This is a genomic window from Streptomyces sp. NPDC088812 (assembly GCF_044750285.1).
Lineage (GTDB): Bacteria > Actinomycetota > Actinomycetes > Streptomycetales > Streptomycetaceae > Streptomyces.
In genome coordinates this window covers 114,125-229,467 of record NZ_JBIVJP010000011.1, presented here as the reverse complement: position 1 = coordinate 229,467, position 115,343 = coordinate 114,125, and the positions used below count along the sequence as shown (strand labels likewise).

The window sequence follows — 115,343 nt, the reverse complement described above, 5'->3', positions numbered from 1 at the left end:
GTCGGCAGGATGTTCTCCCGGATCACCGAGGCGCACACCAAGCGGATGGCCGCTCTGGGCCTGGCGGCCTAGCGTTCGCTCGCGGAGTGCGCGGGACGCGTTCAGCTCCTCGGCCGGGCGTCGCTGATCCGCCACACCCTCGCTGATCCGCCACGCCCTCACTGAGTCACTGCATCGTCGCTTCCGCTCCGCCGAACGCTTGCCCTAGGCCGTCGCTGATCGTCGGCGGAGCCGGCGGCCCGCGGGACGCAGCAGCAGGGAGAGCGAGGCGGCGGAGACGACCGCCGCGCCGATGAGGCTCACCGGTGCGGAGCCGGGGCCCAGCGCACTGTGGGTGACGAAGTCGCCGAAGAGGGCTCCGGCGACGCCCGTCGCGAAGACCAGGGTGGGCGTCGGCAGCCGGTGGGACAGACGGTGGACCGCCGCCCACGCGAGCACCAGACCGAGCACAGCGGAGCTGAGCGCTTCCAGAATCATGCGGGTCCCTCCGAGACGGCCTGGCTGTGCATCGAGGTCGTAGCCGGTCTTACCCGTGACCTGCGGAATGCAATCCTCCTCTGTGGCCGAGATGTGCTCCATCTGTGGAGGCCCGGACGGGTGTACGGAGGGAGCGGCCGGGCCCGGTCGGTGGGTGCCGGAGACGGGGCGGAGAGAGGCGAAGAGGAGCGCGGGGCGGAGCGGCGCGCAGAGGAGGAGCGGAGACAAGAAGGGGCCCGGCGACCATACGGTCGCCGGGCCCCTTCCCGCGTGTTCGTCTACAGCGCGCCGAAACCCACCTTGCGCGGGGCCGGCTCACCCAGCTCGACGTAGGCCAGGCGGTCGGCCGGGACCAGGACCTTGCGGCCGTGCTGGTCCACGAGGCTGAGCAGCTGCGACTTTCCGGCCAGGGCCTCGGCCACTACCCGCTCGACCTCCTCGGGAGTCTGACCGCTCTCCAGAACGATCTCGCGGGGCGCGTGCTGCACGCCGATCTTGACCTCCACGGCTATGTCCCTCCGACGGTCAGTGGTGCGCGGGCGTCCGCGCCGTACGCTGCACACATTAGCCCGGTGAGGGGACGGACACGGCATGGCCGTCCACGCCACGAGCGAACAGCGGACGGGAACAAACGGCCGACACGCGGGAACGGCTCAGTGCTGATCGGTGCCGTGCAGCGGGAAACCGGCGATGCCGCGCCAGGCCAGCGAGGCCAGCAGCTGCACCGCCTGGTCACGCGGGACGCTGCGGTCGCTGTGCAGCCAGGAGCGGGCCACCACCTGGGCGAGCCCGCCGAGACCCGAGGCCAGCAGCATCGACTCCGCGCGCGAGAGACCGGTGTCCTCGGCGATCACGTCGCAGATCGCCTCGGCGCACTCGTTGGTGACCTTGTCGACGCGTTCGCGCACCGCGGGCTCGTTCGTCAGGTCCGACTCGAAGACCAGCCGGAAGGCCCCTCCGTCGTCCTCGACGTACGCGAAGTAGGCGTCCATCGTCGCGCGGACGCGCTGCTTGTTGTCCGTGGTCGACGCGAGCGCGCTGCGGACCGCCTGGATGAGCGACTCGCAGTGCTGGTCCAGCAGGGCGAGGTAGAGATCGAGCTTGCCCGGGAAGTGCTGGTAGAGCACCGGCTTGCTGACACCGGCACGCTCGGCGATGTCGTCCATCGCGGCCGCGTGGTAGCCCTGTGCGACAAATACTTCCTGGGCGGCGCCCAGCAGCTGGTTCCGTCGGGCACGGCGCGGCAGGCGCGTGCCTCGCGGGCGCGCCGCCTCAGTTTGCTCGATGGCTGTCACGCCGCCTCCCAAAGTCGTCCTCTTGCGGTGTGCCGCCGCGCCGCCATCGTACTTTTCGGTAACCGTGCTGTGCGCGGTGCGAGCGCAGAATTTCACGGACCGGACGGTGACAAAAGCCGTACGCAAGGTTTCAAAGCAGGGCGTTGTGGGCACACTGCGGCTCCGTCCCAGGTCGGCGCAGGTCGATATGGCCGTGGGTTGCCGTCGGTCCCTGGCTCCGGGGCGCTGTCACCGGTCCGCGGCTCCGGGTTGCCGTCCCGTCAGCGGTAGTCGTCCTCGTCTAGCGAGACGACACGGGCCTGTTCCACGAGGTCGGCCTCGTTCGCCCGGGCGGGGTCCACGCCCTCCAGGGGGTCGTCGCGCTCCGGTGCGACGTCCGTGTGCTGCTGGGCGGCATCGTTCTCCGGGGCCTCGACGTCGAACTCCTCCGCGTCGTCCTCCGTGAACGTCTCGGGATCGGTGGGGTCTATGGGGTCGATGGCCATGGCGGGCTCCCTTCCTACGAACGTCCCTGAAGATGCAGGGGCCACACGCGGGTGCCCTCTGTACGAGCCTAGGAGACACCCCTTTCGGACGCTATGCGATGTGCCCGCGATCCGTGCGGCCATCCGGACCTGCCCCGCAGCTGTGACGCCGAACACACGGGTCCCGACGTGATCACCTCGTAACATTGCCGCATGTCTTCGACCGAGCTGCCGTCCGTGCCGCCCACCGACGTGCTGCCGGAGGCCGCGTCCGTCCGGATCGCCGAAGGCGAGCGGCTCCGGTCGGTCGGACTGCCGGGCGTCACCCTGAAGATCCGCAGCAGGCCGCACGCGCGCGAGGGACTCGAACCGGCGCTGTACGTGCACGGGTTGGGCGGTTCCTCGCAGAACTGGTCCGCGCTGATGGCGCTGCTCGACGGGGTCGTCGACAGCGAGGCCGTCGACCTGCCCGGCTTCGGCGACTCACCGCCGCCGGACGACGGCGACTACTCCGTCACGGCACACGCGCGTGCCGTCATCCGCTACCTCGACGCGTCCGCGCGCGGGCCCGTGCACCTCTTCGGAAACTCCCTCGGCGGCGCGGTCTCCACGCGCGTCGCCGCGGTCCGCCCCGACCTCGTCCGCACGCTCACGCTCGTCTCGCCCGCCCTGCCGGAGCTGCGCGTGCAGCGCACCGCGGTGCCGACGGGACTGATCGGCCTGCCCGGGGTGGCCACGCTCTTCAACCGGTTCACCCGCGCGTGGACGGCCGAACAGCGCGTCCGTGGCGTCACCGCCCTGTGCTACGGCGACCCCGGGCGGGTCTCGCCGGAGGCGTTCCGCCACGCGGTGGAGGAGATGGAGCGGCGCCTGCGGCTGCCGTACTTCTGGGACGCGATGACACGTTCCGCGCGCGGGCTGGTCAGCGCCTACACCCTGGGCGGCCAGCACGGGCTGTGGCGCCAGGCCGAACGCGTCCTGGCCCCCACCCTCCTCGTCTACGGCGGCCGCGACCAGCTCGTCGGTTTCCGCATGGCCCAGCGGGCCGCACGGGCGTTCCGCGACTCCCGTCTGCTCACACTGCCGGACGCCGGGCACGTGGCGATGATGGAGTACCCGGAGACGGTGGCGATGGCGTTCAGGGAGCTGCTGGCGGAGAGCGGCCCGAGGGCCCGTCCGGGAACCGGCCGGGACCGTGAAGCGTTGTTCGAGCGGACCGGCGGGTCCGCGGACACGGGGAGCTGAGGGGGGTCGTGGGACGCCACAGCCGACGGGGGCCCGCGCCCAAGAGCGCGTCGCAGAGCGGTTCGGGGGGAGCCTCACCGGCACCGGCACCGGCACCGGCACCGGGAGTCCCCGCCGGGGACACGGCGCGGGACGGTCGGGGCGATCGGGGTGATCGGGACGGTCGCGGTCCGGGGACCGCGGGCCGGTCCGTCGACGGCACGCCGGTACAGGGCACGCCGCGGATTCCCGACGGCACGCCGGCGTACGGCACGCCGCGGTTCCCGGACGGCACTCCGGCCGGTGGTGTGCCCCGGGTCGCTCATGGCGCTCAGGCCGGTGGTGTGCCCCGGGTCCCCGGCGGGCCGTCGGCCCAGGGCGCGCCGAGGCTCCCCGACGGGACGCCGGCCCGCGGCACCCCAGGCCTCGCCGACGGCACGCCCGCCGGCGGCACGCCGAGGCTTCCCGACGGCACGCCTGCCCGTGGCGTCCCGCGGGTCCGTGGCGGTCACCCGCAGCAGCGTGAGACCGGGGGAGGCTGGGGCGAGTTGGGCGGGCGGGCGGCCAGTGGTGCCGGTCCCGTGATCCCCCGTCAGCGGCCGGCGGCCTCGGGCGGGCCGCGCCAGGAGTACCTCGACGCCTTCGCCGAGGACGAGGACGTCTTCGCGCGTCGCAAGCCCGTGTCCGCCGCCGCGTCCGCGCGCGTCAGGGACCCGTACGACACCTTCAGCCCGCTCGATCCGGACGGCCGTCAGGGCCCGGACGGGCGCCGGGACCCCAGCGGCTCCCTGGACCCGGACGACTCCCAGGGCCGCCTCGGCGTGTCCGCCTCCGTCGCGGACCCGGACGCGGCCCGCCGCCCGCCCGGCGCCGCCGACGGCGCGCCGCCCACCGGTGAGCCCGCGGCCGCCGCGAAGGGCGGCAAGGGGCGGGCGTTCACCGGGGTCGCGGCCGCCGCCGTCACCACCGTGCTGGCCGTCGTGGTGGCCGGGCAGGTCGCCGACTCGCGCGGGAGCGAGAACTCCGTCCAGTCGCAGTCCGCGGCCGACCAGGCCGGCCGTGACGTCAGCGACTCCTCCGGGCGCGGGGACGACCGGCCGAGCCCCTCCGCGTCGGCCGCGGCGGCACCGCTGACGTACGAGCAGAAGATGGCCCGGAAGTACGAGATCAGCGCCACGCTCGAAGGGCCGGGGACGTTCGAGGCGGTGCCCGGCGTCGACAAGGCGCCCGGCACGGGGCAGAAGTACACCTACCGGGTGGACGTCGAGGAGGGGCTGGGGCTCGACGCCGAGCTCTTCGCACAGGCCGTGCAGACGACGCTGAACGACGACCGCAGCTGGGCGCACAACGGCGCGCGCACCTTCGAGCGGATCTATTCGGGCGACCCCGACTTCGTCATCACGCTGGCCAGCCCCGGCACCACCGCGGACTGGTGCGCCAGATCGGGCCTGGACACCACCGTGGACAACGTGTCCTGCGACTCGGCCGCCACCCAGCGCGTGATGATCAACGCCTACCGCTGGGCGCAGGGGTCCGAGACCTACGGCGACGCGATGCACTCCTACCGGCAGATGCTCATCAACCACGAGGTCGGCCACCGGCTCGGCTACAACCATGTCACCTGCGACAAGGACGGGGACCTCGCGCCGGTCATGCAGCAGCAGACGAAATTCCTCGAGCACGACGGGATCCGCTGTCTGCCGAACGCCTGGCCCTACCCCGAGAGCTGACGCACACGCCGCCCGCCGTTCCGGTCGGCGTCCCGCCCGGCGACCGCCCGGCCGGACCGACGGCATCACGTTGCGCATGCGTGTGATCTCTTAGCGCGACGAAACGCGGCCCGTCCGGGAAAGTTACGATCGTTCACCCCTTTTGGTGGTGCGACGGACAACCGTCCGTCGTACCACCGCCTTGTCCGCATACGTTCTTCCCGCTGCGAGCCGCCGGGTCAACGGCGGCTCACCAAACGGGAGATCGGGGGTGCACACGTGCGCATCGGACTGCTGACGGAGGGCGGCTATCCGTATGTGAGCGGTGACGCCGGACTCTGGTGCGACCGGCTCGTACGCGGGCTCCGGCAGCACGAGTTCGACCTCTACGCGCTCAGCCGCAGCGAGCGCCAGGAGGCCACCGGCCGGGTCGGACTGCCGCCGAACGTCGGCCGGGTGCACACCGCGCCACTGTGGAGGCCGCGGAACGACGGAGCGGCGCACGGCCGCCGCGCGCGCCGGCGCTTCACCGAGTGCTACGGCGAACTGGTGGCCGTCCTGTGCGAAGGAAGCTCCGTCGACGCGTCGACAGCCACAGCGGCCACAGGGTCCACAGGGTCCACAGGAGTCACACGCGCCACAGGCGCCTCAGAGGCCTCGGCGGGCCGTCTCGCTTCTCAGGCGGACCGTTTCGGCAGTGCGCTGTACGGACTCGCCGACCTCGCCCGCGACGAGGGCGGACTGGTCGGCGCCCTCCGTTCGGAAGGCGCCGTACGGACGTTGGAGCGCGCCTGCCGTGCGCCCGGCGCGCTGCGCACGGCGCGTGAGGCGCGCGTACCCGATCTGCTCGCCGTCGCCGCACACCTGGAACGCCTTCTGCGCCCCCTCTCACTCGACTGGTACGAGGACCACCACGGCGCCGACGGCCTCGGCTCCGTGGACCTGTGCCATGCGACATCGGGCGGCGCCGCGGCCCTGCCGGGGCTCGTCGCACGGCACTTCTTCGGGACCCCCCTGGTGGTCACGGAGTACGGCGTGCGGTTACGGACCCACTACCTCAGATCCGGTACCGGGCCGCACGCCGCGGACTCCGCGGCGGCCTCGTCGTCGGCCGGCCCGTCCGCGGAGCCGGCGCCCGCCGTCCGCGCGCTGCTCGCCGCCCTCCACGGGCGGCTCGCCGCCGAGGTGTACCGGCAGGCGGCCTGCGTGACCTCGGGCAACGCGCACGCCCGTCGCTGGCAGGAGCGGTGCGGGGCCGACCGGACCGCGCTGCGCACCGTCTACCCCGGCATGGAGGCCGCCCGCTTCGCCGAGGCCGGCGACTTCCCGGACGGCGCCGACCCGCGCACCCTCGTCTGGGTCGGCCGTGTGGAACCGGCCAAGGACCTGGTGTCCCTGCTGCACGCCTTCGCGCAGGTCCACAAGGAGGAGCCGGGGACCAGACTGCGGATCATCGGAGCGCCGACCGGGCCCGAGGGGCGGGCGTACCTCGGTCACTGCCGGATGCTGGCCGCGCAGCTCTTCCCCGACGAGGCAGACGGACCGCACGCAGTCGGGGACAACCCCGTCTCCTTCGAGGAGGTCGGCGGCCCGGAGGCGCCCAGCCTCGCGGAGGCGTACGCGGCGGGTGCCGTCATCGTTCTCTCCAGCGTCGTCGAGGGCTTCCCGGTCAGCCTGGTCGAGGCGATGTTCTGTGGCCGCGCGACGGTGTCCACCGACGTCGGAGCGGTCGTCGAGGCCATCGGCGGTACGGGGCTGGTCGTCCCGCCGCGCAACCCGCGGGCGCTGGCGGACGCGTGTACGGCGCTTTTGCGCGACCCCGAGCGCCGTGCGCGCCTGGGCGCAGCCGCCCGCGAACGCGCCCTCGAACTCTTCACGGTCGAGCAGAACCTCGCGGCGTTCCACGGCATTTATCTGGAGACCGTCGCCCGCAGCCCGGTCCGTCGGATCGTCCTCGACGAGACCGGCGAGCCCCGGCCCTTCGCCGTCCCGGCGGAGGCATGGGTGCCGGGCCACTGGACCGGACCTTGCGCGCGGAACCATGCCGGGCGCGGGGCCGGGCGCCTGGCGGACCCACGCGGAGGGGACGCGCCGCCGATGCGGGCCGCCTCCACGGTGTCCGGCCACTCTCCCGCCCGGGCCGCATCGCCGGTGTCCGGTGCGTCGGGTGTGCCTGCGGTGATGCCGGTGCCCTCCGTGGCGTCGGGCGGTACGAGGGAGGGAGCGCGATGAGCGGCCTCGACGAACTCTTCGGTGACCTGGACCGGCCCGGGACGCCGGGCAGTCCAGGAGCCTGGGACGAGCGGTCGGAAGGATGGCTCTCGGGGGAGAGCGGCCGAACGGGGGAGCGCCGTCGGCCGGTGGGCCGTGATCAGGCGGGCGGTGACACCCACCCCGGTGAGAGCCCCGCCGAGCGGCACGGCGAGCGGCACGCCGAGCGGCACGCCGAGCGGCACGGCGAGCGCCGCCGTGAGTGGCGCAGTGAGGGGGAGGAGCGGGGGAGTGCCGGGGCCGGAGGCCGGGGCAGGGGCGCCGACACGTCTTCCTCCCCGCGCGCCGAAGCTGCGGCCCCCCGTGGATCGAGCGCGCACCGCCGAGGTGCCGCGGACCCCGTGAAGGTCCTGATGCACCGCCACCGCGCACTGTGCGAACGGGCTGTCGACCCCTTGGAGATCGCGGCCGCCCTGGAGGCCCACGGCATCACCGACCGGACCGCCGCCCGCTTCCGGCACCGGGACGTCTTCTCCCTCGCGGAGGAGATGTACGCCCGCGTGCCCCGCGACGGCGACACGCCACCGCAGTCGGTAGCGCCCGAGGCGCTTCCGAGGGCGCGCGCCGACTGGGCGCTGCTCACCCTGCTGCCGGGCGCGCTGTGCGCGGCGACGGTCGCGGGCGCACGCCTCACGCAGGGCCAGACGCGTGCGTTCGTCGTGGCCGCGGGTGTTCTGGCCGTGGTGCTCGCCCTGGGGGCGGCCCTCCGCCGGGGCCCGCTGAGCCTGCCGGACCGTCCGGACCCCGGCCCGCACCGGGCCGGCGGCTGGACCTGCTGGCTCCTCGTGTACGCGGCCCTCGGCGACGGTTTCCTGCGGGCCGCCGCCCACGGCGGCCCCGACGGCCTCCCCACCGGTGCCGCCGACGGGCCGTGGCCCCTCACCGCCGCCCCCCTGGTCGCCCTCACCCTGGCCTGTGCCCCCGCCGCCTGGAGCGCGCACCTCCTCGCCGTACGTGCCCGGCGCCGACTGAACGTAAGTCGCGGGCTGGAGGAGTTCGCCGCCTCCGTACAGCCCCTGGTGCTCGGCACGTTCGCGCTGTTCCTGTGCGCGCTGGCGGCGCTCACCGGCCTCTGCGCGGCCGCCCTCGGCGAGCCCGCCGGTCTTGCGCAGGTCCTCACCCTGGGTGCGCTCCTCCACCTCGCCCGCCTCCTCACCGTGCACGGCTTCCCGAACGCCCCGGCGCTCGCCCTCGGGGCCGCCGGCGCCGCCGAGGGGACCGCCCTGGCCTCCGTCTTCGCGGCCCGGCTGCCCGGCTGCGGATTCCTGGCCACCCCCGTCGACGGTCTCCTGGCCGCCTGGGGGCCGGCCGGTGTTCCCGCCCTCTGCTGCGGAGCGGCCGCCCTGGCCCTGCTGGTCCACGCGACCCGCACACTCGCCCGGGCCTCCGCCCACGCCCACGCCCACGCGGAGCAGCCGTGCTGACGCCCGGCCGCCCGGCCGCGCCGCGGCAGCCGTCCGGGCCACGACCGCGCGCAGTGCCGCCCTCACCACCGTGCACGGACCGCACGAGGCACGCGCTCCCTCGCCCACGCAACACCCCCGAAGGAGAAACGAGATGACCACCTCCCGATCCGGAGCGACCGGAGCGACCGGAGCCACCGGGGCACCCGCGGTCGCGGGAGCCCTCGCGGTCACAGGAGCAGCCGAAGCGGTCGCGGCCCCGGAAGCCGCCGACGCCTCCGCAACGGCCGCAGTGACCGGAGCACCCGACGGGACCGGGGCGGCCGGAGCGGCCGGAGTACGCACCCCGGGAGCCGCACGATGAGGGCCCTGCTGATCGGAGCCAACGGTTACCTCGGCCGCTTCGTCGCCGACCGTCTGCTCGCCGACCCGGCCGTCCAGCTCACCGCGCTCGGTCGCGGTGACGACGCCGACGTCCGCTTCGACCTCGCGACCGGCAGCCCCGGCGCGCTCACCCGCTTCCTCGACGCGGTGCACCCCCAGGTCGTCATCAACTGCGCGGGCGCCACCCGCGGCGGTGCCCGTGAACTCACCCGGCACAACACCGTCGCCGTCGCCACCGTCTGCGAGGCACTGCGCCGCAGCGGCTGCGGCGCCCGTCTCGTCCAGATCGGCTGCGGCGCCGAGTACGGCCCGAGCCAGCCCGGCTCCTCCACGGCCGAGGACGCCGTGCCGCGCCCCGGCGGCCCGTACGGCGTCAGCAAGCTCGCCGCGACGGAACTGGTCCTCGGCTCGGGCCTGGACGCCGTCGTCCTCCGCGTCTTCTCCCCGGCCGGGCCCGGCACCCCCGCCGGCTCCCCCCTCGGGCGGCTCGCCGAGGCGATGCGCCGCGCCATGCAGTCCGGCGACGGCGAACTCAAACTCGGCGGCCTGGGCGCCCAGCGCGACTTCATCGACGTCCGCGACGTCGCCCGCGCCGTGCACGCCGCCTCGCTCTCCGCCGCGCAGGGCGTCATCAACATCGGTTCCGGCCGTGCCGTCCGCCTGCGCGACGCCGCCGGGATCCTCGCCCGCGTGGCGGGATACGGCGGCGCCCTCCACGAACTCGACGCTCCGCTCGGCGCCCATCTGCGGCCGGCCATCGGCCACCCCCGCGCCGACTCCGACCACGCGGCCCCCGTCGCGTACCCGTATCCGGACGGCTGCGGCAGCTGGCAGCAGGCCGACGTGCGCACCGCACGCGACCGGCTCGGCTGGCGGCCCCGGATCAACCTGGAGGAGTCCCTCGCCGACATCTGGATGGAGGCGGCGTGTCGTATCTGACGGGCACCCCGGCGGGTACCGCGCACGCCGGGACCACCGACGTCCGCACCGGCTTCGGCGCCCCCGGCATCGCCCATCCCCTCCTCGCACCGGCCGAGTGGGGCGAACTCGCCCGTCCCGGCCGGCCCCTGCACTGGGTCGTCCTCGACGTGGCCGACGGGCCCGGCACCCGTCCCGACCCGCACTGCCTGGAAGCCGCCGGCCGACTCCGCACCGCGGGCGTCCGCGTCCTCGGCCGCCTCGACCTCGCCCACGGGGCCCGTGCCGTCCCCGAGGTGATCTCCGATGCCCAGCGGTTCCTCGACTGGTACCACGCCGACGGCTTCCTCCTGGACCGCTGTCCGGCGGACCGCGCGGACCTCCCCGGGGTCCGCCGCATCACCGGCATGCTGCGCACGCTCCACCGGGCGTCCCACCTCGTCCTCGGCCACGGCACCCACCCGTACCCCGGCTACGCCGAGAACGCCGACCAGCTCGTCACGTTCTCCGGCTCCTGGAGCGACTACCGCTGGTCGCAGGTGGCCGAGTGGACCGCGGCCCATCCGCCGGAGCGCTTCTGCCACCTCGTGCACGGCCTCCCGCAGGGCCATCTGGAGGAGGCGCTGCGCATCGCCCGCTGGCAGGGCGCGGCGACGATCTGGTTCACCGACCGCACCGACCGCGGCGGCCTGCACGACCCCTGGGAGACGATGCCCGGCTACTGGGACGACATCGTCTCGCGCATCGGAATGGGTGTCTCGGAATGAAGATGGCCATGGCAGTGTTACGGGGAGAACAACCGTAGTGATTGACCGACCAACGGAGTCCCCGTGTCGTTGCCACCCCTGGTCGAGCCCGCCTCCGAGCTCACCGTAGACGAGGTCCGCAGGTACTCCCGCCACCTGATCATCCCCGACGTCGGGATGGACGGGCAGAAGCGGCTGAAGAACGCCAAGGTGCTGTGTGTCGGCGCCGGCGGCCTGGGCTCGCCGGCGCTGATGTACCTGGCCGCGGCGGGTGTGGGCACACTGGGCATCGTGGAGTTCGACGAGGTCGACGAGTCGAACCTGCAGCGCCAGATCATCCACAGCCAGGCCGACATCGGCCGCTCCAAGGCCGAGTCCGCCCGCGACAGCGTCAAGGGCATCAACCCGTACGTGGACGTGGTCCTTCACGAGGAGCGGCTCGAGGCCGACAACGTGATGGACATCTTCAGCCAGTACGACCTGATCGTCGACGGCACGGACAACTTCGCGACCCGCTACCTGGTCAACGACGCCTGCGTGCTGCTGAACAAGCCGTACGTGTGGGGTTCGATCTACCGCTTCGACGGTCAGGCCTCCGTCTTCTGGTCGGAGCACGGCCCCTGCTACCGCTGCCTCTACCCGGAGCCCCCGCCCCCCGGCATGGTCCCCTCCTGTGCCGAGGGCGGCGTCCTGGGCGTGCTGTGCGCTTCCATCGGCTCCATCCAGGTCAACGAGGCCATCAAGCTCCTCGCCGGCATCGGTGAGCCGCTGGTCGGCCGTCTGATGATCTACGACGCCCTGGAGATGCAGTACCGCCAGGTCAAGATCCGCAAGGACCCGAACTGCGCGGTCTGCGGCGAGAACCCGACCGTCACCGAGCTCATCGACTACGAGGCCTTCTGCGGCGTCGTCTCCGAGGAGGCCCAGGAAGCGGCCGCCGGCGCGACGATCACTCCCAAGCAGCTCAAGGAGTGGATCGACGAGGGCGAGAACATCGAGATCATCGACGTCCGTGAGCCGAACGAGTACGAGATCGTCTCCATCCCGGGCGCCAAGCTGATCCCGAAGAACGAGTTCCTCATGGGCACCGCCCTGGAGGGTCTGCCCCAGGACAAGAAGATCGTCTTGCACTGCAAGACGGGCGTCCGCAGTGCGGAAGTCCTCGCGGTGCTGAAGTCCGCGGGCTTCGCGGACGCGGTCCACGTCGGCGGCGGTGTGATCGGCTGGGTCAACCAGATCGAGCCGAGCAAGCCCGTCTACTGATCCGACCTGTCCGATCGGGCGGCGGGGGTCTCGCGCACCACGAGTGCCCGGGGCCCCCGCCGCCGTCATGAGCAGACCGTGCCGTCCTTCGGCACCGTGCCGTTCAGCAGGTAGCCGTCCACCGCCGAGTCGACACAGTCGCTGCCACTCCCGTACGCCCCGTGCCCCTGGCCCTTCCAGGTGAGCAGCACACCGACGTCCTTGCCGAGCTCGTCCGCCATCTTCCGCGCGCCCTCGTAGGGCGTCGCCGGGTCCCCGGTGTTGCCGACCAGCACGATCGGCGCCGCGCCCGGCGCGCTCACCTCCGGGGTGTCGAACTGCCCGGCCACCGGCCAGTCGTGACACCAGCCGGCCGTGTCCCAGCCCAGGAAGGTGCCGAACACGGGCGAGATCTCCTCGAACTCCGCCAGCAGCTTCTTCGTCTGCTCCAGCGTCGGCCGCTGCTTGTCGTCCAGGCACGATATGACCCGCTGCGAGTGGGTCAGGGTGCCGTAGTGCCCGTCGGCGTTCCGCTCGTTGTAGGCGTCGGCGAGCGTCAGCAGCTCGGAGCCGTCGCCCTGTTTCGCCGACTCCAGGGCGCTGGTCAGGCTCGGCCACCCCTGCTCGCTGTACAGCGGCAGGACGATGCCGGTCACCGCGAGGGTCTGGGTCAGCTTGCGCCCGGACGATGTCGGCAGGGGCTTGGCGTCGATCCGCTTCAGCAGGTCCGCGATCTTCGCGCTGCCCTGCTCGGGATCCTGGCCGGTCGACTCCAGGTAGTTGTCGAGTGCCAGCTGGAAGCCCTTCGTCTGGTTCTTCGCGTGGCCCACCGTGTCGGCGGTCGGGTCGACGACCGCGTCGAGGATCAGCCGGCCCACGTTCTTCGGGAACAGGTGGGCGTACACGCCGCCCAGTTCGGTGCCGTAGGAGATGCCGAAGTAGTGGAGCTTGTCGTCGCCGAGGACCTGCCGCATGAGGTCGAGGTCGCGGGCGGTGTCGGTGGTCGAGACGTGCGCCAGCAACGGGCCGGCCGCCTCCTCGCAGCCCTCGCCGAAGTCGGTGGCGTCCTGGAGGTAGGCCTGCTCCTCTGCCGAGGTGTCCGGGGTGGAGTCGACGGACTCGGCAGCCTGGATCTCCTTGTCGCTGCGGCAGCGGACGCCCTCGCTGGCGCCCACCCCTCGCGGGTCCCAGCTGACCAGGTCGTAGCGCTCGCGCAGCGAGGAGACCGTGGAGCCGTAGGACGGCAGTGTGGAGATGCCCGAGCCGCCCGGGCCGCCGAAGTTGAACAGCAGCGAGCCGATGCGCCGGTTCTCCGAGCCGCTCGTCCGCGCGCGGATCATCGCCAGGTCGATCGTCTCGCCGCCCGGCTTCGACCAGTCCAGCGGTACCTTCAGCGTCGCGCACTGCCATTCGCTGCCCGGCGCGGGGGTGTCGGCGCTGTCCTCGCACCGCCCCCAGGCGAGCTTCTGCCCGGTCAGCGAGGCGGGCAGTGCCGCTGCCGTGCCCGCCGTGCCGGAGGAGCCGGCCGACGGCCGTGCGTCCGTCGTGCCCCCCTTGCCTTCGCCTCCGTCCGACGTGCCGCTGCTGCAACCCGCCACCAGCAGCGCGGCGGCGGCGCCGAGCGCCGTCCACTGTACGAATCGCGCCATGTGCACTCCCCCTAGCGGACCGTCCGCATCGGGCGGCGGACGGCTGTCAGGCCATAGTAGGCGGATCGGGCCGTGACTGCCGGAGCCTGTGGATAACTCTCTGACCTGGGGTTTTGTCATGCTGCGGACGTGAACGGAAGGCCGTCGGCAGCCCTGCGGTCCGGTGGGCCTCAGGAGCAGACCGTCCCGGCGGCCGGCACCTTCCCGTCCAGCAGATAGCCGTTCACCGCCGCCTGCACGCACCTGTTCTTGCTGTCGTAGGCGCCGTGCCCCTGCCCCCGGTACGTCAGCTCGACCCCGACGCCCTCGCCCAGCGCGGCCACCATCTTGCGCGCGCCCTCGTACGGGGTGGCCGGATCGCCGGTGTTGCCGACCACGAGGATCGGCGCCGCACCGGGCGCGGACACGTCGGGATGGTCGGCGGCTCCCGGCACCGCCCAGTCGGTGCAGCTGAGCATGGACCAGGCCAGGAAGTCCCCGAACACGCTGGACGCGGCCCGGAACCGGGGCAGCTCGCGCTGCACGTCGGCGACGGAGTACCGGGGCTTGCCGTCCGAGCAGTTGATGGAGATGTTGGCCGCGGTGATGTTGCTGTACTCGCCGTTCTCGCTGCGGCCGTTCATCGCGTCGGACAGCAGCATCAGGATCCTGCCGTTGCCGGTGTACGCCTCCTCCAGTCCCTCCGTGAGGTACTGCCAGAAGTCCTGCGAGTACAGCGACTGCGCGATGCCGTTGGTCGCGGCGGTCTGGGTCAGTTCACGCGGGAAGACGCCCGGGATCGGCTTGCGGTCGAGCTCGGCGAGCAGCTTGGCGATCCGGTCCTTCACCTCCTGTGCCGTGTCCCCGACGGGGCAGTCCTCGACCTTCGACGTGCAGTCCTCGGCGAAGTTGTCCAGCGCCCGCTGGAAGCCCCCCGCCTGTCCGAGCGAGCCCTGCTCGGGCGTCTGCGTGGGGTCGACGACCGCGTCGAAGACGGCACGCCCCACCTTCTTCGGGAACAGGTGGGCGTACACGCCGCCCAGTTCGGTGCCGTAGGAGATGCCGAAGTAGTGGAGCCTGTCGTCGCCGAGGACCTGGCGCATGAGGTCCATGTCGCGGGCCGCGTCGGTGGTGCGCACGTGCGGCAGGATCTCCTCGGAGTTCTTCTCGCAGGCGTCGTTGAACTTCCTGGTGCTGTCCACGAGCGCCGTGCGCTCGGCGCTGTCGTCCGGTGTCATGTCCTGCTGGAAGTAGGCGTCGAGCTGCTGGTCGTTCTCGCAGCGGACGGGTGCGCTGCGGCCGACCCCGCGCGGGTCGAAGCTCACCAGGTCGTACCGGGTGCGCAGGGCCGCGTAGTCCTCGCCGAACGCGGGCAGCGTGGTGACACCGGAGCCGCCAGGCCCCCCGAAGTTGAAGATCAGCGATCCGATCCGCCGGCTCTTGTCGCCGCTGGCCCCGGCCCGGATCAGCGCGATGCTGATGGTGTCGCCGTCGGGCTCGGCCCAGTCCCGGGGCGCTTTCATGGTGGCGCACTGCCACGGGTCGCCGTCCGGCAGGGGAGAGGGCGCGCTGCCGCCGCCCTCGGCCTGGGACGGGGCCGGGCAGTCCGTCCACTCCAGCTTCTGCGCCGTCAGGTCCCCGTCCCCGGTGTCGTCGCCGCAACCGGCCGCCAGGGAGCACAGCAGCACGGCCGCGGCGGCCAGGGCGAGAGCACGCGGGCGGGAAGGGTTCGGCATGATCCCATCCTGGGGTCGTGCCCGCCCACGCGCGCGGGGCGCGGTCCGTACGAGGTACGGCCGTCGCGGCCTCTCTAGAGGGCGCCCTTGCGGGTCAGGTGGTTGAAGGCCAGCCAGCCCGGCAGGACCGGCAGCCACAGCGTCAGCAGCCGGTACAGCAGTACGGCGGGAGCGGCGACCTCCTTGGGCAGGCCGACGGCGATCAGGCCGACGGTGAGGGTCGCCTCCACCGCGCCGACACCGCCGGGCGTGGGCGCGGCGGAGCCGAGCGCGTTGCCGGCGAGGAAGACGACGGCGACGCTCGCGATGCTGATCGACGTGGCCTCGTCGCCGAACGCGCGGATCGACGCGTCCAGGCACATCACGAAGCAGGCGGTCAGCAGCAGCATGCCGCCGATGCCGGTGACCAGCTTCTGCGGCCGCTGGAGCACGTCCAGCATGCGCGGCACGACGCCCGCGAAGAGCGACCTCACGCGCGTGACGACGAACTTGCGCAGGAACGGCACCGACGTCACCACGAGCACGAGCACGGCGACCGTCAGCAGACCCGCGATGACCGTGCGGGACGGCGACAGCGACGGCGTCTTCTCGGTGCCGGTCAGATAGCCGAAGGACAGCAGCATCAGGATGTGACAGCCGAGCCCGAACAGCTGCGAGGCGCCGACGCTCGCCACCGCGAGCCCCGGCCGGACCCCGGAGCGCTGGAGGAAGCGCGTGTTGAGCGCGACCCCGCCGACCGCGGCGGGCGCCACGATCTTCACGAACGACCCGGCGACCTGCGCCGCCACGGTCCGCGGGAAGGGCACCCGCTCAGGGACGAACCCCAGCAGGCTCATCGCCGCGGCGACATAGCTGAGGGCGGAGAACAGCACGGCCGCGGCGACCCAGCCCCACTCGGCGTTGGCGATGAGCGGACCGAACTCGATGTGCGTGAGCTGGGTCAGCAGGAAGTACGCGCCGATGGCACCGGCGATGAAGCTGATGAGGGTGCGTGGTCGCACCCGCTCCAGCCGGGCCGGCTCGACCGGCGCCTGCGGCCGGATCCGCAGCACCGCGTGCCGGATCTGGGTCAGCAGGTCCTCCTCACGGGCCTCCTCCAGCGCCTCGTCTATGGCCCGCTTCTCGGCCCGTGCCTCGGCGCGCTCGGCCTTCTTGCCGGGCTTGTCGAGGGCCGGCTCCGCATCCGTCCCGGCGGCCTCGTGGCGGGCCTGCTTGGCCTGCCGGGACGCCTCCAGCACCGCCTCACGCTCGCGCTCAGCGCGCTCGCGGCCCAGTCTGCGCAGCGTCGCGCGCGTGGAGCGGCTGAGCGCGATGGGCTGCAGCATCGGCAGGCAGTCCGCCACCGCGTCGGGCCCGAGCACGCTCACCGCCGAGGCGACCGCGCGCTCGGCGCCCACCCGAAGCCCCAGCGTCACGAGCAACTGGGAGGTGTCCATGCGCAGCAGCAGGTCACCGGCCGCGATCTCGCCGACGCGCAGGTCGGTGAGGACCACCGTGCCGGAACGATCAACCAGAATCGCGTCGCCCACCAGCCTGCGATGCGCGATGCGCCGGGACTGCAGGGCGCGCACCTGGTGCCAGGTGTCGTGCAGCAGCTCGTCGGTGATCTCCTCGTCCGGCAGCGAGTCCAGGGTGCGGCCGCCGGTGTGCTCGTAGACCAGCATCACGGCGTCGGGGCCGAGTTCGGAGGTCGCGATCAGCTTGGGGGCGTTCGCGCCGGCGGCGATGGCCGCGTAGGCCAGCAGCGCCTCCTGTTCCAGCGCCTGGCGCAGTGACTGCAGGCTGCTGCGGGTGGCGAAGCCGCGCAGGGTGAGATTGCGCCACGCACGGTAGAAGAAGCCCTGTGCCTGCTGCTCGCGGTCGACCACCGTGACGTCCAGCGGAGGGCCGTCCTCCAGGGTGACGAAGTAGCGCCGGCCCCGGTCGCCGGTCTCCGCGGTGTCCGAGACCTCCTGGCGCGCGGCGCTCACCGGGTGGAAGCCGACGTGCCGCAGGCCCGCCATCAGCGTCCGTCCGGTGGGGCGGACATTGGGCGAGCCGACCGCGTACAGCGTCCCGTAGGCGACCGTCCAGCCGATCAGCACCGTCAGGATGATCGAGAACGGGGTCGTGTAGCCGGTGACGAGCATCGAGAACGCGTCGAGGAGCAGCACGATCCACAGCACCGCGCGCCAGCGCGGTCTGCGTGACATGCCCACAGCCGTCATGTACGCGATGACCGGGGCGAGGTAGCCGTGCACGGGGTCGGTGAGGGCATGGATGTCGCCGGGGGAGGGCTGGGTGAGCGCCTCCTGGATCGAGTCCGGGGCCGCTTTGGCCACCCAGAGGTCGGTGGCGAGGGTCACCCCGTGCGCCAAGACCGCCGCGAGGACGCCGTCGGCGATGCGCAGCCCGTCCCGCTTGATCAGCCGCTCGATCGCGAAGGCCACCGGCACCAGCAGAATCGCGATGCTGGACGCCAGCCCCGCGATCTTGATGAGCAGGTCGGGCGCCTGTCCGGTGCCCTTGTTGATGTCCTGCTCCAGGCCCGACGTCGTCCCGTGCGCGAAAGCGGCGACGGCCAGCAGCACGACGATGCCGAGCACGCCCACGAGCAGGCGCATCAGGTCGGGCGGACGGTGCACGCGCGCGGGGAGCAGCGGTTCGTCGCCCTCGACCTCGTCGATGGTCGTCACCTCGACGAGTTCCGAGTCCCGCTCCGCCGCGTCGGCGGGATCCGGGCGCGACGCAGCGTCAGAGGTGCCCTCCGCGTCCTCGGGATGCACACCCTGCTGCTTCATCGTCTCTTCTTGATCTCGTATCACCGGTCACCGCCCGCACGATGGTGGCATGCCCCACCGACACACAGGGGCATCAGGGTGCAAACGCGGGGGCGGACAGTCTGCCCGAAGCACCGCCCGGGGGCGAGGCTCACGCACCGTCGCCGGCCCGTCGCATTGTCGGTGGGGTGGGGCAGGATGGGACGGATGAGCGAGCAGAGCCTTCCGGACGGCGCCCGCCCGGAGCACACCGCCGGGCCGCCGGAGGACGCGGGGACACGGCCCGGGCACGAGGAGAAACGGGACAAGCACGCGGACGCGCTGCCGGAGTACGCGGAGCGGGTCCTCGACGTCGCCGAGCTGATCCCGCCCGGGCGGGTCATGACGTACGGGGACGTCGCCGAGTGGCTCGCGGAGGGCGGCCCCCGGCAGGTCGGCCGGGTGATGGCTCTCTACGGGGGAGCCGTCCCGTGGTGGCGCGTGGTCCGCGCCGACGGGGTGCTGCTGCCGGACCACGAACTGCGGGCCCTCGACCACTACCGCACCGAGGGCACGCCGCTCAGAGAGGCGGGCAGGGCCACCGAGGGCCATCTGCCGCGCCTGGACATGAGACGCGCGCGATGGGACGGCGGTGAACGAGCGCAGGGTCACACCTGACAGCTTCCGCCATCGGACCCGCCCAGCGGGACCCCGTGGCCCGTACGGGGGAAACGGGGCACGTCCGGGACATGGCGTACGTTCGAAGGGCGAGGGACACGCGGGGCTCACGGGCCGCACGTGCCTCGCGGGTCGTGAGGGAAGAAGCGGAAGCGGCCCTTCCGGGCAGCCCGTCGGCGTAGCGTCGCCGGCACGCCTCCCCCTCATCCCTCGACCACCGTTCTGCCCGAGCGGCCGTCTGCCAACCAGCACACCCACCAGGACCGGCGAACCACGTGAGCTCCTCTTCCTCCACCAGGCGCCTGTCGCCCCCGCGCGGGCGACAGGGGAGCCGTGGCGCTTACCGGCTGGTACGTACCCCGCCGGAGCGGGTGGATCCCCCTCGTCTGGACGCCGCGCAGCGCTCCGTGGTTGACCACGCCACCGGCCCGCTGCTCGTCCTCGCGGGTCCGGGCACCGGGAAGACCACCACCCTCGTCGAGTCGGTGGCCGCCCGCGTCGCCCGTGGCGGAGACCCCGCACGCGTCCTGGTACTGACCTTCAGCCGCAAGGCCGCCGTGGAACTGCGCGACCGGATGGCGCTGCGCATGGGCGCCGCCCGCGCGCCCCGGGCGACCACCTTCCACTCGTACTGCTACGCCCTGGTCCGCGCCCAGCAGGACAGCGACCTGTTCGTCGAACCGCTGCGGCTGCTCTCCGGACCCGAACAGGACGTGGCCGTCCGCGAGCTGCTCGCCGGCCAGCTCGACCTGCAACGCCTCGGCCTCGCGCACGTGCGCTGGCCGGACGACCTCCGCGCCTGCCTCACCACGCGCGGCTTCGCCGACGAGGTCCGCGCGGTGCTCGCCCGCAGCCGCGAACTCGGCCTCGACCCGGACGCCCTGGACGCCTTCGCCCGCCGCATCGGCCGGCCCGACTGGCGTGCCGCGGCCTCCTTCCTCGCCGAGTACCTCGACGTCCTCGACCTGCACGGCGTGATCGACTACGCGGAACTCGTCCACCGCGCGGTCCTCCTCGCCCGCCGCCCCGAGACCGCCGAGCGGCTCGCCGCGCAGTACGACGCCGTCTACGTCGACGAGTACCAGGACACCGACCCGGCCCAGGTACGGCTGCTGCACGCGCTCGCCGGCGGCGGCCGCACCCTGGTCGCCTTCGGCGACCCCGACCAGTCCATCTACGCCTTCCGGGGGGCCGACGTGAACGGCATCCTGGAGTTCCCGCGCGCCTTCCCGCGCCCCGACGGCCGCCCCGCCCCAGTGGAGGTCCTGCGCACCTCCCGCCGCTCCGGCGCCGCACTGCTGGACGCCACCCGGCTGCTCACCCGGCGCATGCCCCTGACCCGCCTCCCGGCGGAGAAGGTCCGCGCCCACCGCGACCTCGCCGCGGCGCGCGACGGCGGCCGCGTCGAGGTGTTCACGTACCCGACGCCCGGCACCGAGCTGGACAACATCGCCGACGTGCTCCGCCGGGCACACCTGGAGGAGGGTGTGCCCTGGCGCGAGATGGCCGTCCTGGTCCGTGCCGGCGCGCGCACCATCCCGGCGGTCCGCCGTGCCCTCACGGCCGCCGGCGTGCCCCTCGACATCGACGGCGACGACCTGCCGCTGCGCCATGAACCGGCGGTGGCACCCCTGCTGACGGCGCTGCGGGCGGTGGCCACGGCGGAGGCTGCCGCGGTGGGGGAGGAGGCCACGGCGGAGGCTGCCGCGGTGGGGGAGGAGGCCGCGGCGGAGGCTGCCGCGGTGGGGGAGGAGGCCACGGCGGAGGCTGCCGCGGTGGGGGAGGAGGCCACGGCGGAGGCTGCTGAGAAGGCGGAGGCTGCTGAGAAGGCGGCGGCTACAGAGGAGACAGAAGCGGCGGAAGCGGCAAAAGGGGGAGGATATGCAAATCGCTGCTGGCTCGACACCGAAACCGCCCTCACCCTCCTCGCCTCCCCCCTCGCCGGCATGGACGCCGCGGACCTGCGCCGCCTGGGGCGCGCCCTGCGCGAGGAGGAACGGGCCGCGGGCAACCCGCTTCCGCCCCCCTCCGACGAGCTGCTCGCGCGGGCGCTGGCCGAACCGGAGCGGCTGGTCACCCACGATCCCGCGTACGCGCGCGGTGCCCAGCGGCTCGGCGGGCTGCTGCGCAAGGCGCGTGAGCGCCTCGCGGGCGGCGGCACGGCGGAGGAGGCGCTGTGGGACCTCTGGGAGGGCACGCCCTGGCCCGGGCGCCTGGAGCGGGCCGCCCGGCGCGGCGGCGCCGCCGGCCGCAACGCCGACCGGGACCTCGACGCCGTGTGCGCGCTGTTCGCCACCGCCGCGCGCGCGGAGGAGCGCACCGGAGGCCGGGGGGCCCTGAACTTCCTGGCCGAGATCGAGGCGGAGGACATCGCCGCCGACACCCTCGCCCGGCGTGCCGTGCGCCCCGACGCCGTCCGCCTGATGACCGCGCACCGCGCCAAGGGCCTGGAGTGGAGCCTGGTCGTCGTGGCCGGCGTCCAGGAGGGGCTGTGGCCCGACCTGCGCCGCCGTGGCTCCCTCCTGGAGGCCGACCGCATCGGACGCGACGGACTCGCCGAGCCGCTCACGCCGGGCGCCCTGCTCGCCGAGGAACGGCGCCTGTTCTACGTGGCCGCCACGCGCGCGCGTGACCGCCTCGTCGTGACGGCGGTGAAGGCGCCGGCCGAGGACGGCGACCAGCCCTCCCGGTTCCTCACCGAACTCGGCGTCGAACCCAGGGACGTCACGGGCCGCCCGCGCCGCCCCCTGTCGGTCGCGGCACTCGTCGCGGAACTGCGCGCCACGACCGTCGACCCGGAGGCGTCCGCGCCTCTCAGGGAGGCCGCCGCACGCCGTCTCGCCCGCCTGGCCGCCCTCGCCGACGAGGACGGCCGGCCACTGGTGCCGTCGGCGCATCCGTACCGCTGGTGGGGCATGTTCGAGCCGACCGAGAGCAAGGTGCCGCTGCGCCACCGCGACCAGCCCGTCGTGCTCTCCGGCAGCGCCCTCGACCAGCTCGCCAACACCTGCGCCCTGCAGTGGTTCCTCGGCCGCGAGGTGAAGGCCGACGAGCCCGCGACCGCCGCCCAGGGATTCGGCAACGTTGTGCACGTACTCGCCGACGAGGTCGCCTCCGGGCACACCCCGGCAGATCTGGACGTCCTCATGGAGCGGCTGGACTCCGTGTGGAACGCGCTCGCCTTCGACGCGCCCTGGAAGTCGGCGCAGGAGAAGGACAACGCGCGCGTGGCCCTCGAACGCTTCCTGAAGTGGCACGTCATGGACCGCACGGGCCGCACGCCGGTGGCCAGCGAGCACGACTTCGACGTCACCCTCGAAGCGGGCGACGTCGAGGTGCGCATCCGCGGCCAGATGGACCGGGTCGAGGCGGACGCCGACGGCCGCGCCTACGTCGTGGACTTCAAGACCGGCAAACAGGCCCCCACCGCGCGCGAGGTGGAGCGCCACCCCCAGCTCGCCGTCTACCAGCTCGCGGTCCGCGAGGGCGCCGTCGACGATGCCTTCGACGGCGTACGCCCGGAGCCCGGCGGTGCCGAGCTCGTCCAGCTGCGCCAGGGCGCCGCCAAGCGGGACGGCGGCGAGAGCCTGCCCAAGGTGCAGGCCCAGGACGCCCTGGAGGGGGCGTCGGGGGAGTGGATCGGTGACCTGCTCGCCACGGCGGCCGGCAAGGTCCTCGACGAGCGGTTCACCCCGACCTCCGGTCAGCACTGCACGCACTGCGCCTTCCGCGCCTCGTGCAGCGCCCGGCCCGAGGGGCGGCACGTGGTCGAGTGACCAGGCGGACGCGGTACGCGGACCCGCGGCACCTACGGTGTGACGGACCGCACCCCACGCGCTGACCTGCGCATCCTTCACCCCGCCGGGGTGATTTGTCACCGACTGTCAGTGCCCGCCGCTAGCCTCTCCGTCATGCCCGCCCGTATCACCGATCCCGAGCAGCTCAAGGAGCTCCTCGGGATTCCGTTCACCCCGGAGCAGACGGCCTGCATCATCGCGCCGCCCGCCCCGCAGGTGATCGTGGCCGGAGCGGGGTCGGGCAAGACGACCGTGATGGCCGCGCGCGTGGTCTGGCTGGTCGGCACCGGCCAGGTCGCGCCCGAGCAGGTCCTCGGCCTGACCTTCACCAACAAGGCCGCCGGAGAGCTCGCCGAGCGCGTCCGCAAGGCCCTGGTCAGGGCGGGCGTCACCGACCCCGACGTCATCGACCCGGACAACCCGCCCGGTGAGCCGGTGATCTCCACGTACCACGCCTTCGCGGGCCGCCTGCTGACCGACCACGGCCTGCGCATCGGCCTGGAACCGACGTCCCGCCTGCTCGCCGACGCCACCCGCTACCAGCTCGCCGCGCGTGTGCTGCGCGAGGCGCCCGGCCCCTACCCGGCGCTCACCCGGTCCTTCGCCGACCTCGTCAGCGACCTCCTCGCCCTCGACTCCGAACTCGCCGAGCACCTCGTCGACCCCGACGACCTGCGCGCCTGGGACGCCGCACTGCTGCGCACCCTGGAAGGCGCCAAGCTCACCAACGCCGACCTGCGCAAGGTGCCCGAGGCCGCCGCCGCCCGCCGGGAACTCGCCGACCTGGTGCTGCGCTACCGGGCCGCCAAGCGCGCACGCGACCTGCTCGACTTCGGCGACCAGATCGCCCTCTCGGCGCGCCTCGCACGGATCACCGAGGTCGGCCGTGTCCTGCGCGACGAGTTCCGCGTGGTCCTGCTGGACGAGTACCAGGACACCTCCGTGGCCCAGCGTGTCCTGCTCGCCGGTCTCTTCGGTGACGGCACCGGCCACCCGGTGACCGCCGTCGGCGACCCCTGCCAGGCCATCTACGGCTGGCGGGGCGCCTCCGTCGCCAACCTCGACGACTTCCCCGAACACTTCGCCCACGCCGACGGCCGCCGCGCCACCCGACAGGCGCTCAGCGAGAACCGCCGCAGCGGAGGCCGCCTCCTCGACCTCGCCAACGGCCTGGCCGAGCCGCTGCGCGCCATGCACGCGGGCGTGGAGGCCCTCCGCCCCGCCCCCGGCGCCGAACGCGACGGCGTGGTCCGCTGCGCCCTGCTGACCACCCACGCCGAGGAGATCGACTGGATCGCCGACTCCATCGCCCACCTGGTGGACACCGGCAAGGCGCCCGGCGAGATCGCCGTCCTGTGCCGTACGGCCGGCGACTTCGCGGAGATCCAGGGCGCGCTGGTGGCCCGGGACGTCCCCGTCGAGGTGGTCGGCCTCTCCGGGCTGCTGCACCTGCCCGAGGTCGCCGACCTCGTCGCCGTCTGCGAGGTGCTCCAGGATCCCGGCGCCAACGCCTCCCTGGTCCGCCTGCTCAGCGGCCCGCGCTGGCGCATCGGGCCACGTGACCTCGCCCTCCTGGGACGGCGGGCGCGGCTGCTGGTGTCCCACGCGCGCGGGGACGCCGCCGACGACCCGGACCGGCGGCTCGCCGAGGCCGTCGAGGGGACCGACCCGTCCGAGGTGATATCGCTCGCGGACGCCCTGGACACCTTCCTCGAGTCCCCCCTGTACGGCGACGACGGCGCCGGTGACGACGACGGGCTGCCCTTCTCCCCGGACGCCCGCGTGCGCTTCGCCCGGCTCGCCGCCGAACTGCGCGACCTGCGCCGCTCCCTCGCCGACCCGCTGATGGACGTCCTGCACCGCGTACTGGCCGTCACCGGCCTCGAGGTCGAGCTGTCGGCGTCCCCGCACGCCCTGGCCGCCCGCCGCCGCGAGACCCTGTCGAACTTCCTCGACATCGCCGCCTCCTTCGCCGCCGGCGAGAGCGAGGCGAGCCTGCTGGCCTTCCTCGGCTTCCTGCGCACCGCCGCCCAGTACGAGAAGGGCCTTGACAACGCCCTGCCCGGCGGCGAGAACACCGTCAAGGTGCTCACCGCGCACAAGTCCAAGGGCCTGGAGTGGGACGTCGTCGCCGTACCGGGCCTGGTCACCGGGACCTTCCCCAGCGCCCAGGGCCGCGAGAAGTGGACGGCCCAGGCCCGGGTGCTGCCGCACGGGCTGCGCGGCGACGCCGACACGCTCCCCGAGATCGAGACCTGGGACTCACGGGGCATGAAGGCCTTCCACGAGTCCATGAAGGACCACCAGCACACCGAGGAGCTCCGCCTCGGCTACGTCACCTTCACCCGCCCCCGCTCCCTGCTCCTCGGCTCCGGCCACTGGTGGGGCCCCACCCAGAAGAAGCCCCGCGGCCCCTCCGCCTTCCTCCAGGCGCTCCACGACCACTGCGCGGCCGGCCACGGCGAGATCGAGGTCTGGGCGGACGAACCGGAGGAGGGCGCGGAGAACCCGGCCCTGCACCGGGCCACCGCCGACCAGGTCTGGCCGCTGCCCCTGGACGACGCGGCCCTGGCCCGCCGCCGCGCCGCCGCCGAGACCGTCCTCGCACACCTGGACGCCCGCGCCGCCGCCGAGGACGGCGACCCCGCCGCCACCCACGACCACGACCCCGCCGCCACCCACGACCACTACCCCGGTACCTACGACGACCCGGACTGGCCCACACCCACCGACGAGGACGAGCCCGTCCACGACGGGCCGCCGTCCCTGGAAACCCCGTACGACGACCCGTTCCCGGACGACCCGTTCCCCGAGGACCCGGCCGCCGACGAACCGCCGTACGACGACGCCCCCCACGAGCCGCCCCACGATCCGCTCGACGACAGGCCGCCGCACGACACCCCGCCGCATGACAGGCCGCCGTACGACGAGCCGCCCCACGACGAGCCCGGCACCTTCGACGACGGCCGGCCCGCGGTCCCCGCCTCCCGGGAGGAGCCCTTCCCCGGGGAGGAGCACGCCTGGGCCCCCGCCCGTCCGACCGTCCCGCACCAGGCCACGGCACCGGAACCGCCCGTCGGGCGCTCCCACCCGCCCGAGCCCCGGCGCACCCCGGGCACCCCTCTCACCCCTGAGGAGGCGCGTGCCGTCGCCTCCTGGGACCGGGACCTCGACGCGCTCACCGGGGAACTCCTGCGCACCCGGCAGAGCGTCACCGAGGTACCCCTGCCCACGACGCTGACCGCGTCGCAGCTGCTGCGTCTCGCCGCCGACCCCGACGGGTTCGCGCAGGAGCTCGCGCGCCCCATGCCGCGCCCCCCGCAACCCGCCGCCCGCCGGGGCACCCGCTTCCACGCGTGGGTGGAGGCCCGCTTCGAGGAGTTGACGCTCCCCCTGCTGGAGCCGGAGGAGCTGCCCGGCCAGGACGCGGAGATCGCCGACGAACGTGACCTGGAGGCCCTCAAGGAGGCCTTCGAACGCACCGAGTACGCCCGCCGCACCCCCCACCGCGTCGAGGCGCCCTTCCAGCTCGCCCTTGCCGGACGTGTCGTACGGGGACGGATCGACGCCGTCTACAAGGACGGCGACGGCGCGACGGCGACGTACGAGATCGTCGACTGGAAGACCGGCCGAATTCATGCCGCCGACCCGCTCCAGCTCGCGCTGTACCGTCTCGCGTGGGCCGAGCAGGCGGGAGTGCCCGTGGAATCCGTCACAGCGGTGTTCCTCCACGTGCGCACCGGCGAGACCGAACGGCCCGAGCACCTGCCCGATCGGGCCGCTCTGGAGCGCCTGTTGACGGGGGACGAGGCGTCCGCGGACGCGCCCGGGGCTCCCGGCGTGCAACAAAACCCTGCGGAAGGGCCCGGCGAGGATGCCGGCCCGGGCCGATAGGCTCGTGACCATGAGCCATCCCGTTGACAGTGTGGTCAGCGCCGTCCGCACGTACATCGAGCGCCACCGTGCCGCCTTCCTCGACGACCTCGCCGAGTGGCTGCGCATCCCGTCGGTGTCGGCCCAGCCCGACCACGCGCCCGATGTACGCCGCAGTGCCGACTGGCTCGCCGGCAGGCTCAAGGAGACCGGCTTCCCGACCGCCGAGGTCTGGCAGACCCCCGGCGCGCCCGCCGTCTACGCCGAGTGGCCGTCCGAGGACCCCGGGGCACCCACCGTCCTGGTCTACGGCCACCACGACGTGCAGCCCGCCGCCCACGAGGACGGCTGGGACGGCGACCCCTTCGAGCCCGTCGTCCGCGACAACCGCCTCTACGCGCGCGGGGCGGCCGACGACAAGGGCCAGGTGTTCTTCCACACCCTCGGCGTCCGCGCCCACCTCGCCGCCACCGGCCGCACCACCCCCGCAGTCACCCTCAAGGTGCTGATCGAGGGCGAGGAGGAGTCCGGCTCCCCGCACTTCCGTGCCCTCGTCGAGGAGCACGCCGAGCGGCTGGCCGCCGACGCCGTGATCGTCTCCGACACCGGCATGTGGTCCGAGGACACCCCCACGGTGTGCACCGGCATGCGCGGCCTCGCCGAGTGCGAGATCCGGCTGTCGGGCCCCGACCAGGACATCCACTCCGGCTCCTTCGGCGGCGCCGTGCCCAATCCGGCCACCGCGGCCGCCCGCCTCGTCGCCGCCCTCCACGACGAGCACGCGCGCGTGGCCGTCCCCGGCTTCTACGACGGCGTCCTCGACCTCACCGACCGCGAGCGCGAGCTCTTCGCCGAGCTGCCCTTCGACGAGCGGCAGTGGCTGCGCACCGCCAGGTCGCACGCCGCCCACGGCGAGGCCGGGTACACCACCCTGGAGCGCGTCTGGGCCCGTCCCACCGCCGAGGTCAACGGCATCGGCGGCGGCTACCAGGGCCCCGGCAGCAAGACGATCATCCCGTCGTCGGCCTTCGTGAAGCTGTCCTTCCGGCTGGTCGCCGGGCAGGACCCCGACCGGATCGAGAAGGCCGTCCGGGCCTGGGCCGACGAGCAGGTGCCCGCCGGGATCCGGCACGAGATCACCTTCCTGCCGGCCACCCGCCCCTGCCTGACACCGCTGGACCACCCGGCCCTGCAGTCCGTGGCCCGCGCCATGGGCCGGGCCTTCGAACGCCCCGTCCGCTTCACCCGCGAGGGAGGCTCGGGCCCGGCCGCCGACCTCCAGGAGGTGCTCGGCGCCCCCGTGCTCTTCCTGGGCATCTCCGTCCCCTCGGACGGCTGGCACGCCCCGAACGAAAAGGTCGAGCTGGACCTTCTCCTCAAAGGCGCCGAGACCGCCGCCCACCTCTGGGGCGACCTCGCGCAGACCTGGCGCCATGCGCCCTGACGTCCCCGCTCCCTGCGGAGCGACCCACCGCGCGGGGCACACTGGAGTGACCGCCCCGCCCCACGGCACCGCACCCGACCCGGTCGCCCTCCGCCGCCCGTCCCGCTGAACCGCCCGCCGAAAACAACCGTTCCACCGGGGGAGTTGGAAGCACCCGTGACCACCTGGACCGACCAGAACGCCGACCGACCCATCTCGCTCACCGCCCCGAGCGGCGTCGACCGGGCCGCCCACCACCGGCTCGACGAGGCCTGGCTCGCCGCGGCGTGGAGCCACCCCACGACCCGCTGCTTCGTGGTCTCCGGCGGCCAGGTCCTCATCGACGAGACGGCCGACGGCCGCACCGAGCTCGTCATGACGCCCTCCTTCGAGGCCCCCCTGACCGAGGCGCACCGCTATTTCCTCGGCATCGACGAGGACGGCGTCAGCTACTTCGCCCTGCAGAAGGACGGCCTGCCCGGCCGCATCGACCAGTCCGCCCGACCGGCTGGCCTGCGCGAGGCGGGCCTGCTGCTGTCGCCGCGCGACGCCGGACTGATGGTGCACGCCGTCGGACTGGAGAACTGGCAGCGCACCCACCGCTTCTGCTCCCGCTGCGGCGAGCGCACCGTCATCGCGGCGGCCGGCCACATCCGCCGCTGCCCCGCCTGCGGCGCCGAGCACTACCCGCGCACCGACCCGGCCGTGATCATGGCCGTCACCGACGAGGACGACCGGATCCTGCTGGGCCGCCAGGTCCACTGGCCGGAAGGCCGCTTCTCGACGCTCGCCGGCTTCGTCGAGCCCGGTGAGTCCATCGAGCAGTCGGTGCGCCGCGAGGTCTTCGAGGAGGCCGGCATCACCATCGGCCAGGTCGAGTACGTCGCCAGCCAGCCCTGGCCCTTCCCGTCCAGCCTGATGCTGGGCTTCATGGCCCGCGCCACCTCCGTGGACATCGACGTCGACGGCGACGAGATCCACGAGGCCCGCTGGTTCTCCCGGGACGAACTGAGCGCCGCCTTCGAATCAGGCGAGGTCCTTCCGCCCTACGGCATCTCGATCGCGGCCCGCCTGATCGAGCTGTGGTACGGCAAGCCCCTGCCCACCCGCAGCTTCGTCTGACCACGACGAAGGGGGCCGCCCCACCGGGACGGCCCCCTCCACGGCTGTGCCGCCGACGGCCTACCGGTCGCCGCTCACACGCCGACCTTCTGCTTCACCTGCGCCAGCGACGGGTTCGTCAGCGTCGAGCCGTCGGCGAAGAGCACCGTCGGGACCGTCTGATTTCCGCCGTTCGCCTTCTCGACGAACGCGGCCGACTCGGGGTCCTGCTCGATGTTGATCTCGGTGTACGCGATGCCCTCACGGTCCAGCTGGCTCTTCAGCCGACGGCAGTAGCCGCACCACGTGGTGCTGTACATCGTCACAGTGCCCTGCATCTCGCTCGCGCTCCTCTGGCAGCTCGGGAAGGTCGTCCGAGGAAGGAACGCACACGGCCGGGCCGCCATTCCCGCCCGGGGCGCACGCCCGACGTGACACCCGCCGCACCGGCCCTCCACGACGCCTGCCGCACCGGCCCCACGTGACGCCTGCCGCATTAGTACGACGAAAGGTGCCCGCCTGTGGACAACCGGCTCGTCCGTCACGGGCGACCTGGCAGCATGGCTGTGTGACAGCAGCAACGCACTCCACCCTCTTCCCGCAGGTACCGGACTCGGCCGACGCGGTGCTCGAAGGGCTCGACCCCGAGCAGCGCGAGGTGGCCACCGCCCTGCACGGCCCGGTGTGCGTACTGGCCGGGGCCGGCACCGGCAAGACCCGGGCCATCACCCACCGCATCGCCTACGGGGTGCGCGCGGGCATCCTGCACCCCTCCAGCGTGCTCGCGGTCACCTTCACCAACCGCGCCGCCGGCGAGATGCGCGGCCGACTGCGCCAGCTCGGCGCCCAGGGCGTCCAGGCCCGCACCTTCCACTCGGCGGCGCTGCGGCAGCTGCAGTACTTCTGGCCGAAAGCGATCGGTGGCTCGCTGCCCCGGATCGTGGACCGCAAGATCCAGCTCGTCGCCGACGCGGCGGTCGTCTGCCGCCTGCGGCTCGACCGCGGTGAGCTGCGGGACGCCGCCGCGGAGATCGAGTGGTCCAAGGTCACCCAGACCGTCCCCGCGGACTACCCCGCGGCCGCGGCCGCGGCGGGCCGCGAGGCCCCCCGCGACCCCGCCGAGATCACCCAGCTCTACGCCGCCTACGAGGACCTCAAGCGCGAGCGTGCCGTCATCGACTTCGAGGACGTCCTGCTGCTGACCGTCGCCGTCCTCCAGGACCGCCGCGACATCGCCGAGCAGGTCCGCGCCCAGTACCAGCACTTCGTCGTCGACGAGTACCAGGACGTCAGCCCCCTCCAGCAGCGGCTGCTGGAACTGTGGCTCGGCGAGCGGGACAGCCTGTGCGTGGTCGGCGACGCGAGTCAGACGATCTACTCCTTCACCGGAGCCACCCCCGACCACCTCCTCGACTTCCGCACCCGCCACCCCGGCGCCACCGTCGTCAAGCTGGTCCGCGACTACCGCTCCACCCCCCAGGTCGTCCACCTCGCCAACGGCCTGCTCGCCCAGGCCCGCGGCCGTGCCGCCGACCACCGCCTGGAACTGGTCTCCCAGCGCGCCCCCGGTCCCGAGCCCGCATACGCCGAGTACCCCGACGAACCCGCCGAGGCCGAGGGCGCGGCCCGCCGCATCCGGGAACTGCTCGACGCCGGCGTCCCGGCCGCCGAGATCGCCGTCCTGTTCCGCACCAACGCCCAGTCCGAGAGCTACGAGCAGGCCCTGGCCGACGCCGGCATCCCGTACCAGTTGCGGGGGGCCGAGCGCTTCTTCGACCGGCCCGAGGTGCGCAGGGCGATCACCGCGCTGCGCGCATCCGCCCGCTTCGGCCGCAACGACACCCTCCTGGAGGACACCGTCGACCTGCCCTCCCAGGTCCGGGCCGTCCTCTCCGGCGAGGGCTGGACCTCGCAGCCGCCGGCCGGCTCCGGCGCCGTCAGGGAGCGCTGGGAGTCGCTGGCGGCGCTGGCCGACCTCGCCCAGGACTTCGCCGCCGCCCGCCCCGGCGTCACCCTCGCCGACCTGGTCACCGAGCTGGACGAGCGGGCGAACGCGCAGCACGCCCCGACCGTCCAGGGCGTCACCCTCGCCTCGCTGCACTCGGCCAAGGGCCTGGAGTGGGACGTCGTGTTCCTGGTCGGCGTCGCGGAGGGCATGATGCCGATCACCTACGCCAGGACCGATGAGCAGATCGAGGAGGAACGCCGCCTCCTCTACGTCGGGGTCACCCGGGCCCGCGAACGCCTCCACATCTCCTGGGCCCTCTCCCGTGCGCCCGGCGGCCGTCCCAGCCGCCGTCCCAGCCGCTTCCTCGACGGGCTGCGCCCCGGCTCGGGCCCCGCCGCCGCAGGCCGGACCGGCCCCGCCGCCGGCGGCGGCGTCGAGCACGGCCACCGCAGCGCCAGGACGAGCGCCCCCGCCGTACCGCGCCGGACCCACCGCGTGCCGGCCCGCTGCCGGGTCTGCGGACGCACCCTGACCGACGCCGGCGAGATGAAACTGATGCGCTGCGAGGACTGCCCGTCCGACATGGACGAGGGACTGTACGAACGGCTGCGGTCCTGGCGCGCCCTCCAGGCACGGCGCAACGGTCAGCCGGCCTTCTGCGTCTTCACCGACAAGACACTGATGGCGATCGCGGAGACGGTTCCCGAGGAGGCGGGCGAACTCGCGCGGATCCCGGGCGTCGGCATGCGCAAGTTCAACCGCTACGGAGCCGATGTCCTGGCCATCTGCGCAGGCCAGGACCTGGAAGAGGACGCCGGCGACGATTGATCCGAACTCGTCGGAAAAATAGTTTGCGCATGCCCCAGCAATCCCCATAGGTTCTTAGCCACGAGACCGGAGGCCTTCTCGAAGGCCCTGATCCCGTGCTGTACTTACATATCCGCCGGACTGGGCTCTACCCCGGTCCCCCGAGACGCCGAGAGGAGGCGATTCCAGTGATCATCAACAACGCCGGTTCCATCAGCACCGCCAAACTGACCGATCCCTCGATCGTCTCCCTGTGCATGCTCGGCGGCTCCGACCTGGGCACCGGTCTGTCCGGCATTCGTGCCGACCGGTCGGCGTCCTCCTCCGTTGCCCCCGCGGGCCTTCCCGTCCGCGAGCGCAGCGAGCGACCGACCAAGGCACTGGAAGCGGCAGTAGCGGCACAGGCGAAGGCCTATGCCTTTACGGCGACCGGTGCCGGATACCGGAAGCAGACGACGCAGCACCACCTGATGTGGGCCTTCCGTGGGCCACAACCCTGGAGTGATCCAGCCTGATTTTCAGGCCGGCGCCTTCAGGGCCGCGGAACCCCATCCGGGATCCGCGGCCCTTCTGTTTGTCCTCCAACGGGACGACGGAGCGAAGGGGCCTCGGGGCAAGAAAAGAACCCGGTACTCAGCCGCCACCCGGCCCAACAGGGCCGGACCGACCAGACGAGGAAGACGAACCGTGCAACTCGAAGCGCACGCCCCGTCCGTACCGCCTTCCGAGACGATCCCCCCGCCCGGCCCCACGGAGGACTCCACCTTGACCCCGCTCACCGCGCTCACCGCGCTCGACGACGCCATCGAGAACCTCGGCGTACCCGTCCCCTGCCGCTCCTACGACCCGGAGGTCTTCTTCGCCGAGTCCCCGGCCGACGTCGAGTACGCCAAGTCCCTGTGCCGCACCTGCCCGCTGATCGAGGCCTGTCTCGCCGGCGCCAAGGAGCGCCGCGAGCCCTGGGGCGTCTGGGGCGGCGAGCTGTTCGTCCAGGGCGTCGTCGTCGCCCGGAAGCGGCCGCGCGGCCGCCCGCGCAAGAACCCGGTCACGGCATGAACACCGCAGGAACGATCGATCGCCCCCTCACGCACGACCCCAAGAAGCAGGCCCCGATGAAGCCGTCCCCCAACGAGCCCGCAGGCTCCGCGACCGAAGACGTCACCACCACCGGCGCGATCGACTCGCGTCAGAACAGGACCCGAGAGATGCAACTCATCCCAGAAGCCCTGGCGCGTGCGCATATGCACGAGCGGCTGCGCGAGGCCGAGCAGGAACGCCGGGCCCTGCGCCTGGCGACCGCCCGCCGGATGCAGCGCCGGGCCGAGCGCGCCTCGCTGCGTGCCCGCCGGGCGCTCGCCATGGCCGTGATGCAGTAACCCCCTTTCCACCTGAAGCGGTGACCTCCCGGCAGGGAGGTGAAGCTCTCCTCGCGGGGGCCGGTCCGTCCGAACGGACCGGCCCCCGCCGTGCGTTGCCCCCGGCGATCCCACCGGCCGTGGCGTTGCCGTCCGAGGACGCCCCGCGCCCTCGGACGGTTCACGCCTCCGCCGCCAACTCCTCCGCCGCCACGCCCTCCTCAGGGACGAACCCCGGAAGCCACTCCTCCAGCTCCTCGCGCAGCCGCACCGTCGCACCGAGCTGGCACAGCACCCCGATGGTGCTCAGGGTCACCCGGTGGATCAGGAGATACGCCGGGGGCAGGTTCAGCTGCCTGCCCAACTGGTGGGCGGGGGAGCGGGGATCAGCGATCCTGGCCGCCTGACTGCGCATCCAGTCACGGGTGAACGTGAACTTTTCGACCCGCGCCGGCTCGATGATCGGCAGCAGGTAGTCGAGGACCGCGTCCGGGTCCAGCTCGATGGACTCCTTGACGAAGCCCTCCGCGCACAGAAGGGCGTACACCGCGTCCGCCTCGCCGTCGAGCGTCATCCGCAGGGACTCACCGATCGGCTGCGGCAGGCCACCCGAGAGCCGGTCGACCGTACCGAAGTCCAGAACGCCCAGACGCCAGTCCTCCTCGCCCCCCGGGCCGCCGGGCAGCAGCCGGAAGTTGCCGGGGTGAGGATCGGCGTGCAGCAGACCGGTACGCGCCGGGCCGGAGAAGAGGAAACGCGCCAGCAGCTGACCGGCCCGGTCCCGCTGCTCCCGCGTGCCGCCGGAGATCACCTCGGACAGGGGTACCCCGTCGATCCACTCGGTGACCAGGACCTGGTCGCACTGGTGGACCACCGCGGGCACCACGACGTCGGGGTCGTCGGCGAACTCCTCCGCGTGCTCCTGCTGGGCCCGCGCCTCCAGGCCGTAGTCCAGTTCCTCGGAGACGCGGTCCCGCAGCTCGGTGATCAGCGGCTTGACATCCATGCCGGGGACCAGTGGGCCCAACAGCCGTGCGAACCTGCTGAGTTGGGTGAGGTCGGAGAGGAGCGCCTCGCCCGCCCCGGGGTACTGGACCTTGACCGCGACCTCGCGTCCGTCGTGCCACACCCCCCGGTGCACCTGGCCGATCGAGGCGGCCGCGGCCGGTTTGTCGTCGAATTCGAGGAACAGCTCGGGCCAGTCCTCGCCGAGGCGTTCGGCGAGCACCGAGCGCACCGTGCGGGTCGGCATCGGCGGGGCCGCTTCCTGGAGTTTGGTCAGGGCCGCCCGGTAGGGGCCGGCGATCTCCTCGGGCAGGGCGGACTCGAAGACGGACAGGGCCTGCCCGAACTTCATCGCACCGCCCTTCAACTCGCCCAGCACCTTGAACAGCTGTTCCGCCGTGCGCTGTTGCAACTCGCGGCCGACGATCTCCGCGGACTCGCCCACGATCCGTTTGCCCAGCCCCCAGGTGGCCCGGCCGGCGAAGCCGAGCGGGAGCGCGGCGAGCTTGGCGGTCCGGGTGACCGCCTTCCGGGGAAGATCAGACATGCGCCCTCCAAGTCCCAGCCGGCCACGCCGCGTCCGTCGTACGGCCCGAGTCCTTCGAATGCCGTTGCCCCGCCATTGTCGCGCGCGATCCCCTCTTCTCGGAGGGGTGTTCCACGCTGCCCTTCCCGGCGGCCCCGCAGGGGCACGCGGAGTGGCCCGGCACCGGCCGCGCGTGCCACTGGAGAGTGGGTGGCGAGACCTCCCAGCGAGCCCCGGCGCTCGACGGGAGCCGGCCGTCGAGGAAGGTCAGCGCGTGGGCGGCCGCCAGTCCGGCGACCGTCGTGGCCAGCGTCAGGTCGCAGGCCCGGGCCGGGCGGCGCCTCCCGGAGTGCCACTGCGCGACCAGCCGCGGCCAGGTCGGGTCGCGGTCGGTGCGCGCCCGGTGCAGACAGCCGGCGCATCCCGTCTCACCGGGCAGGACGAGCGGGCCTACCACGCCGGTCGCCTCCACCACGCCCGCGTGGAGATGGGGTGTCCCCGAGGCGACCAGGGGCTCGGTGGCCGCCGGCGGGGGCGCGTGCACGGACACGTCGTCCCGGGGGGCCAGGATCACCAGGGAGAAGCCCGGGGTCTGCGTCCCGGCCGGTGACCGCCCGCCGGCCCGGGGCGGGCGGCCCGGAGCGGCCCGGCGCACCGCCCGGCGGGCGGCCTCGCCCCGGCGTTCACCGACCGCCTCGGCCGGCAGGCCGCCCGGGGCGACGTCCCCCGGCTCCACCCGGCCCTCGTCACGTACGTCCACCTCACCGACACCGGATCCCGCCAGCAGGGAGGCCAGCACCGCACCCACCCGCCCCGCGCCCCGGACCTGCACCCGCAGCCGGCGCCGGGCGGCGAGCCGCCCGAACGCCTCCCCCGGGTCCGACGACGTCAGCGACAGCGAGGCGAGGTCGGGGCGCAGCCGGTCCAGGACGTCCCGGCTCTCCCTCAGCGCGTCGGCGTCCGGCCCGCCGCCGCGCGCGTCGTCCAGCAGACCCGCCTCCGCCAGCCGCTCCACCAGCCGGTCGACCCGGCCGTCGGGCAGGTTCCTGCGACGTCCCTCCTCGCGCAGGAGCGCGAGCCCTCGGGTGCCGTCCAACTGGTCCAGGAAACCGGCCGTCGCCGCATCCAGCGGGCCGAGCGTCATCGCGTGCGCCGGTGCCATGCCGAACTGCACGGTGTTCAGGTCACGCCAGCCGCGCCGCAGCGCGGGCTTCACCATCGGATGCATCGAAGACCCCCGTCCGCCTGGAACTTCCCGGTGCGCCGGCCAAGCGGGGGCGTGGGGCGACCTCGCTCCGCCGGCGACTGCCAGCATGCCGGGCCTCGCCGGCAGGCGCCGAAAGTTGTCCACAGGCAGACGGATTCGTCGTACAAATCAGCCGTTTGTGGTGGACACCGGGACGGGCGGCTGCGGGTCCGGGACGGAGCGACGGAACCGAACCGTCCCAGGGGCGGGACTTCCGCCGTGTGCAGCGGGTAACGTCTTGGCGTGCCCGCCGACCCACCGCACCGCGCCGGAACGCCACAGCGCAGCACGACGAGCCAGCCGCCGAGCGGCCACGGGGCGAGCGCGATCGAGGTCCGCCGGAGCGCCCGCCGACGCCGCACGGTCTCCGCGTACCGCGAGGGCGATCGCACCATCGTGCTCATCCCTGCCCGGATGTCCGAGGCCGAGGAACAGCGCTGGGTGAGCGTCATGCTCGACAAACTCGCCGCCCAGGAGAGCCGGCGCGTCCCCGGCGACGCGGAGCTGGCCGAGCGCGCCGGACGGCTGTCGGCCCAGTACTTCGGCGGCCGGGCCCGCCCCGCGTCGGTCCGCTGGGTCACCAACCAGAACACGCGCTGGGGCTCGTGCACCCCCGCGGAGGGAAGCATCCGCCTGTCGCACCGGCTGAAGGGCATGCCCGAGTACGTCATCGACTACGTGCTCCTCCACGAGCTCGCGCATCTGCTCGTGCCCGGCCACGGCCCCGACTTCTGGCGGCTGCTGGAGGCCTACCCGCGCACCGAGCGGGCCCGCGGCTACCTCGAGGGCGTGGCCGCCGCCGCGCGTCTGCCGCATCCGCCCGGCACCCGCGACGACTGAGGACGGCCGCGAGGACCGTCCGGCACCCGCGCGCGCGGGTTGTGTACCGGGTCTGTACCGGCATCGTCCGATGTCCGAGTTTGCCGTTAGCCTGGCGCGACGCACTCGCAATCGGGATGGGGGACGGTCGTTACGCATGCCCAGGGAATTCCAACGCGGCCACAAGGCCAGGATCAGTGACCTCACGGCGGGCACCGATCTGTACGTAGGCGTGCAGATCTCCGCCCCCGGCCTGTCCTTCGACATCAGCTGCTTCGGCCTCGACGCCGACGAACGGCTCTCGGACGACCGGTACTTCGTCTTCTTCAACCAGCCGAAGTCCCCCGAGGAGTCCATCCAGCTCCTGGGCGCCCAGGCCGGTGACGCGGAGTCCTTCCGCGTCACCCTGGACCGGATCCCGCCGCAGATCCAGAAGCTGTCCTTCACGGCGACCATCGACGGCGCCGGGCAGATGTCGCAGATCGACCCCGGATACATCCGGATCGTCGCGGGCGGCGAGGAGGTGGCCCGCTACGCGTTCGACGGTGCGGAGTTCTCCACCGAACGGGCCGTGATGCTGGGCGACTTCTACCTGAAGGACGTGTGGCGCTTCGCGGCCGTCGGGCAGGGCTTCGACGGCGGTCTGGAGGCGCTGCTGAGGAACTTCGGCGGAGAGGTGCTGGAGGAGGAGGCGCCCGCCGCTCCGCAGCAGCCGCAGGCCGGTGCCGCCCCGGGCTTCGCCCCGCCGGCCCAGGCCGCCGCCCCGCCCGCCTTCGGCGCCCCCTCCGCCCCGACGCCCGCGCCCGCCCCGGCTCCCGTGCCGCAGCAGCCGCAGCCCGCGGCGCAGGGCTTCGCCCCGCCGGCCGCGACGCCTGCGGCCGCGCCCCCGCCGCCGGCCCAGCCCGTGCACACCGCACCGACCATCGTCGCGCCCATGGCCCCGCCCGGCGGTGGCCAGGTCCCGCCGCCGGGCCCGGCCCCCACGCCCTACGGCCAGCCGCCCCAGCAACAGCCCTACGGCCAGGCCGCCGCACCGACCGCCCCGCCACCGCCCGGCTACGCCCAGCCCCAGGCCCCCCAGGCCCCGCAGGGCTACGGCCAGCAGGCCCCGCCGCCGGGCTACGGACAGCAGCCCCCGTTCGGACAGCCGCCGGGCCAGCAGCCCTACGGTGTGCCGCCGCAGGGCGCGCCCCAGGGCGGCGCCGGGGTGACCGCCGCGCTCGAGCAGTTCAAGGAGACGCCCACCGGGCAGCGCTGGACGCAGCAGAACCGGAAGCTGGTCCGCGTCGACCTCGGCATCGGTGGCCAGCCCGTACTCGCCCGCCAGGGCAGCATGGTGCTGTACCAGGGCAAGGTCGACTTCAGCTACAAGGGCGCCGGGTTCGCCGGCCGGATCGTGGGCAACGCGACCGGCCAGGAGATGCAGCTGATGCGCTGTACCGGCCAGGGCCAGGTGTTCCTCGCCGAGAACTCCACCATGCTGCACCCCATCGAACTCCAGGGCGACGGCATCTGCGTCTCCGCCGAGAACGTCCTCGCCTTCGACGAGAGCCTCCAGTACGAGGTCCGCCGCATCGAGGGGCACGGCATCCCCGGCGGAGCGCTCTTCACCATGCAGTTCACCGGTACCGGCACGATCGTCGTGAAGACGCACGGCGCGCCCGTCGTCCTGCCGGTCACCCCCACCACCTTCGCCGACTGCAACGCCGTCGTCGCCTGGTCGGCGGCCTCCCAGGTCGTCGTCTCCAGCCAGGTGCGGATGCGCCGCAACGCCTACCCGGGCGACACCGGGGAGAGCGTCAACCTCCAGTTCCGGGGCGCGCCCGGCAACTTCATCGTCGTCCAGCCGTACGAGGTCTGAGGGAGCCCGTCATGAATCAGCCGCTCGCGGGCTACGCCCCGGCACCCGTCACCGCCCGGATGGAGAACCACGGCAACCACATGCTGAAGGTCGCCCTCCAGACCGGCAACGACCTCTTCGCGCGCGTGGGCTCGATGGTCGCCTACGAGGGCTTCATCCAGTACGAGCCCAACCCGCCGGCCGTGCGCCAGATCGCGCGCGACTGGATGACCGGAGAGGGCGCGCCGCTGATGAAGTGCTCCGGCGACGGCCTGCTCTACCTCGCCGACTACGGCGCCGACGTCGTCGTGATCAACCTCAACGGCGACGGCATCTCCGTCAACGCCACCAACCTGCTCGCCTTCGACGCGCACCTCACCTGGGGCGTGGAACGGGTCAAGGGACTGGCCAAGTTCGCCGGACAGGGCCTGTGGAACACCAAGATCTCCGGGCAGGGCTGGGTCGCGCTGACCTCCCGGGGCAAGCCGATCGTCGTCGACTGCGGCGGTGGCGAGAACGAGACGTACGTCGATCCCGACGCGCTCGTCGCCTGGTCCCCGAACCTCAAGGTGAAGGGCAAGCGCAGTTTCAAGGCGCAGTCGCTCCTCGGCCGGGGCAGCGGCGAGGCCTTTCAGATGGCCTTCTCCGGCGAGGGCATCGTCGTCGTCCAGCCCAGCGAGGACAGCACCGACCGCCTTCGGGTCCGGGGCTGAGGGGGAGCCAGAGTCACCATGCAGAGCCCGCTTTTCGCCTACAACGACCAGCAGACCCAGGAGCGCTGGAGCCTGCAGAACAAGCAGATGCTCCGCGTCGTCCTGGAGGGCCACGACGACATCCTCGCCCGCAAGGGCACCATGGTCGCCTACCAGGGCCTCGTCGAGTTCGACGCCGAGTTCCAGAGCAACAGCCAGTCACGCGCGCGTGCGCGCACCGGTGAGGGCCTGGACCTGATGCGGTGCCACGGCCAGGGGACCGTCTTCCTCGCCAACCTGGCCCAGCACGTCCACCTGGTGGACGTGGACCAGGACGGCCTGACCGTCGACAGCAGCTACGTGCTGGCGATGGACTCCTCGCTGTACCACGAGGTCATCGCCGTCGACAGCCTCTACGGCATCTCCGGTTCGGGGAAGTACCAGCTCAACATCACCGGCCGGGGCCGGGTCGCCCTGATGACCTCGGGCGCCCCGCTGATGATGCAGGTCACACCGGACAAGTACGTCAACTGCGACGCCGATGCGATCGTCGCCTGGTCCACCGGGCTGCGGGTGCAGATGCAGGCCCAGACGCACTCCTCCGGGGTGTGGCGGCGCCGCGGCAACACCGGTGAGGGGTGGGAGCTCAGCTTCATGGGCACCGGCTTCGCCCTCGTCCAGCCCAGTGAACTGCTCCCGCCGCAGAACGCCCAGGTCGGCTCGGGCCTCGCCGCCCAGTACGGCATGGGGCAGCAGGGGGCGCGCGGGCAGAACCAGGGCAACGTCTGGAGCTGACCGCCCGCGGAGCAGACGCGTAAGGGGCGACCGTCCAAGAGGTCGCCCCTTACTCACGCGTCGGACCGAAGACGCGCGCGGGTGGCTCGCAGCAGTCGTACGACGGAGTCGTCCGCCACGTCGGCGACCTCCGCGTACGCGAACCAGCGCAGGTCGAGGGACTCGTCACTGATGGCCTCCACGGCCCCGGCCGGAGCGAGCGCGGCGTACTGGACGTCCAGGTGCCAGGCGCAGGGCGTGTGGTGCCGGTCCAGCCGCACCGGGCCGCCCGGCAGCAGCGTCAGCCCCGGGATGCCGGACTCCTCGGTCGCCTCCCGCAGGGCGGCGGCCGCGAGCGTGTCGTCGGCCGGCTCGCAGTGGCCGCCCATCTGCAGCCACATGCGCATCTTCTTGTGGAGGGTCAGCAGGACCCGTCCCCGCTCCGGGTCGATCACCAGGGCGCTCGCCGTGATGTGTCCGTCCCCGCAGGCCTTCCACATGCCGTCCGGGTGGCTGTCGAGGTGCTCCAGGTAGGCCTGGCGCAGCTCCTGCTGGTCCTCGTAGCCCTTCAGTACGAGGACCGCGTCGTCGTGGAGGCTCACTCGGTGCCGTCGCCCTCGTCCTGCTCGTCCTTCTTCTTCAGGTCCGGCTTCTCGCCGGTCCCGCCGCTCGCCGCCTCGCCGAGCATCTTGTCCCACTCGGAGAAGTCCATCTGCTCGCGGTGCACGAACCCGTCGGGGTCGTCCAGGTCGCCGGCCGTCGGCAGCATGTCCGGGTGGGCCCACAGGGCGTCACGGCCGTCGACGCCGCGCGCGTCCGTCAGCGAGGCCCACAGGCGCGAGGCGTCGCGCAGACGGCGCGGGCGCAGCTCCAGACCGATCAGGGTGGCGAACGTCTGCTCCGCCGGGCCGCCCGAGGCGCGGCGGCGGCGCAGGGTCTCGCGCAGCGCGTCCGCGGACGACAGACGGGGCTTCGCGGCCGCGTGCACCACCGCGTCCACCCAGCCCTCGACCAGCGCCAGCGCCGTCTCCAGACGGGCCAGCGCGGCCTTCTGCTCAGGGGTGTCCTCCGGCTGGAACATGCCCTGCTGGAGCGCGTCCTGCAACTGCTCGGGGTTCTGCGGGTCGAACTGGCCGACCACGTCCTCCAGCTTCGCGGTGTCGACCTTGATCCCGCGCGCGTAGCCGTCGACCGCGCCGAACAGGTGCGAGCGCAGCCACGGCACGTGCGCGAAGAGACGCTGGTGGGCGGCCTCGCGCAGGGCGAGGTACAGCCGCACCTCGTCCTTGGGCACGCCCAGGTCCTTGCCGAACCCGTCGATGTTCACCGGGAGCAGCGCGGCCTTCCCGGCCGGGCCCAGCGGCAGGCCGATGTCGGTCGAACCGACGACCTCGCCCGCGAGCACGCCGACGGCCTGCCCGATCTGCGAGCCGAACATGGCGCCGCCCATCGAGCGCATCATGCCGATCAGCGGGCCGGCCATGGCCTGCATCTCCTCCGGCAGCACGTCGCCCATCGCCGTGCCGACGCGCTCGGCGACCGGGTCGACCAGCTCCTTCCACGCGGGCAGCGTCGCCTCGACCCACTCCGCGCGCGACCAGGCGACGGCCGAGCCGGCGCCGGACGGCAGGGACGTCACGTCGTCCAGCCACAGGTCGGCCAGGCGGACGGCCTCCTGCACGGCGGTGCGCTCGGCCGGGCCGATGCTGGAGTCCTTGACGCCGTCGGAGGTGCCCTGCGACACCGTCTGGCGGGCGATCTGCTTGGCCATGTCCCAGTTCACCGGGCCGCCCTCGTAGGAGAGCATCTGGCCCAGTTGCTGGAACGCGGCGCCCAGGTCGGTGGGGTTCAGCGAGCCGAACACGGCAGCGAGCGGGTTGTCGGCTCCTGGACCGCCCGGGCCGCCGAAGCCTCCGGGCAGCCCGAAACCGAACGGGTTGGCCGGTCCCTGACCACCGCCGCTCTGCGGGTCCTTCTTCTTGCCCTCGTCGCCGTCCTCCGGCTCCTCCGGCGGAAGGCCGAATCCGAATGGGGTGTCACTCACGGGGTTCCTCGGCTGGTAAGGCCACCGGCTCTCGTCCGGCGGCGCGGCTGCCCTGCAACACCACCCAGCGTAGACACCCCGGCTCGATCGGGCCTCGGTGCTTCGCCGACTCTCGGCCTGCGGCAGGATGGATGCCACCTGGTACGCACGCGTCATCGCGCTCGTATGGAAAACAACCGCTGGAGACACCTGGTGAGTTCCCCAGATCCGCAGGTTCGCGCAGCGCGAAACCACTCGACCCCGGTCGGCGGGCGAGGGCCCGTCGTGGCCGTCACCGGCGCCGCGACCGGGGTGGGCGCGCTGCTCGCCGAGCGCCTCGCCGCCTCGGACGAGATCAAGCAGGTCGTCGCCATCGACGAGCGACGGGGGGAGTGCGACGCGGCGCAGTGGCACATCCTCGACGTCCGCGACCCGGCGATCGCCGACAAACTGCGGGGCGCGGACGTGGTGGTCCACCTCGCGCTCGACCTCGACCTGGGGAGTGACAGCGCCGCCCGGACGGCCTACAACGTGCGCGGAACGCAGACGGTGCTGACCGCCGCCGCGGCCGCCGGGGTGCACCGGGTGGTGCTGTGCACCTCTGCGATGGTCTACGGGGCGCTGCCCGAGAACGAGCTGCCGCTGTCGGAGGACGCGGAGCTGAAGGCGACGGCCGAGGCGACCGGGGTCGGCGACCTGCTGGAGATCGAACGGCTGGCGCGACGCGCACCGAGGGCGCATCCGGGGCTCAACGTCACCGTGGTCCGGCCGGCGGTGCTGGTGGGCGGCACGGACACCGCCCTGACCCGGTACTTCGAGTCGCCCCGGCTGCTCGTCGTCGCCGGCTCGCGGCCGGCCTGGCAGTTCTGCCACGTCGAGGACCTGTGCGGCGCGCTGGAGTACGCCGTCCTGGAGAAGGTCGACGGGGAACTGGCCGTCGGGTGCGACGGGTGGCTGGAGCAGGAGGAGGTCGAGGAGCTCAGCGGGATCCGGCGGATGGAACTGCCGTCGGCGGTCGCGCTGGGCGCCGCCGCCCGCCTGCACCGGATCGGGCTCACGCCGTCCCCGGCGGGGGACCTGGCGTACACGATGTACCCGTGGGTGGTCAGCGGCAGCCGGCTGCACGACGCCGGGTGGCGGCCGCGGTGGACCAACGAGGAGGTGCTCGCGGAGCTGCTGGAGGAGGTGTCCGGCCGGCACACCGTGGCCGGGCGGCGGCTGGGGCGCAAGGACGCCACCGCCGCCGGTGCCGCGGGGGCGACCGTGGCACTGCTGGGTGCCGCGGCCGTGGTGCGCCGGGCCCGCAAGGCCCGGCGGAGGTGAGGGAGGGGCGCGGGTGCGCCCCGGGAACCCGGGCGCGGGTGCGTCCCGGGAACCCGCCGACGGCTCCCGGCGCCGCTGCCTTCCCTCGCGCCGGTGTCTCGGCCTTCCCGGCCCGGCGCTTCGGCCCCGGCGCCTCCGTCTTCCCGGTCCGGCGCTTCGGCCCCGGCGTGTCCGTCTTCCCGGTCCGGCGCCTCGGCCCCGGCGTCTCGCCCTTCCCGGCCCTGTTCCCCCTCGTCCCCGGCGTGCGGCACGATGAGGGCATGGCACCGAGCAATGATCATCCCGGCGAGCAGCCGGCGCAGGACCCCGTCAAGCTGATCGCGATCCGTGAGACGGCGCTCTCCGTGGACGAGGTGTTCACGGCCGTCGGGGACGACGCGGCGGGTGGGACGGCGCTGTTCGTGGGGACCGTGCGCAACCACGACGGGGGGGCCGACGTCGACGCGCTCGGGTACTCCTGCCACCCCAGTGCCGAGGCGGAGATGCGGCGGATCGCGGAGAAGGTGGCCGCCGAGTATCCGGTGCGGGCGCTCGCCGCCGTGCACCGGGTGGGGGACCTGGCGGTCGGCGACCTCGCCGTCGTCGTCGCCGTGTCGTGTCCGCACCGGGGAGAGGCCTTCGAGGCGTGCCGCAGGCTGATCGACGACCTCAAGCACGAAGTGCCCATCTGGAAGCACCAGACGTTCTCCGACGGGACGGAGGAATGGGTGGGCGCCTGCTGAGAACCGGGCCCCCTGCCCTGCGACGGCCTCCGGTTGCGTAACCGCCCCCCTGGCACGAGCGTTGTCCGTACGGATGGTTAATCTGCTGATCAGTCAGTTGCGGTCGCTCGATTGGGGTTGGGAGGTCGGCATGGCGGTGCTCGCCTGGTTGCTGATTCCGCTGATAACTGCGGTCGGTGCCGGACTGTGGGGCAGCTGGGCCCACCGGACCCGCAAGGTCCGTGGCGACGGTCCCGAACTGGACGGGTACGCCAGGTTCCGCGCGGCGATGGAGAAGCCCCCGTCCCGCACGTGACCCGGGCGGAGCCCCTGACGGTGCGCTGACAGAGGCGTCCCGTACTGTCGAGGCATGCCACGCCGCACCGCGACGATGCTCGCCTCCACCCTGATGCTGATCGCGCTCCTGTGCGTGGGAGTGCTCATCAAGGCGCCGTACTCGGAGATGTCCCCGGGGCCGACGGTGAACACGCTGGGCGAGCACGACGGCGAGCCGGTGCTGCAGATCTCCGGCCGGAAGACCTATGCGACGACCGGCCACCTCAACATGACCACGGTGCGGGTCACCGGCGCCGACTACCGGATGAACCTCGTCGAGGCGGTCTACGGCTGGCTCGCCCACGACAGCAAGGTCGTGCCGCACGACACGCTGTACCCGGACGGCAAGACCGAGGAGGAGTCCACCCAGGAGAACGCCGAGGAGTTCAGCCAGTCCCAGGAGAGCGCCAAGGTCGCCGCCCTGGAGGAGCTGGACATCCCGGTGCAGTCCTGGGTGATCGTCTCCACGGTGGTCAAGGGCTCGCCCGCCGAGGGCGAGCTGCACGCCGGTGACGTCATCAAGACCGTCGACGGTACGGACATCAAGGCGCCCGAGGACGTCGCGAAGCTGGTCACGAAGCACAAGCCGGGCGAGAAGGTCGTCTTCGGGATCGTGCCGGCCGCGGCCCAGGCCGCCGCCGAGAAGGCGAACAAGACGGCGACCGAACTCGAGTCCGTCACGATCACCACGGCCAAGTCCGACGACGAGGGGGAGGACCGGGCGATCGTCGGGATCTCCGCCGGGACCGACCACACCTTCCCCTTCACCATCGACATCAAGCTCGCCGACGTCGGCGGGCCGAGCGCCGGCCTGATGTTCGCGCTCGGCATCTACGACAAGCTCACCCCGGGCAGCCTGACCGGCGGGAAGTTCGTCGCCGGCACCGGGACGATCGACGACGACGGCACGGTCGGCCCGATCGGCGGCATCGAGATGAAGACCGTCGGGGCCCGCGACCAGGGCGCCCGGTACTTCCTCACGCCCGCCGACAACTGCGCGGCCGCCGCCAAGGACACCCCGAGCGGGCTCACCCTCGTCAAGATCGGCACCATCGACGACGCCCTCGACGCCCTGAAGGACATCCGCAGCGGCGACACCGCCGACCTGCCGAAGTGCACGACGAAGTAGCCGCCCGGCCGCCCGGCGGGGCGGGCCGCGCCTGTCCTGCGCCCTACTCCTCGAAGGTCGCCGACAGGGCCTCCGCCAGGCCCGGGACCAGACCGGCGCCGGTGAGGACCTCCGTCGAGGCGTCCTTCTCGCGCAGGCGCAGCGCCGACTCACGGCTGCCGTCCCGCAGGACCGCGACCGTCATCCGGACCTCCTGGCGCTCGGGGTGGTCCGCGACCCACCGGGCCAGCTTGGCCTCGCTCAGGCCCTGGGGGACCTGAGCCTCGGCGGACGGGGGCAGCATCAGGCGCTCCACGGTCAGGGCGCAGCCCGCCACCGCGTCCGGCCAGGCGATCGTGGCCAGGAACTCGTCGAGCGGCTTGTCCGTTGGCACTTCATCCTGCTCGATCGGGGTGAGGCCGGTGGTCTCGGACTCTTCCAGACCGAGCTGGGCGGCGAGCGAGGGTTCCTGGACCCGCAGCCGTGCGGTGTCTACGAGGGCGAAAAGGCGGGCGGGCTGGTCCCAGCCGAGGCCGGAGGCGTACTCGTCGATCTCGAGCACGGCCCGGGTGAGCGGGTTCGCTGCCATGGGAGTGTTGGACATGGTCACAATCCTGCCTCGTTCCCGGCCGGAATCGGGAACCGAGTAAACGGTGAGTAAGTTGCATAGGTGTGGGCCCACGATCACGGGGGGCCACCCACGGTCCACGAACACGCGGGCCTGACGGACTCAACAGCGACTTTCGAGGTGCGCACCTTGGCTTTCCAGATGCCGGACCGCGGCGGAGGCCCGACAGGGCCGCGGATGAGAGTGGGCCGCCCGTCCCGGCGCGTCCGGACCCTGCTCATGACACTGGGCGTCCTTGCCGTGCTCGGCATGGCGTTCACCATGTTCGCCGGGTTCTGGACGGACTGGCTCTGGTACCGGTCGGTGAACTACTCGTCGGTGTTCACGACGACCCTGTGGACCAAGATCGGGCTGTTCTTCGTCTTCGGTCTGCTGATGGCCCTCGCGGTCGGGTTCAACATCTGGCTGGCCCACCGGCTGCGCCCGCCGCTGAGCGCCATGTCGATGGAGCAGCAGAGCCTCGACCGCTACCGGATGGGCATCGCGCCGTACAAGAAATGGCTGCTGCTCGCGATCACCGCCCTGGTGGGCCTGATCGCCGGCGCCTCGGCGTCCGGCCAGTGGCGGACCTGGCTGATGTGGGTCAACGGCGTGTCCTTCGGCCAGAAGGACCCGCAGTTCCACCTCGACGTGAGCTTCTACGCCTTCGACCTGCCGTGGTACCGGTTCCTGCTCGGCTTCGGCTTCGCCGCCGCGATCCTCTCCCTGATCGCCGCCGCGCTCACCCACTACCTGTACGGCGGGCTGCGCGTCACCAGCCCCGGCGCGCGCGCCACGGCCGCGGCCACCGGGCACCTGTCGGTGCTGCTGGGCATCTTCGTCGCCCTGAAGGCGGTGGCGTACTGGCTCGACCGGTACGGCCTGGCGGTGAAGTCCAGCGACTTCAAGGCCACCGACAACTGGACCGGCCTGCGGTACGTCGACGCCAACGCTTATCTGCCGGCCAAGACCATCCTGTTCTGCATCGCCGTCATCTGCGCCCTCCTCTTCTTCGCCACCTTGTGGCGGCGCACCTGGCAGCTCCCGGTGATCGGCTTCGGCCTGATGGTGCTTTCCGCGATCCTGATCGGCGGCCTCTACCCGGCGATCGTCCAGAAGTTCCAGGTCCAGCCGAACGAGCAGGCCAAGGAAGCGCCGTACGTCGAGAAGAACCTCAAGGCGACGCGTGAGGCGTACGGCATCGACGGCGCCGAGGTCACCGAGTACACGGGGACGAGCAAGACCGAGGACAAGACCCAGCTGCGCGACGACGTCGACGCCACGGCGAGCATCCGCATCATGGACCCGAACATCGTGTCGCCGACGTTCCAGCAGCTCCAGCAGATGCGTAAGTACTACGCCTTCCCGGACAACCTGGACGTCGACCGCTACAGCGTGGACGGTACCGACCAGGACACCGTCATCGGTCTGCGCGAACTCAACCTCGCGGGCGTGGACAAGCAGAACTGGATCAACAACCACTTCCGCTACACGCACGGCTACGGCGTGGTCGCCGCCAAGGGGACCACGGCGGACTCCGAGGGCCGGCCGGCCTTCACCGAGTCGAACCTCCCCTCGGAGGGTGTCCTCGGGCAGTACGAGCAGCGGATCTACTACGGCGAGAAGACGACCACGTACTCGATCGTCGGCGGTCCCCAGAAGGAGATCGACTACTCCGACGACCAGGGTGAGAAGACCACCAGCTACACCGGCAAGAGCGGGGTCAACCTCTCCAACCCGGTCAACCGCGCCGCGTACGCGGTCGCCTTCGGCGAGCCGCAGATCCTGTACTCGGGAGCGATCGGCGACGGTTCGCGCATCCTGTACAACCGCACGCCGAAGGAGCGCGTGGAGGCGGTGGCCCCGTGGCTCACCATCGACGGCGACGCCTACCCGGCGGTCGTGGACGGCAAGATCCAGTGGATCGTCGACGCGTACACGACCACCAACGGATACCCGTACGCCTCCCGTACGACTCTCGGCGACACGACGGCCGACTCGCTGACCGCCACCAACACCAACCGCGCGGTCGTGGCCCAGCAGAACCAGGTCAACTACATCCGCAACTCGGTCAAGGCGACGGTCGACGCCTACACCGGTGAGGTCAAGCTCTACCAGTGGGACACCGAGGACCCGGTCCTGAAGACCTGGATGAAGGCTTTCCCCGGCACGGTCGAGAAGAAGTCCGCGATCTCCGACTCGCTGATGGCCCATCTCCGCTACCCGCAGGACCTGTTCAAGGTCCAGCGCGAGCTGCTCACCCGCTACCACGTCAAGGACGCGACGACGTTCCTCAGCGGCAGCGAGGTGTGGCAGGTGCCGGACGATCCGACCAACAAGTCGGGCGACGCGGTGCCCCCGTACTACCTGAGCATGAAGATGCCCGACCAGGAGGCGCAGGCGTTCTCGCTGACGACGACGTTCACGCCCAACGGCCGGGACAACCTCAGCGCGTTCATGGCGGTCGACTCCGAGGCGGGCACACCCGACTACGGCAAGATCAGAGTGCTGAAACTACCGACCAGCACCACCGTCGACGGCCCCAAGCAGGTCCAGAGCCAGTTCAACTCCGAACAGGACATCGCCGAGTCGATCAGGCTGCTGAGAGGTGGCGACTCCGAGGTCGAGTACGGCAACCTGCTCACGGTGCCGCTCGACGGAGGACTGCTCTACGTCGAGCCGGTCTACGTACGCGGTGGTGGGCTCAAGTACCCGCTGCTGCGCAAGGTGTTGGTGACCTACGGAGGCAACACCGCATTCGAGGACACCCTCGACGAGGCCCTCAACAAGGTCTTCGGCACCGAGGGCACGACACCGACCCCGCCGGCGGACGACGGTGACACCACGACCCAGCCGCCGACGTCCGGCGACGCGACGGTCCAGGAGGCGCTGAAGGACGCCCAGGAGGCCTTCGCGGCCGGCCAGGAAGCCCTGAAGAAGCCCGACTGGGAGGCGTACGCCAAGGCGCAGAAGGAGCTCGAGGCCGCGCTCGAGCGGGCCGAAGAGGCGCAGGCCGAGGCGGACCGGAGCGGCAGCGGCGGCAGCAGCAGTGGTAGCAGCGGCAACAAGGCCACCAGCAGTCCCAGTTCCAGTCCGAGCGCGAGTGGGAGCGGTGGAACCGGCAGCAGTGCCGGTCCGAGCAGCAGTCCCAGTTCTGTCAGCAGTCCCAGCGGCTGACCGAGACAGCTGATCGTTAAACGCCCACCCCGCGTCGTGGTACGGTTGTGGAACACGACGCGGGGTGGAGCAGCTCGGTAGCTCGCTGGGCTCATAACCCAGAGGTCGCAGGTTCAAATCCTGTCCCCGCTACTGAAAGCGAAGGCCCGGATCCTGAAAAGGATCCGGGCCTTCGTGGTGTGCGAACGCATGTGCTCGCCCCGCGGATCGTCGCGCCGCCTCGGGGAGTTGGGCGAATTGTGTTTGACTTGTCTCTCTGTGGGCATGTCGACAAAACGCTGAAGTGACCTCACGGGCTGCGGCATACGAGGTGTACCCGGGGTGCAGGTGGTGCGACGATGGACGTTATGGGGGACAAGGCAACTCTGTGCGAGACAGGGCGGTTTGTGCAGCCTTCCACTGAGGAAGCGACCCCGGGCGAGGCTCCGGACGACAGCCGGGACGAGACGGGGGAGGCCGTCGAGGAGGCCCGCCGACGGATGGCCGCCGAGGCCGGCGACGTCGAGGCGATGAGCGTCCTCGGGGCCATGCTGCTGCGCCGCGGCGATCTCGACGGCGCCGAGCCCCATCTGCGTGCCGCCACCGCGGGCGGCGACCGGGCCGCCGCCAACAACCTGGGGGTCCTCCTCCACCAGCGCGGGTACGCCGACGACGCCGCAGGATGGTGGCGGGTCGCCGCCGTCGCCGGCTCCGCGGCCGCCGCCCACGCGCTGGGCCGCCACCACCGTGAGCGCGGGGACGAGCCCGCGGCCGAGTACTGGCTGCGCCAGTCCGCCGAACAGGGGCACGTACTCGGCGCGTACGCCCTCGCCGATCTGCTGGAGCACCGCGGGGACCGGGGGGCCGAGCGGTGGATGCGGGCCGCGGCCGAGCGGGGGCACCGGGAGGCGGCGTACCGGCTGGCCCGCGCCCTCGACCGGCGGGGGACGCAGGACTTCGGCGGTGACCACGGTGTCTCCGCGGCGGCGGAGGCGGAACAGTGGTACCGGCAGGCCGCCGCGCGCGGCCACCGGCGGGCCGCCCTGCACCTCGGAGCGATCCTGGAACAGCGGGGCGACATCCAGGAGGCCGGGCGCTGGTACCTGACGTCCGCCAAGGACGGCGAGCCGCGGGCGGCCTGCGCGCTCGGGTTCCTGCTGCGTGACGCCGGCGACACCGAGAACGCCGCCGTGTGGTGGCTGCGGGCCGCGCAGGACGGTGACGGCAACGCGGCGAACGCGCTGGGCGCGCTGTACGCCGAGCGGGGCCAGACCCAGACCGCCGAGCGCTGGTACCGGACCGCGATGGACGCCGGCGACGACAACGGCGCCTACAACCTCGGGCTGCTCTGCGCCGAGCAGGGCCGTACCGCGCAGGCCGAGCAGTGGTACCGGCGCGCCGCCTACGCCGGGCACCGGGAGGCCTCCAACGCGCTCGCCGTCCTGCTGCTCCAGGGCGGGGACACGGCCGGAGCCGAGCCCTGGTTCTCCAAGGCCGCCGAGGCCGGCAGCGTCGACGCCGCGTTCAACCTGGGCATCCTGTTCGCGGGACGGGGCGAGGACGCCCTCGCGCTGCGCTGGTACGAGCGGGCGGCGGCGGCCGGGCACACCGAGGCCGCGCTCCAGGTCGGGATCGCCCGGCTGCGGGTCGGCGACGAATCGGACGCCGAACGGCACCTGCGGTGCGCGGCCGGCGGCGGGAGCGCGGAGGGGGCGTACCGGCTTGCGACCGTGCTCGACGCGCGCCGTCCGCCGACGCCCGCGCACGAGCTCGGGGAGTCCGTGCACGAGAAGACCGAGTGCGAGGAGTGGTACGAGCGGGCGGCCTGCCAGGGGCACCGGCGGGCGCAGGTGCGGGTGGGCATGCTGGCCGCCGCGCGGGGCGACGTGCCGGAGGCGGCGCGCTGGTACCGGACGGCCGCCGAGGCCGGGTCGCGCAACGGCGCCTTCAACCTGGGCCTGCTGCTGGCACGGGAGGGGAGCGAGCCGGAGGCGGCGGTGTGGTGGGCGCGGGCTGCCGACGCCGGCCACGGTCGGGCGGCGTTGCGCCTCGCCCTGGTCTACGCGCGTCGTGGAGAGCTCGCGGAGGGGCAGCGGTGGGCGGACCGGGCGGTGTCGCTGGGGCCCCGGGAGGTGGCCGAACGCGCCGCACGGCTGCGGGACGCGCTGCGCGAGGAACTGTCGGCCTAGAGGGGGGGCGTGGAGGCCCCGGAGATCTCCCGCCGGGGAGCACCTCATCCGGTGTGACCGGGGTCGCGTGGTGGGTCCCCCGGTACTGATTTGCCTCATGCCGCTGTGTTGACGTAACGTTGCATTCATCGACGCGGGGTGGAGCAGCTCGGTAGCTCGCTGGGCTCATAACCCAGAGGTCGCAGGTTCAAATCCTGTCCCCGCTACTGAAGGCCGAGGGCCGGAATCCGAAAGGGTTCCGGCCCTCGGTGCATGGTTGGTGCGTGTTCGTGTGCCGGGCCTCGCTGCCCCCGACTGCCGCACCCGGCGGAAGCCGCAGCCGTCCTCGGGCAGACGGCAGACGGCAGACAGCAGACGGCAGACGGCAGACGGAAGCCCCGGCCCCCGTGATGGGGTGCCGGGGCTTCCGGGAGTCCTGGCCGCTGCTGTGCCGGCCGTCCTGCGCCCTCGCGCGATGGCCGTCCTACGCCGCCGCGCAGTTCGGGCATATGCCGCGGTACGTCACCTCGACGTCCGAGACGGTGAAGCCGAAGCGCTCGGAGTCGGGCAGGTCCGCCAGCGGGTTGCCGCTCGGGTGCACGTCCCGGATCGCACCGCACTGCGCGCACACCAGGTGGTGGTGCGGGCGGTGGGCGTTCGGGTCGTACCGCTTGGCGCGCTTGTCGGTGGCGACCTCGAGCACCTCGCCCAGCGTCACCAGCTCACCCAGCGTGTTGTAGACGGTCGCCCGCGAGATCTCGGGCAGCTTGGCCACGGCCCGTGCGTGCACCTCGTCGGCCGTCAGGTGGACGTGTTCGCCGTCGAGGACCTCGGCCACGACGCGCCGCTGCGCGGTCATCCGCCATCCGCGGCCGCGCAGCCGTTCCAGAAGGTCACTCATACGTTTCAGCCTAACAGCAGGGGGACCAGGTCCCGAATGGGTGTGACTTTGGAGCGTTGCTTGACTTAGACATTGTCCATTGTAGGATCGACCTCGGCTTCGGCCAAGCGACAGGAAGCGGCAGAAGCCAGGACCAGGCAGAAGTGACGTAGGTGCCCAGAGCGAAGCTCCGGGGCGCAGGTGCGCGCCCAGGCCCGTTCCACCGCGCAGTTCCTGAGTTCCGTGATCCGCCCAGCCCTCTAAAGGATTACCCCCTATGACCGAGAACCATGACGCGATCGTCACTGATGACAAGCCGGCGGAAGCAGGGAAGTGCCCGGTGGCGCACGGGCGCGCCGCGCACCCCACTCAGGGCGGCGGCAACCGCCAGTGGTGGCCGGAGCGCCTCAACCTGAAGATCCTCGCCAAGAACCCGGCCGTCTCCAACCCGCTGGGTGAGGAGTTCGACTACGCCGAGGCCTTCAAGGCGCTGGACCTCCCGGCCGTGAAGCAGGACATCGCGGAGGTGCTGACCACCTCCCAGGACTGGTGGCCGGCCGACTTCGGCAACTACGGCCCGCTGATCGTCCGTATGGCCTGGCACAGCGCGGGCACCTACCGCATCAGCGACGGCCGCGGTGGCGCCGGCGCCGGTCAGCAGCGCTTCGCGCCGCTGAACAGCTGGCCGGACAACGCCAACCTCGACAAGGCCCGCCGTCTGCTGTGGCCGGTCAAGAAGAAGTACGGCCAGAACCTCTCCTGGGCCGACCTCCTGATCCTCGCCGGCAACGTCGCCCTGGAGACGATGGGCTTCGAGACCTTCGGCTTCGCCGGTGGCCGCGCGGACGTGTGGGAGGCCGACGAGGACGTGTACTGGGGTCCCGAGACGGTCTGGCTCGACGACCAGCGCTACACGGGCGACCGTGAGCTGGAGGAGCCCCTCGGCGCCGTCCAGATGGGTCTGATCTACGTCAACCCCGAGGGCCCCAACGGCAACCCGGACCCGATCGCCGCGGCCCGCGACATCCGCGAGACGTTCCGCCGGATGGCGATGAACGACGAGGAGACGGTCGCCCTGATCGCGGGTGGCCACACCTTCGGCAAGACCCACGGTGCGGGCCCGGCCGACCACGTCGGCAACGACCCCGAGGCCGCCTCCATCGAGGACCAGGGTCTGGGCTGGAAGAACACCTTCGGCACCGGCAAGGGCGGCGACACCATCACCAGTGGCCTCGAGGTCACCTGGACCAGCACGCCGACCCAGTGGGGCCACGGCTTCTTCAAGAACCTCTTCGGTTACGAGTGGGAGCTGACCAAGAGCCCGGCCGGCGCCCACCAGTGGGTCGCCAAGGACGGGGCCGGCGCGGGCACCATCCCCGACGCCCACGACCCCTCCAAGAGCCACGCCCCGACGATGCTCACGACCGACCTGTCGCTCCGGTTCGACCCGGCGTACGAGCAGATCTCGCGGCGCTTCCTGGAGAACCCGGACGAGTTCGCGGACGCCTTCGCGCGGGCCTGGTTCAAGCTGACCCACCGTGACATGGGCCCGGTCGTGCGCTACCTCGGCCCGGAGGTCCCCTCCGAGACGCTGATCTGGCAGGACCCGCTGCCGGAGCGCACGGGCGAGCTGATCGACGCCGGGGACATCGCCGCCCTCAAGGCCAAGATCGCCGAGTCGGGCCTCACGGTGTCCGAGCTGGTGTCCACCGCCTGGGCGTCGGCCTCCTCCTTCCGCGGCAGCGACAAGCGCGGCGGTGCCAACGGCGCCCGCATCCGCCTCGAGCCGCAGATCGGCTGGGAGGTCAACGAGCCCGACCGCCTGCGGTCGGTGCTGCGCACCCTGGAAGGCGTCCAGGAGTCCTTCAACGCCGCCGCCCAGAGCGCCGGCAAGCAGGTCTCGCTGGCCGACCTGATCGTGCTCGCCGGTGCGGTGGGTGTCGAGAAGGCCGCCAAGGACGCCGGCTTCGACATCGAGGTGCCGTTCACGCCGGGCCGGGTGGACGCCACGCAGGAGCAGACGGACGTCGAGTCGTTCGCCGCGCTCGAGCCGAAGGCCGACGGGTTCCGCAACTACGTCGGCAAGGGCCAGCGTCTGCCGGCCGAGTACCTGCTGGTCGACAAGGCCAACCTGCTGAACCTCAGCGCGCCCGAGCTGACGGTCCTCGTCGGTGGTCTGCGCGTCCTGGGCGCGAACTACCAGCAGTCGAAGCACGGCGTCCTCACCGAGACGCCGGGCGTGCTGACGAACGACTTCTTCGTCAACCTGCTCGACCTGGGCACGAGCTGGACCTCGACGACCGAGGACCAGACCGTGTTCGTGGGCAGCGACTCCGCCACCGGCGAGGTCAAGTGGACCGGCACCCGTGCCGACCTGGTCTTCGGCTCGAACTCCGAGCTGCGTGCGCTCGCCGAGGTCTACGCGAGCGACGACGCGAAGGAGAAGTTCGTGAAGGACTTCGTCTCCGCGTGGGTCAAGGTCACGAACGCGGACCGGTTCGACCTGGTCTGAGCCGGGGGCCCCGCCTGAGCGTGGGGCTCGTCCGAGCGTGAGGTGAGCGACGGGCCGGATTCCCTTCGGGGGTCCGGCCCGTTCCCGTGTGCGTGTGCGCCCGTGCTCAGGCCGGTACCTGCTGCCGTGCCGGCAGCCAGCAGCGGATGATGTCGCGGACCGAGACGATGCCAGCCGGCTCGCCGCGGTCGAGGACGACCAGGTACCGGAAGCCGCCGTGCGTCATGGCGCGGGCCGCTTCCTCCAGGGTCCAGACCGGGGTGGCGAAGACGACGGCGGTGGTGGTGTGGGCGTGGGCGGGCTCGGTGTCCGGGTCCTGTCCCAGGCCGACGGAGTTGAGGATGTCGCGTTCGGTGAGGATGCCGATGCCGCCGGCGTCCGGGTCGTGGACCACGGCCGCGCCGACGCGGCGGGCGGACATCAGGGCGGCGGCCTGGCGGAGGGTGTGGGCGGGGCCGATGGTGAGGACCAGCGTGCTCATGGCGTCGCGGACGAGCATGGGTTCCGGGTCACCTCCTGGAAGCGCCGCGACCACCGGGATGGTGCAGCGATTCACAAGTTCACAATGCGGGGGTGGCCTCAGCGTCTCAGGTAAAGCGCGGGTCAACAAGAGGGCGTGCGCGGCCAATTGAGGGCGCGCACGCTCATTTGTGAGGTTCAGGCGCGCCGACCGAGATACCCCAGCAGCTCGTCGTGGAGCAGGCCGTTGGACGCGGCAGCGTTGCCGCCGTGCGGGCCCGGACGGCCGTCGAGGCCGGTGAAGGTGCCGCCGGCCTCCGTGACGACGATCGCGTTGGCGGCCATGTCCCAGAGGGAGAGCTCCGGTTCGGCGCAGAGGTCCACGGCGCCCTCGGCGACCATCATGTACGGCCAGAAGTCGCCGTACGCGCGCGTGCGCCACACCGCGCGGGTGAGGTCCAGGAAGCCGTCGAGCCGGCCCCGCTCCTCCCAGCCGCTCAGCGAGGAGTACGCGAAGGAGGCGTCCGACAGCTCCGCGACGCGTGAGACGTGCAGCCGGGTGGCGGAGGAGAGGCTGCGGCCGGTGTACGCGCCGTGGCCCTTCGCCGCCCACCAGCGGCGGCCCAGGGCGGGGGCGGAGACGACGCCGACGACGGGCTCGTAGCCGCCCTCCGCCGCCTCCATCAGGGAGATCAGGGTGGCCCAGACGGGGACGCCGCGGACGTAGTTCTTGGTGCCGTCGATCGGGTCGATCACCCAGCGGCGGGGGCCGGTGCCCTCCACGCCGTACTCCTCGCCGAGGACCGCGTCGCGGGGGCGGGCCCGCTGGAGGTGGCCGCGGACGACCTCCTCGGCGGCCTTGTCCGCCTCGCTCACCGGCGTCATGTCCGGTTTTGTCTCGACCTTGAGGTCGAGGGCCTTGAAGCGGGCCATGGTCGCGGCGTCGGCGGCGTCCGCGAGGACGTGCGCGAGGCGGAGGTCGTCGAGGTAGTCCGGCATGGGGAAACGGTATCCGCCGGGGTGGGGGCGGGGCCACGGGGGGTTGGGCCGGACGCGGCCCGAGCCCCGGCCGGGCCCGACCCCCGGCCGGGCCCGAGCCCCCGGCCGGGCCCGAGCCCCCGGCCGGGCCCGAGCCCCCGGCCGGGCCCGAGCCCCCGGCCGGGCCCGGCGGTCCGCATCGGGCCTGGCCGGTCCGCATCGGACCCGCCGGCTCGCATCGGACCTGGCCGGCTCGCATCGGGTCCGGCGGTCCGCATCGGACCCGCCGGTCGGCCCGCACCGGACCGGCCGGCCGTGCCGCACCCGGCCGGCCGCGCCGCGCCCAGCCGATCGCATCGGACCCCGCCGATCCGCATCGGACTCCTATCCGCTCCGCGAACCCTTGACAGTGCGGGCAGGCCCGTCAAATCTGGGCGCAGAGTCGCTCGCCCCAGGGAGGCGATGATGCCTGCAGCCCGGGAATCCCTGCTCGATGCCGCCTTCGCGGCCGTCACGCGCCGGCCGTGGGCCGCCGTGCGGATGGTCGACGTCGCCGCGGCGGCCGGGGTGTCGCGGCAGACGCTGTACAACGAGTTCGGGAGCAAGGACGGGCTGGCCAGGGCGCTGGTCAGGCGGGAGGCCGATGGATACCTCGCCGGGGTCGAACGGGCGCTGGCCGGCCACGGGGACACCCGGGACCGGCTGACCGCGGCCGCCGAGTGGACGGCGTCGGCCGCCCGGGGCAACGCGCTCGTACGGGCCATGCTCACCGGCTGCTGGAGCGAGCGTCTGCCGTCACCGACGCTCTCGGCCGTGCCGTCCTCCACCTCCGTACCGGCGCAGCGGCGGGCGGACGGGCCGCTGCCCTCGCCCGGCGAGCTCGTGACGACCGTCCGCGACCGGGCCGTGGCCGCGCTCGCCGGCGGCCCCGGAGCGACGCCGGACACCACGGAAGTCGCCCGCTCCTGTGAGCTGGCCCTCCGCCTGGCGCTGTCCTGCGTGGCCGCGCCCCCCGGCGAGGGCGGGGTCGCCGACCTGGTCCGCGGCGCCCTGCACCGCCGACCCACCGGCTGACCGCCGGTCACCACGGCCCCGGACGCAAGGTTCAGGGCCCAGGGCGCTTCTGACGGATCTCCGCGGCGTCGCGACGCCCGGCACGCTCCCCCACTGCCTGAACGGCGTGGGCGGTACCCCCACTCACCGCACGCCGAGGGCACGCACCGAACGCCGCTCCTTCTCCCACGGAGATCCGTCAGAAGCGCCCTAGTGCGCCGACCCCGACAGCTGGAGTCCGATCACCCCGGTGATCACCAGGCTGATCGAGACGATCTTCAGGACCGATACCAGGTCGCCGAGGAAGATCATCCCGTAGATCGCGGTGCCGGCCGCGCCGATGCCGGTCCAGACGGCGTACGCGGGGCCCACGTCGAGCTTCTTGAGGGACAGGGTCAGCAGGCCGAAGCTGCCGAGGGCGAAGACGCAGAAGGCGATCGTCGGCCACAGCCGGGTGAAACCGTGCGACAGCTTCAGGCAGACGGCGAAGCCGGTCTCGAGCAGTCCCGCGACGATGACCAGCAGCCACGCCATGTGGTGTCCTCCCGTATGTGCGGCTCGGTGCGATTATGCACTTACCGGACTCACGCACCGACAAACAACGCGGAGGTCAGTCGCCTTCCGTGCGCTCCCGCGTGGACAGCAGCCGGCGCAGCGAGTACAGCCGCGCCGGGTCGGCGTGCCCGTCGGCCACCCAGGTGTCCAGCGCGCAGTCCGGTTCGTCGTGGCTGCACGCGCGCGGGCAGCCCGTCGTGCCCGGCTCCAGGTCGGGGAAGGCGTGGATCACCCGGGACGGGTCGATGTGGGCGAGACCGAAGGAGCGCACGCCCGGGGTGTCGATCACCCAGTCGTCCGTGCCCGCCAGGGGGAGGGCCAGGGCCGAGGTCGTGGTGTGCCGGCCGCGGCCGGTCACCGCGTTCACATGGCCCGTCAGACGGCGCCGTTCCTTCGGGACCAGCGCGTTGACCAGCGTCGTCTTGCCGACGCCGGAGTGGCCGACGAACGCCGTGATCCGCCCGGTGAGGTGTTCGCGCACCCGGTCCGCCGCGTCGCCGTTCTCCAGTTCCCCGCGGCTGGTGACGACGTAGGGGATGTCGAGGTCGCCGTACAGCTCCAGCAGCTTGTCCGGCGGGGCCAGGTCCGACTTCGTCATGACCAGCAGGGGTTCCAGGCCGCCGTCGTAGGCCGCCACCAGGCAGCGGTCGATCAGCCGGGGCCGGGGCTCGGGGTCGGCCAGGGCCGTGACGATCGCCAGCTGGTCGGCGTTGGCGACCACGACCCGCTCGTAGGGGTCGTCGTCGTCCGCGGTGCGGCGCAGCACCGAGGTGCGCTCCGTGATGCGGACGATGCGCGCGAGGGTGTCCTTCGTCCCGGAGAGGTCGCCGACGAGGGCGACGCGGTCGCCCACGATCGCCGCCTTGCGGCCGAGCTCGCGGGCCTTCATGGCCACCACGATCCGGTCGTCCACGAGGCAGGTCAGACGGCCGCGGTCGACGGTGAGGACCATGCCCTCGGTCGCGTCCTCGTGCTTGGGCCGGATGTGCGTGCGCGGCCGGTTGCCCTTGCGGTTGGGGCGGCTGCGGATGTCGTCCTCGTCGGTGTGCTTGCCGTAGCGGCGCATGGCGAAGTCCCTAGGCCCCGAGCATCCCGGTCCACAGCTCCGGGAAGTCCGGCAAGGTCTTCGCCGTCGTCGCCACGTTCTCGATCCGCACGCCCTCGACGGCCAGCCCGATCACCGCGCCGGCCGTGGCCATGCGGTGGTCGTCGTAGGTGTGGAAGACCCCGCCGTGCAGGGGCCGCGGGCGGATGTGCAGTCCGTCGGCCGTCTCCGTCACGTCCCCGCCGAGCTCGTTGATCTCCTTGGTGAGCGCGGCCAGCCGGTCCGTCTCGTGCAGCCGCAGGTGGGCCACGCCCCGCAGGGTGGAGGGGGAGTCCGCGAGGGCGGCGACCGCGGCGATGCCCGGGGTCAGTTCCCCGACGTCGCCCAGGTCGACGTCGACGCCGTGCACCGCACCCGAACCGGTGAACACCAGGCCGTACTCGGTCAGCTCGCAGGAACCGCCCATCTCGGTGAAGATCTCACGCAGCCGGTCGCCCGGCTGGGTGGTGCGCGCGGGCCAGTCGGGGATGACCACCCTGCCGCCGGTGACCAGCGCCGCCGCGAGGAACGGCTGCGCGTTGGACAGGTCCGGCTCGATGGTCAGGTCCCGGCCGAGCAGCGCGCCCGGCGTGACCCGCCAGACGTTCGGCTCGCCACCCGACTCCGGGGTGTCCACCTGGGCGCCGACCGCGCGCAGCATGTCCACCGTCATCCGGATGTGCGGCAGGGAGGGGAGCGTCGAGCCGGTGTGCCGGACCTCGACGCCCTGGTTGAAGCGCGGGCCGGACAGCAGCAGGGCGGAGACGAACTGCGACGACGAGGACGCGTCGATCTCCACCGGACCGCCGTCCAGCGCGCCCCCGCCGTGCACCGTCAGCGGCAGCGCGCCCCGGCCGTCGTCGTCGATCCGGGCGCCGAGCACCCGCAGCGCGTCGATGACGCCGTTCAGGGGACGTTCGTACGACCGGGGGTCGCCGTCGAAGCGGACCGGGCCGTCGGCGAGCGCGGCCACCGGCGGCAGGAACCGCATCACCGTGCCGGCGTTGCCGACGTCGACCGTGGCCGGGCCGCGCAGCCCGGCGGGCAGCACCCGCCATGCCTCACCGCCGCTCTCGGGACCGCCCGCCACGGTGGAGCTCGACGACACCGTCTCCTCGATGCCCACGCCCATCGCCCGCAGCGCGTCCGCCATCAGCAGGGTGTCGCGGGAGCGGAGGGGACGGCGCAGCCAGCACGGCTCGGAGGCGAGGGCGGCGAGGACGAGAGCGCGGTTGGTGACCGACTTGGACCCCGGCACGTGGACCGTCGCGTCGACGGCTCCGCTCGCGTGCGGGGCGGGCCAGAGGGCGGTGTGGGCGGGGTTTTCCGGCATGCGACCACTCTATAAGCAGGGCGGCACCGGGGTGCGGCGCCGTTGTGGCTGGTCCGGCCGAGCGGCGGGCCGCCGGTCGTACCCCGCGTCCCCGTGTCCCCGCCCCCGCGCGGGCGCCCCGGTGACCGGCGCGCGTGGCCACGGCCCCCCCCGCACGGCCGTGACGGCCCCCGCGCACCCGGGGCGGGCGCGTGTCACCACCGCCCCGGCGCCCCCGCGCGGACGCCTCCGGAAGCCCGCCCCCGTGGGGCGGCTCCCCCGGAAACCCCTCACCACCCCAACAGCCACCGCCCGCCCCCCATCAGGGAGCACAGGCTCACCGCGTGGAAGAGGAACAGCCACAGCCCCGCCGGTACGTGCGTCAGGCGCGCGAGCTGGTCCGCGTCCGAGTCGCCCGCCCCGCCCCGCGACCGCTTCGCCTGGAGTTCGAACGCCGGGCGCACCCCGCCCAGCAGCAGGAACCACACCACCGCGTACGCGAACGCCGCCTGCACCTGGGGGCCGGTCAGCCAGGAGACCAGGAGGAAGGCGCCGCCCGTGAGGATCACCGTCAGGGCCCCGTACGCGTTGCGGATCATGACCAGCATGGCGATCAGCAGCGCGGTCGCCAGCCACAGCAGCAGGGTGATGCGACCGGCACCGAGCAGGGCCGCGCCGCCCAGTCCGAGCAGGGGAGGGGCGGTGTAGCCGGCGGCCGCGGTGAGGATCATGCCGAGGCCGTGCGGCTTGCCCCGGCTGACGGTCAGGCCGCTGGTGTCGGAGTGCAGCCGGATGCCGGTGAGCGTGCGGCCGGTGAGCAGGGCGACCAGGCCGTGGCCGCCCTCGTGGGCGATGGTGATCGCGTTGCGCGATATGCGCCACAAGGTGTGCGGAACCACTACGGCGAGGGCCGCCACCACGGTGGCCAGCACCACCCACAGGTCGGGGTCGGGCTGGGTTCCCGTGAGACGGTCCCAGAGGTCGGGCAGCGCGGTGGCGGCGGAGCTGTCCATGTGTCCCGGTGGCTCCCTCTCGTCTTGTGCCGGCCTCGTCCCGTGTCGACGGGGGCCGGCGGTGTCGGTGTCGGTGGGTCTCGGCGCTGTCGGGGGTGTCGGTGCCGGCGGTCCGGTGCGCCGACGGGTCCCGCGCCCGGCTCCCGGCCCGGGGCGGTGGTCGGGGGGCGGGTGAGCCTGGCAGTGTGGCACGTATGTGCGGACGGTATGCAGCGAGTCGCAGGCCCGAGGATCTCGCAGGAATCTTTGAAATCGAGAAGTGGGAGCCCGAGGAGTCCCTGGCCCCCGACTACAACGTGGCGCCCACCAAGGAGGTCCACGCCGTCCTCGACCGTCCCCTGAAGGACGCCGGCGACCGGCGACCGGTTCGCCAGCTGCGCAGACTGAAGTGGGGGCTCGTGCCCTCCTGGGCCACGTCGCCCGAGGGCGGCGCCCGGATGATCAACGCCCGTGCGGAGACCGTCCACGAGAAGCCGTCGTACCGCCGTGCCTTCGCCGCCCGGCGCTGCATCCTGCCCGCCGACGGCTACTACGAGTGGGTCACCGGCCGGCAGGAGCGGGAGCTGGAGGTCGAGGGCAGGAAGAAGCGGCCCCGCAAGCAGCCGTACTTCGTGCTCCCGGCCGACGGCTCGGTGTTCGCGATGGCCGGGCTGTACGAGTTCTGGCGCGACCGCACCCTGCCCGACGACCACCCCCAGGCCTGGTGGGTGACCTGCTCGGTGATCACCACCGAGGCGGAGACGGCCCCGCTCGCCGTGGCCCCGGCCGACGGCCCGCACGCGCTCGCCGACATCCACCCCCGGATGCCCCTGATGCTCACCCCCGACCGCTGGGACGCCTGGCTGGACCCGGCGCGCACCGACGTCGAGGACCTGCGCCTCCTGCTGGAGCCGCCACCGGCGGGTCTGATGCGCGCCTACCCGGTGTCCACGGCCGTCAGCAACGTCCGCAACAACGGCGCGGAGCTGCTCAAGGAGCTGGAGGGGCCCGAGGAGGGCACACTCTTCTGACCCGAGGAGGGCACACTCTTCTGATGTGACGGTGACGACAGAGACCATTCCCACGGACGCGGGCGACGCGCGCATCACCTGGCACCGGGCCCGCGGGGCGCGGCTGCTGCTGGCGGTGAGCCACGGCGCCGGCGGCGGCATCGAGGCCCGTGACCTCCGGGCGCTCGCCGCCGCCCTCCCCGCGCACGGTGTGACCGTGGCCCTCGTCGAGCAGCCCTGGCGGGTGGCCGGCAAGAAGGTGGCGCCCGCGCCGAAGACGCTCGACGTCGGCTGGCGCGGGATCTGGCCGGCCGTCGCGAAGACCGGGCTGCCGGTGATTTCCGGCGGACGGTCGGCGGGCGCCCGCGTGGCCTGCCGGACCGCCGCCGAGCTCGGCGCCCACGCCGTGCTCGCGCTCGGCTTCCCGCTGCACCCGCCGGGCCGGCCGGAGAGGTCCCGCGCCGCCGAACTCCTCGGCGCCGGGGTGCCCACCCTGGTGGTCCAGGGCGGCAACGATCCGTTCGGCAGGCCCGAGGAGTTCCCCGAGGGGCCGTACGAACTCGTCGAGGTGCCCCACGGCGATCATGGCCTGGCGGTGCCCAAACGGGCGGAAATCAGCCAGGAGCAGGCTCTGGAAACCGTCACCTCCGCCGTCGTCCGGTGGGCCGCGCGCCTGGGGTGACGGGCCGGGAATGTTGCGGACCGGGACGCTGTTGAGGCGGACGGAAGTGCTGAACACGCAGCACCGATGTCGTGGGAGAGGAAGTCCGCCGCATGGGTTCGACCATCTGCCCGCTCGCCGCCCACCACCGCCCGGTGGACGGGCTGCGCCCGGGAGAGTCCGATTCGAGCCGCAGCAGCCGCCCGGATCTGGACTGGACGGTGCTGCACGCGGCCAAGACCACTCCTTTTGGAGCGGCGGCAGGCACCGGTCGTCGTCTATCCTCCGATTCGAGTGGGGCCGGTGTCGGTCCCGCCCGCGATCTTGAGGAGGTGGGTCCGGTCACCGGTACCGACGCAGGGACCGACAACGGCCAGGCGGAGCTGCCCGAGGGCCAGGGCACAGGCGTGGAAGCGGGCACGGAGTCGACCGCGGAGCGCAGCGCGCGCTTCGAGCGGGACGCGCTCGAGTTCCTCGACCAGATGTACTCGGCCGCGCTGCGCATGACGCGCAACCCGGCCGACGCCGAGGACCTGGTGCAGGAGACGTACGCCAAGGCGTACGCGTCCTTCCACCAGTTCCGCGAGGGCACCAACCTCAAGGCCTGGTTGTACCGGATCCTCACCAACACGTTCATCAACTCGTACCGCAAGAAGCAGCGTGAACCCCAGCGCAGCGCGGCCGAGGAGATCGAGGACTGGCAGCTGGCGCGCGCCGAGTCGCACATGTCGACCGGTCTGCGGTCGGCCGAGTCGCAGGCGCTGGACCACCTGCCCGACTCGGACGTGAAGGCGGCGCTCCAGGCCATTCCCGAGGAATTCCGCATCGCCGTGTACCTCGCCGATGTCGAGGGCTTTGCGTACAAGGAGATCGCGGACATCATGGGGACACCCATCGGTACGGTGATGTCCCGGCTTCACCGGGGCCGCCGGCAACTGCGCGGCATGCTCGAGGACTACGCCCGAGAGCGCGGGCTGGTGCCGGCCGGCGCCGGCAAGTCGGACGAAGCGAAAGGCTCGGGCTCATGAGCTGCGGAGAGCCGCACGAGACGGACTGCAGTGAGGTCCTCGACCATCTCTACGAGTTCCTCGACAGTGAGATGCCGGTCGTCGATCGCGACAAGTTCAAGCAGCACTTCAGCGAGTGCTCGCCGTGCCTGGAGAAGTACGGGCTCGAAGAGGCGGTGAAGAAGCTCGTCAAGCGCTGCTGCGGCCATGACGACGTGCCCTCCGACCTGCGCTCCAAGGTCATGGGCCGGCTCGACCTGCTCCGTTCGGGACAGGCCGTGCCCGAACACGACGTGACGCACGACGTGACGGCCACCCCGCAGGAGTCCTGACGGCGGCCCGGCAGGAGTCCTGCCGGCGGTTCTCGCAGGAACCCCGGCGGCCGTCCCGCGGGAAGCCCGTACGGCCACGCGCCGGAACGGCCACGTGCCGGAACACTGACGAACACCGTCACCCGAATGTGCTAATCCGCGGGTGATACGCCCGCAGAGCCACCCCCCGCCACCCTAGGCTCCGGAACCTGAATCCGGAGCCTGTGGACGGCGCGGCCGGGGGGAGGGTGGCATGGAAGAGATCCCGGCGCGGGCGCGGGTGTACGTCGTCTCCGTCGCCCTCGGGGCCCTGCCCTGTCTGCTGCCGCTGCCGTCGGTGCGCGCCCCCTGGTGGGCGGTCCCGCTGCTCGCCGCGCTGTACGCTGGCGGTGAGCGGATCGCCCGCCGCCGCTTCGCCGGCACCTTCTACCCCGTGCTGCTCGCCGGGGCCTTCCTGCTGCCGCCGTACGCCGCCGCGCTCGTGCCGCTGCCCGGCGCGCTGCTCTCCGCCGTCGAGCAGCGGCCCCGCCTGCCGCGGCGGATCTGCCGCGCCGCCCACCTGGCGATCGCCGTGTGGGCGGCCGCCCGCGTGCACGGCGCGCTGGACGCGCGGCACGCCGTCGAGGCCTGCGACGTCCCGCAGGCGTTCCTGCCGGCCGGGGCCGCCGTCCTGGTGTTCTGCGGGGTGCTCGCCGCGCTCGACGGAACGATCCTGGCGCTGGCCGAGGGGCTGCCGCCCACCCGGGTGTGGCGCGGGCTGTTCCTGGGGTCGCTCGCCCCCGTCGCGGTGCACGGGCTGGCCGGGCTGATGATGGCCGTCCTCTGGCACAGCCCCTACGGGCCGGTCGCCGCACTGCTCGTGCTCTTCCCGATGGCCGTCTCCTGGTGGATGTTCGCCCAGTACCACCGGGAACGGGCCGCCCACCAGGCCACGATCCGGGCGCTGGTGCAGGCCGTCGACATCAAGGACGGGTACACCCGCGGACACAGCGAGCGGGTCGGACAGGCCTCGATGATGATCGCGCGCGAGCTGGGCATGGACGAGGGGCGGGTCGAGGTGCTCCGCTTCGCCGGCATCCTGCACGACGTCGGCAAGCTCGGCGTCCCCACCCGGCTGCTGCGCAAGGACGGGCCGCTGACGCCGGAGGAACGACGGGTGATCGAACTGCACCCGGAGTACGGGCACGAGATCACCCGGGGCATCTCCTTCCTCGGCGAGGCCCGCTCGGCGATCCTCCACCACCACGAGCGGGTCGACGGCAGCGGCTACCCCTACGGGCTGGTGGGCAGCCAGATCCCGGAGTGCGCCCGGGTGGTGGCGGTCGCCGACGCCTTCGACGCGATGACCTCCACCCGGTCCTACAGCAGGGCGCGTCCGGTGGCGGTGGCCCTGGAGGAGCTCCAGCGGTGCTCCGGCTCCCAGTTCGACCCCCGGATGGTGACCGCGCTGGCCCGGGTGATCGGCCGGGAGGGATGGCGGCCCGTGGTCACGGCCGACGAGCCCCGGCCCGCGGTGCCGCCCCCCGCCCCCGTCCACGGCGGGTCCGGAGCGCGCCGATGACCTCCCGCCGCCCCCTGGTCGCCCTGCACGGCAGCGCCGCCGTCCTCGTCGCCGGCTCCCTGCTGGTCACCCTCCGCTCGGGCGTCGAGGAGCGGCCCGTCGCGCTCGCCTTCGGGGTCCTCGTCGCCGTCGGCGAGCTGACCCTCCCACCCGCCCGGCTCGTCCCGTTCCCGGGCGGGGCGGCCCCGAGGGGCGGGCCCGCGCCGCGCGAGGCCGCGCCCCTCGGGGCCGCCGGGGCGCTGTCGTACGCGCTGCTCGGCGAGCACGCCGGGCAGGCCTCGCACCACGGGGTCGCGCAGGTCGTCTCCGTCGTGTTCGCCGCCTCCCTGCTCGGCAGCGTGCCGCACCTCGCGCGCGGGGACGGGCCCGTCCTGGACCACCTGGCGCGCCGCGTCCTGGCCGTCGGCTTCACCGCCGTGTGCTTCCAGCCCCTCTACCACCACGGGGTGTTCGACCCCTGGAGCGGCCCGGCGTACGCCCTGCTGCTGCTCGCGCTGCTGGTCCTGACCGTGCTGTGCGACGCGGTGGTCGCGGCCGCGCTCGCGCACTCCCGCACCCGCTGGCCGTTCGCCCCGCTGCTCCGCGACGAGCTGCGGTCGGTGCCCGGGATCGGATCGGCCGTGTGCGCGACGGGCGCGGTGATGGCGCTCGCGGTGGCCGTGGTCGGACTGTGGGCGCTGCCCGTGTTCTCGGTACCGCTGCTGCTCACCCAGCACTCCCTGCGCCGGTACGCCGCCGTCCGCGCCACCTACCGGCAGACCATCGCCTCCCTGGCCCGCGCCACCGAGATCGCCGGGTACACCCCCGCCGGGCACGCCCGCCGGGTCGCCGCCCTCAGCCAGGCCGTGGGCCGGGACCTGAAACTGACGGAGCCCGAACTCACGGTGCTGGAGTACGCCGCGCTGATGCACGACATCGGCCAGCTCAGCCTCGTCGACCCGGTCCCGGCGGGGGCCACGGCCGGGCTGCCGGCCGCCGAGCAGCGGCGGATCGCGCTGCTGGGCGGGGCCGTCGTCCGGCAGACCGGGGCGGACGGGCAGGTCGCGGCGGTCGTGGAGCGGCAGGCCGACCCCTACCCCGAGCAGCCGGTCGCCGCCCGGATCGTGCGGGTGGTCAACGCCTACGAGGAGAAGGTGCGCGACGCCGGCCCCGGCGGACCGCTCACCGCGCTGGAGGAGCTGCGGCTGGGGACGGGCACCCACTACGCTCCGGAGGTGGTGGAGGCGCTCGCCCGGGTACTGGGCGATCAGGGGCGCGGCGGGTGAACGCCTCGGCCGGCAGGGCCCGCGGGCGCCGGCCGGGACGGTCTGACCTCCCCGCCGGTGGGTAACCCATGGGTAATGAGCGACCTTCCAGCCACACGTGGTTGGATGCGAGGGAGAGGGTGTCCGGGGGCACCGGCCAGCCCACACCACGGCACTGGCAGGCGGGAATCGTGAGGATCTTCGGCAAGGGACGGCACCGGCCCTCCGCCTCCTGGCGGCAGGCCACCGACCGCGCGTTCACCCTGATCGGCGACGGCCGGTACGAGGACGCGGGGGCGCTGCTGACACGTGCCGCCGATCTGGAGCCCTGGCTGTCCGAGTCCTGGTTCAACCTCGCCCTGCTGCACAAGTTCCGGCACGACTGGGAGCAGGCCCGCACCGCCGGACTGCGCGCGGTCGCCCTCCTCGACCGGGAGAGCGGCGCCCCCGACTGGTGGAACGTCGGCATCGCGGCGACCGCCCTCCAGGACTGGCCGCTGGCCCGCCGCGCCTGGCAGGCCTACGGGCTGAACGTGCCGGGTGGTGCCACCGTCGTCGGCGAGCCCCTCGGCATGGACCTGGGCAGCGCCGCCGTACGGCTGTCCCCGGAGGGGGAGGCCGAGGTGGTGTGGGGGCGGCGGCTGGACCCGGCCCGGATGGAGGTGCTGTCGATCCCGCTGCCGTCGTCCGGGCGGCGCTGGGGCGAGGTCGTCCTGCACGACGGGGTGCCGCACGGCGAGCGGACCACGTCCGCCGGGCACGCCTACCCCGTCTTCGACGAGATCGAGCTGTGGGCGCCGTCCCCGGTTCCCACCTGGGTGGTCCTGCTGGAGGCCGCCACCGAGTCCGACCGGGACGCGCTGGAACAGCTGGCCGGCGACGCGGGGTTCGCCGCCGAGGACTGGTCGTCGTCGGTGCGGCTGCTGTGCCGGACGTGCTCGGAGTCGCGGATGCCCTCCGACGAGGGCGACGGGGAGCACCTGGACCCGCACGACCACAGCGAACCGGGGCATCCCGGGCCGCTCGGGCACCGTACCGACGGGCAGTTGTGGGTGCCGGAGCGGGAGTGCGGGGTGGCCGCGCCGGCGTCTCTGGTGCGGGGCCTGCTGGACGGGTGGGTCGCCGACAGCCCGGACTCCAGGGACTGGCGTGATCTCGAAGAGGTCTGCTGAGGCCGGCTCCCGGCGGCGGGCCCGTCGCGGCCGGTCGCGCCCGCGCGGCGGAGCCGCATGCCGGAACCGGCCGCGCGCCCCTTCCGGCCGCGTCCCCGTACCCTGTATCCGCAACTTCACCCCCCGTTTTGAGGAAGGCATCGTCGGTCATGGCGCAGCAGGACACCGATCAGCAGCACGCGGGCGTGCTCCCCGTGGACGACGAGGGCTTCGTCATCGACACCCAGGACACCGAGGAGCGGGAGCGGGCGTACCGTGAGCGCGGCACTTCGCGGCCGATCACCGTCGTCGGCAACCCCGTCCTGCACAAGGAGTGCAAGGACGTCACCGAGTTCGACGACGAGCTGCTGAAGCTGGTGGACGACATGTTCGCCAGCCAGCGCACCGCCGAGGGCGTGGGCCTGGCCGCCAACCAGATCGGCGTCGACCTCAAGGTCTTCGTCTACGACTGCCCCGACGACGAGGGGGTTCGGCACGTCGGTGTGGTGTGCAACCCCAAGCTCGTCGAACTGCCCGCCGACCGGCGCCGGCTGGACGACAGCAACGAGGGCTGCCTGTCGGTGCCGACCGCGTACGCGCCGCTCGCGCGGCCGGACTACGCCGAGGTGACCGGTCAGGACGAGAAGGGCAACCCGATCAAGGTACGCGGCACCGGATACTTCGCACGGTGTTTGCAGCACGAGACCGACCACCTCTACGGGTACCTGTACATCGACCGCCTCTCCAAGCGTGAACGCAAGGACGCGCTGCGGCAGATGGCCGAGAACGAGCCTCGCTACCCCGTGGTCGCCAACGACTGAGCCGCGCTCCGCGCTGCTGCGCCCCAGACGCCTGGCCGGGATTCCTCCCGGCCAGGCGTCGTTCGTAGGTCCGACGCACGTTCGATCGCTGCTGCACATCTACTGATCCGCAATCGGTCATGCGGAGGGGGATTCCCGTCAGGTTGAGGGAGCGAATACAGCAAATCCGTTCCCAGGACGGTCAGTTGTAGGGCTGAATGGGATGAGCGGGGATACGCAACGGCGCACGCCCGGCATGCGGGAGAGGTGTGCGCCACTGGCGGCTGAGAGGGGTTGTTCGTGCCAGCTTTCCCATACAGCACCACATACAGCACCACATGCAGCACCACGGCGACGGTGACCGCGGTCGCGGTCCCGCCCTCACTCTCCCTCCCGGTCATCGAGGCGGTGTTTCCCCGGCAACTGCACCCTTATTGGCCCCGGTTGCAGGAGAAGACGCGCTCCTGGCTGCTGGAAAAGCGGCTCATGCCGGCCGACAAGATCGCGGAATATGCCGATGGCCTGTGCTACACCGACCTGATGGCGGGGTACTACCTCGGTGCCTCCGAGGAGGTGCTCCAGGCCATCGCCGACTACAGCGCGTGGTTCTTCGTCTGGGACGACCGGCACGACCGCGATGTCGTGCACGGCCGGGCCGGCGACTGGCGGAGGCTGAGGTCGCGCCTGCATGCGGCGCTGGACGCGCCGGACGACCACCTGCGTCATGAGGATCCGCTGGTCGCCGGGCTGGCGGACAGCGCGGGCCGGCTGTTCTCCTTCCTCCCCGGCACCTGGAACGCCCGGTTCGCCCGGCACTTCCACGCCGTCATCGAGGCCTACGACCGGGAATTCCGCAACCGCGTCGAAGGGCGGATCCCGGCCGTCGACGAGTATCTCGCACTGCGCCGGCTCACCTTCGCCCACTGGGTCTGGACGGATCTGCTGGAGCTGAGCGCGGGACACGAAATACCGGAACCGATCCGAAAACACCCGGCCTATCGGCGGGCGGCCCTGCTGAGCCAGGAATTCGCCGCCTGGTACAACGACCTGTGCTCGCTTCCCAAGGAAATAGCGGGCGATGAGGTGCACAATCTCGGAATCAGTCTCGTCACCCATGAGGGAATGAGCCTGGAAGAGGCTGTCGAGGAAGTCCGGCGGCGCATCGAACGATGCATATCGGAGTTCCTGGCCGTGGAGCGGGACGTACTGCGGCTGGCCGACCGGGTCGATGACGGGACGGTCCACGGAAAGCAGGTGAGCACCGCCGTCGGTGCCTGTCTCGCGAACATGCGGAACTGGTTCAGCTCCGTCTACTGGTTCCACCACGAGTCGGGCCGCTACCGGGTCGACAGCTGGGACGACCGGTCCACCCCTCCGTACGTCAGCAACGAACCGGCAGGTGAGAAATGACCGTCGAGTCGGTGAAACCCGCGACGCCCGACGCCCCGGAACTGCGAGAGCCGCCCCTGGCCGGCGGCGGGATTCCGCTTCTCGGCCACGGCTGGCGGCTCGCCAGGGGTCCGCTGGCCTTCATGACCCGGCTGCGCGACCACGGCGACGTCGTCCGCATCAGGCTCGGCCCCAAGACGGTGTACGCCGTCACCGACGCCGGCCTCACCGGAGAGCTGGCCCTCAGCCCCGACTACATCATCGCCGGACCCCTGTGGGAGTCCCTGGAGGGCCTGCTCGGCAAGGAGGGCGTGGCCACCGCCAACGGGCCGCTGCACCGGCGCCAGCGACGCACCATCCAGCCCGCGTTCCGGCTCGACGCCATCCCGGCCTACGGGCCGATCATGGAGGAGGAGGCGCACGCGCTCGCCGAGCGCTGGAAGGGCGGCGGGACGATCGACTGCACCTCGGAGGCGTTCCGCATCGCGGTCCGCGTCGCCGCCCGCTGCCTGCTGCGCGGCCGGTTCATCGACGAACGCGCGGAGCGGCTGTGCACCGCCCTCGCCAGTGTGTTCCAAGGTATGTACCAGCGCATGGTGGTGCCACTCGGGCCGTTGTACAAACTACCGCTTCCGGCCAACCGCGAATTCAACCGGGCCCTGGCCGATTTGCATCTCCTGGTCGACGAGATCATCGCCGAACGCCGGGCGTCCGGTCAAAGGCCGGACGATTTGCTGACGGCATTGCTGGAAGCGAAGGACGACAATGGCGACCCCATCGGGGAACAGGAGATCCACGATCAGGTCGTCGCGATACTCACCCCCGGCAGCGAAACCGTCGCCGCCACGATCATGTCTCTGCTGCTGGTCCTCGCCGACCACCCGGAACACGCCGACAAAGTGCGGGCCGAGGCCGAGGCCGTAACCGGGGGGCGGCCCGTCGCATTCGAGGACGTGCGCAAGCTGACGCACACCAACAACGTCGTCACGGAAGCCATGCGTCTGCGCCCCGCCGTATGGATTCTGATGCGGCGGGCGGTCACCGACACCGAACTCGGCGGGTATCGCATTCCGGCCGGTGCCGACATCGTGTACAGCCCGTACGCGATCCAGCGGGACCCCCGTTCCTACCGGCGGCACCTGTACTTCGACCCCGACCGGTGGCTCCCCGAGCGGTCGGGCGACGTTCCGAAGTACGCCATGCGCCCCTTCGGGGTGGGCAAGCGCAAGTGCCCCGGCGACCACTTCTCCATGGCCCTGCTCACCCTGGTCACGGCGGTGCTCGCGGGAACGTTCCGCTTCGAGCAGGTCACCGGCTCCGACGCCGCGACCCGGGTGGGCATCACCCTGCGCCCGCAGCGGCTGCTGCTGACGCCGGTACCCCGCTGACGGGCGCGCCTCCGGCGTACGGTCAGGCGGCCGAAGGCCCGCGGAACGTGCGCCGGTAGGCGTTCGGGGTCGTGCCCAGCGCCCGCACGAACTGGTTCCGCAGCGCCGCCGCCGTCCCGAAACCGGCGCGCCCGGCGATCGCGTCGACCGTCTCGTCCGTCGTCTCCAGCAGGTGCTGGGCGAGCAGGACGCGCTGGCGCAGGAGCCAGCGGTAGGGGGTGGTGCCGGTCTCCTGCTGGAAGCGGCGGGCGAAGGTACGCGGCGCCATGTGCGCGCGGGCCGCGAGCTGCTCGACGGTGACCTCCCGGTCGAGGTGCCGCTCCATCCAGGCGAGCACCTCGCCCACCGTGTCGCACCGCGACCGCGGCAGCGGCCGCTCTACGTACTGGGCCTGGCCGCCGTCCCGGTGCGGCGGTACGACCATCCGCCGGGCGATCCGGTTGGCGACCTCGGGTCCCTGCTCCTTGCGCACCAGGTGCAGACAGGCGTCGATCCCGGCGGCCGTGCCGGCCGACGTGATCACGGGATCGTCGTCGATGTAGAGGACGTCCGGCTCGACGCTCGTGCGCGGATACCGCCGGGCGAGCTGCTCCGCGTGCCGCCAGTGCGCCGCGCAGCGCCGCCCGTCCAGCAGCCCCGCCGCGCCCAGCACGAACACCCCGGAACAGACGCTCAGCACCCGCGTCCCGCGGTCCACGGCCCGCCGCAGCGCGTCGAGCAGCTCGGGCGGGTAGTCCCGCACCAGGTACGTCTCCCCGGCCGGCACGGCGATCAGGTCGGCGCTCTCCAGGCGTTCCAGGCCGTGCTCCGTGTGCACGCCGAAGCCCGCGGGTGTGGTCAGCGCGGGCCCCTCCGCGGAGGCGACCGCGAAGTCGTACACCGGCAGCCCCTCGTCGCTGCGGTCGAGGCCGAACACCTCGCACACCACACCGAGTTCGAAGGGGTGCACACCGTCGAGGACGACCGCGGCCACGTTCTTCAGCATGCCGCCAGTGTGCCGTGTGAGTGGCAGGAATGTGAAGGTGTGCGGCAGTCCTGCCACTGCCATGAGCGTCACGGACGCACGATGCTTACCCCCATGAACGCACTCAGCCCCTACCTCACGGTCCTGGTCCTCTTCCTCCTCCTCGCGGGTCCGGCGCTCGTGGGACTGGCCCACGAACGCCGGATCGACCGTCAACTGCGGGCGGCGAGGGCTCAGAAGTCCTCGTCGAGGTCGACCGTGCCCTCCACGGCCACCTGGTACGCCGACACCCGGCGCTCGAAGAAGTTGGTCAGCTCCTGAACGCCCTGCAACTCCATGAAGGAGAACGGGTTCTCCGAGCCGTACACCGGGGCGAAGCCGAGGCGCGTCAGGCGCTGGTCGGCGACGCACTCCAGGTACTGCCGCATCGAGTCGGTGTTCATGCCGGGGAGGCCGTCACCGCACAGGTCGCGCGCGAACTGGAGCTCGGCCTCGACGGCCTCCCGCAGCATGTCGGTGACCTGCTGCCGGAGCCGGTCGTCGAAGAGGTCCGGCTCCTCCTTGCGGACGGTGTCGACGACGTCGAACGCGAAGGACATGTGCATGGTCTCGTCCCGGAACACCCAGTTGGTGCCGGTGGCGAGGCCGTGCAGCAGGCCCCGGCTGCGGAACCAGTAGACGTACGCGAAGGCGCCGTAGAAGAACAGGCCCTCGATGCACGCGGCGAAGCAGATCAGGTTGAGCAGGAAGCGGCGCCGGTCGGACTGGGACTCCAGGCGGTCCAGCTTCTCCACCGAGTCCATCCAGCGGAAGCAGAACTCGGCCTTCTCGCGGATGGAGGGGATGCTCTCGACGGCGGCGAAGGCGGCCGCGCGGTCGTCCGGATCGGGGAGGTAGGTGTCCAGGAGGGTCAGGTAGAACTGGACGTGGACCGCTTCCTCGAAGAGCTGCCGGCTGAGGTAGAGCCGTGCCTCGGGGGAGTTGATGTGCTTGTACAGCGTCAGCACCAGGTTGTTCGCGACGATCGAGTCGCCCGTCGCGAAGAAGGCGACCAGACGGCCGATCAGGTGCTGCTCGGCCGGCGTGAGCTTGGCGAGGTCGGCCACGTCCGAGTGGAGGTCGACCTCCTCCACGGTCCAGGTGTTCTTGATGGCGTCCCGGTAGCGCTCGTAGAAGTCCGGGTAGCGCATGGGGCGCAGAGTCAGCTCGAAGCCGGGGTCGAGAAGGTTCTTTTCGGTGGAGCTCATTACTGGCAGGCCTCGCAGGACTCGGGGTTTTCCAGGGAACAGGCGACGGCGTCCTCGGGCGCCGGCTGCTGGACGGGAACGGTGGCCCGCGCGGCGCGGGCGATGCGGGTCGCCGGGCGCGAGCGCAGGTAGTACGTCGTCTTCAGGCCCGACTTCCAGGCGTACGCGTACATCGAGGAGAGCTTGCCGATGGTCGGCGTCTCCAGGAACAGGTTCAGGGACTGCGCCTGGTCCAGGTACGGGGTGCGGGCGGCGGCCATGTCGATCAGGCCGCGCTGCGGGATCTCCCAGGCGGTGCGGTAGAGGGCGCGGACGTCGGCCGGGATCCAGGTGAAGTCCTGCACCGAGCCGCCCGAGTCGCGCAGCGCCTCGCGGGTGCGCGCGTCCCAGACGCCGAGCTCCTTGAGGTCCCGCACCAGGTAGGAGTTGACCTGGAGGAACTCGCCGGACAGCGTCTCGCGCTTGAACAGGTTGGACACCTGCGGCTCGATGCACTCGTAGACGCCCGCGATGGACGCGATGGTGGCGGTCGGCGCGATGGCGAGGAGCAGGGAGTTGCGCAGACCGGTGGCGGCGATGCGCTCGCGCAGGGCCGACCAGCGGTCCGGCCAGGTGAACTCGACGCCGTAGTGGTCCGGGTGCAGGACGCCCCGGGCGGTGCGGGTCTTCTCCCAGGCCGGCAGCGGGCCGTTGCGCTCGGCGAGGTCGGCGGAGGCCTCGTACGCGGCGAGCATGACGCGCTCGGCGATCCGGGAGGAGAGGGCCTTGGCCTCGGGGGAGTCGAAGGGCAGGCGCAGCTTGAAGAAGACGTCCTGGAGGCCCATCGCGCCGAGGCCGACCGGGCGCCACCGGGCGTTGGAGCGGCCCGCCTGCTCGGTCGGGTAGAAGTTGATGTCGACGACGCGGTCGAGGAAGGTCACGGCGGTGCGGACGGTGTCGTCCAGCCGCTGCCAGTCGATGCCGTCGCCGTCGACGAAGGCGCCGAGGTTCACCGATCCCAGGTTGCAGACCGCCGTCTCCCCGTCGTCGGTGACCTCCAGGATCTCCGTGCAGAGGTTGGAGGAGTGCACGACGTGGCCCGGCGTCGCGGTCTGGTTGGCGGTGCGGTTGGCGGCGTCCTTGAAGGTCATCCAGCCGTTGCCGGTCTGCGCGAGGGTGCGCATCATCCGGCCGTACAGCTCGCGCGCCGGGATCGTCCTCCGCGCCAGGCCCGCCGCCTCGGCCCCGCGGTAGGCCGCGTCGAACTCCTCGCCCCACAGGTCCACCAGCTCGGGCACGTCGGAGGGGGAGAAGAGGGACCACTGCGCGTCGGCGTTCACCCGGCGCATGAACTCGTCGGGGACCCAGTGCGCGAGGTTCAGGTTGTGCGTACGGCGGGCGTCCTCGCCGGTGTTGTCGCGCAGCTCCAGGAACTCCTCGATGTCCGCGTGCCAGGTCTCCAGGTAGACCGCGGCCGCGCCCTTGCGCCGGCCGCCCTGGTTCACGGCGGCGACGGAGGCGTCGAGGGTCTTCAGGAACGGGACGATGCCGTTGGAGTGCCCGTTGGTGCCGCGGATGAGGGAGCCGCGGGAGCGGATCCGGGAGTACGACAGCCCGATGCCGCCGGCGTGCTTGGAGAGGCGGGCGACCTGGTGGTAGCGGTCGTAGATCGAGTCCAGCTCGTCCTTGGGGGAGTCGAGGAGGTAGCACGACGACATCTGGGGGTGCCGGGTGCCGGAGTTGAAGAGCGTGGGGGAGGAGGGGAGGTAGTCGAGGCGGCTCATCAGCCCGTAGAGCGCGGCGACCTCGTCCACGGCCCGCGCCGTGTCGTCCTCGGCGAGTCCGGCGGCGACGCGCAGCAGGAAGTGCTGGGGCGTCTCGACGACCTTGCGGGTGATCGGGTGGCGCAGGAGGTAGCGGCTGTGCAGGGTGCGCAGGCCGAAGTACCCGAAACGGTCGTCGGCGTGCGGGTCGACCAGCGCGTCGAGCCGCGCGCCGTGCAGCGTGACGAACGCGGCCGTCCGGTCGGCGATCAGCCCCTCCCGGTGTCCCACGGCGACGGACCCGGTGAAGGAGGTGACGCCCTGGGAGGCGGCCTCGGCACGGATGCCGAGGGTGAGCAGGCGGGCGGCCAGCCGGGAGTAGGCGGGGTCCTCGGAGATGAGGCCGGCGGCCGCCTCCGTGGCCAGCTCGCGCAGTTCCGTCTCGTCCGCCCGCGCGGAGCGGCCCCGCAGGGCGGCGGCGGCGACCCGGCCCGGGTCGGCGTCGGGCAGGTCGGCGGTCAGCTCGGTCAGGGTCCGCAGCAGGGCGGTACCGGGGCCGTCGGTGTCCTGCGGGGTGGCTGAAGCCGGATCGGCTGGCGCGATGGTCACGTGGGGCTCTCCCTCGCTCGGCAAGGGGCCTGGCGGAGGGCAGGGGGCAGCACACGAGCGCGCACGGCGTCGCGTCCACCGGCCCACTCCACGAGGCCCGGACGTCAAGGCACCCGAGCCGGACGGCCGGGTGCGCTGTCGGCAGGTCCTCGGACTGGACGGGTGTGCGCCATGGGTAGGGGCGCACACGAGTACACCGTTGCGGGACAGTTCCGGATTCGCACCGGATTCCCCTGCGGCGACAGCGAGCACGAGCATACATCTTGTGCTCGCCCGTCACGCCACCCCCAGATGTTGTGTTGCCGGTGATCTCAGAGCGTCAACCGGTAGGTCAGCAGAGTGAGGTCGTCCAGGTGCGGCACGGGATTCCAGTCCCGCTCGGGTGTGCGGACGAAGCCCAGCCGCTCGTAGAGCCGGTGGGCGGTGTGCATGGCCCGCTGGCTCGACAGCACGACGGCCGTGCAGCCCCGCGTGGTCCGCGCACGCTCGACACAGGCGCGCACGAGGGCCTCGCCGGCGCCCCGGCCGCGCTGCGCGCGGGCGACCGCCAGCGCGCGGATCTCGGCCTCGCCGGGGCGGGCGATGTCGGCGACGGGCCCGGGGCCCGGTACGAAGGTGACCCCGCCCAGGAGCCGGTCGCCCGCCACGGCCACGAGGACGGTGGCGGCGGCCGCCCGCGCGGCCACGTCCTTCAGCACGGGCAGGTACGCGTCGCCCTCGCCGTAGTCGAGGAGTCCGTCGTCGAGATAGGCGCGGGCGGTCAGGTCGCCGAGGCCGGCGTGTTCGGAGGGGTCCGCTTCCCGGATCCGTATGTCCATGGCGCGCAGTGTGCCCCACGCACACGACGGTGGGCCGCCGGATTTCTCCGCCGGCCCACCGGAACGGTCTCGCGGTACGCCCTAGTGGGACGTTCCGGCGGTCGCCGGCGGCAGCTCCACCTGGACGCCCGGGTCGCCGGCGTCCGCCGTGTAGTCCTCCGGGCTCGTCTCGTCGACGCCCTCCGGGGCCTTCAGCGCCTTCAGTACGAAGGTCAGGACCACCGTCACCACCACGTTCAGCACGAACGCCGTCAGACCGATGTACCCGATCTCGCCGATGCCGGGGATCTCCTTCGCCGACCCGCCGAAGTGCTTCTGGGTGGGGGAGGCCACGCCGTACGCGGCGAGCGTGCCGTAGAGCATGCCGACGGCCCAGCCCGCGAGCAGCGCCCAGCGGTGGAACCAGCGGGTGAACAGGCCGCCGACCAGGGCCGGGAAGGTCTGCAGGATCCAGATGCCGCCGAGGAGCTGGAAGTTGATGGCGACCGTCTTGTCCATCGTCAGGACGAACGCCAGGGCGCCCACCTTCACCAGCAGCGAGACCAGCTTGGAGACGCGGGTCTCCTCCTTGGGCGTCGCGTCCGGCTTGATGAAGTCCTTGTAGATGTTGCGGGTGAACAGGTTCGCGGCCGCGATGGACATGATCGCCGCCGGGACCAGCGCGCCGATGCCGATCGCGGCGAAGGCCACGCCCGCGAACCAGTCCGGGAACATGTCCTCGAACAGCTGCGGGATGGCCAGCTGCCCGTTGGTGACCTTGACCCCGGCCGCGATCGCCATGAAGCCCAGCAGGGCCAGCAGGCCGAGCATGAGGGAGTACAGCGGCAGGATCGTGGTGTTGCGGCGGATCACCTCACGGCTCCTGGAGGACAGCGTCGCGGTGATCGAGTGCGGGTACATGAAGAGCGCCAGCGCGGAGCCCAGGGCCAGCGTGGCGTACGTCCACTGACCCGCCTCGGCCGGCGCCAGCGCGCCCCGCGGCTTGCCCGTCGCCGGGTTGGTCTGCGCGAACGCGTCACCCGCCTTGGCGAAGACGTCGTCGAACCCGCCCAGCTTGATCGGGATGTAGATGATCGCCACCGCGATCACGATGTAGATCAGCGTGTCCTTCACGAACGCGATCAGGGCGGGGGCGCGCAGTCCCGACGAGTAGGTGTACGCGGCCAGCACGCCGAAGGCGAGCAGCAGCGGCAGGTCCTTGACGAACCAGTTGGTGTTCTCGCCGCCACCGACTCCCATCACGTCCAGCACGGCCTGGATGCCGACGAGCTGGAGCGCGATGTACGGCATCGTCGCGAGGATGCCGGTGACGGCCACGGCCAGCGACAGGCCCTTGGAGCCGAACCGGCCGCGCACGAAGTCCGAGGTGGTGACGTACCCGTGCTTGTGCGAGACCGACCACAGACGCGGCAGGAAGGTGAAGATCAGCGGGTAGACGAGGATCGTGTACGGGACCGCGAAGAAGCCGGACGCGCCGGCCGCGTAGATCGCCGCCGGGACCGCCACGAACGTGTAGGCCGTGTACAGGTCGCCGCCGAGCAGGAACCAGGTGATCCAGGTGCCGAACGACCGGCCGCCCAGGCCCCATTCGTCGAGGCTGTGCTCGTTCTCGGCCCTGCGCCAGCGGGCCGCGAGGAAGCCCATGACGGTCACGGCCAGGAAGAAGAGGACGAAGACGGCGAGTGCGACGCCGTTCACGTCGTTGTTCACCGGGAGGCACCCCCGTCCGAGGCCTTGCGGGTGCGCTGGTCACGCTGCCACAGCCGGTACGCGATCATCGTGAGCACGGTGGAGATCAGCACCCAGGCCATCTGGTACCAGTAGAAGAAGGGGACGCCGATCAGGGTCGGCTCCACCTTCGCGTACGAGCCGACCCAGAGCATCGCCACGAAGGGCGAGAACAGGCAGAGGGCGATGACGACGCGAACGGGCGTCACCACCGGACCTCTTGAGACGTGTGGTGCTTCCTGCATCGGGCGGCTCCATCCCCTCGTTGATCGCGCGTGCAACGCACGCGAAATGTAGGGGACGGATAAAGGTCAGCGGAAGACCTCGTCCGGATATCGGGACCTCCGCTCCTGCCCGCTCCACCCGGGCCGGGGCGCGGCGGGAGCGCGGCCGGGGCGGCCGCCTACTCCTGCGGGCGCTTCAGCCGGGCCACGAACTTGTAGCGGTCCCCCCGGTAGACGGACCGCACCCACTCCACCGGCTTGCCCTCCTTGTCCAGGGAGTGCCGGGACAGCATCAGCATCGGCAGGCCCACGTCGGTGCCGAGCAGGCCCGCCTCGCGCGGGGTGGCCAGGGAGGTCTCGATGGTCTCCTCGGCCTCCGCGAGGTGGACGTCGTAGACCTCGGCGAGGGCGGTGTAGAGGGACGTGTACTTGACCAGCGACCTGCGCAGGGCGGGGAAGCGCTTGGCCGACAGATGCGTCGTCTCGATCGCCATGGGCTCGCCGTTGGCCATGCGCAGCCGTTCGATGCGCAGCACGCGTCCGCCGGCGGTGATGTCGAGGAGCCCGGCCAGCCGGTCGTCGGCCGTGATGTAGCCGATGTCCAGGAGCTGGGAGGTGGGTTCGAGGCCCTGGGCGCGCATGTCCTCGGTGTAGGAGGTCAGTTGCAGCGCCTGGGAGACCTTCGGCTTGGCGACGAACGTGCCCTTGCCCTGGATGCGCTCCAGCCGGCCTTCGACCACCAGCTCCTGAAGGGCCTGGCGCACGGTCGTGCGCGAGGTGTCGAACTCGGCCGCGAGGGTCCGCTCGGGCGGCACGGGGGTGCCGGGCGACTGGGTCTCCGTCATGTCGAGCAGGTGCTTCTTCAGGCGGTAGTACTTGGGCACGCGCGCGGTACGGACGGTAGCCCCACCCTCGTTCTCCGCACGGCTGACGTCGGTGCTCATGGCCTGCCTTCCCGGCTCCGGGTGCCGAACGGCCGACATCCCCGTCGGCCGCGGCTCACATCGTGGCACGGGTTCGTGGGCGGGGTGACCGGTGCGGGTGACCTCGCACGCTCCGTGATCCTCTCTGTATACCCGCGGGAACTCGTCTTGGTCTAGTCCAGCACGCCGTCGGAGGGCGGTGGTCCGTGCCGTGCGGGGGCCTTCGGCGGGTGCCCCGGAAATTGAAAAGTCCCTGCATATCGCGGTCGCGTAACGGACGACTCGGCGCCTGTGAAGCACCCTTGACAGCCCTATGGGGCTGAGCCAAGCTCCCCGTACTGGTCTACACCATTGGTCCAGGTCCTGGCCCCACGGACGGTACGCGTTGACGCTCGACCGCGGCGGGGAGGCAGGGGGGTTTTGTGGCATCCCTGAGGAGGATGGCGTGAAGCGCAAGCTGACAGCCGCGATCGGTATCGCGGGCATGATGGTCTCCATCGCGGCGTGCGGGGACAGTGGCGACGGGGGCTCGGACAAGGGCGCCGAGGCCAAGGAGCTGACGGTCTGGCTCACCGTCGACGCCCAGAACAACTGGCCCGAGCTGGTGAAGGCCGCCGACGCGGCGGTGCAGAAGAAGCACCCCGGCCTCAAGATCGACCACGAGTACTACGGCTGGCCGGACAAGAACGCCAAGCTCGACGCGGTCCTCGCCACCGACAAGGCCCCCGACGTCGTCGAGATGGGCAACACCGAGATGCTCGGCTACATGGTCAAGGGCGCCTTCGCCCCCCTCGACGCCTCGCAGTTCGACAACTCCTCCGCCTGGCTGGACGGCCTCAAGGCCTCGGTGACCTACGAGGACAAGACCTACGGCGTCCCCTACTACGCCGGCGGCCGCGTCGGCAACTGGCGCAAGGACCTCTTCGCCGCCGCGGGCGTGAAGACCGCCCCGACCACCTACGCCGAGCTGACCGCCGCCCTGGACAAGGTCCAGAAGAAGGAGGGCGACACCTTCAGCGCCTGGTACCAGCCCACCCGCGACTGGTACGCGGCCATGTCCTTCGTCTACGACGCAGGCGGCTCCATCGCGGCCGAGTCGGGCGGCCAGTGGAAGGCCAACCTCTCCTCGCCGGAGTCCCTCAAGGGCCTCAACGAGTTCAAGAAGATCGTCGACACCTACATGCACGGCGACAAGACCAAGGACGAGTCCGACCGCTACATCGTCTACGGCCAGGGCAAGTCCGGCATGATCTTCGCCCCCGCCTGGGAGGGCGCCACCGCGGCGGCCCCGGAGAACGACAAGACGGGCAAGCTCAAGGACAACGTCGAGAACTTCGTGCTGCCCGGCCCGTCCGGCAAGAACCTCCCGGTCTTCCTGGGCGGCTCCGACCTGGCCGTGCCGGTGAAGTCGGACGCACAGGACCTCGCCGCCGAGTGGATCAACGCCTTCACCGGCCCCTCCGGCCAGAAGGGCCTGATGGCCAAGGGCAACCTGCCCAACAACAAGACCGACCTCGCGACCCTCAAGAACGACCCGGCGACGGCCGTCCCGGCCACCGCCGCCGAGTCCAACTGGTTCGTCCCGATGGCCCCCGGCTGGGGCCAGGTCGAGAAGGCCCAGGTGCTGCAGACCATGCTGCAGAACATCGGCACCGGCAAGAAGACGGTCGAGGAGGCCGCGAAGGAGGCGGACGCCGCGATCGACAAGGTCATCAACACCAAGTGACCTGAGAGCAGGGCCCCGCCCCCTGGGGCCGGGGCCCTGCTTCCCGGACGACCGAGGGACCGCTGAGGAGCGCGCGGATGAGTGCCGCAGACACGACCACCCCTGCCAAGGTGCCGCCGACGCGGCCCGCACCCCCACCACGGGCCGGCGTGCGAAAGCCACCGGGACGGCGGGGCGCGGCCGGCGCCGGCACTCCCTGGCTGCTGCTCGCGCCCTGTCTGCTGGTCCTCGCGCTGGTGATGGGCTATCCGCTGGTCCGCCTGGTCACCCTGTCCTTCCAGAAGTTCGGCCAGTCCCAGCTCTGGGGCTTCCAGCCCGCCGAGTCCGTCGGCTTCGACAACTTCTCGGGCGTGCTGGGCGACGGCGAGTTCTGGCAGGTCGTCCTGCGCACGATCGTCTTCGCCGCCGGCTGCGTGATCCTCACGATGGTCCTCGGCATGCTGACAGCGCTGCTCCTCCAGCGGGTCTCCGGCTGGGTGAAGACCCTGGTCAACATCGCCCTGGTGGCCAGCTGGGGGATGCCGGTCATCGTCGCCACCACCGTCTTCAAATGGCTGTTCGACTCCGACTACGGCATCCTCAACGCGGTCCTGAGCAGGCTCCCCGGGGTCGAGCTGATCGGCCACAACTGGTTCGCGAGCGGACCGCAGGGCCTGGCCGTCATCATGCTGCTGGTGATCTGGGGCGCGGTGCCGTTCGTCGTGATCACCCTCAGCGCCGGCCTCACCCAGGTCCCGGCCGAACTGGAGGAGGCCGCCCGCCTCGACGGCGCCGGCGCCTGGGGCGTCTTCCGGTACGTCACCCTGCCCATCCTGAAACCGGTCGTCGTGATGCTCACGACCCTGTCGGTCATCTGGGACATGGGCGTCTTCCCGCAGGTCTTCGTGATGCGGGGCGGCCACCCGGAGCCCGAGTTCCAGCTGCTGACGACGTACTCCTACGACCGCGCCTTCGTCGTCAACGACTATGGGCAGGGCTCGGCGATCGCCCTGATCACCGTGCTGCTCCTGCTCGGGGTGGTCGCCGTCTACATGCGCCAGATGCTGAAGATCGGAGAGGTCGAATGAGTACGGTGTCCGCTCCGAGGCGGTCGAAGCCCGGCTGGAACCTCCTCGGTCTCCTGGTCTTCGCCGTCGCCGGCTTCCCCGTCTACTGGATGCTCAACACGGCGTTCAAACCGGCGAAGGACGCCATCGACCCCGAGCCGAGCCTGCTGCCGACCGGCGTGACCTTCGCCAACTTCGGCCGGGCGCTGGACATCGCCGACTTCTGGGGCCCGGTCGGGCGCAGCCTGGCCGTCTCCCTGACGGTCGTCGCGATCGGCGTCGCCGTCGGCATGCTCGCCGCCCTCGCCATCTCCCGGTTCGCCTTCCGGGGCCGCAAGATCGTGATCGTGGGCATCCTGGCCGTGCAGATGGTCCCGCTGGTCGCCATGATCATCCCGGTCTTCCTGCTCCTGAACGACCTGAACCAGTACGACAGGCTGTCCGGCCTGATCATCACCTATCTGACCTTCATCCTCCCGTTCACGGTGTGGACCCTGCGCGGCTTCATCGTCAACATCCCCAAGGAACTGGAGGAGTCCGCGATGGTCGACGGCTGCACCCGCACCGGCGCCTTCGTCCGCGTCGTCTTCCCGCTCCTGGCCCCCGGCATGGTCGCCACCTCGGTCTACGCCTTCATCCAGGCCTGGAACGAGTACCTCTACGCCCTGATGCTGCTCAGCCAGAAGAACCAGACCGCGACCGTCTGGCTCGGCAACTTCACCACCAAGCACGGCACCGAGTACGCCCCGATGATGGCCGGCGCCACCATGATGGCCGTCCCGATCGTCGCCCTGTTCCTCCTCGTCCAGCGCAAGATGGCCGCGGGTCTCACCGCGGGCGCGGTGAAGGGATGACGCACCGATGACGACCATCGCCAGCGGCACCGACACGCTCACCCGGGACGCCCTGACCGTCCTCCAGCCCGGCTTCCCCGGCACCACCGCCCCCGACTGGCTGCTGCGCCGCCTCGGCGAGGGCCTGGCCTCGGTCGGCCTGTTCGGCCGCAACATCGCCTCCCCGGACCAACTCGCCGCCCTCACCGCACAGCTGCGCGCCGAACGGGACGACGTCCTGGTCGCGATCGACGAGGAGGGCGGAGACGTCACCCGCCTGGAGGGGCGCACCGGCTCCTCCTTCCCCGGCAACCACGCGCTGGGCGCGGTGGACGACGTGGACCTGACCCGCCGGGTCGCCCACGAGCTGGGCCGCCGGCTCGCGGAGTGCGGGGTGAACCTCAACTGGGCCCCGTCGGCGGACGTGAACTCCGACCCGGCGAACCCGGTGATCGGCGTCCGTTCCTTCGGGGCCGACCCCGGCCTGGTCGCCCGGCACACCGCCGCCTACGTCACCGGCCTCCAGTCGGCCGGCGTGGCGGCCTGCACCAAGCACTTCCCGGGCCACGGCGACACGGCCGTCGACTCCCACCACGCGCTGCCGCGCATCGACGTGCCGGCGGCCGTCCTCCCGGACCGTGAGCTGATCCCCTTCCGGGCGGCCATCGGCGCCGGCACCCGGGCGGTCATGAGCGCCCACATCCTGGTCCCGGCCCTGGACCCGGTCCGCCCCGCGACACTGTCCCGCCGCATCCTCACCGGCCTCCTCCGCGAGGAACTCGGCTACGACGGTCTGATCGTCACCGACGGCATGGAGATGCGGGCCGTCGCCGGCACCTACGGCATCGAGCGCGGCAGCGTCCTCGCGATCGCCGCCGGAGCGGACGCCATCTGCGTGGGCGGCGGCCTCGCCGACGACGAGACGGTACGCCGGCTGCGCGACGCCCTGACCACCGCGGTGCGCACCGGGGAACTCCCCGAGGAGCGCCTGGCCGACGCGGCGCGGCGGGTACGGGCCCTGGCCCGCTGGACGGCCTCGGCACCCACCGCGGCCGACGAGGCGGAACGGGACGTCGGCCTGGCCGCCGCCCGCCGTGCCCTGCGCGTCACCGGCGCCGACGGCTTCACCCCGCTCACCGAGGCCCCCTACGTCGCCGCCCTCACCCCCGTCGCCAACATCGCCGTCGGCGACGAGACGCCGTGGGGTGTGGCCGCCGAGCTCGCCCGACTCCTGCCCGGCACCGGGACGGGCAGCTTCGCCGGCGAGCACGCGGGGCGCGCGGCGCTGGCCGCGGCGGGGGAGCGGCGCATCGTGGCCGTGGTCCGCGACGAACACCGCCACCCGTGGATGGCGGCGGCCCTGGACACGCTCCTCGCCGCCCGCCCCGACACGCTCGTCGTCGAGATGGGCGTCCCCCAGGCGGCTCCCCGCGGCGCCCTCCACCTCGCCACCCACGGCGCGGCCCGGGTCTGCGGCCGGGCGGCGGCGGAGGTCATCGCGGGCGCCCGGTGACCCACCGGTCCGCCGCACGCCGAAGGCGCCGGCCGGGAGGGGACCGGCGCCTTCGGCGTGCGCGCGGGCCGGTGCCGGGTGTGCGGGCAGGCCCTAGATGCCCTGCCACTCCGGCTTGTTCGCGTACGTGTGCCGGAAGTACTCGGCGAGCTTCAGCTTGGACGCGGCGGTTTCGTCGGCGACGACCGTGGCGTGCGGGTGCAGCTGGAGCGCGGAGGCCGGGCAGACCGCGGCGACCGGCCCTTCGACGGTCGCCGCGACCGCGTCCGCCTTGCCCTCGCCCGTCGCGAGCAGCACCAGGTGCCGCGCCTCCAGGATGGTGCCGATGCCCTGCGTGATGACGTGGTGCGGGACCTGCTCGATGGCACCGTCGAAGAACCGGGCGTTGTCGACGCGGGTCTGCTCGGTCAGCGTCTTGATCCGGGTCCGCGAGGCCAGCGAGGAGCACGGCTCGTTGAACCCGATGTGCCCGTCGGTGCCGATGCCGAGCAGTTGCAGATCGACCCCGCCGGCCTCGGCCAGCGTCCGGTCGTACGCCTCGCACGCCGCCGGGACGTCCTGGGCCGTGCCGTCGGGGCCGAGGAACGCGTCCATGCCGATGCCGAGCGGCTCCAGCACCTCCCGCCGCAGCACGGAGCGGTAGGACTCCGGATGGTCGGCGGGCAGCCCCACGTACTCGTCGAGCTGGGCGATCCGCGCCCGTGAGGTGTCCGCGGCACCGGAGCGCACCCTGGCCGCGAGCGCCCGGTAGACCGGCAGCGGGGTGGACCCGGTGGCCACGCCGAGCAGGGCGTCGGGCTTGCGCCGCAGGAGGTGGGCCATGGCCTCGGCGATGAGCTCGCCGCCCGACCTGGCATCCGGAACGATGACAACTTCCACGCTGGGCCTGCCGTTCTGGAAAGAGAGCTGAAGGGCTGGAAGGAGGAGCTGGAGAGGACTCGACACAGGCGACCGAAAGGCTATGTGGTTTAGACCAATTTAGCAGAGAGGGGCCTCGTGGGCACGGCGCACGACGGCGGCCGGCCGGTGTGCGTGGCACCCTCCGGCGCACGCGGGCGGGGGTGCGGCGGCGCGAGCGGGAGGAAGTCGACACGTTCGCGGAAATTGCCCCGCCCAACCGCCCCGCAGAGCAACCCGCACAGGCTAGGCTGCGGTGTGGATACTAGGGCGTCCGACTAGTCCCCCGATTCGGGCCGCGGGTACGCTGACCGATTCCGGCGCATCACCTCCGGCGCATGGACACAGACAAGTGGTCTAGTCCACAATCGAGTGGACGTCGTGCGAAGGAGCACCACCGCACTTCCGCCTTCCCCGCACAGGAGGGCGGACGGAGGATCCGGAGCTCTCTGCCCTGACTGCCCCGGCTCCTCACCTTTCGGCCGACCGGGACCGCACACCCCACGGCCGGGATTGCTCCGGGCTGCGGTGCCGGGAGGGTTGAGGGTCCCTCTCAGGCGCCGCGGCCCGCGGGTGTTTTCCGGCCGGGTCCGGCGCACGGGTACGCTCGCAGACGTGCCCTCCATGAACGAACTCGTACGCCAGCACACCGCACTCGGCGACTCCGACCTCGAGTGGCTCCACCTGCTGGTCTCGGAGTGGCAGCTGCTCTCCGACCTCTCCTTCGCCGACCTGGTCCTGTGGGTCCCCACCCGCGACGGCACCCGCTACGTCTCCGTCGCCCAGATGCGCCCCAACACCGGCCCCACCTCCTACCAGGACGACATGGTCGGTCACCTCGTGCCCCGCGGCCGCCGCCCCCTGCTGGACGCCGCCCTCGACGAGGGCCGGATCGTGCGCGAGGGCGACCCGGAGTGGCGCGAGGAAGTCCCCGTCCGGGTCGAGTCCATCCCCGTCCGGCGGGAGGGCCGTGTCCTCGGCGTCATCGCCCGCAACACCAACCTGCTCACCGTGCGCACCCCGAGCCGTCTGGAGCTGACCTACCTCCAGAGCGCCTCCGACCTCGCGCAGATGATCGCGGCCGGTTCCTTCCCGTTCCCCGACCAGCAGATGGACATGGACGCGGCCCCCCGGGTCGGCGACGGCCTGATCCGCCTCGACGCGGACGGCATCGTCCAGTACGCCTCCCCGAACGCGCTGTCCGCCTACCACCGCATGGGCCTCGCCTCCGACCTGGTCGGACAGCACCTCGGCCAGATCACCGCCGAACTCGCCCCGACCCGGGGCCCGGTGGACGAGGCGCTCGCCAAGGTCGCCAGCGGCTGGGCGCCCCGCGAGTTCGAGATCGAGGCCCACGACGGGGTCATCCAGTTCCGTGCGATCCCGCTCAAGCCCAAGGGTGCCCGCATCGGCTCCCTGGTCCTCCTCCGGGACGTCACGGAACTGCGACGCCGCGAGCGGGAGTTGATCACCAAGGACGCCACCATCCGGGAGATCCACCACCGGGTGAAGAACAACCTCCAGACGGTGGCGGCCCTGCTGCGCCTCCAGGCCCGGCGCATCGAGTCCGAGCGGGGCCGGGAGGCCCTGGAGGAGGCCGTGCGCCGGGTCGGCTCGATCGCCATCGTCCACGAGACGCTGTCCCAGAACCTGGACGAGCGGGTGGAGTTCGACGAGATCGCCGACCGTGTCCTCGCCATGGTGGCGGAGATCTCCCCGGGCAAGGTCACCGGCCGCCGCAGCGGACGCTTCGGCATCCTGGACGCGGAGGTCGCCACCCCGCTCTCCATGGTCCTCACCGAGATCCTCCAGAACGCGCTGGAGCACGGGTTCCGTGAGGGCGACACCGGCACCGTCGAGGTCTCCGCCGTCCGGGGCGGCTCCACCAAGGAGGCCCGACTGCTGGTCACCGTCCAGGACGACGGCGTCGGCCTGCCCGCCGGCTTCGACCCGCACACCTCCGGCAACCTCGGCCTGCAGATCGTACGGACGCTGGTCGAAGGGGAGTTGGGCGGCACCTTCGACATGGTCCCGGCGCCGGAGCGCGGCACCCAGGTCATCCTGGACATCCCGGTGCAGGCCCAGAAGTAGGGCCGGGCGCAGAGGCAGAGGCAGAGGCAGGGGGCCGGGTGCAGAAGCAGGGCCTGGCCCCGGGGTGCACAGCACGAAGCCCCGGACCGTTCCAGGTCCGGGGCTCGAATGCTCGTTGCCAGCGATTGCTGCGCATCGGGGGTACTGCGCGCTGCGGCTCGGGGGCGGGAGTTGCGTACTCGCTGTACGCGCCGCCAAGCTCAGGCTGTGTGCGGGGCGGGTGTTGTCAGGCGGAGGCCTGACGGGCCCGGTTGCGGGCGGCGCGGCGCTTCATCGCGCGGCGCTCGTCCTCGCTGAGACCACCCCAGACGCCGGAGTCCTGGCCGGACTCGAGCGCCCACTGCAGACACTGCTCGATAACGGGGCAGCGACGGCAGACGGCCTTGGCTTCCTCGATCTGCAGCAGCGCAGGACCGGTGTTGCCGATGGGGAAGAAGAGCTCGGGGTCTTCCTCGCGGCAAACGGCGTTGTGACGCCAGTCCATGGCTGCTACCTCTCCTTGGTAATACGTGCAAGTTGCTTGTGAATGTGAACGCTTTCACGAATCCCTCAACAAGTGAAGGGCCACCAGCCAGGTTTCCTGGCGTGGTCCTGTGGATTGAAGAGGGGTTCCGGTGATCAGTGGAGGCTGGTTCTGCGGGCCGTCCCGATCGCCACGTAGAGACTCGCAAACCTCAGCGGCGGATACAACCCCTTCCGGAAAGTTTTTTTTGATTCCTCGGTGTCGACTAGGTCACAGCCGTACTTCCATGGGGTGGATCCTGGCCTAAACGTTCGAGTGAAAGGACTTCAGCCCTTTCTGCTCACACAATCACACGCAGTGCACGGCGTACGCCTGTGAACGTCACGCTGGTGCGCAGCCCCAGGTGGTCACCGTCCATCTGGAGAGGGAGCGGCGCCTTCGAATGCAAGGTGAACTGGTCCAGGTCGTGCAGTGAGACGGCGTGCTTGCCATGGGGGCCCCGCTCGGGGGACGAAGTGAGCAACTGCGTCCCATACCGGACAACCGCGGCGGTGGACAGGCGGCTGAGACCGAATACGTCGAGCCCGGTATCGAACGAGGCCTTAGGTGACGCGTACACCGGGCGATTGCCCAGATAGGTCCACGGAGCCGTGTTGCAGACGATGGACAGCACCAAATCGGTCACCGGCTCGGCGCCCGGACGCTCCAGGGTGATCGAGCCGTGCCGGCGCTGCGGTTCGCCCAGGAGCTGACGCACGGCCTGGCGGACGTAGAGAGCGTGTGTGGATTTCCTGCCGCGTTCGCGGTGCTGCTCGACCCGGCCCACCACACCCGCGTCGAAGCCGAGTCCGGCGTTGAAGGTGAACCAGCGGCCCGGCACCGCCTCGTCCTCCGTGCCGGGCGTGCCCGAGGTCAGCCCCAGCCCGACCGTGCGCTCCCGGCCCTCGCGCAGCGCGTCCAGCAGGGCGCCGGTCGCCTCCACGGGATCGTTGGGCAGACCGAGGGCGCGGGCGAAGACGTTGGTGGAGCCGCCGGGGACCACGGCGAGACCGGGCAGGCGCTCGGGGTCGGGCCCGGCGTGCAGCAGGCCGTTGACCACCTCGTTGATCGTGCCGTCGCCGCCCAGGGCGACGACCATGTCTATGTCCTCGCTCTGCGCCGCCTGCCGGCCCAGATCGCGCGCGTGCCCCCGGTACTCGGTGGTGACCGCCTCGAGCTTCATCTCGCTCGCGAGCGCGTGGATGAGGACGTCGCGCGTCCGTGCACTCGTAGTGGTTGCTGCCGGGTTGACCACGAGAAGTGCACGCATGGAGGGCAGCGTACCTACTGGGTGGTACCCGGGCCCAGGCCGTTCGGAGATCGGGTGGGGGAGCCCGCCGTGAGCCTCGACACGGACGGGTCCCGGCCCTGTGCGGGTACCCGCGGGCGTGCCCGCACGTGCGGGCTACCCTTCAGGGGTGAGCAGTGAGCAGACCCCCGCCGCCCCCGAAACCGCAGGCCCCCGCCCGCGCCGTCTGACGTACGCCGCCGGGCTCACCGCCCTGGAGGGGCTGGCGCTGCTCGTCGGCGGTGTGTGGGTGCTCGTCCTCGGGATCACCGGGGATCCGGACGACCGGCAGCAGGCCGTCACCGGCGGGGTGACGCTGATGGTGCTCGCGCTGCTGCCGCTGCTCGCCGCCCGCGGACTGCTGGGCCGTCGCGGCTGGAGCCGGGGTCCGGCCGTCATCACGCAGATCATCGCGCTGCCCGTCGCCTACAACCTGCTGCAGGCCGACAGCATGGCGATCCCGGCCGGGATCGCGCTGGCGGTCGTGGCGGTCGCGGCGCTGGTGCTGCTCGTCAACGGTGAGACGACCCGGGCCCTCGGGATCCGGGGGCCCGGCGATGCGCGGATCCCGGAGCACGCGGAGAACTCACCGAACCCGGGGAACGCGCGGAACAAGGGCGACGGCCCGAAGCCGGAGAACGCCCGGAAGCGGAAGTAGGGCCGAACCCTACTCCTCCACGAGCAGTTTCTCCCGCAGCTGCGCCAGTGTCCGGGCCAGCAGGCGCGAGACGTGCATCTGGGAGATGCCGACCTCCTGCGCGATCTGCGACTGGGTCATGTTGCCGAAGAAGCGCAGCAGCAGGATCCGCTTCTCCCGGGGCGGAAGGTCCTCCAGCAGCGGTTTGAGCGACTCGCGGTACTCGACGCCCTCCAGCGCCTCGTCCTCCGCGCCCAGCGTGTCCGCCACGGCCGGGGACTCGTCGTCGGTGTCGGGGACGTCGAGGGACAGCGTGGAGTACGCGTTGGCGGACTCCAGGCCCTCCAGGACCTCCTCCTCCGAGATCGCCAGTTTCTCGGCGAGCTCGTGGACGGTGGGGGAGCGGCCGTGCAGCTGGGACAGCTCGGCCGTCGCCGTCGTCAGCGCGAGCCGCAGCTCCTGGAGTCTGCGCGGCACCCGCACCGCCCAGCCCTTGTCGCGGAAGTGCCGCTTGATCTCGCCGACGACCGTCGGGGTCGCGTACGTGGAGAACTCCACTCCGCGGTCCGGGTCGAAGCGGTCGACCGACTTGATCAGCCCGATGGTGGCGACCTGCGTGAGGTCGTCCAGCGGCTCACCGCGGTTGCGGAAGCGGCGCGCGAGGTGCTCGACGAGCGGCAGGTGCATGCGGACCAGCTGGTTGCGCAGCTCCGCGTACTCCGGGCTGCCCTCCCTCAGGGAGCGCAGCTCGAGGAACATCGCCCGTGCCCCGCTGCGGTCCTGCGGTGCGCGCTCCTGCGGTGCGCGCTCCTGCGGTGCGCGCTCCTGAGGCACGCGAACCTGCGGTGCGCGCTCCTGGGTCGCGTGCCGTGTCCCCGGCACGCCCTGGTCGTCGTCTCGCTCGTGCTCGCTCATCGTCCCGCCCGTCGCCCTCTGTCGAGCCCTCGCCTCCGCCCGGCCGGGGGTCGCCCCGATCCGCCTCTCCCGAGGTGAGCCCTGAACGGCACTGTCCGGGGAGCCGGCCGGCGCGGAGGACACGTCGTCCTCCGGGTGCGGCCGGGCCTGCTCGGGAATGCCGTCGACACCGTCCGTCATGCGTCGGGAACCGCCCGGCGAGACCGGATTCCCGGCGCTCTCGGCCGGCAGCTCCCGTGTGCCGCGCTCTTCGTCCCGCACCGGACCGTCCCCGTTCCTCACGCCGGCCCGGGTCCCGCGCCGCGCTGTTTGTAGAGGCTGATCGAAACGGTTCTGTCCTCGTCCACGGCGGAGGAGACCTTGCCGGCCAGGGCGGACAGCACGGTCCAGGCGAAGGTGTCGCGCGAGGGCGCGTGGCCGTCGGTGGTCGGCGCCGAGACGGTGACCTCCAGCGAATCGTCGACCAGGCGGAAGACGCAGCTGAGCACAGAGCCGGGCACGGCCTGCTGGAGCAGGATCGCGCATGCCTCGTCCACCGCGATGCGCAGGTCCTCGATCTCGTCCAGGGTGAAGTCCAAACGGGCCGCGAGGCCGGCCGTGGCCGTCCGCAGCACCGACAGGTAGGCACCCGCAGCCGGCAGCCGGACTTCCACGAAGTCCTGGGTCGCGGGCTCGCCTGCGATCTGGGACACCCTCACCTCCAAGGTGGTACAAGTCTTCGGGGGCCGAGGGTCGCCCCCCGGGGTAACGCGTGTGTGGTGCAGCGGTGACGCTACCGCGCCCTCAAGTGTCCTGTCCCGGGACCCCAACCCCCTGGCGTCACTCACAGTAAAGCTGTGAACACGCTCCGTGTCTAGGGGGTCTGCGGACCCAAAAGGGATGAGGGTGCGCCGGGTTGACGTACCCAGGCGTCCGATGCCCGAACCGTACCCGCCGGACGGCCGGACCGTCCCGGGCGCCCCTCAGACGAGGACATGGTCGACGAAACACCAGCGCCAGTCCTCGCCGGGTTCGAAGGTCCGCATGACCGGGTGGCCGGAGTCCTTGTGGTGCCCCGTGGCGTGGCGGCCCGGCGAGGAGTCGCAGCAGCCCACGTGGCCGCACGTCAGACACAGCCGCAACTGCACCGGGTGGGTGCCGTCCCGCAGGCACTCCGTACAGGTCTCGCTGAGCGGAACCGGATCGGGGTGCGGCAGCGCGTCGGCGTGCGTGCACTGTTTCATGATTGCCAGATTACGACGGGCGTGCGGACGCCCGCGCGGAAAAACGAGGGTGGGCGGGACATGGACGTGATGCCACTGCTGTTGCTGGTGGCGGGCAGTACGGCGATCGCCGCGGCGGCCCGGCGCACCCCGGTGCCCGCACCGCTGCTCCTGGTCGGCGTCGGCCTGGCCGTGTCGTACGTCCCGGGAGTCCCCGACTACGCCCTCGACCCCGAGATCGTCCTCCCCCTCCTGCTGCCGCCGCTGCTGTACACCTCGGCGACCGACAGCTCCTACCTCGACCTGCGCGCGCAGGCGCGGCCCGTGGCGCTGCTGTCGGTCGGGTACGTGCTCTTCGCGACGGTCGTCGTCGGCTGGGCCGCCCACCTGCTCGTGCCCGGCCTGCCGCTGACCGCGGCGCTGGTGCTGGGCGCGGTGGTGGCGCCGCCGGACGCGGTCGCGGCGACGGCGGTGGCGCGCCGGCTGGGCCTGCCGTCCAGGATCACCACCATCCTCCAGGGCGAGTCCCTGCTGAACGACGCCACCGCGATCACCGCCTACAAGGTGGCCCTCGCCGTCGTCGTCGGCGAGGGCGTGTCCTGGGCCGGCGGCATCGAGGAGTTCCTGGTGGCCGCGGTCGGCGGCACCACCGTCGGCCTGATCCTGATGGCCCCGCTGCACTGGCTGCGCACCCGCCTGAAGGAACCGCTCCTGCAGAACACCCTGTCCCTCCTCATTCCCTTCGTCGCCTACGCGGCCGCCGAGCAGTTCCACGCCTCCGGCGTCATCGCCGTGGTCGTCGTCGCCCTCTACCTCGGCCACCGCGCGTGGGAGGTCGACTTCGCCACCCGCCTCCAGGAGGAGGCCGTGTGGAAGATGGTCGCCTTCATCCTGGAGTCGGCGGTCTTCGCCCTGATCGGCCTGCAACTGCCGGTCGTCCTGAAGGGCCTCCGCGCCTACGAGGGCATGGACGCCGCCTGGTACGCGGTCGCCCTCTTCCTGGTGGTCGTCGCGTGCCGCTTCCTGTGGGTGTATCCGGCGACCTTCCTGCCGCGGCTGCTGTCGGCGCGCATCCGCGCGCGCGAGGAGAACCCGACCTGGCGCGGCCCGATCGTCATCGCCTGGGCCGGTATGCGGGGCGTGGTGTCGCTCGCCATCGCCTTCTCCATCCCGCTCACCGTCGACCACGGCGAGGAACCCTTCCCGTACCGCGACCTCATCCTCTTCCTGACCTTCACCACGGTCATCGCCACCCTGGTCGTGCAGGGCCTGACCCTGCCCCCGCTGATCCGGCTGCTGAAGTTCCCCGTCCGCGACCCGCAGGCCGCGACGCTCGCCGAGGCCAACGCCCAGGCGCAGGCCTCCCGGATCGCCGAGGAACGCCTGGACGCCCTCCTCGCCGACGAGCGCAACGCCCTGCCGCAGCCCCTCGCCGACCGCCTGCGCACCGTCCTGGAACGCCGCCGCAACGCCGTCTGGGAACGCCTCGGCCAGGTCAACATGGTCACCGGCGAGACCGTCGACGACACCTACCGCCGCCTGGCCCGCGAGATGATCAGCGCCGAACGCGAGGTCTTCGTCCGCCTCCGCGACGGCCGCTACATCGACGACGAGATGCTCCGCGCGCTGCTGCGCCGACTGGACCTGGAGGAGGCGGCCGCCCACCGGGAGGCGGAGTAGGCGCGCCGGCCGCCACGGTCAGCCGTCGAACGGCGCCCCCGTCACCACGGCCACGAGCCGGGTGCCCCGCGCGAAGGCGCCCTCCCCGGCGAGGACGACAAGTCCGTAGAGCAACTTGGCGACATAGAGACGTTCGACCGGCAGGCCGTGGCGGCTGCCGAAGTCCTCGGCGAAGGCGTCGAGGGCGGGGCCGGTGCGGGCATAGCCGCCGAAGTGGAAGCGGTCGTCCAGGCGCCAGTCCCCCCGGGGACCGCCGAAGGCCGCCGTCTGCAGCGCCCGGACCTCGTCACCGAGGAAGCCGCCCCTGAGGACCGGCACGCCCAGGGCGCGCGTGCCGGGGGCGAGGCCGGCGGCCAGGCCCGCGAGGGTGCCGCCCGTGCCGCACGCGACGGCGACGACGTCGGCGTGGCCCGTGAGCTCCTCGCCCAGCGCCCGGCAGCCGCGGACCGCCACCGCGTTGCTGCCGCCCTCGGGGACGACGTACGCGTCCTCGGCGCCGGCCGCGCGCAGGACGGCGGCGAGGGTGTCGGGGTCGGTCTTGCGGCGGTAGGCCGAGCGGTCGACGAAGTGCAGCCGCATGCCGTCGGCCGCGCAGCGGGCGAGGGAGGGGTTCAGCGGCCGGTCCACGAGCTCGTCGCCGCGTACGACGCCGACGGTGGGCAGGCCCAGCAGCCGGCCGGCGGCGGCCGTGGCCCGCAGGTGGTTGGAGTAGGCGCCGCCGAAGGTGACGACCGTCCGGCCCGCCGCCGCCTCCAGGTTCGGCGCGAGCTTGCGCCACTTGTTGCCGACCAGCTCCGGGTGGATCAGATCGTCCCGCTTGAGCAGCAGCCGTACGCCGTGCCGGGTGAACCGGTCGTCGGACACCTCGTGCAGGGGGGAGGGCAGCCGGGGGCGCAGGGCGGCGGCGGGGTCGGTCACCCGCCCATTGTCGAACACCGTTCGGTGCGCGAAAAACGCGCTGTGCCCCGTCAGCCGTTGATCCATTCCCCCTCTTTCGTGTAATAGCACGAGCACTCTGAGCGATGGAAGGGTTGTCCCCGAAACAAATGCATCGGCGCATTTCGGCGCCTGTGCATGATCGGGAGGGCATTTCTCTATGTCGGTAGGCGAAGAGGTCCGCACCACGCAGGTCAAGCCGCAGCAGAGTCTCGGCACCGCGGCCGCGCGGAACCTGGCCACCACGACCAAGTCCGTGCCGCAGATGCAGGAGATCAGCTCCCGCTGGCTGCTGCGGACGCTGCCTTGGGTGGATGTGCAGGGCGGCACGTACCGGGTGAACCGGCGGCTGACGTACGCGGTCGGAGACGGCCGCATCACGTTCGTCAAGACCGGCGACCGTGTCGAGGTCATCCCCGCCGAGCTGGGCGAACTGCCCGTACTGCGCTCGTACGGCGACGAGGAGGTGCTCTCGGAGCTGGCCTCCCGCTGCCGCCAGCGGGAGTACGCCGCGGGCGAGGTCATCGCCTCCTTCGGCAGCCAGACCGAGGAGGTCTACCTGCTGGCGCACGGCAGGGTCGAGAAGATCGGCACCGGCCCCTACGGCGACGACCAGATCCTCGGGGTCCTGGCCGACGGCGCCTATTTCGGCGACCAGGCGCTGCTCGACGGCGACTCCATCTGGGAGTACACCGCGCGCGCCCACACCGCCAGCACGGTGCTGATCCTGTCCCGCGAGGACTTCGAGCAGGTCGCGGAACGCGCGGACTCCCTGCGCGAGCACCTCCACCAGCAGCGCACGATCCCCCAGCAGCGCACCAACAAGTACGGCGAGAAGGCCGTCGACCTCGCCGCCGGCCACGCCGGCGAGCCGGACATCCCGCACACGTTCGTCGACTACGACGCCCGGCCCCGCGAGTACGAGCTGAGCATCGCCCAGACCGTGCTGCGCATCCACACGCGCGTCGCCGACCTGTACAACCAGCCGATGAACCAGACCGAGCAGCAGTTGCGGCTCACGGTCGAGGCGCTGAAGGAGCGCCAGGAGCACGAACTGGTCAACAACCGGGACTTCGGGCTCCTCCACAACTGCGAGTACGACCAGCGGATCCAGCCGCACGACGGGGTCCCCAGCCCGGACGACATGGACGAGCTGCTCAGCAGGCGCCGCGGCACCAAGCTCTTCCTCGCCCACCCGCGCGCGATCGCCGCGTTCGGCCGCGAGCTGAACCGGCGCGGCCTCGTTCCGGAGACGATCGACGTCGGCGGCAACCGGATCCCCACCTGGCGCGGGGTACCGATCTACCCGTGCAACAAGATCCCGGTCACCGAGGCCCGGACCAGCTCGATCATCGCCATGCGTCTCGGCGAGCAGGACCAGGGCGTGATCGGCCTGCGCCAGTCCGGCATCCCCGACGAGATCGAGCCGAGCCTGTCCGTGCGGTTCATGGGCATCAACGAACAGGCCATCATCAAGTACCTGGTCACGGCCTACTACTCGGCCGCCGTGCTGGTACCGGACGCGCTGGGCGTCCTGGAGAACGTCGAGATCGGCCGCTGGCAGTGACCTCTCCCGTCCGGACGCCGCGTCCCCGCCCCCCGGGGCGGGTGCGTCCTGGGCGTACGCGCCGGGCGGCAGGGCATCCGCCACCGTTCGCGGACCCTGCGAGGGGGACCCGATGACCGACTTCGTGACGGAGACCAGGCCGTGCTCCGAGGAGACGGGTGGAAGGCGGGAGCCCATCGCAAGCCGTGGAGACAGCGGGTCCGGAGCGTTCGACGGGCAGGAGGCGACGGCGATCCTGGAGGAGGCCCGGGCGTCGGTCGACCCCGCCCTGCGCACCGCCCTCGACGCCCTGCCCCGTGCACTGCGCCGGATCGCGCGCTACCACTTCGGCTGGGAGCACGCCGACGGCACACCGGCCGCCGGCAACGCCGGAAAGGCGATCCGCCCGGCGCTCGTGCTCACCGCGGCCGACGCCCTCGGCGGCCCGGTGGCCCGCGCGGCGGCCGTACCGGCCGCCGCGGCGGTGGAGCTGATCCACAACTTCACCCTGCTCCACGACGACGTCATGGACCGCGACACCACACGGCGTCACCGCCCCACCGCCTGGACCGTGTTCGGCGACGCCGACGCGATCCTCGCCGGGGACGCGTTGCAGGCACTGGCCCTCGGACGGCTGGCCGAGGACCCCCACCCGGCGTCCGCGGCAGCAGTCGCCCGCCTCGCCGCCTGCGTGGTGGAGCTGTGCGCCGGGCAGCAGGCGGACACGGCCATGGAGAAACGGGCCCCCACCGAGGTCACCCTCGACGAGGTGCTCACCATGGCCGAGGCCAAGACGGGCGCGCTGCTCGGCTGCGCCTGCGCCCTCGGTGCCCTGTACGCCGGGGCGCCCGAGGCGGACGTCGAGGCGTTGGACGCGTTCGGCCGTCAGGCCGGACTCGCCTTCCAGTTCATCGACGACGTGATCGGCCTGTGGGGCGACCCGCGGCACACCGGAAAGCCGGCGGGCGCGGATCTCGCGGCCCGCAAGAAGTCCCTGCCGGTGGTCGCCGCGCTCGCCTCCGGCACCCCGGCCGCCGCGGAACTGGCCGAGCTGTACACGGCCCCCTACGACCAGGGCGACCTGGAACGGACCACGCGCGCCGTCGAGCGGGCCGGCGGGCGCGCCTGGGCACTGGAGCAGGCGGCCGACCGGATGGCCCGGGCGATGTCGGAACTGGCCCGGGCGGTCCCGGAGCCCGAGTCGGCGGGCGGGCTGCTGTCCCTGGCGGAGTTCGTGACGCGGCGCACCACATGACGGCGCCGCCCCGCTGACCCCGGGGCCCCGATCCGTGCGGCTCCTGACCCCGCACGGCGCCGGGGCCCCGGCCCGCGGGCCCCGCCCACCCCACGGTGGCGCGGGACCCGCCTCGGCGCGTCCGGGGCCGCCCCGGCCGTCCCCGCCCCGCCCCTCCCCGCCCGTGCGCCGAACCGGCCGTTCCCGCCCCGCCCCTCCCCACCCGTGCTGGACCAGCCGTTCCCGCCCCTCCCCGCCCGTGCGTCGCCCTGCCCGGCCGGAGTCCTCGCCCGTGTCCACGCACGACAGCGGTGACCGGCCTACGCTGGTGGCATGGACAGGGAACATCAGGTCTGTCCCGCCTGCGGGCAGCCCGTGGACACCGTCGTCCGGCGCCACAAGACACTGGGCGCCTGGGTCCCGCGCTGGGTCGCGGGTCCCTGCCACAACCCCGACTGCGAGGCCTACGTCGAGGGGGGCGCGCAGCTGCACGGCCACGACCATCCGGAGCGGTACGGCCGTCCGGCGGATCACGGCCGCGCCGGGCACCCCGGCGGTCCCGGCCCACCCGGCCGCGGGGTCACCGGCCGGTCCGGTGGTCCCGAGCAGGAGCCCGTCACAGGCCCGGATTCGGGCACCTCGGCAGACCGCACCGACCCCGACGAGGACGCCGGAATCCCTCCCGCCCCGATCTCCTGACGCATGTCCGAGGGGCCGCCGTGGTGTCATGCCGGACAGCGGGGAGGGAGTGGACATGACAGATGCAGGTGGGCGCCGCGGCTCATGGCGGTGGGCCGTGGTCGTCTGGGCGGTGACGGCGGCCGTCGGAGGAGGTCTGACCCTCTGGCTCCAGGACCCCTCCGCACCGACGGGACCGAGCGGCTGGCAGAGGGCCGACGTACCCGCACCGCTCCTGGGGCGCGAGGTGACCGACGGCCCGTGCCGGCTGTACGGGTCGATCCCGCCGGACACGGTGGTCCTGTGCGCCTACGCGGAGACGCGTTAGGCGTCGGCCGCCGCCCGCGGCAGCCCGCCCGTCTCCGGGTCCCGCCCGGTCAGGCAGTACAGGCCGCCCGCCGGGTCGCGCATCACCGTCCAGTGGGAGTGGGCGGCGACGAGGACGGCACCGAGCCGTTCGTGCCGGGCGCGGACCGCGTCGATGTCCGGGCCGCAGGCCAGGTCGAGGTGGGCGGAGAGGGGGCGTTCGTCGTCCAGCCGCTGGAGGAGGAGACGGACCGGCAGTCCGGCGGGCGGCGCGACGGAGTGGAACTCCGGCAGCGAACCCGGCCGGGACGTCCAGTCCGGCAACAGGGCCGTCCAGAAGGCGACTTCACCGGCGTACGCGGACGGCGGGACGTCCAGGCACACCTGGTCCAGACGGCTGCCGGACACCACGGGCGGCCGTACGGACTCGCCGTGCCAGGGGACCGCGCAGAACAACTGACCGGCGGGAGAGCGCAGGACGGCCCAGCCGTCGTGCGGGGCGACCGTCTCGGCGCCGAGCGCCAGCGCGGCACCGACGAAGCCGGGCACGTCCTCGACACAGAGGTCCAGGTGCGCTCCACCCCCGCCCCCGGCGACCCGCTGCGCTTTCACGCACCCGTCCGCGCCCTCCGGCAGCAGCGTGACGAACTCGCCCCGCTCGCCCCGCGGTTCGGACAGGCGGGTAGCCGTGACGGCCGTCCAGAACGCGCAGGCCGGCTCGAAGTGATCGGCGGGCCGGTCGACGAAGGCGTACGCCCACGGGACGGGGATGCTCATGGGGCGATGGTAGGCGCCGGCAAGCGCGACACGGCCGGCCTCACCAGTTCCATGCCGAAGGGGCCCGGTCGTGATGCCGACCGGGCCCCTTCGTGATGTCCCTCCGCCCGCGGTGGTGCACCGACCGCCGGCCGCGGGACGGCCTGAGGGTGTCAGGCCTTCTTGGTCTCCCAGAAGATCTTGTCGATCTCGGCGATGAGCTCCAGGGCCTTCTCACCGGTCTTCGGGTCCGTCGAGGCCTTGGCGGCCGACAGGGCCTTCAGGGTGTCGTTGACCAGCTGGTGCAGCTGCGGGTACTTCTCGAAGTGCGGGGGCTTGAAGTAGTCGCTCCACAGCACGGAGACGTGGTGCTTCGCCAGCTCGGCGCGCTGCTCCTTGATGACGGTGGCGCGAGCCTGGAAGTGCGGGTCGTCGTTGGCGGCCATCTTCTCCTGCACGGCCTTCACCGACTCCGCCTCGATGCGGGCCTGGGCCGGGTCGTACACGCCGCAGGGCAGGTCGCAGTGGGCGCTGACCGTGACCTTGGGGGCAAACAGGCGGGAAAGCATGGAGCATTCCTTCCTCGTGATCGTCTTCTCAGGTGGGACATTACTCCCTGCGAGACGGGTTTTCGCGAGTGCCCCCATGGGCTTAGGACAAAAGTCCGGGGTCAGACTGAGACTGGTGGAGGAACGGACCAGGGGAGGTGTCGGCGATGCCGGAGCCGTCGCAGGAGACCGAGCGGGGGAGGGCGGCCGCGCCCTTCGGGCTGGCCGAGGTGACCGGCCCGTCCATGGTGCCCACGCTGCACCACGGGGACCAGCTGGTGGTGAGGTACGGCGCGCGGGTCAGGCCCGGGGACGTCGTCGTGCTGCGGCACCCCTTCCAGCAGGACCTGCTGGTCGTCAAACGGGCCGCCGAGCGCCGCGAGGGCGGCTGGTGGGTGCTCGGGGACAACGCGTACGCGGGAGGCGACAGCACCGACTACGGGACCGTGCCCGACGAGCTGATCCTCGGCACGGTGCGGTTCCGCTACCGGCCGCTGAAGCGGGATCAGCGCTCGCCGCTCGCGGTGCTGCGCTGGGCGCTGTCGGCGGCCAGGCCGGTGCTGGCCGACCGGTCGGCCTCCAGGCGTTTGCGGGCGCGGTAGGCCGCCACGTTGGCGCGGGTGGCGCAGCGGTCGGAGCAGTAGCGCCGGGAGCGGTTCGTGGAGGTGTCGAGGTAGGCGTTGCGGCAGGGCGCGGCCTCGCACAGGCCGAGGCGGTCCACGCCGTACTCCGTCAGGTGGAACGCCAGGCCCATCGCGGCGATGGCCGCGTACCCGGCGGTCGCGTTCGACGGGTGGTCGGCGAGGTGCATGTGCCACAGCGGGCGTCCGTCGTCGTCGCGGACGTCGTGCCCGGAGATCTGCGGGCTCACCGGGAACTCCAGCAGCAGGGAGTTCAGCAGGTCCACGGCGAGGGTCTCGTCGCCTCCGTCGGCCGCCTCGAAGACCGCGCGCAGCCGGGTCCGTACCGAGCGGAAGCGGGTGACGTCCGCGTCGGTGGCGCGGCGGGCCGCCGACTGGTTCGCGCCGAAGAGGTCGCGGACGGCCTCGACCGAGGTCAGCGAGTCGTTGCCCCGGGCCGGCTCTTCGCTGTTGACGAGGCGCACGGCGTAATCCGAGTAATAGGCCAGTTCCACTTGTAGTCCTTACGGAGGCGCTCTATGGTCGGGAGGCGGACGGAGTAACGGCCGGTTGTGCAGCCAGGGTATTACGTGGCCGAGGTGACGGAGGGGTGCGATGACGGACGGGCAGGCCATCACGACCGGTACCGACTGGGGGGCCTGGCAGGAGAGCTGGGACCGGCAGCAGGAGTGGTACATGCCCGACCGGGAGGACCGCTTCCGGATCATGCTCGACATGGTCGAGGCGCTCGTCGGCACCGCGCCGCGCGTCCTGGACCTCGCCTGCGGCACCGGCACGATCACCGCCCGGCTGCTCGCCCGCTTCCCCGGCGCCACCAGCACCGGCGTGGACCTCGACCCGGCCCTGCTCGCCATCGCCGGGGGCACCTTCGCGGGCGACGACCGGGTCACCCTGGTGACCGCCGACCTCAAGGACCCGCACTGGCGGGCGGCCCTGCCGTACGACTCCTACGATGCCGTCCTCACCGCCACGGCCCTGCACTGGCTGCACAGCGAACCCCTCGCGGCCCTCTACGGCCAGATCGCGGAACTCGTCCGCGACGGCGGTGTCTTCATGAACGCGGACCACATGATCGACGAGGCCACGCCCCGGATCAATGCGGCCGAGCGCGCCCTGCGCCACGCCCGCATGGACCGGGCCAGGGCGGCCGGCGCCGTCGACTGGGCCGAGTGGTGGCAGCTCGCCGCCGCCGACCCCGTCCTCGCCGGGCCCACCGCCCGCCGTTTCGATATCTACGGCGAGCACGCCGACGGCGAGATGCCCTCGTCGGCCTGGCACGCGCGCGTGCTGCGGGAGAAGGGGTTCGCCGAGGCCCGCCCGGTGTGGGCCTCGCCGTCGGACACACTGCTCCTCGCCCTCAAGTAGGACGCGCGGCGACCGGGGCGGGCAGGCGGGCGGGCACGCGAGGGGCGGTACGGGAGACCCGTACCGCCCCTCGCGTCGGACCGCGGTCCGCTACAGCACCTTGGACAGGAAGGCCTGCGTCCGCTCGTGCTGCGGGTTCGTCAGGACCTCGCGCGGGTTGCCGGACTCGACCACGACACCGCCGTCCATGAAGACCAGGCTGTCGCCGACCTCGCGGGCGAAGCCCATCTCATGGGTGACGACGACCATCGTCATACCGGACTCGGCCAGGTCGCGCATGACGTCGAGGACGTCGCCGACCAGCTCCGGGTCGAGGGCCGAGGTCGGCTCGTCGAACAGCATCAGCTTCGGGTCCATGGCCAGGGCCCGGGCGATGGCCACCCGCTGCTGCTGGCCGCCGGACAGCTGCGAGGGGTAGTTCCGCGACCGGTCGGCCAGGCCGACCCGGTCCAGCAGTTGCAGGGCGCGCTCCTTGGCCTCGGCCCTGCTCACGCCCTTGACCTGGACCGGGGCCTCCATGACGTTCTCCACCGCCGTCATGTGCGGGAACAGGTTGAACCGCTGGAACACCATGCCGATGTCCCGGCGCTGGAGCGCGACCTCGCTGTCCTTGAGCTCGTACAGCTTGTCGCCCTTCTGGCGGTAGCCGACCAGATGGCCGTCGACCCAGAGCCGGCCCGCGTTGATCTTCTCCAGGTGGTTGATGCACCTCAGGAAGGTGCTCTTGCCGGAGCCCGAGGGGCCGATGAGGCAGAACACCTCGCCGGAGCGCACCTCCAGGTCGATGCCCTTGAGCACCTCGACCGCGCCGAAGGACTTGTGGACGCCCTCGGCCTTCACCATGGCGGTCATGCCGCACCAGCCCTTCCGCTCGTCAGCGACGTCAGGTTCGCCTTGACCTTCTGCCACGGGGTCGCCGGCAGGCTGCGGGACGAACCACGCGCGTAGCGGCGCTCCAGGTAGTACTGGAAGACGCTGAACACGCTGGTCATGACCAGGTACCAGAGGGACGCCACGAAGAGCATCTCCATCACCGCGTACGAGGTGGAGCCGATCGTCGAGGTGGCCCGCAGCAGCTCGTTGTACGTCACCGCGTACACCAGCGACGAGGTCTTCAGCATGTTGATGAACTCGTTGCCCGTCGGCGGCACGATCACCCGCATCGCCTGCGGGATGACGATCCTGCGCAGCGTCTTGCCGTGGCTCATGCCGAGCGCGTGCGCGGCCTCCGTCTGGCCCTCGTCGACGGCCATCAGACCGGCGCGGCAGATCTCCGCCATGTACGCGGCCTCGTTCAGGCCGAGGCCCAGCAGGGCGCACATGAACGGCGTCATGACGTCCGTCATCTCGTCCTTGTAGATCGGACCGAGATTCAGGAGGGGGAAGATCAGCGCCAGGTTGAACCACAGCAGCAGCTGGACGTAGACCGGCGTACCGCGGAAGAACCAGATGTAGACCCAGGCCACCCAGCTCGTCACCGGGTTCTTGGACAGCCGCATCACGGCCAGCACGACGCCGAGGACCACGCCGACCACCATCGCCAGGACGCTGATCAGCAGGGTGCGGCCGGCGCCCGCGAGGACCGTGGAGTCGAACAGCTTGTCGCCGACCGCGGCCCACTGGATCTTCTCGGCCGTGGCGAAGGCGTTGACCAGCAGGGCCACCAGCGCCAGGACCACGACGGCGCTCACGTAGCGGCCGTAGTGGCGGACCGGGATGGCCTTGATCGCCTCGGGCGGGACGGTCCCGCTCTCCTTGGTGACGCCGGCCGTCGGCCGTCCGCCCGCCGGTGTCTTGTCGAACTTGTCAGTCACGGTGACTGCCCTTCAGTGCTGCCCGGACGGTCACTTGCCGCCGTTGATCGCGGCCTTGTCGATGGCGCCGCTCTCGGCGCCCCACTTCTCCAGGACCTCCTGGTACGTGCCGTCCTCGATGATCGCGTTGACGGCCGCCTCCAGCGCGGCGGTGAGCTGCTTGTTGTCCTTGTTCACGGCGATGCCGAACGGGCCGGCGTCGACCTGCTCGCCGACGACCTCGAAGGCCTTGCCGCCGTCGGCCTTGCGGGCCAGGTCGACCGCGACCGGGTAGTCGTTGACGCCGGCGACGGCGCCGCCCGACTTGACCCGGGTCTGGGCCTCGGTGTCGTTCTCGAACGACTCGATCGTGATCTTCTTCTTGCCGCCGTCGGTACAGGCCTTCGACTGCTTCTGCAGGGCCTCCTCGTACGTCGTGCCGCGCTGCACGGCGGCCGTCTGGCCGCAGAGGTCCTCGATCGAGCCGATGTTCTTCGGATTGCCCTTCTGGACGTACACGGCGGTGCCGGCCGAGAAGTAGTCGACGAAGTCGACACCCGGTCCGAGCTTCTTGCCGCTGTCGTCCAGGCCCTCCTGGCGCGCCTTGTTGTCCGTGATGGACGACATCGCGATGTCGTAGCGGCCGGAGTTCAGGGAGGTGATCAGGCCGTCGAAGGAACCGGAGGTGAACGTGAACTCCACGCCCAGCTTCTCGCCCAGCGCGGCGGCGATGTCGGGGTCGACACCGACGATCTTCCCGCTCTCCTGGTACTCCATGGGGGCGTACTCGGCGTTGGTGCCGACCTTGATGACGCCCGCCTTCTGGATCTCGGCAGGCAGCTTCGAGAAGAGCGGCGCGGCGTTCCCGCTGGTCGACGCCTCGGAGGAGCTCCCGCCATCGGTCTGGTCACCGCAGCCGGTGAGCAGCAGGGCGCCCGCGACCGCGAGGGAACCGACCGCGGCTAGCCGGGTGTGCGCGGCGGTGGAACGGCGGATGGAGCGTGCGGTCATGGTCAGTGCCTCCGGCGGGTGGGTGGAGATGCCGATGGGTCGACGAGAACACACACCTTTGGGTGTCGCGACCTCGTGCGATTACGGCATCTTGCCATTCGGACGACGCCATTCAGGGGGCCGCCCATGTCAAAATCGGATAACGGGCGACCCCCGAACCGCACCAGTCCGGTGCAACACGACCGGGTGAGGCCGCACCTTCTTCTGGAATCCATCCGTCCGGCCGCAAGATCTCCGGTATATCTCGCCATGTGGCCGACCGTGGTGCGCTGTGGGAGTCCTGCGGCGCCCGTGTCAAGGGTTCGGCCGGGAAATCCCCCTCCCCGCGACCATGAGTCATGTCACTGGCATATGACAGCGCGAGAGGGCTGTGGGGGTCCTGCAAGAACCGGCATGTGACCTTGCACGGATTGGACTCGTCGTCGGTGCTGTCCGTCCGGTAAGAAGGTTCTTTACACCCCTCATCCGGGGCTCAGGGCGCGTGTGCGGCGCGCCCGACGCGCAGGCGCCCGTACGTGTCACCACCGCTGGGTCCTGCGCGGTGCCCGCCCACTTCTCAACCAGGAGTGGCCACCCTCAACCATGAACACCTAAGGGGTAAGACACAGTGGCAGCGGAGATCGTCAATCCTCGCAGCGAGAGCGAAACCGACCATACGGGCCAGGAGGGCGGTGCGGAGCCCCTCGACTCGTTCGACCCGGCGTTCGCGCTGCACCGCGGCGGAAAGATGGCCGTGCAGGCCACCGTCCCGATCCGCGACAAGGACGACCTGTCCCTCGCCTACACGCCCGGCGTCGCACGCGTGTGCACCGCGATCGCGGAACAGCCGGAGCTGGTGAACGACTACACCTGGAAGTCGTCCGTCGTCGCCGTCGTCACCGACGGCACGGCGGTCCTCGGGCTCGGTGACATCGGGCCGGAGGCGTCCCTTCCGGTGATGGAGGGCAAAGCGATCCTGTTCAAGCAGTTCGGCGGTGTCGACGCGGTCCCGATCGCGCTGGCCTGCACGGACGTGGACGAGATCATCGAGACCGTGGTGCGCCTCGCGCCCTCGTTCGGCGGAGTGAACCTGGAGGACATCTCGGCGCCGCGGTGCTTCGAGATCGAGCGCCGGCTCCAGGAGCGGCTCGACATCCCGGTCTTCCACGACGACCAGCACGGCACGGCGGTCGTGACGCTGGCGGCGCTGCGCAACGCGGCGCGGCTGAGCGGGCGGACCATCGCGGACCTGCGGGCTGTCATCTCGGGCGCCGGCGCGGCCGGTGTCGCCATCGCGAAGATGCTGGTCGAGGCCGGTATCGGGGACGTCGCGGTCACCGACCGCAAGGGCATCGTCTCCGCGGACCGGGAGGACCTGACCGACGTCAAGCGCGAGCTGGCCGGGTTCACCAACAAGGCCGGGCTGACCGGGTCGCTGGAGACCGCGCTGGCCGGCGCGGACGTCTTCATCGGCGTCTCCGGCGGTACGGTCCCGGAGGAGGCGGTGGCCTCGATGGCGAAGGGCGCGTTCGTCTTCGCCATGGCCAACCCGAACCCCGAGGTGCACCCCGACGTCGCCCACAAGTACGCGGCGGTCGTCGCGACCGGGCGCTCGGACTTCCCGAACCAGATCAACAACGTGCTGGCGTTCCCGGGCATCTTCGCCGGTGCGCTGCAGGTGCGGGCGTCCCGGATCACCGAGGGCATGAAGATCGCGGCGGCCGAGGCGCTGGCGGGTGTCGTCGGTGACGACCTCGCCGCGGACTACGTCATTCCGTCGCCCTTCGACGAGCGGGTGGCGCCGGCGGTCACGGCCGCCGTCGCCGCGGCGGCTCGTGCCGAGGGTGTCGCGCGTCGCTGACGCGGGTCGGTGAACGGCCCACGCGGGTCGGTGAGCGGCCCCGCCCGGGTTCGGGCGGGGCCGTTTCCCTTTCCGTTTCCTTGTTCCGGCCCGCCGTCCGTCGGGTGGCGTCGGGCGGACGCGCGGCCGGTGCGGCAGGGCAAGAGGGCATTGCTCACAGCGCCGCCCGGTTTCCGTCCAGGGGCGCGGACCCTATCGTCGTGTGCATGTTCGCCGTCTACGCCGCTCGTATCGACCGTGACCAGCCGCTGAACGGCCTGGAGTCGGGGGAGCGTCCGGCTCCCGGGGTCCGGCCCGGCTGGAGCGCCGTCCGGGTCCGTGCCGCCTCCCTCAACCATCATGACCTCTGGTCCCTGCGGGGCGTGGGCCTCGCCGAGGACAAGCTGCCGATGATCCTCGGCTGTGACGCCGCGGGCGTCGACGAGGACGGCAACGAGGTCGTCCTGCACTCCGTGATCGGGCAGAGCGGGCACGGGGTCGGCCCCGACGAACCCCGCTCCATCCTCACCGAGCGCTACCAGGGCACCTTCGCCGAGCAGGTCGCCGTGCCGACGTGGAACATCCTGCCCAAGCCCAAGGAGCTCTCCTTCGAGGAGGCCGCCTGTCTGCCCACCGCCTGGCTGACGGCCTACCGCATGCTCTTCACCAACGCCGGGGTCCGCCCGGGCGACTCGGTCCTCGTCCAGGGTGCCGGGGGCGGTGTCGCCACCGCCGCGATCGTCCTGGGCCGGGCCGCCGGGCTGCGGGTCTTCGCGACCAGCCGGGACGAGGCCAAGCGGAAGCGTGCCCTGGAGCTCGGCGCCGTCGAGGCGGTCGAGCCGGGCGCGCGGCTGCCGCAACGGGTGGACGCGGTGATCGAGACCGTCGGGGCCGCCACCTGGTCCCACTCCGTGAAGTCCCTGCGGCCCGGCGGCACGCTCGTCATCTCCGGCGCCACCAGTGGTGACCGGCCCTCCCATGCCGAACTGACCCGCATCTTCTTCCTCGAACTCAAGGTCGTCGGCTCCACGATGGGCACCAAGGACGAGCTGGAGGACCTGCTCGCCTTCTGCGCCGCCACGGGTGTCCGGCCCGTCATCGACGAGGTGCTCCCTCTCGACCGCGCCCGTGAGGGCTTCGAACGGCTCGCGTCCGGCGACCAGTTCGGCAAGATCGTCCTCACTTCTCGCTGAGGGACATCCGGGCGAAGCCGGCGTTCGCCGGTGCTCATCGGGCGGGTCCGGGCCAACCGGGCCCGCCTTTCGCACGGCCCGCACGCCGACCACGGGCCCTGGCCGCCCGCCTCCGGTGCCGTCGGTGCCGGCCGTCGGCTCACGCCGTGGGCGCCCGCAGTATCGCCCCGATGTGGGCCGCCGCCGCCGACAGATGCCGGCGGGCGTCGCGGAGCTGGTCCGCCGTGACGCCGTGGTCGCGGGCGGAGTCGCGGATGTCGTCGCGGAAGCGGTCCAGCAGACGGTCCAGGTCGCGGACCGGGTCGCCGCTGGGGGCCTCGTGGGCCCAGGCCGGCTCGTAGTCGGCGGGGAAGTCCACCGGAGTCTCCGAGTACACCGGCCCCTTGGCCGTCGTACCGTCCGGGCCGGTGCTGCCGCTGCCGCGTCCGAACCCGAAGTCCTTGCCGAACTCCTTCCCGACGTCCTTGCCGAACTCGCCGAACTCCTTGGCCAGCTCGGTCAGCCCTTCCCGGACGCCCGTCGGCCAGTCACCTCGGGCGAAGTGGTCCTGGACCTGCTCCTGGACGCGTCGCGCTATGCGCTGCATCTCCTCCTGGGCCTGGGCGCGCGCCCGCTCCTGGGCCTCCTTGGCCTGACGCCGGGCCCGCTGGGCCTCCTCGCGGGCCCGCCGGCTCTCGTCCTTGGCCCGGCGTGCCTGCTCCTTCCACTCCTGCTTGACGCGGCGCATCTCCTCCTTGGCGGCGCGCCACGCCTCCTTGTCGCCGTACTCCCCGGGTTCCCCGAGGTCGCCGGGGGCCGGCCCGGAGCCCTGGCGGGCCTGGGAGGCCGCCGCCCGCATCTCGCGGCGCAGATCGCCCGCGGCGCCGCGTACGTCGGCCCGGATCTCCGCGGCGAGCTCCGCGACCGATTCGCGGATCTCCAGCTCCAGGTCGGCCAGTTCGCCGCTGCGGTCGGCCAGTTCGGCGCGGCCGGCGTCGGTGATGGCGTACACCTTGCGGCCGCCCTCGGTGGTGTGGGTGACCAGCCCCTCGGCCTCCAGCTTGGCCAGGCGGGGGTAGACCGTGCCCGCCGACGGCGCATAGAGCCCCTGGAAGCGCTCCTCCAGGAGGCGGATCACCTCGTAGCCGTGGCGCGGAGCCTCGTCCAGGAGCTTCAGCAGGTAGAGACGCAGGCGGCCGTGGGCGAAGACGGGGGGCATGTCAGAGCACCTTCTTGTCGGTCGTGCTGTCGGCCGGGCCGTCGGAGGAGGTCGCGTCGGCCGGGCCGCCTGAGGCATTCTCCCCCGGAGCCGAGAATGTTCCGTCGGTTGGAGCCGCGGGTGTTCCGTCGGACTGAGCGGCCGTCTCCGGCTCCCAGGGCTCGTCCTCCGTCTGGGGCCGGCGCAGCAGGGCGATCGAGCCGGAGACCGTCGTCGCCTTCAGGCTGCCGTTGCCCGCGCCGAGCCGGCCGGTGATGCGCTTGGCCCCCCAGTGGCCGTTGACCCGCAGGTCCTCGAAGGCGTTGGAGACGGCGCCGCTCGCGGTGTGGGCCTCCACCTCCGCGTCCGCCGGGTGGGGCAGCCGGATGGCGATCTCACCGGAGACGCTGGCCAGGCTGACGGTGGTGGGCCGGCTCGTAGGATCGAGGTCGACGATCATCGATCCGCTCACCGAGTCGGCCTTCACGGAGGAGCCGGCCTCGACCACCGTCAGGTCCCCGGACACCGAGTTGAAACGGAGGTCGCCGGTGAGGGCCTGGGCCTCCACGTTCCCCGAGACCGTGTCGGCGCGCACCGGGCCCGTGAGCCTCACCAGGGTCGTGTCCCCGGAGACGCCCTTCACCTCGGCGTGCCCGTCGATGCCGGAGACGACCGTCCCGGCGCTCACCGCGCCCACCGCGACACGGGTGTGCGCGGGTACGGCCAGGGAGACGACGGCGCTGCGCCGCCAGCCCTTGGGGTCGAGCCACTTGAGGAAGCCCTTCCAGGGCAGGTCCTCGTAGGCCACCGTCAGGGTCCCGTCGCGATGGGTCACCACCAAGGGTGGTCCCTCGATGCGCGAAACCTCCAGACGGGCGGGGCCCTCGTCGGTCCCCACCACGTTCACCGTGCCGTCGACCACGCGAACGTGCAGTTCGCGCACCGGCTCGTCGAAAGAGAGCTTGCTGGGCTCGGCGACGGACCACTCGGACATGGCAGACCTCCTCGACGGCGCGACGCGCCATATCGCGTCCCCTGTCATTCACGATATATCGCGGCAGTGGGAAGTCAAGACACCCGATGCGGTGAACGGGGCCGTCGAGCCGCCGGGCCGCACGGACCTGCGGACACACCGCCGCGCGCAGCCACGCAGCCGCGCAGCCGCGCAGAGGCACAGACGAACAGACGCCCAAACGCCGAAGGGCGCCCCGAAGGGCGCCCACACGTGCGGCGAGAGGGGCCGACGGACCGCCGCCGGCCGCCCGGCGGCGGCTACTCGTCGTCCTCGTCGTCCAGCCGGGCCAGCCACGTCGCCAGCCGCTCCACCGGGACCTCGAAGTCCGGGTTCAGGTCGACGAACGTCCGCAGCTGCTCGGCGAGCCACTCGAAGGTGACCTCCTCCTCGCCGCGCCGCTTCTCGAGTTCCTCGATGCCTCGGTCGGTGAAGTACACGGGTTGTTCTCCTGGGGAATGGGCCTGGTCCGCGGGTGATACGACTCCAGGGTATGCGGCACCGCTGCCGACCGGACCCGCCGCAGGCGCACACGGCAGCGGCCCCGCCGCCATGGAGGCGACGGGGCCGCTGCACGCGCTACCGGTGCTCAGCGGTGTTCAGAGGCTCAGGCCTCGAACACCTCCCGCACCAGCTGCTCCTGCTCCGCCTGGTGCCGCTTGGCCGAGCCGACCGCCGGGGACGAGCCGTGCGGCCGCGAGATGCGGCGCAGGCGCTCGCCGTGCGGGACGTCGGCGCCGACGGCCAGGTCCAGGTGGTCGATCAGGTTCAGGGCGATGAACGGCCAGGCACCCTGGTTGGCCGGCTCCTCCTGGGCCCACAGGTACTTCTCGGCGTTCGGGTACTTGGCGATCTCCGCCTGGAGCTCGGCACCCGGCAGCGGGTACAGGCGCTCGATGCGGATGATCGCGGTGTCCGTGACGCCGCGCTTCTGGCGCTCGGCCTCCAGATCGTAGTAGACCTTGCCGGCGCAGAAGACGACCTTCTTGACGGCGTTCGGCTCGACCGAGGCGTCGCCGATGACCGGGCGGAACTGGCCGTTCGTGAACTCCTCCGCCTTCGACGCGGCGGCCTTCAGGCGCAGCATCGACTTCGGGGTGAAGACGACCAGCGGCTTGTGGTGCGGGTTGTGCACCTGCCACCGCAGGAGGTGGAAGTAGTTCGACGGCGAGGTCGGCATCGCGACCGTCATGTTGTTCTGCGCGCAGAGCTGGAGGAAGCGCTCCGGGCGGGCGGACGAGTGGTCCGGGCCCTGGCCCTCGTAGCCGTGCGGGAGGAGCAGGGTGACGCCGGAGGTCTGGCCCCACTTCTGCTCCGCCGACGAGATGAACTCGTCCACGACCGTCTGCGCGCCGTTGACGAAGTCGCCGAACTGCGCCTCCCACATCACGAGCGCGTCGGGGCGGGCCAGCGAGTAGCCGTACTCGAAGCCCATCGCCGCGTACTCGGAGAGCAGGGAGTTGTAGACGTTCAGGCGCGCCTGCTCCTCGGAGAGGTACATCAGCGGCGTGAACTCCTCGCCGGTCTCCCGGTCGATGATCACCGCGTGGCGCTGGCCGAAGGTGCCGCGCTGGGAGTCCTGGCCGGCCAGGCGGACCGGGACGCCCTCCAGGAGGAGAGAGCCGACGGCGAGGGTCTCGCCCATGCCCCAGTCGATCGTGCCGTCCTCGACCATGGCCGCCCGGCGCTGGAGCTGCGGCAGCAGACGCGGGTGGGCGGTGATGTGGTCGGGGATGTTGACCTGGGACTCGGCGATGCGCTTGACGGTCTCGGCGGAGACCGCGGTGCTCACCGCGACGGGGAAGCCGTCCTGCGGCGCCTCGGAGTCGCCGGACGTCGGCTGGGAGGTGGCCTCGCGGACCTCCGTGAAGACCTTCTCCAGCTGGCCCTGGTAGTCCTGGAGCGCCTGCTCGGCCTCTTCCAGGGTGATGTCGCCGCGACCGATGAGGGACTCGGTGTACAGCTTGCGCACCGAGCGCTTCTTGTCGATCAGGTCGTACATCAGCGGCTGGGTGAAGGCCGGGTTGTCCGACTCGTTGTGACCGCGGCGGCGGTAGCAGATGAGGTCGATCACCACGTCCTTGTTGAACGCCTGGCGGAACTCGAAGGCGAGCCGCGCGACGCGGACCACGGCCTCCGGGTCGTCGCCGTTCACGTGGAAGATCGGGGCCTCGATCATGCGGGCCACGTCCGTCGCGTACATGGAGGAACGCGAGGACTCGGGGGCCGCGGTGAAGCCGACCTGGTTGTTGATGACGATGTGGACCGTGCCGCCGGTGCGGTAGCCGCGCAGCTGCGACATGTTCAGGGTCTCGGCCACCACGCCCTGGCCCGCGAAGGCCGCGTCGCCGTGGATCGCCACCGGCAGGACGGTGAAGTCCGTGCCGCCCTTGTTGATGATGTCCTGCTTGGCGCGCGCGACGCCCTCCAGGACCGGGTCCACGGCCTCCAGGTGCGAGGGGTTCGCGACCAGGGAGACCTTGATCTGCTCGCCGTCCAGGCCGGTGAAGGTGCCCTCGGCGCCCAGGTGGTACTTCACGTCGCCGGAGCCGTGCATCGACTTCGGGTCGAGGTTGCCCTCGAACTCGCGGAAGATCTGCGCGTACGACTTGCCGACGATGTTGGCGAGGACGTTCAGGCGGCCGCGGTGGGCCATGCCGATGACGACCTCGTCCAGGCGGGACTCGGCCGCCGAGTCGATGACCGCGTCGAGCAGCGGGATGACGGACTCGCCGCCCTCCAGCGAGAAGCGCTTCTGACCGACGTACTTGGTCTGGAGGAACGTCTCGAAGGCCTCCGCCGCGTTCAGCCGGCGCAGGATGCGCAGCTGCTCCTCGCGCTCCGGCTTGCTGTGCGGGCGCTCGATGCGGTCCTGGATCCACTTGCGCTGCTTGGGGTCCTGGATGTGCATGAACTCGATGCCGGTGGTGCGGCAGTACGAGTCGCGCAGCACGCCGAGGATGTCGCGCAGCTTCATCAGGGACTTGCCGGCGAAGCCGCCGACGGCGAACTCGCGCTCCAGGTCCCACAGGGTGAGCCCGTGCTCGGTGATGTCCAGGTCGGGGTGCTTGCGCTGCTGGTACTCCAGCGGGTCGGTGTCGGCCATGACGTGGCCGCGGACCCGGTAGGAGTGGATCAGCTCGAAGACGCGGGCGGCCTTGGTGACGTCGTCGTCGTGGCTGGCGTCGATGTCCTTGAGCCAGCGGACCGGCTCGTAGGGGATGCGCAGGGCCTCGAAGATGTCGTCGTAGAAGCCGTTCTCGCCCAGCAGCAGGTTCGCCACCGCGCGCAGGAACTCGCCCGACGCGGCGCCCTGGATCACCCGGTGGTCGTAGGTCGACGTGAGCGTCATGACCTTCGAGATGCCGAGCTTGTTCAGGGTGTCCTGGGAGGTGCCCTGGAACTCCGCCGGGTAGTCCATGGAGCCGACGCCCATGATCACCGACTGGCCGGGCATCAGGCGCGGGACGGAGTGGACGGTGCCGAGGCCGCCGGGGTTGGTCAGGGAGACCGTGACGCCGGTGAAGTCGTCCATCGTCAGCTTGTTGTCGCGGGCGCGACGGACGATGTCCTCGTAGGCCTGCCAGAACTCGAAGAAGTTCAGCGTCTCGGCCTTCTTGATGGCGGCCACGACGAGCTGGCGGTCGCCGTTGGGCTTCACCAGGTCGATGGCCAGGCCGAGGTTGACGTGCGGCGGCTTGACGAGGGTCGGCTTGCCGTCCTTCTCGCCGAACGACCAGTTCATCGACGGCATGGCCTTGATGGCCTGCACCATCGCGAAGCCGATCAGGTGCGTGAAGGAGATCTTCCCGCCCCGGGCGCGCTTCAGGTGGTTGTTGATGACGATGCGGTTGTCGAACAGCAGCTTCACCGGGACGGCGCGCACGGACGTGGCCGTGGGCAGCTCCAGGGAGGCGTTCATGTTCTTGGCGACGGCGGCGGAGGGGCCGCGCAGCGTCACGAACTCGGGGCCCCCGGGAGCCGCGGTGGCCGGCGCGGCCTTGGCGGCCGGCTTGGCCGCGGGCGCGGCGGGCTTCGCGGGCGCCGGAGCGGCGGCCGCGGGCTTCGGGGCGGCGGCGGCCGGCGCGGGAGCCGGGGCGGCGGGCGCGGCCTGGGCCGGGGCGACCGGAGCGGCCGGGGCGGCGGGTGCCGCGGGTGGGGTGGTGGTCCCTGCGGCCCCCGCGGCCGCAGTACCCGCCGGAGCCGGAGCGCTGGCGGCCCCCGGCTTGTAGTCGGCGAAGAAGTCCCACCAGGCACGGTCTACGGAATTCGGGTCCTGGAGGTACTGCTGATAGATCTCGTCGACGAGCCACTCGTTCGCGCCGAACGCGGCAGCGGGATTCTTGCCCGCTTGGTCTGCGTCGGTCGAGATGCTCGATGCGTTACTGGGGGACTGTGGCGACACGGCGGCAACCGCCCTCTTCCGCTTCACAAGGTGATGGACAGCGGGAATAAAGGCTACGCCTCCCAGCCCGCGAAGGTCAGGCCGGGCAGCTCCATCGTCGCGTATGTCACATCGACAAGGGTGTTTCAGGGCTGGAAATGGCGGGAAACAAGCGCGGTTGACTTCTAAAACGGGTGCGCCGATGCAGGTCGCGCACGCTGAGCGTGCGGACCGCGGCCGGCCTGGGCCGGTGCTGTGCCTGATCACACGTGTCCATCAGCCGTTCGTCGGTGCGGACGCTCGTGGATCTTGGGGCTCCGCTTCGCACTTTACGTCAACTTGGCACGGATGGCTCTCCCGGAAGAGTGACAAGAATCCGGCAACCTCGCTCAGATTCGGCCACTCCGATCCGGCCGCCGTGGAGATCGACCGCCCAGCGGGCGATCGCGAGTCCCAGTCCCGTGCCGCCGT

General features: G+C 72.1%; 98 protein-coding genes, 2 tRNA genes, 1 pseudogene and 1 riboswitch (2 of these 102 running past the window's edge). Of the genes and pseudogenes, 56 read left to right on the top strand and 45 right to left on the bottom strand.

From position 1 onward, the window contains the following. Positions 1-72, top strand: partial view of a ferritin-like fold-containing protein gene (locus ACIP67_RS21135; RefSeq protein ID WP_401693519.1) — the 3' end only. The gene continues 666 nt to the left of window position 1, outside the view; the window shows 72 of its 738 coding nt (coding positions 667-738); its start codon lies beyond the left edge, outside the window; it ends in the stop codon at positions 70-72. Between the two features lie 132 nt (positions 73-204). On the opposite strand, the gene ACIP67_RS21130 is transcribed toward ACIP67_RS21135, so the two are convergent. From ACIP67_RS21130 to ACIP67_RS21115, 4 genes are all read right to left on the bottom strand, one after another. Further along, positions 205-477, bottom strand: a complete 273-nt coding sequence (locus tag ACIP67_RS21130) for a hypothetical protein (protein WP_389513995.1) — start codon at positions 475-477, stop codon at positions 205-207. A gap of 278 nt (positions 478-755) precedes the next feature. Then, entirely contained in the window at positions 756-983 is a 228-nt protein-coding gene (locus ACIP67_RS21125; RefSeq protein ID WP_030784015.1) for a DUF3107 domain-containing protein, read from the bottom strand. A 147-nt stretch (positions 984-1,130) separates the two neighbouring features. Next, on the bottom strand, positions 1,131-1,772 hold the full coding sequence (locus ACIP67_RS21120; RefSeq protein ID WP_385061927.1) for a TetR/AcrR family transcriptional regulator: 642 nt from the start codon (positions 1,770-1,772) through the stop codon (positions 1,131-1,133). A gap of 260 nt (positions 1,773-2,032) precedes the next feature. Next, the gene (locus ACIP67_RS21115) at positions 2,033-2,257 is read right to left on the bottom strand and encodes a hypothetical protein (RefSeq protein WP_401693518.1); all 225 of its coding nucleotides are present in this window, start codon (positions 2,255-2,257) and stop codon (positions 2,033-2,035) included. A gap of 192 nt (positions 2,258-2,449) precedes the next feature. Here ACIP67_RS21115 and ACIP67_RS21110 point away from each other — a divergent pair, with 192 nt between their 5' ends. From ACIP67_RS21110 to moeZ, 7 genes are all read left to right on the top strand, one after another. Continuing rightward, positions 2,450-3,481: an alpha/beta fold hydrolase gene (locus tag ACIP67_RS21110; RefSeq protein WP_401693517.1), complete on the top strand. Its 1,032-nt coding sequence runs from the start codon at positions 2,450-2,452 to the stop codon at positions 3,479-3,481. Between the two features lie 8 nt (positions 3,482-3,489). Continuing rightward, positions 3,490-5,190, top strand: coding sequence for a DUF3152 domain-containing protein (locus ACIP67_RS21105; protein WP_401693516.1), 1,701 nt, complete (start codon positions 3,490-3,492; stop codon positions 5,188-5,190). A 258-nt stretch (positions 5,191-5,448) separates the two neighbouring features. After that, the gene (locus ACIP67_RS21100) at positions 5,449-7,401 is read left to right on the top strand and encodes a DUF3492 domain-containing protein (protein WP_401693514.1); all 1,953 of its coding nucleotides are present in this window, start codon (positions 5,449-5,451) and stop codon (positions 7,399-7,401) included. Further along, positions 7,398-8,864 carry a hypothetical protein gene (locus ACIP67_RS21095; protein WP_401693512.1) on the top strand — a complete coding sequence of 489 codons (1,467 nt, stop codon included), beginning with the start codon at positions 7,398-7,400 and terminating at the stop codon, positions 8,862-8,864. Before ACIP67_RS21100 ends, ACIP67_RS21095 begins: the two co-directional genes overlap by 4 nt. 339 nt (positions 8,865-9,203) lie before the next feature. Then, a complete protein-coding gene (locus tag ACIP67_RS21090; RefSeq protein ID WP_401693511.1) occupies positions 9,204-10,166 on the top strand; it encodes an NAD-dependent epimerase/dehydratase family protein in 963 nt (320 codons plus the stop codon). Continuing rightward, positions 10,154-10,912, top strand: a complete 759-nt coding sequence (locus ACIP67_RS21085) for a spherulation-specific family 4 protein (RefSeq protein ID WP_401693510.1) — start codon at positions 10,154-10,156, stop codon at positions 10,910-10,912. Before ACIP67_RS21090 ends, ACIP67_RS21085 begins: the two co-directional genes overlap by 13 nt. Before the next feature lie 63 nt (positions 10,913-10,975). Further along, on the top strand, positions 10,976-12,154 hold the full coding sequence (gene moeZ, locus ACIP67_RS21080; protein WP_401693509.1) for an adenylyltransferase/sulfurtransferase MoeZ: 1,179 nt from the start codon (positions 10,976-10,978) through the stop codon (positions 12,152-12,154). Positions 12,155-12,219: 65 nt separating this feature from the next. On the opposite strand, the gene ACIP67_RS21075 is transcribed toward moeZ, so the two are convergent. The 3 genes from ACIP67_RS21075 to ACIP67_RS21065 form a co-directional block, all read right to left on the bottom strand. Beyond that, entirely contained in the window at positions 12,220-13,782 is a 1,563-nt protein-coding gene (locus tag ACIP67_RS21075; protein WP_401693507.1) for an alpha/beta hydrolase, read from the bottom strand. A gap of 170 nt (positions 13,783-13,952) precedes the next feature. After that, complete coding sequence (locus ACIP67_RS21070) at positions 13,953-15,497, bottom strand: alpha/beta hydrolase (RefSeq protein WP_401693506.1); 1,545 nt, start codon at positions 15,495-15,497, stop codon at positions 13,953-13,955. A 74-nt stretch (positions 15,498-15,571) separates the two neighbouring features. After that, positions 15,572-18,277: a lysylphosphatidylglycerol synthase domain-containing protein gene (locus ACIP67_RS21065; RefSeq protein ID WP_401693505.1), complete on the bottom strand. Its 2,706-nt coding sequence runs from the start codon at positions 18,275-18,277 to the stop codon at positions 15,572-15,574. Between the two features lie 186 nt (positions 18,278-18,463). On the opposite strand from ACIP67_RS21065, the gene ACIP67_RS21060 reads away from it, so the two are divergent. The 5 genes from ACIP67_RS21060 (at position 18,464) to nudC (ending at position 29,128) form a co-directional block, all read left to right on the top strand. Next, positions 18,464-18,913, top strand: coding sequence for an MGMT family protein (locus tag ACIP67_RS21060; protein ID WP_401693503.1), 450 nt, complete (start codon positions 18,464-18,466; stop codon positions 18,911-18,913). 275 nt (positions 18,914-19,188) lie between these two features. Continuing rightward, complete coding sequence (locus ACIP67_RS21055) at positions 19,189-22,689, top strand: ATP-dependent helicase (protein WP_401693502.1); 3,501 nt, start codon at positions 19,189-19,191, stop codon at positions 22,687-22,689. Positions 22,690-22,824: 135 nt separating this feature from the next. After that, a complete protein-coding gene (locus tag ACIP67_RS21050; protein ID WP_401693501.1) occupies positions 22,825-26,604 on the top strand; it encodes a UvrD-helicase domain-containing protein in 3,780 nt (1,259 codons plus the stop codon). A gap of 10 nt (positions 26,605-26,614) precedes the next feature. Continuing rightward, positions 26,615-28,027: a dipeptidase gene (locus ACIP67_RS21045; protein WP_401693499.1), complete on the top strand. Its 1,413-nt coding sequence runs from the start codon at positions 26,615-26,617 to the stop codon at positions 28,025-28,027. A 156-nt stretch (positions 28,028-28,183) separates the two neighbouring features. Further along, positions 28,184-29,128, top strand: a complete 945-nt coding sequence (gene nudC, locus ACIP67_RS21040) for an NAD(+) diphosphatase (RefSeq protein WP_389514026.1) — start codon at positions 28,184-28,186, stop codon at positions 29,126-29,128. A gap of 74 nt (positions 29,129-29,202) precedes the next feature. Here the strand turns inward: nudC and ACIP67_RS21035 are convergent, their stop codons facing one another. Beyond that, positions 29,203-29,445 (bottom strand): mycoredoxin, encoded by a 243-nt coding sequence (locus ACIP67_RS21035; RefSeq protein ID WP_037937849.1) that lies wholly within the window; start codon positions 29,443-29,445, stop codon positions 29,203-29,205. 230 nt (positions 29,446-29,675) lie between these two features. On the opposite strand from ACIP67_RS21035, the gene ACIP67_RS21030 reads away from it, so the two are divergent. From ACIP67_RS21030 to ACIP67_RS21015, 4 genes are all read left to right on the top strand, one after another. Continuing rightward, a complete protein-coding gene (locus tag ACIP67_RS21030) occupies positions 29,676-31,883 on the top strand; it encodes an ATP-dependent DNA helicase UvrD2 (protein WP_401693498.1) in 2,208 nt (735 codons plus the stop codon). 167 nt (positions 31,884-32,050) lie between these two features. Next, the gene (locus ACIP67_RS21025; protein WP_401693496.1) at positions 32,051-32,377 is read left to right on the top strand and encodes a hypothetical protein; all 327 of its coding nucleotides are present in this window, start codon (positions 32,051-32,053) and stop codon (positions 32,375-32,377) included. 172 nt (positions 32,378-32,549) lie between these two features. Then, positions 32,550-32,918, top strand: coding sequence for a WhiB family transcriptional regulator (locus ACIP67_RS21020; protein ID WP_388567928.1), 369 nt, complete (start codon positions 32,550-32,552; stop codon positions 32,916-32,918). Further along, the gene (locus ACIP67_RS21015) at positions 32,915-33,238 is read left to right on the top strand and encodes a hypothetical protein (protein ID WP_401693493.1); all 324 of its coding nucleotides are present in this window, start codon (positions 32,915-32,917) and stop codon (positions 33,236-33,238) included. Before ACIP67_RS21020 ends, ACIP67_RS21015 begins: the two co-directional genes overlap by 4 nt. Before the next feature lie 160 nt (positions 33,239-33,398). On the opposite strand, the gene ACIP67_RS21010 is transcribed toward ACIP67_RS21015, so the two are convergent. Both ACIP67_RS21010 and ACIP67_RS21005 read right to left on the bottom strand, forming a co-directional pair. Then, entirely contained in the window at positions 33,399-34,769 is a 1,371-nt protein-coding gene (locus ACIP67_RS21010; protein ID WP_401693492.1) for an ABC1 kinase family protein, read from the bottom strand. Further along, complete coding sequence (locus tag ACIP67_RS21005; protein WP_401693491.1) at positions 34,762-35,976, bottom strand: TOMM precursor leader peptide-binding protein; 1,215 nt, start codon at positions 35,974-35,976, stop codon at positions 34,762-34,764. The genes ACIP67_RS21010 and ACIP67_RS21005 overlap by 8 nt, the downstream gene beginning before the upstream one ends. Before the next feature lie 261 nt (positions 35,977-36,237). On the opposite strand from ACIP67_RS21005, the gene ACIP67_RS21000 reads away from it, so the two are divergent. The 4 genes from ACIP67_RS21000 (at position 36,238) to ACIP67_RS20985 (ending at position 40,140) form a co-directional block, all read left to right on the top strand. Further along, entirely contained in the window at positions 36,238-36,834 is a 597-nt protein-coding gene (locus ACIP67_RS21000; protein WP_401693489.1) for a M48 family metallopeptidase, read from the top strand. A 136-nt stretch (positions 36,835-36,970) separates the two neighbouring features. Beyond that, entirely contained in the window at positions 36,971-38,674 is a 1,704-nt protein-coding gene (locus ACIP67_RS20995; RefSeq protein ID WP_401693487.1) for a TerD family protein, read from the top strand. An 11-nt stretch (positions 38,675-38,685) separates the two neighbouring features. Further along, entirely contained in the window at positions 38,686-39,366 is a 681-nt protein-coding gene (locus ACIP67_RS20990; RefSeq protein ID WP_389514042.1) for an AIM24 family protein, read from the top strand. A gap of 18 nt (positions 39,367-39,384) precedes the next feature. After that, positions 39,385-40,140: an AIM24 family protein gene (locus ACIP67_RS20985; RefSeq protein WP_401693485.1), complete on the top strand. Its 756-nt coding sequence runs from the start codon at positions 39,385-39,387 to the stop codon at positions 40,138-40,140. Positions 40,141-40,193: 53 nt separating this feature from the next. Here the strand turns inward: ACIP67_RS20985 and ACIP67_RS20980 are convergent, their stop codons facing one another. Together ACIP67_RS20980 and ACIP67_RS20975 are read right to left on the bottom strand one after the other, a co-directional pair. Beyond that, the gene (locus ACIP67_RS20980) at positions 40,194-40,721 is read right to left on the bottom strand and encodes an NUDIX hydrolase (protein WP_401693483.1); all 528 of its coding nucleotides are present in this window, start codon (positions 40,719-40,721) and stop codon (positions 40,194-40,196) included. Beyond that, positions 40,718-42,163, bottom strand: coding sequence for a zinc-dependent metalloprotease (locus ACIP67_RS20975; RefSeq protein ID WP_401693482.1), 1,446 nt, complete (start codon positions 42,161-42,163; stop codon positions 40,718-40,720). Before ACIP67_RS20975 ends, ACIP67_RS20980 begins: the two co-directional genes overlap by 4 nt. A gap of 192 nt (positions 42,164-42,355) precedes the next feature. Here ACIP67_RS20975 and ACIP67_RS20970 point away from each other — a divergent pair, with 192 nt between their 5' ends. From ACIP67_RS20970 to ACIP67_RS20955, 4 genes are all read left to right on the top strand, one after another. Continuing rightward, on the top strand, positions 42,356-43,465 hold the full coding sequence (locus tag ACIP67_RS20970) for an SDR family oxidoreductase (protein WP_401693481.1): 1,110 nt from the start codon (positions 42,356-42,358) through the stop codon (positions 43,463-43,465). Positions 43,466-43,725: 260 nt separating this feature from the next. Continuing rightward, on the top strand, positions 43,726-44,187 hold the full coding sequence (locus tag ACIP67_RS20965; protein ID WP_385061875.1) for a molybdenum cofactor biosynthesis protein MoaE: 462 nt from the start codon (positions 43,726-43,728) through the stop codon (positions 44,185-44,187). Positions 44,188-44,317: 130 nt separating this feature from the next. Then, positions 44,318-44,482, top strand: a complete 165-nt coding sequence (locus ACIP67_RS20960) for a hypothetical protein (protein ID WP_401693479.1) — start codon at positions 44,318-44,320, stop codon at positions 44,480-44,482. 54 nt (positions 44,483-44,536) lie between these two features. After that, the gene (locus tag ACIP67_RS20955; RefSeq protein ID WP_401693478.1) at positions 44,537-45,631 is read left to right on the top strand and encodes a PDZ domain-containing protein; all 1,095 of its coding nucleotides are present in this window, start codon (positions 44,537-44,539) and stop codon (positions 45,629-45,631) included. A 43-nt stretch (positions 45,632-45,674) separates the two neighbouring features. On the opposite strand, the gene ACIP67_RS20950 is transcribed toward ACIP67_RS20955, so the two are convergent. Next, on the bottom strand, positions 45,675-46,214 hold the full coding sequence (locus ACIP67_RS20950; protein ID WP_401693476.1) for a PPA1309 family protein: 540 nt from the start codon (positions 46,212-46,214) through the stop codon (positions 45,675-45,677). A 165-nt stretch (positions 46,215-46,379) separates the two neighbouring features. Here ACIP67_RS20950 and ACIP67_RS20945 point away from each other — a divergent pair, with 165 nt between their 5' ends. The 4 genes from ACIP67_RS20945 to ACIP67_RS20930 all read left to right on the top strand — a co-directional run bounded on the left by ACIP67_RS20945 (position 46,380) and on the right by ACIP67_RS20930 (position 51,768). Next, positions 46,380-49,394 carry a UPF0182 family protein gene (locus ACIP67_RS20945; RefSeq protein ID WP_401693629.1) on the top strand — a complete coding sequence of 1,005 codons (3,015 nt, stop codon included), beginning with the start codon at positions 46,380-46,382 and terminating at the stop codon, positions 49,392-49,394. 58 nt (positions 49,395-49,452) lie between these two features. Next, positions 49,453-49,526, top strand: a tRNA-Met gene (locus ACIP67_RS20940). A gap of 206 nt (positions 49,527-49,732) precedes the next feature. Then, complete coding sequence (locus ACIP67_RS20935) at positions 49,733-51,562, top strand: tetratricopeptide repeat protein (RefSeq protein ID WP_401693474.1); 1,830 nt, start codon at positions 49,733-49,735, stop codon at positions 51,560-51,562. A gap of 132 nt (positions 51,563-51,694) precedes the next feature. Beyond that, a tRNA-Met gene (locus ACIP67_RS20930) sits at positions 51,695-51,768 on the top strand. Between the two features lie 257 nt (positions 51,769-52,025). Here the strand turns inward: ACIP67_RS20930 and ACIP67_RS20925 are convergent. Continuing rightward, positions 52,026-52,442, bottom strand: coding sequence for a Fur family transcriptional regulator (locus ACIP67_RS20925; protein WP_385061869.1), 417 nt, complete (start codon positions 52,440-52,442; stop codon positions 52,026-52,028). A gap of 256 nt (positions 52,443-52,698) precedes the next feature. On the opposite strand from ACIP67_RS20925, the gene katG reads away from it, so the two are divergent. Continuing rightward, a complete protein-coding gene (gene katG, locus ACIP67_RS20920; RefSeq protein WP_401693472.1) occupies positions 52,699-54,933 on the top strand; it encodes a catalase/peroxidase HPI in 2,235 nt (744 codons plus the stop codon). A 106-nt stretch (positions 54,934-55,039) separates the two neighbouring features. On the opposite strand, the gene ACIP67_RS20915 is transcribed toward katG, so the two are convergent. Both ACIP67_RS20915 and hisN read right to left on the bottom strand, forming a co-directional pair. Beyond that, complete coding sequence (locus ACIP67_RS20915) at positions 55,040-55,432, bottom strand: cyclic nucleotide-binding/CBS domain-containing protein (protein ID WP_401693471.1); 393 nt, start codon at positions 55,430-55,432, stop codon at positions 55,040-55,042. 158 nt (positions 55,433-55,590) lie between these two features. Then, a complete protein-coding gene (gene hisN, locus ACIP67_RS20910; protein WP_401693470.1) occupies positions 55,591-56,391 on the bottom strand; it encodes a histidinol-phosphatase in 801 nt (266 codons plus the stop codon). 441 nt (positions 56,392-56,832) lie between these two features. On the opposite strand from hisN, the gene ACIP67_RS20905 reads away from it, so the two are divergent. Further along, positions 56,833-57,444, top strand: coding sequence for a TetR/AcrR family transcriptional regulator (locus ACIP67_RS20905; protein ID WP_401693468.1), 612 nt, complete (start codon positions 56,833-56,835; stop codon positions 57,442-57,444). 189 nt (positions 57,445-57,633) lie between these two features. Here the strand turns inward: ACIP67_RS20905 and ACIP67_RS20900 are convergent, their stop codons facing one another. From ACIP67_RS20900 to ACIP67_RS20885, 4 genes are all read right to left on the bottom strand, one after another. Continuing rightward, entirely contained in the window at positions 57,634-57,957 is a 324-nt protein-coding gene (locus tag ACIP67_RS20900; protein ID WP_401693467.1) for a DMT family transporter, read from the bottom strand. Positions 57,958-58,033: 76 nt separating this feature from the next. Further along, on the bottom strand, positions 58,034-59,044 hold the full coding sequence (gene rsgA, locus ACIP67_RS20895; RefSeq protein ID WP_401693465.1) for a ribosome small subunit-dependent GTPase A: 1,011 nt from the start codon (positions 59,042-59,044) through the stop codon (positions 58,034-58,036). 10 nt (positions 59,045-59,054) lie between these two features. Further along, entirely contained in the window at positions 59,055-60,395 is a 1,341-nt protein-coding gene (aroA, locus tag ACIP67_RS20890) for a 3-phosphoshikimate 1-carboxyvinyltransferase (protein WP_401693463.1), read from the bottom strand. 269 nt (positions 60,396-60,664) lie between these two features. Further along, complete coding sequence (locus tag ACIP67_RS20885; RefSeq protein WP_389514066.1) at positions 60,665-61,387, bottom strand: M50 family metallopeptidase; 723 nt, start codon at positions 61,385-61,387, stop codon at positions 60,665-60,667. A 194-nt stretch (positions 61,388-61,581) separates the two neighbouring features. Between ACIP67_RS20885 and ACIP67_RS20880 the strand changes: the two genes are divergently transcribed. The 10 genes from ACIP67_RS20880 to ACIP67_RS20835 all read left to right on the top strand — a co-directional run bounded on the left by ACIP67_RS20880 (position 61,582) and on the right by ACIP67_RS20835 (position 71,888). Continuing rightward, positions 61,582-62,397: an SOS response-associated peptidase gene (locus ACIP67_RS20880; protein ID WP_401693461.1), complete on the top strand. Its 816-nt coding sequence runs from the start codon at positions 61,582-61,584 to the stop codon at positions 62,395-62,397. A gap of 31 nt (positions 62,398-62,428) precedes the next feature. Next, positions 62,429-63,058, top strand: coding sequence for an alpha/beta family hydrolase (locus tag ACIP67_RS20875; protein WP_401693460.1), 630 nt, complete (start codon positions 62,429-62,431; stop codon positions 63,056-63,058). A 311-nt stretch (positions 63,059-63,369) separates the two neighbouring features. Then, positions 63,370-64,065, top strand: coding sequence for an RNA polymerase sigma factor SigR (sigR, locus tag ACIP67_RS20870; RefSeq protein ID WP_401693627.1), 696 nt, complete (start codon positions 63,370-63,372; stop codon positions 64,063-64,065). Beyond that, positions 64,062-64,376, top strand: coding sequence for a mycothiol system anti-sigma-R factor (rsrA, locus tag ACIP67_RS20865; protein ID WP_401693459.1), 315 nt, complete (start codon positions 64,062-64,064; stop codon positions 64,374-64,376). Before sigR ends, rsrA begins: the two co-directional genes overlap by 4 nt. Before the next feature lie 232 nt (positions 64,377-64,608). Next, complete coding sequence (locus tag ACIP67_RS20860; protein WP_401693458.1) at positions 64,609-65,916, top strand: HD-GYP domain-containing protein; 1,308 nt, start codon at positions 64,609-64,611, stop codon at positions 65,914-65,916. Then, complete coding sequence (locus tag ACIP67_RS20855; RefSeq protein WP_401693457.1) at positions 65,913-67,181, top strand: HD-GYP domain-containing protein; 1,269 nt, start codon at positions 65,913-65,915, stop codon at positions 67,179-67,181. The genes ACIP67_RS20860 and ACIP67_RS20855 overlap by 4 nt, the downstream gene beginning before the upstream one ends. Before the next feature lie 170 nt (positions 67,182-67,351). After that, positions 67,352-68,332 (top strand): tetratricopeptide repeat protein, encoded by a 981-nt coding sequence (locus ACIP67_RS20850; RefSeq protein ID WP_401693625.1) that lies wholly within the window; start codon positions 67,352-67,354, stop codon positions 68,330-68,332. Positions 68,333-68,481: 149 nt separating this feature from the next. Next, entirely contained in the window at positions 68,482-69,132 is a 651-nt protein-coding gene (def, locus tag ACIP67_RS20845) for a peptide deformylase (protein ID WP_401693456.1), read from the top strand. Between the two features lie 279 nt (positions 69,133-69,411). Then, positions 69,412-70,521 carry an epi-isozizaene synthase gene (gene cyc1, locus ACIP67_RS20840; RefSeq protein WP_401693455.1) on the top strand — a complete coding sequence of 370 codons (1,110 nt, stop codon included), beginning with the start codon at positions 69,412-69,414 and terminating at the stop codon, positions 70,519-70,521. Next, positions 70,518-71,888 carry a cytochrome P450 gene (locus ACIP67_RS20835; protein ID WP_401693454.1) on the top strand — a complete coding sequence of 457 codons (1,371 nt, stop codon included), beginning with the start codon at positions 70,518-70,520 and terminating at the stop codon, positions 71,886-71,888. Before cyc1 ends, ACIP67_RS20835 begins: the two co-directional genes overlap by 4 nt. A 22-nt stretch (positions 71,889-71,910) precedes the next feature. Here the strand turns inward: ACIP67_RS20835 and ACIP67_RS20830 are convergent, their stop codons facing one another. The 7 genes from ACIP67_RS20830 to ACIP67_RS20800 all read right to left on the bottom strand — a co-directional run bounded on the left by ACIP67_RS20830 (position 71,911) and on the right by ACIP67_RS20800 (position 80,164). Continuing rightward, positions 71,911-72,873, bottom strand: coding sequence for a GlxA family transcriptional regulator (locus tag ACIP67_RS20830; RefSeq protein WP_401693452.1), 963 nt, complete (start codon positions 72,871-72,873; stop codon positions 71,911-71,913). A gap of 212 nt (positions 72,874-73,085) precedes the next feature. Further along, a complete protein-coding gene (locus ACIP67_RS20825) occupies positions 73,086-74,099 on the bottom strand; it encodes a ribonucleotide-diphosphate reductase subunit beta (RefSeq protein WP_401693451.1) in 1,014 nt (337 codons plus the stop codon). After that, positions 74,099-76,450 carry a ribonucleoside-diphosphate reductase subunit alpha gene (locus ACIP67_RS20820; RefSeq protein ID WP_401693450.1) on the bottom strand — a complete coding sequence of 784 codons (2,352 nt, stop codon included), beginning with the start codon at positions 76,448-76,450 and terminating at the stop codon, positions 74,099-74,101. The genes ACIP67_RS20825 and ACIP67_RS20820 overlap by 1 nt, the downstream gene beginning before the upstream one ends. A gap of 122 nt (positions 76,451-76,572) precedes the next feature. Beyond that, a riboswitch (cobalamin riboswitch) is annotated at positions 76,573-76,721 on the bottom strand. Between the two features lie 40 nt (positions 76,722-76,761). After that, complete coding sequence (locus ACIP67_RS20815; RefSeq protein ID WP_401693448.1) at positions 76,762-77,268, bottom strand: GNAT family N-acetyltransferase; 507 nt, start codon at positions 77,266-77,268, stop codon at positions 76,762-76,764. 81 nt (positions 77,269-77,349) lie between these two features. Continuing rightward, entirely contained in the window at positions 77,350-78,978 is a 1,629-nt protein-coding gene (gene mctP / locus ACIP67_RS20810) for a monocarboxylate uptake permease MctP (protein ID WP_401693446.1), read from the bottom strand. Continuing rightward, the gene (locus tag ACIP67_RS20805; RefSeq protein ID WP_401693445.1) at positions 78,975-79,241 is read right to left on the bottom strand and encodes a DUF3311 domain-containing protein; all 267 of its coding nucleotides are present in this window, start codon (positions 79,239-79,241) and stop codon (positions 78,975-78,977) included. Before ACIP67_RS20805 ends, mctP begins: the two co-directional genes overlap by 4 nt. Before the next feature lie 158 nt (positions 79,242-79,399). After that, on the bottom strand, positions 79,400-80,164 hold the full coding sequence (locus ACIP67_RS20800) for a GntR family transcriptional regulator (RefSeq protein ID WP_401693444.1): 765 nt from the start codon (positions 80,162-80,164) through the stop codon (positions 79,400-79,402). A gap of 424 nt (positions 80,165-80,588) precedes the next feature. Between ACIP67_RS20800 and ACIP67_RS20795 the strand changes: the two genes are divergently transcribed. From ACIP67_RS20795 to ACIP67_RS20780, 4 genes are all read left to right on the top strand, one after another. Beyond that, positions 80,589-81,869, top strand: a complete 1,281-nt coding sequence (locus tag ACIP67_RS20795) for an extracellular solute-binding protein (protein ID WP_401693443.1) — start codon at positions 80,589-80,591, stop codon at positions 81,867-81,869. A 77-nt stretch (positions 81,870-81,946) separates the two neighbouring features. After that, positions 81,947-82,936 carry a carbohydrate ABC transporter permease gene (locus tag ACIP67_RS20790; RefSeq protein ID WP_401693441.1) on the top strand — a complete coding sequence of 330 codons (990 nt, stop codon included), beginning with the start codon at positions 81,947-81,949 and terminating at the stop codon, positions 82,934-82,936. Continuing rightward, positions 82,933-83,769 carry a carbohydrate ABC transporter permease gene (locus tag ACIP67_RS20785; RefSeq protein WP_401693440.1) on the top strand — a complete coding sequence of 279 codons (837 nt, stop codon included), beginning with the start codon at positions 82,933-82,935 and terminating at the stop codon, positions 83,767-83,769. Before ACIP67_RS20790 ends, ACIP67_RS20785 begins: the two co-directional genes overlap by 4 nt. Before the next feature lie 7 nt (positions 83,770-83,776). Then, complete coding sequence (locus ACIP67_RS20780; protein WP_401693439.1) at positions 83,777-85,261, top strand: glycoside hydrolase family 3 protein; 1,485 nt, start codon at positions 83,777-83,779, stop codon at positions 85,259-85,261. A 93-nt stretch (positions 85,262-85,354) separates the two neighbouring features. On the opposite strand, the gene nagB is transcribed toward ACIP67_RS20780, so the two are convergent. Beyond that, positions 85,355-86,140, bottom strand: a complete 786-nt coding sequence (gene nagB, locus ACIP67_RS20775; protein ID WP_401693437.1) for a glucosamine-6-phosphate deaminase — start codon at positions 86,138-86,140, stop codon at positions 85,355-85,357. 642 nt (positions 86,141-86,782) lie between these two features. Here nagB and ACIP67_RS20770 point away from each other — a divergent pair. Beyond that, entirely contained in the window at positions 86,783-88,249 is a 1,467-nt protein-coding gene (locus tag ACIP67_RS20770; RefSeq protein WP_385061939.1) for a sensor histidine kinase, read from the top strand. Positions 88,250-88,475: 226 nt separating this feature from the next. Here ACIP67_RS20770 and ACIP67_RS20765 read toward each other — a convergent pair whose 3' ends face one another. After that, complete coding sequence (locus tag ACIP67_RS20765) at positions 88,476-88,733, bottom strand: WhiB family transcriptional regulator (protein ID WP_003992873.1); 258 nt, start codon at positions 88,731-88,733, stop codon at positions 88,476-88,478. Between the two features lie 319 nt (positions 88,734-89,052). Further along, complete coding sequence (locus tag ACIP67_RS20760) at positions 89,053-90,021, bottom strand: diacylglycerol/lipid kinase family protein (protein WP_401693435.1); 969 nt, start codon at positions 90,019-90,021, stop codon at positions 89,053-89,055. 148 nt (positions 90,022-90,169) lie between these two features. Here ACIP67_RS20760 and ACIP67_RS20755 point away from each other — a divergent pair. Next, positions 90,170-90,601 (top strand): annotated as a pseudogene (locus tag ACIP67_RS20755) (hypothetical protein); the annotation flags it as partial. A 105-nt stretch (positions 90,602-90,706) separates the two neighbouring features. Here the strand turns inward: ACIP67_RS20755 and ACIP67_RS20750 are convergent. From ACIP67_RS20750 to ACIP67_RS20740, 3 genes are all read right to left on the bottom strand, one after another. Then, the gene (locus tag ACIP67_RS20750; protein ID WP_401693433.1) at positions 90,707-91,873 is read right to left on the bottom strand and encodes an RNA polymerase sigma factor SigF; all 1,167 of its coding nucleotides are present in this window, start codon (positions 91,871-91,873) and stop codon (positions 90,707-90,709) included. Continuing rightward, positions 91,870-92,283 carry an anti-sigma factor gene (locus ACIP67_RS20745; protein WP_006136266.1) on the bottom strand — a complete coding sequence of 138 codons (414 nt, stop codon included), beginning with the start codon at positions 92,281-92,283 and terminating at the stop codon, positions 91,870-91,872. Before ACIP67_RS20745 ends, ACIP67_RS20750 begins: the two co-directional genes overlap by 4 nt. A 270-nt stretch (positions 92,284-92,553) precedes the next feature. Beyond that, on the bottom strand, positions 92,554-92,814 hold the full coding sequence (locus tag ACIP67_RS20740) for a UBP-type zinc finger domain-containing protein (RefSeq protein ID WP_389514110.1): 261 nt from the start codon (positions 92,812-92,814) through the stop codon (positions 92,554-92,556). Positions 92,815-92,874: 60 nt separating this feature from the next. Here ACIP67_RS20740 and ACIP67_RS20735 point away from each other — a divergent pair, with 60 nt between their 5' ends. After that, the gene (locus tag ACIP67_RS20735) at positions 92,875-94,473 is read left to right on the top strand and encodes a Na+/H+ antiporter (RefSeq protein ID WP_401693432.1); all 1,599 of its coding nucleotides are present in this window, start codon (positions 92,875-92,877) and stop codon (positions 94,471-94,473) included. Positions 94,474-94,491: 18 nt separating this feature from the next. Here the strand turns inward: ACIP67_RS20735 and ACIP67_RS20730 are convergent, their stop codons facing one another. Beyond that, positions 94,492-95,391 carry a 1-aminocyclopropane-1-carboxylate deaminase/D-cysteine desulfhydrase gene (locus ACIP67_RS20730; RefSeq protein ID WP_401693430.1) on the bottom strand — a complete coding sequence of 300 codons (900 nt, stop codon included), beginning with the start codon at positions 95,389-95,391 and terminating at the stop codon, positions 94,492-94,494. A gap of 178 nt (positions 95,392-95,569) precedes the next feature. On the opposite strand from ACIP67_RS20730, the gene ACIP67_RS20725 reads away from it, so the two are divergent. From ACIP67_RS20725 to ACIP67_RS20710, 4 genes are all read left to right on the top strand, one after another. Further along, complete coding sequence (locus tag ACIP67_RS20725) at positions 95,570-96,976, top strand: family 2B encapsulin nanocompartment shell protein (protein ID WP_401693428.1); 1,407 nt, start codon at positions 95,570-95,572, stop codon at positions 96,974-96,976. A gap of 112 nt (positions 96,977-97,088) precedes the next feature. After that, entirely contained in the window at positions 97,089-98,210 is a 1,122-nt protein-coding gene (locus ACIP67_RS20720; RefSeq protein ID WP_401693427.1) for a family 2 encapsulin nanocompartment cargo protein polyprenyl transferase, read from the top strand. A 312-nt stretch (positions 98,211-98,522) separates the two neighbouring features. After that, the gene (locus ACIP67_RS20715) at positions 98,523-98,888 is read left to right on the top strand and encodes a hypothetical protein (RefSeq protein ID WP_401693426.1); all 366 of its coding nucleotides are present in this window, start codon (positions 98,523-98,525) and stop codon (positions 98,886-98,888) included. Between the two features lie 55 nt (positions 98,889-98,943). After that, complete coding sequence (locus tag ACIP67_RS20710; RefSeq protein ID WP_401693425.1) at positions 98,944-99,195, top strand: hypothetical protein; 252 nt, start codon at positions 98,944-98,946, stop codon at positions 99,193-99,195. Here ACIP67_RS20710 and ACIP67_RS20705 read toward each other — a convergent pair. After that, positions 99,192-99,950 carry a VOC family protein gene (locus ACIP67_RS20705; protein ID WP_401693423.1) on the bottom strand — a complete coding sequence of 253 codons (759 nt, stop codon included), beginning with the start codon at positions 99,948-99,950 and terminating at the stop codon, positions 99,192-99,194. The two genes, ACIP67_RS20710 and ACIP67_RS20705, sit on opposite strands and share 4 nt — an antisense overlap. A 152-nt stretch (positions 99,951-100,102) precedes the next feature. After that, the gene (gene sodN / locus ACIP67_RS20700) at positions 100,103-100,498 is read right to left on the bottom strand and encodes a superoxide dismutase, Ni (protein WP_385061796.1); all 396 of its coding nucleotides are present in this window, start codon (positions 100,496-100,498) and stop codon (positions 100,103-100,105) included. A gap of 146 nt (positions 100,499-100,644) precedes the next feature. Between sodN and sodX the strand changes: the two genes are divergently transcribed. Continuing rightward, the gene (sodX, locus tag ACIP67_RS20695; protein ID WP_401693422.1) at positions 100,645-101,079 is read left to right on the top strand and encodes a nickel-type superoxide dismutase maturation protease; all 435 of its coding nucleotides are present in this window, start codon (positions 100,645-100,647) and stop codon (positions 101,077-101,079) included. On the opposite strand, the gene ACIP67_RS20690 is transcribed toward sodX, so the two are convergent. Beyond that, the gene (locus ACIP67_RS20690) at positions 100,983-101,612 is read right to left on the bottom strand and encodes a CGNR zinc finger domain-containing protein (protein WP_401693421.1); all 630 of its coding nucleotides are present in this window, start codon (positions 101,610-101,612) and stop codon (positions 100,983-100,985) included. The genes sodX and ACIP67_RS20690 overlap by 97 nt on opposite strands. Positions 101,613-101,712: 100 nt before the next feature. Between ACIP67_RS20690 and ACIP67_RS20685 the strand changes: the two genes are divergently transcribed. Continuing rightward, on the top strand, positions 101,713-102,483 hold the full coding sequence (locus tag ACIP67_RS20685) for a class I SAM-dependent methyltransferase (protein ID WP_401693419.1): 771 nt from the start codon (positions 101,713-101,715) through the stop codon (positions 102,481-102,483). A 90-nt stretch (positions 102,484-102,573) separates the two neighbouring features. Here ACIP67_RS20685 and ACIP67_RS20680 read toward each other — a convergent pair whose 3' ends face one another. Genes ACIP67_RS20680 through ACIP67_RS20670 form a run of 3 tightly spaced genes read right to left on the bottom strand, consistent with a single transcriptional unit; the run spans position 102,574 to position 105,287 of the window. Continuing rightward, positions 102,574-103,335, bottom strand: a complete 762-nt coding sequence (locus ACIP67_RS20680) for an amino acid ABC transporter ATP-binding protein (RefSeq protein WP_401693418.1) — start codon at positions 103,333-103,335, stop codon at positions 102,574-102,576. After that, complete coding sequence (locus tag ACIP67_RS20675; RefSeq protein WP_401693416.1) at positions 103,332-104,297, bottom strand: amino acid ABC transporter permease; 966 nt, start codon at positions 104,295-104,297, stop codon at positions 103,332-103,334. Before ACIP67_RS20675 ends, ACIP67_RS20680 begins: the two co-directional genes overlap by 4 nt. 30 nt (positions 104,298-104,327) lie before the next feature. Continuing rightward, entirely contained in the window at positions 104,328-105,287 is a 960-nt protein-coding gene (locus tag ACIP67_RS20670; protein WP_401693414.1) for an ABC transporter substrate-binding protein, read from the bottom strand. Positions 105,288-105,894: 607 nt separating this feature from the next. Between ACIP67_RS20670 and ACIP67_RS20665 the strand changes: the two genes are divergently transcribed. Further along, complete coding sequence (locus ACIP67_RS20665; protein WP_401693412.1) at positions 105,895-107,127, top strand: NADP-dependent malic enzyme; 1,233 nt, start codon at positions 105,895-105,897, stop codon at positions 107,125-107,127. A gap of 206 nt (positions 107,128-107,333) precedes the next feature. Continuing rightward, positions 107,334-108,299, top strand: a complete 966-nt coding sequence (locus ACIP67_RS20660) for a zinc-binding dehydrogenase (RefSeq protein ID WP_401693411.1) — start codon at positions 107,334-107,336, stop codon at positions 108,297-108,299. A 139-nt stretch (positions 108,300-108,438) separates the two neighbouring features. Here the strand turns inward: ACIP67_RS20660 and ACIP67_RS20655 are convergent, their stop codons facing one another. The 5 genes from ACIP67_RS20655 to ACIP67_RS20635 all read right to left on the bottom strand — a co-directional run. Next, positions 108,439-109,497, bottom strand: a complete 1,059-nt coding sequence (locus ACIP67_RS20655; RefSeq protein ID WP_401693409.1) for a helix-turn-helix transcriptional regulator — start codon at positions 109,495-109,497, stop codon at positions 108,439-108,441. 1 nt (position 109,498) lies between these two features. Continuing rightward, on the bottom strand, positions 109,499-110,470 hold the full coding sequence (locus ACIP67_RS20650) for a DUF4097 family beta strand repeat-containing protein (RefSeq protein ID WP_401693408.1): 972 nt from the start codon (positions 110,468-110,470) through the stop codon (positions 109,499-109,501). 278 nt (positions 110,471-110,748) lie between these two features. Beyond that, positions 110,749-110,928: a DUF6104 family protein gene (locus tag ACIP67_RS20645; protein WP_003992906.1), complete on the bottom strand. Its 180-nt coding sequence runs from the start codon at positions 110,926-110,928 to the stop codon at positions 110,749-110,751. 167 nt (positions 110,929-111,095) lie between these two features. Further along, complete coding sequence (locus tag ACIP67_RS20640) at positions 111,096-114,893, bottom strand: multifunctional oxoglutarate decarboxylase/oxoglutarate dehydrogenase thiamine pyrophosphate-binding subunit/dihydrolipoyllysine-residue succinyltransferase subunit (protein WP_401693407.1); 3,798 nt, start codon at positions 114,891-114,893, stop codon at positions 111,096-111,098. Between the two features lie 313 nt (positions 114,894-115,206). Next, a protein-coding gene (locus ACIP67_RS20635) for a sensor histidine kinase (protein WP_401693405.1) crosses the window boundary here: on the bottom strand, positions 115,207-115,343 show its final stretch. The gene runs 967 nt beyond the window's last position; only the last 137 of its 1,104 coding nucleotides appear in the window; the start codon falls outside the window, past its right edge; its stop codon occupies positions 115,207-115,209.

Coding starts and splice junctions, on each gene's coding strand:
- ACIP67_RS21035 (WP_037937849.1), bottom strand. CDS start 29,445: ATGCAGGGCACTGTGACGATGTACAGCACCACGTGGTGCGGCTACTGC.
- ACIP67_RS20965 (WP_385061875.1), top strand. CDS start 43,726: ATGGCACCGAGCAATGATCATCCCGGCGAGCAGCCGGCGCAGGACCCC.
- ACIP67_RS20725 (WP_401693428.1), top strand. CDS start 95,570: ATGTCGGTAGGCGAAGAGGTCCGCACCACGCAGGTCAAGCCGCAGCAG.
- ACIP67_RS20740 (WP_389514110.1), bottom strand. CDS start 92,814: ATGAAACAGTGCACGCACGCCGACGCGCTGCCGCACCCCGATCCGGTT.
- ACIP67_RS20825 (WP_401693451.1), bottom strand. CDS start 74,099: ATGAGCTCCACCGAAAAGAACCTTCTCGACCCCGGCTTCGAGCTGACT.
- ACIP67_RS20860 (WP_401693458.1), top strand. CDS start 64,609: ATGGAAGAGATCCCGGCGCGGGCGCGGGTGTACGTCGTCTCCGTCGCC.
- ACIP67_RS20905 (WP_401693468.1), top strand. CDS start 56,833: ATGATGCCTGCAGCCCGGGAATCCCTGCTCGATGCCGCCTTCGCGGCC.
- ACIP67_RS21075 (WP_401693507.1), bottom strand. CDS start 13,782: ATGGCGCGATTCGTACAGTGGACGGCGCTCGGCGCCGCCGCCGCGCTG.
- ACIP67_RS20785 (WP_401693440.1), top strand. CDS start 82,933: ATGAGTACGGTGTCCGCTCCGAGGCGGTCGAAGCCCGGCTGGAACCTC.
- aroA (WP_401693463.1), bottom strand. CDS start 60,395: ATGCCGGAAAACCCCGCCCACACCGCCCTCTGGCCCGCCCCGCACGCG.
- sodX (WP_401693422.1), top strand. CDS start 100,645: ATGCCGGAGCCGTCGCAGGAGACCGAGCGGGGGAGGGCGGCCGCGCCC.
- ACIP67_RS20760 (WP_401693435.1), bottom strand. CDS start 90,021: ATGCGTGCACTTCTCGTGGTCAACCCGGCAGCAACCACTACGAGTGCA.
- ACIP67_RS20945 (WP_401693629.1), top strand. CDS start 46,380: ATGCCGGACCGCGGCGGAGGCCCGACAGGGCCGCGGATGAGAGTGGGC.
- sodN (WP_385061796.1), bottom strand. CDS start 100,498: ATGCTTTCCCGCCTGTTTGCCCCCAAGGTCACGGTCAGCGCCCACTGC.
- ACIP67_RS20790 (WP_401693441.1), top strand. CDS start 81,947: ATGAGTGCCGCAGACACGACCACCCCTGCCAAGGTGCCGCCGACGCGG.
- ACIP67_RS20935 (WP_401693474.1), top strand. CDS start 49,733: ATGGACGTTATGGGGGACAAGGCAACTCTGTGCGAGACAGGGCGGTTT.
- ACIP67_RS20680 (WP_401693418.1), bottom strand. CDS start 103,335: ATGACCGCCATGGTGAAGGCCGAGGGCGTCCACAAGTCCTTCGGCGCG.
- rsgA (WP_401693465.1), bottom strand. CDS start 59,044: ATGCGCCGCTACGGCAAGCACACCGACGAGGACGACATCCGCAGCCGC.
- ACIP67_RS20830 (WP_401693452.1), bottom strand. CDS start 72,873: ATGCTGAAGAACGTGGCCGCGGTCGTCCTCGACGGTGTGCACCCCTTC.
- ACIP67_RS20835 (WP_401693454.1), top strand. CDS start 70,518: ATGACCGTCGAGTCGGTGAAACCCGCGACGCCCGACGCCCCGGAACTG.
- ACIP67_RS21090 (WP_401693511.1), top strand. CDS start 9,204: ATGAGGGCCCTGCTGATCGGAGCCAACGGTTACCTCGGCCGCTTCGTC.
- ACIP67_RS20720 (WP_401693427.1), top strand. CDS start 97,089: ATGACCGACTTCGTGACGGAGACCAGGCCGTGCTCCGAGGAGACGGGT.
- ACIP67_RS21060 (WP_401693503.1), top strand. CDS start 18,464: ATGAGCGAGCAGAGCCTTCCGGACGGCGCCCGCCCGGAGCACACCGCC.
- ACIP67_RS20995 (WP_401693487.1), top strand. CDS start 36,971: ATGCCCAGGGAATTCCAACGCGGCCACAAGGCCAGGATCAGTGACCTC.
- ACIP67_RS20710 (WP_401693425.1), top strand. CDS start 98,944: ATGACAGATGCAGGTGGGCGCCGCGGCTCATGGCGGTGGGCCGTGGTC.
- ACIP67_RS20900 (WP_401693467.1), bottom strand. CDS start 57,957: ATGGCGTGGCTGCTGGTCATCGTCGCGGGACTGCTCGAGACCGGCTTC.
- ACIP67_RS21130 (WP_389513995.1), bottom strand. CDS start 477: ATGATTCTGGAAGCGCTCAGCTCCGCTGTGCTCGGTCTGGTGCTCGCG.
- ACIP67_RS20885 (WP_389514066.1), bottom strand. CDS start 61,387: ATGGACAGCTCCGCCGCCACCGCGCTGCCCGACCTCTGGGACCGTCTC.
- ACIP67_RS20685 (WP_401693419.1), top strand. CDS start 101,713: ATGACGGACGGGCAGGCCATCACGACCGGTACCGACTGGGGGGCCTGG.
- ACIP67_RS20780 (WP_401693439.1), top strand. CDS start 83,777: ATGACGACCATCGCCAGCGGCACCGACACGCTCACCCGGGACGCCCTG.
- ACIP67_RS20985 (WP_401693485.1), top strand. CDS start 39,385: ATGCAGAGCCCGCTTTTCGCCTACAACGACCAGCAGACCCAGGAGCGC.
- ACIP67_RS20990 (WP_389514042.1), top strand. CDS start 38,686: ATGAATCAGCCGCTCGCGGGCTACGCCCCGGCACCCGTCACCGCCCGG.
- ACIP67_RS21070 (WP_401693506.1), bottom strand. CDS start 15,497: ATGCCGAACCCTTCCCGCCCGCGTGCTCTCGCCCTGGCCGCCGCGGCC.
- ACIP67_RS20955 (WP_401693478.1), top strand. CDS start 44,537: ATGCCACGCCGCACCGCGACGATGCTCGCCTCCACCCTGATGCTGATC.
- ACIP67_RS20705 (WP_401693423.1), bottom strand. CDS start 99,950: ATGAGCATCCCCGTCCCGTGGGCGTACGCCTTCGTCGACCGGCCCGCC.
- ACIP67_RS20735 (WP_401693432.1), top strand. CDS start 92,875: ATGGACGTGATGCCACTGCTGTTGCTGGTGGCGGGCAGTACGGCGATC.
- ACIP67_RS21065 (WP_401693505.1), bottom strand. CDS start 18,277: ATGAAGCAGCAGGGTGTGCATCCCGAGGACGCGGAGGGCACCTCTGAC.
- ACIP67_RS20800 (WP_401693444.1), bottom strand. CDS start 80,164: ATGAGCACCGACGTCAGCCGTGCGGAGAACGAGGGTGGGGCTACCGTC.
- ACIP67_RS21110 (WP_401693517.1), top strand. CDS start 2,450: ATGTCTTCGACCGAGCTGCCGTCCGTGCCGCCCACCGACGTGCTGCCG.
- def (WP_401693456.1), top strand. CDS start 68,482: ATGGCGCAGCAGGACACCGATCAGCAGCACGCGGGCGTGCTCCCCGTG.
- ACIP67_RS20950 (WP_401693476.1), bottom strand. CDS start 46,214: ATGTCCAACACTCCCATGGCAGCGAACCCGCTCACCCGGGCCGTGCTC.
- rsrA (WP_401693459.1), top strand. CDS start 64,062: ATGAGCTGCGGAGAGCCGCACGAGACGGACTGCAGTGAGGTCCTCGAC.
- ACIP67_RS21005 (WP_401693491.1), bottom strand. CDS start 35,976: ATGCATCCGATGGTGAAGCCCGCGCTGCGGCGCGGCTGGCGTGACCTG.
- katG (WP_401693472.1), top strand. CDS start 52,699: ATGACCGAGAACCATGACGCGATCGTCACTGATGACAAGCCGGCGGAA.
- ACIP67_RS20655 (WP_401693409.1), bottom strand. CDS start 109,497: ATGCCCCCCGTCTTCGCCCACGGCCGCCTGCGTCTCTACCTGCTGAAG.
- ACIP67_RS20880 (WP_401693461.1), top strand. CDS start 61,582: ATGTGCGGACGGTATGCAGCGAGTCGCAGGCCCGAGGATCTCGCAGGA.
- ACIP67_RS21015 (WP_401693493.1), top strand. CDS start 32,915: ATGAACACCGCAGGAACGATCGATCGCCCCCTCACGCACGACCCCAAG.
- ACIP67_RS20805 (WP_401693445.1), bottom strand. CDS start 79,241: ATGCAGGAAGCACCACACGTCTCAAGAGGTCCGGTGGTGACGCCCGTT.
- ACIP67_RS21050 (WP_401693501.1), top strand. CDS start 22,825: ATGCCCGCCCGTATCACCGATCCCGAGCAGCTCAAGGAGCTCCTCGGG.
- ACIP67_RS20815 (WP_401693448.1), bottom strand. CDS start 77,268: ATGGACATACGGATCCGGGAAGCGGACCCCTCCGAACACGCCGGCCTC.
- ACIP67_RS21045 (WP_401693499.1), top strand. CDS start 26,615: ATGAGCCATCCCGTTGACAGTGTGGTCAGCGCCGTCCGCACGTACATC.
- ACIP67_RS20765 (WP_003992873.1), bottom strand. CDS start 88,733: ATGGACTGGCGTCACAACGCCGTTTGCCGCGAGGAAGACCCCGAGCTC.
- ACIP67_RS20915 (WP_401693471.1), bottom strand. CDS start 55,432: ATGCTCGTCCGCGACGCCATGAGCACGCTGGTCCTCACCATCGGCCCC.
- ACIP67_RS20715 (WP_401693426.1), top strand. CDS start 98,523: ATGGACAGGGAACATCAGGTCTGTCCCGCCTGCGGGCAGCCCGTGGAC.
- ACIP67_RS20770 (WP_385061939.1), top strand. CDS start 86,783: ATGAACGAACTCGTACGCCAGCACACCGCACTCGGCGACTCCGACCTC.
- ACIP67_RS20855 (WP_401693457.1), top strand. CDS start 65,913: ATGACCTCCCGCCGCCCCCTGGTCGCCCTGCACGGCAGCGCCGCCGTC.
- ACIP67_RS21115 (WP_401693518.1), bottom strand. CDS start 2,257: ATGGCCATCGACCCCATAGACCCCACCGATCCCGAGACGTTCACGGAG.
- hisN (WP_401693470.1), bottom strand. CDS start 56,391: ATGCCGGACTACCTCGACGACCTCCGCCTCGCGCACGTCCTCGCGGAC.
- ACIP67_RS20960 (WP_401693479.1), top strand. CDS start 44,318: ATGGCGGTGCTCGCCTGGTTGCTGATTCCGCTGATAACTGCGGTCGGT.
- ACIP67_RS20925 (WP_385061869.1), bottom strand. CDS start 52,442: ATGAGTGACCTTCTGGAACGGCTGCGCGGCCGCGGATGGCGGATGACC.
- ACIP67_RS21010 (WP_401693492.1), bottom strand. CDS start 34,769: ATGTCTGATCTTCCCCGGAAGGCGGTCACCCGGACCGCCAAGCTCGCC.
- ACIP67_RS20670 (WP_401693414.1), bottom strand. CDS start 105,287: ATGACCGCACGCTCCATCCGCCGTTCCACCGCCGCGCACACCCGGCTA.
- ACIP67_RS20660 (WP_401693411.1), top strand. CDS start 107,334: ATGTTCGCCGTCTACGCCGCTCGTATCGACCGTGACCAGCCGCTGAAC.
- ACIP67_RS21095 (WP_401693512.1), top strand. CDS start 7,398: ATGAGCGGCCTCGACGAACTCTTCGGTGACCTGGACCGGCCCGGGACG.
- ACIP67_RS20650 (WP_401693408.1), bottom strand. CDS start 110,470: ATGTCCGAGTGGTCCGTCGCCGAGCCCAGCAAGCTCTCTTTCGACGAG.